A 105,740-nucleotide genomic window follows, 5' to 3' on the forward strand; every position below is an offset into this window, starting at 1 on the left:
GAGACGTGTGTAGTTTTTTCCATTCATAACAACAAATTTAAAATATTAATTTGTTGCGCTAGGTTCTTGAATCTGGGACCCTACTGAATATTATTCATAACGATTACACTCTATTTTATTATCTAAAGTGAATGGATAATCTTTTTTAATATATAATGGCTCTGCTAATCGAGATACTTTAATCGTCGTTACAAGTTCCTTTACCAGTTCGGAAAGTATTTTTTTATCGTAATCACACTTTAGGGTTTTAGTTAATATTTCTGTTATTCTTTTACCATTTATTTCTTCTATTTGATCACTCACTTGTAGCCCTGCTTTATATGCAGGAGAGTCATTTACCAAGTAAGCAATATAAACACTCTGCTCTTTTATTTCGACGCTAAATCCTAAAGTAAAATACTGCTCGTAACTACTTTTAATATTCTTAAAATAAATCTCCTCACCTTTTGTATCTAATATTACATCATAGTAGTCCAATATCACACATCCAACAATGGGCATTTCTCCTATATCTCTATCAACATCAACGATAGGATATTTTATTCCAATTGGGTCGTTTAATAAATTTACACCACCAATTAACAATTGATCAGTTGTGGTAATTATAGAATCTTGTTCTACCCGATAAGACCCGAAAATAGTTTCCCACCTTGTGTTAAAACAAGAAATTTCATTTTCTTTAATTACCCCAACATTATTAGTACTATCGTTATTTATGGTAATAAGTGTTTGTGCTCCTAAATCAAAGAAACAAGAAACCGTACTGTCACCATGTAAAAAATTTGTTTTAACTCCAGTGCCTAATAGCAATTCTTGTTTATAAAAGTCCTGTAGGTTATAATGACTTGATTTGTTCGACATGGATATTCCCTTCTTTAAAGAAATACTCCATATACACTTCTGTAACAAGTTTCTACCTATTATTCCATGCACATTACAACCTAGAGAAGCATCGGAGAGAACAGTTGTCTTAACTTTTGGAAATTCTACGCCTGAAATCACATAATTAAGTCGAGAATATGGTAACTTTTTTTTACCCCCATATATATCTAATACATTCTTATACCTATAGTTTCTTAACTGTAATTGACTAGCTAAACTTTCTGTAATGAACGATTCTCTGCATCCATTATCAAATAAGAATTTTCCCTTTATCAACATTCCATTTACCGTAATATCAAGCAGGTAAATCATCTTTTCGTCCACCGAAAATTTCACTTCCTCAACAAAATCATCATTGACATTAATTAAACCTCTCTGCTGAGCTTTAATAGTTTGCACAACACTAATGTTTATACAAATGAGTAATAACAATGTATTTGTTTTCTTTAACATAAAGTTCTTATTGTATTTATTAAAAAGAGGGCACATAGTTGTACCCTCTATAAACCTACTGATAACGTTTGCTCCCTCCTTTACCTAAACCATTTTTTCGGTTTTGCCTTCTTTGTCTGCGTCTTGCTCTATCACCGCCTTTAACTTCACTCATTTCTTTAGCTTCTAAAGTTTTCATAACATTAAGTTTTAATCATAGAAGTTGTTTAAAGTCGTGCTGAAAAACTGCGAGTAACATCTTGATTTTATTGACTTCAGCTAATTTTTATTCCGTAGCTAAGGCTATGCAAGAAAAAATAAGCCTTGTCACTGAAAAACAATATGTCACTCTCGAAATTTCCAGACAACTTTAAACAACTTCATTGCAGAAGCTTTAAATTATTCAATTTCTTATCAATCATTTAACAATACATTTGGTATAACTCAAAAACAACATATGCTTATTCAACTATAGATGTTTTTGATCGTGTACGCGGAAATCGCTTCTTTAACTCATTCACTTTTTCTTTGGCTCCAGGGTGGCCCATGCTAGCAGCGTTTTTCATTAGGCTATATACCATTAAAGATGCGTTATAGGCCTCATGTCCTGCCAATGCTTTACTATCGTTTATTGCACCAACTATTTTATCAAGCTGAAAAGCATAAGTACGTAATGTGCTAAGGGCATCCACATCTTTACTCATGGCCGCAACATTTACAAATGCACTTAATAAAGGTGCATCTAGCTTGGCTACTTCTAAACTTTTATCAACAAAGGCTACCGATTTGTCGCCCATGCGTAATAAGTCTGATTTCTCGCTTTTATCAAGCACTATGAGCTTTGGTAATAATGTAGATTCCAACACCCCTATAGCATCGTCAATAGCAGTTTGTTCTTCGTCTGTTAATACTAGTTCAAAATTATTTTCTTGCATATTTTAAAATTTAAGAGTTTATAATACTCACAAGAATAGTAAATCTTACTCCGATTTTTCCGGAGTGAAAAAAATATCTAAATCAGAGTATAACCAAATTGGAGTTCAACGGGTAGTTTATAGATGTAACTATCTCGCGTATTACAAAATTCAATATCTGCCCCCAGTTCTTTTGCTATTTTTAGCAGTTCGTAAAGAGAGCTCTCGCTTATGCCCATGGTATGCGCAAATTGTTTGGGTGATCCTGTGGCGTTTAGTCGTATTAGGTGATGCATACGTTCTAATAGGGCAGTTCTTTGTATAAAATTCATTTCGTTAAAGTTTAATAAAATCAATTATTGAGCTAGCACTGGCATAGCATTAACTTTACTTTTACTAAGTGAACTGAAATATAATTGGCATTAGGTACCAAAAGAATTGGGCTACAGTTGGTTTAGTTTGGTAAAGCAACACAATAATAATATTTTGTTAAGTATTATCAAAATAATTAATCCTGATTTTATGTTCATTTATCAGAGGTGTTGTTTTATCCTCTTAAATTTTTCATCAATAAATATAACAATGTCATTTTTAGTAGCATACTTACATTTTAAATAATAATCAGGCTTAACTCCATCCATAAAAGTATCACCCAAATATAAACCTTTGAAATACTTGCTCGAACAGCCACATTCAATTTTTGAGTTTGGGAGTTTAAAAATAATACAATCCCCGTACGAGTCTCTCATACCTCCTGTCTCTTCACCTATGATAGTGCCCATTTTATTGTATTTAAAAGCCCTAGAGAAATCATCAGCTGTAGAGTAACAATAATTTGAAGTGATTAGAAATACTTGACCGTTAAATCTTAGGTCGTCTTCAAGAGTAATCTTATTTTGTATCCCTTGTTTCTCAATAATTCCATCTGCCTTCCAGCCTATTTTTGACATCATTACAAAAGGATACAAATATGTTTTTTTTAGGGCATACTGGCGATAAAAATGCCTGCTCGATTTCGAGTACTTTACTAAAATGGACTGATAAGATATGTAATCCTTTTGTGAGATATATTGCAATAGTTGATTGGATACAAAAGTATTTCCACCAGGATTATCTCGTATATCTATTATTAATTTATCTATTTCGTTCGCCTTTATTGTGGTAAAGCACTCTTCAAAAAACTTTAAATAATCTTTTGAATATCCAAACATGCTCAGATTTAAATAAGCGTATTGACTATCTTCCTCATTAATAATGGTAAACTCTGCCTCAATACCATCATATTTTTTATAAAATGTTTTGGATTGCTTACCTTTTATCACCCTATTATAAATTATACCTTCATACGAATACTGTAGTTCAAAATCGCCTTGCATGCCATATACTTCCCATAAATATATAGGTAACTCAAATTCAAGCTTTGCTAATTTGTAATATTCTTTTTCTCCTGTCACATAAGGTAACATTGTTTTTACTATTTCATCTATATCCTTACCATTTATACTAATAATTTTAGATCCCGGTTCTACCCCTAGCTTGTTATCACAACAAACGGTATAAGATGACAAATCAACCTTAAGGGGAAAATAACTATCCGCTATAACATTCTTCTTTTTAGGGCTTGACCAAATTCCGGTGTGCCCATCATAAAAATTATTAATTATTGGGGATAATAGCTGACTTAACGAATCTGACGTTACTTGAGTTGGGAGCTTATCGATCAGTTCCGATAAGCAGGCTAAAAATTGCTCCTCACTTTGATTAAAATATAAATTAGGATGAACCTCCTCTAGAACCCCTTTCAGATACCAGATATCATCAATAGCCTTGCTCTTATCTAATAATTTTTGACTCTCTACCATCACATTATTTATAATAAGAAATAGGAAAATGTAAATAACCCTTACTCTCAAACTGCTAAAAAATATCATATACTTTTACTTTACAAAGTTATTATTATAAATCAATTACGATCTTTATCAAAGGCGCTCCTTTAATATGGCTTTTAAAGGGTATACCATACGCTCAGCAACACTAATATCTTCAGTAATTATTTCAGCTATTCCTTGCATATTTTGCTTGAACGGAAGAATGGTGCCATAATTAGATATTAACGAATCGTTTAAAAATACAGTACCCACATAAGCCGAATCGGGCACTTCTGATATGGCATCTAAGCTAGCATTAACCATTCCATATTCGCGATAAGGAAAATCAGTAAACTTTAAATTTACTTTTTGCTTTTGGTTTAACTTACCTGCTTTATTTACCGGAATTATAACCTGCCCAATAATATAGACCTTTGTGAAGGTAATATTCCGTATTCTACCCTCTTTTTAATATAGACTTATATATTGTTTAAAATTTATATGAGATAAATAATATTATTTCTCTTGGTCGAAGTACATAAGAGTTTTTAATAGTAGAAATATCTGAATAGGTAAATTGGTTATAAACCGAAGCATTAAATATATTGCGTAATTTTATCTTGTAATTAATTTTCTTTTCGGAATTTTTATAAGCATAAGTTAAATCGCCAAATAAAGCCTGTGCATTAGTTTTGTTATCACTATTTACATCATACTCACTACTGTAGCTTAGCCAGTGCTTGGGATTAATATAAAAAAACAATCCCATATTATGCTTGTGTTGCCAAAGTTCAATATTAGATTGAGGTGTTTTTTGCTGAGTATAGCTAATACTACAATTGTATTTTAATTTAAAAAACTTAAAATGAGCATAAATAATATTGGCATGGAAACTAGGTTGTTTAAGCTCGCTATCATTGAGCTCGTTATTTAATATGTACTGCCATTTGCTTGTATGGTAAGTAGCTTTCATACCAATGGTAGATCTTATTTTAGATAAATAATAAGTACCCTCAACAGCCGCATAATCCGTTCTTTTTGTATTATCTAAATAAGAAGCAGTTTGCTCATATACACCATTCCCTATGCTTTTACTATTCATAACCACATTACTTAAATTAACAGACTTATTGTATTGCATATTAAAAAGCCAACCTGCTAATGGATTTTTATATTGCATAAAAATGCGGTAAAACTGCTTGTTATATTCGGGCAAGGTATTTACTCCTCGTGATATAGTTCTGTAATTTTGTATGGCATATCCCTGAGTAGTTTGTTCTACATTTCCAAAGCTATTGTTTAAGTTAGCGTTCATGTTTATTTCCCAATAACTACCAATCTTATACCTAACAAAAAAACTTGGTGCAAAAAATAATTGGGAAAATGTTGTATCTGCTGAATGAACCTCGTCATTTACATTATAATGGTATAAATTTAAAGGTAAGTTTGCTCTAAATACCAAACCATTTTTTTCAAATGATACCCCTTCGTTAATACTTGCTTTTGACGCTTGCCATTTTAATTTATTTTGCAAGCTGTCAACATTTACAAACAACTTATCTTCTTCAATAAAACTTGCTAACTCACTATTTAACCAATCAGCGCCTAATTCTGTTTTGAAGGTCCAATAATTTTTAATAACATTTACTGAGGATTTAATTTTTAGCTTAAGCTGCTCTTGTTCCCATAACTGTTTTGTTGCAAAAGCAGTATCACTTATAACTCCAGGATGAATATTCAAACTTTGAGGAAGCTTATCATAATCAACAAAACCATTCAATTCTAAAAAGAATCCACTAAACTCCCTTAACACATCTAATTCATTGGCTACAGAATATGATGGATTTAACACCTGTTGTTGTATCTGCTGGTTACTTATGGTATTTTCTCCCTCATCCCAATTGCCTTCAACTCGCAATTGATTATTCAAATACTTTTCATCAGCATTAACCGTACAAATTAGGTCAGCTAGTAAATTACTCTTTTGAAAGGTATTTGAACTAAGCTCATTAACATAGTTAGTATCTGTAGGGTTATAAAAGGTAGTTTGTAGTTGAGAGTTCTCATTGGCGAGATCATTATAATAAGCAACATTTACCTTTAGTATTTTGCTATCACTTATCTTCACAAGATCATTAACGCTTACCAACTTACTATTATTAAAATACACACGCTGCTTGTTATCGGTGATATTAGGGGCTAATGATGGTATACCAACTAATGCGGATAAATTATTGTTACTTTTTTCAAGCTGCGCGTCGCCATAAGTGAATGGTTTAAATTGGGTATATAAATCATCCCCTATGTTATTCCACTGAAAACTTGAAATATTTTGATGATTTGGCGAAAACATCATAGGAGATAGATTAATGTTATACAAAAGGTCTTTTGCGCCAATGGCTCCTTTTGCTCTAAAACTAAAAGTATTTTTATTTTTAAGCTTAATATTTACAGAGGTTTCATCACTAAATACTTTTTTACGAAGCATTTTTATGGGCTGATGGTTATGCAAAACCTCTACAGATCTAACATCTGTATGCGACAAATTTTTATTAGCAATTGTATACCTTCCTTCTAGCAAGTCGAGCCCTTCAATATAATACTTATCGATATCCTTGCCCATATAACTCAGCTTACCATTAGAATCAATAGTAAAACCAGGCATATTAGCTATTACATCTCCTATTGACTGGTTATCTTTTGTGGCAAAATTAGCCACCGTATACACAGTGGTATCAACTTTAGCTATAATTGGAGCTCCGCTAACATCGACCTCTTTCAAGAGTTTAAAATCGTGCATTAATGCCAATAGTATGTATTGACTCGTATTTTCGATAGTAATAACAGTATCTTTATAGTTTAGCGATCTCGTGGCAATTACCAGCGAATCGTCTAGGCTTGAATACTCTAATTCAAATTCTCCTTTATTATTTGAAAAAGAATATGCGATAAGATTACTTTTATCGCTACTATTGCTCAAAATAACACTTACTCCCTCAGGAGTTTCTGAAGAATGCGTTAGTTTACCGACAATTCTTTGCTGAGCAAAAATATTTGGCAAAATAAATAGTAGGATTAAGGTGAGTTGTATTCGCATAAATTAAACTAAAAAAACAAGTATTTTAATACTTATAGATAAAAGTTCTTTTGTGAAACTATGGGTAATCCCAATTTATTTTTTGTTTACTTATTAGGCCACGCACTCTCTAATGAGACAAAGCTTATAAAGCTAATCAGTATTTATCTATTTGGTTATTTCGCCTCAGAATTTTTTGACTCACTTCATCTAATTTTTCAGGATCAAGCTTAATATCAGGGTTTCCAAATATTCCTAAGCGCTCCAACTGAATGTTTCTTTTTAATTTAAAATAATCATCTGCTTCAATTTCGGTTAAGGGCAAATTGCTTTTTTTATAATCTACAGTGTATATAAGACTTTCGTAATTTACCTTTTTAAATGAGCTAAGCTCAAATACGTGCTCTTCTTTAGTATCTTTTATTTTTACTATTAAACCTGGTAAGCCATTAAATTTAAAAGGTCCCTTACTAAATGGAATTTCTAATGTGTACCAAGCTTCGAAATTACGCCCTCGGTAGGATGTTAACGCTTTTTTACAAAGGTAACCAGCTATTGTGGTGTCAGAATCGGCTACAAAATTCCAATTGAAACAAGTTTCTTCATAAAAGTGATAAGGTTTATAAGTTCCTTCATAAAAGTCTATGGATTTAACATTCAATCCACTAAATATGGAATATCTTGCAAAATACGTTGATGCAAAATCATTTACAAAAGCTTTTTGAACGCTTGAGTTTCGAAGGTTACTATCTGTATTTTTTAATGCTACATGAATCGAATCTGTAGTTATTCGACTGCGCGCTGCGAAACGGCATAATCGATTCCCAATTTGCAAGCACATATAGGCGTTTCCTTTATAAAGAGCTGAAGTTGAATCTTCTTGATAATCATATTTATATGTAGCTAAATATTGAACAGTATCTACAGGTGACAAAGTAGGTTTATACGCCGCATTTAATAGTACTGGCAACATTAGTGATAATAAAATGGTTATTTTTTTCATAAATAATATTTTATTTCGGTGTTTAATTATTCTAATTCTATACAAAAAGGACAAAGAAAAGTAGTATATATTAATCCTAAAAAGTAGGTAAAGCCGTCATACAACTTTACCTAAAGCTGCTATTATTTATCCACAGAGAGCATCATATGCATCTTCAAAATCTACATACGAAGGTAGATTATGTATATTACCACCACCGCAATCTACAACAACCACATCATTTTTTGCATATGTATAAGAAACAACTGCAAATAAACAAACTAACATTAATAAGTATTTTTTCATATTATTAAAATTTAAGTTAAACACCTACTCATTCCCTTTTCTGCATCCGGGGCAAATTCACTTCTGGCCAGTCAAGTAAAATTGCAATGCAATACTATAAAACGCCACTCCGATTTTTTCGGAGTGAGCATAAGAATTATTTATTTAAAATGATTCTACACAAACGAAATCACTGATTAATCTCATATACTTCATGCTCAAAACACTGACGAATTTCAGCCAAAAAGCAGCCATCTTCTTGTAAATTTGGAAGATGTGATTTTAACTGATATCAACAGAACAAATAATAACTTAAAAACATAAAATTATGCCCAAAGGAATTTTTAATGTACCCATTGCCGAAAATGAACCAGTTTTAAGCTATGCTCCGGATACTACTGAAAGAGCTGAATTAAAAAAAGCTTTAGGTACACTAATGAATGTTGAGTTAGATATACCTATGTATATTGGCGGCAAGGAAGTACGCACTGACAATAAAATATCAATTCACCCACCACATAAACACAGCCACTGTTTAGGTTATTATCACCAAGGCGATGAAACGCATGTACACATGGCCATTGATGCTGCACTGAAAGCAAAAGACGCCTGGACTAAATTAAGTTGGGAACATAGAGCGGCTATATTTTTAAAAGCTGCAGACCTAGTTGCAGGCCCTTACCGTGCTAAGATTAATGCAGCTACCATGTTAGGTCAAAGTAAAAATGCTTATCAAGCCGAGATTGATGCCGCTTGTGAGTATGCTGATTTTTTAAGATTTAACGTGCAGTACATGACTGATATTTATGCCGAACAACCAGAATCGGCACCGGGCATGTGGAACCGTGTGGAGTATCGTCCATTAGAAGGTTTTGTATTTGCACTTACCCCATTCAACTTTACCTCAATTGCGGGTAACTTACCAATGGCCCCTGCCCTAATGGGAAATACTGTGGTTTGGAAACCATCGAAAACTGCTGTTTATTCAGCGCAGGTTTTAATGGAGATTTTTATAAAAGCAGGTGTTCCTGATGGTGTTATCAACTTGGTTTACGCATCAGGTCCGGTTGTAGCTCAAGAAGTATTATCGCACCCCGATTTTGCGGGCATACACTTTACGGGTTCAACCAAGGTATTTCAAAACATTTGGAAAACCATTGGTGAGAATATCCACAACTATAAATCGTATCCGCGTATTGTTGGCGAAACAGGTGGTAAAGACTTTATTATTGCACACAAATCGTGCGATGCCTTAGCGGTTGCTACCGGAATTGTAAGAGGTGGTTTTGAGTATCAAGGACAGAAATGTTCTGCTGCTTCAAGAGTATATATTCCTGAAAGCAGAAGTGAAGAGATTGTTGCTCCTATGCTTGCGCAGATGGCCGAAATGAAAATGGGTGATCCTACCGATTTTGGCAACTTTATAAATGCAGTTATTGATGAAGCATCGTTTGATAAATTAGCCGCTGCCATTGATGCTGCCAAAGCTAGCAGTGAAGCACGAATAATTGCAGGTGGTAATTACGATAAATCGAAAGGTTACTTCATTGAGCCAACGGTAATTCTTACTACTAACCCACGATATGCAACCATGGAGGAAGAATTGTTTGGCCCTGTAGTTACCATGTATGTTTATGAGGATAACAAATTTGAAGAAACCATGGACATATTGGATAGCACATCAATGTATGCTTTAACAGGAGCGATATTCTCGCAAGATAGATATGCTGCTGAATTGGCTACCAAAAGATTGAGCAATGCTGCGGGTAACTTTTATATAAACGATAAACCTACCGGTGCTGTTGTTGGTCAGCAACCATTTGGTGGTGGACGAGGATCGGGAACTAACGATAAGGCCGGTTCGGCAAGTAACTTGATGCGTTGGGTAAGTCCGCGTACCATAAAAGAAACTTTTGTGCCTGCTCACGATTTTAAATACCCATTTTTGGATAAAGAATAGTAGCATAATTATGAATGGTTAATTATCAATTGTTAATGATACCATTAAAGAAATAGAAGTAGCGCTTACCTAACAGATAGGTAGGCGCTTATTTTTTTTACGAGGCTAGAAAATAGTATTGCAAAAATATTAACTTTGAGCCATATTTTAGTTTATGCAATTACCCAAAGTAAATATTCCTCCTTACCTGCGAAATAAATACATAATTAGCTTTGTGGTATTTATTGTGTGGCTCGGTTTTTTTGATGCAAATAACCTTTTGCACAAATATAAATTATCGAGAAGAATTGCTGAATTGGAGCAGCAAAAGGAGCATTATATAGTGGAGATTGAGCAAAACCAACGAAAGCTACACGAGATTCAGGAGAATGCTGAAAGCCTTGAAAAATTTGCCCGTGAGCAATACTTAATGAAAAAGAAAAACGAAGATATTTTCGTGATTATTGAAAAGTAAACTAAAGTACTTTACCTCTGACTTACCTTGATTCAAAAAATAAATTAATCATATAATGAACTTAATAAAAACACTTACCATTAGCTATTATATTGGCATGGCATTGATTGTAATTGGCATTTTATTTCAGCTTAACGATGTTGAATATGCTGCCTATATACTTGCACTAGGTTTAATTCCGTTTTTAGGGGTTAGATTATACAATATGCTAAATGGTAAATTTGAAAACAGACGCTTACATAGCATTTTAGTGGTGAGTGCCTTGGCGCTATTGGCTGCTACCATTGGCATTTTTTTAAACAAAGGCTATTGGATTATTGGGGTTCTCATTACTGCAACTCTCGATTTATATGTAAGTTTCAGAAAATTTACCCGTTAATTTCTCACACAACACACATAGATAATATAACACATGATGTATAAAATAAGTACTTTTTTAATTGGCTTTTTGCTAATTCTGAGCTCTTGCTCCGATTCTATCGATTCTCCTCCGAGTAATGATGACAATGTTTTTGTTGGAACAACATTTGAAACCGAAGGACGATTTACTCCAGAAAATGGCTATTCATTTGTTTTTGATTTTGCCGAAAATGGGTTCAGACCTTTTGAATCGGATGCTGTACTTGCTTATAGGCTAGAAAACCATAGTAATGGTGAGGATATTTGGAGCCCTTTACCTAGAACCACTTTTTTAGATGGTGGTAGAATATTAATATACAACTATGTTTTTAACAGCAGTTACGATGGGGATCTTGATGATATTTTTGATGTTACTTTCTTTTTAGAGGGCAACTTTAATATTGCAGAGCTTGCACCTTCAAGAACTGAAGTTTTTAAAATAGTGGTAGTACCTTCTGATTTTTTAAATACTAATGCCATTGATATCAACAATATTAACACCGTATTACAATCGAAAGCCATACAGTTTGAAGACTATAACTTATAGTTTCACCTAGTAAGTCTACCATACTCATACAAAAATAGTTCTATCTATTTACATTCGGGTTTATACCAATTTAACTACAGTAAGTTGTATTAAATATTGTGGTTAAGTTGGTAATAAACTGCGTTTGATAAAACCTTGAAGAAACCTTTATTCTAGGACCCTAAACACCTAATAATGCTAACAAAAAAAGAAACTCTATTAAACTTAGTTGAGTTAAAACCGGCACAATCAGAGTGGCACTTACCTTTATTTCATGCTATCTGCATAGGTACTCCCTTACTTATTTGTTTACTTATAGATCGGTTTGAATACGGATTAATGGCAACTATGCCAAGCTTAGTAGCCTTATACTACCCTAATAAGTTATCAACAGCCAACAAAATGTTATGCATGTTTCTATGCTCATTTACAATGATTGTGTCTGTGGCAATTGGACTACTTTTTAGTTTTAACAGTATTGCTGCTGTGCTTTCTTTTGGGATATACTCCTCGGCGGTACATTGGTTATCGAACTATTACAAGCTACACAACCCACGTAGTTTCTTTTTTATAATGGCTGCATCGGTAATGGTGTGCATACCTATAAATGCAGATACAATGCCTTTAATGGTTGGTTTAGTAGCATTAGGTACCATAAGCACTTGCATTATTGCCTTTATATATAGCATTCTTACAAGAACAAAAGAAGATAGCCCCTCAAAAGTATACATTGCTTTTGATAGTAGTTTTGATGCTAAACAATCCTTAGTGGTTGGTTTATTTATGTCGATATCACTTTATGTGGCCTTTTACTTTGACTTAAATAAACCTTATTGGGTACCCATAGCTTGCTTAACCGTTTTACAAGGAGTGAGCTTTTCGCATGTGAAAATACGCAGTATACATAGAGTTTTAGGCACAAGTATTGGAGTTGGTATAGCATGGGTGTTATCCTTATATGTTAGTTCGCCCATGACCATTATAGTAGGTATTATGTCGCTTCAGTTTATTATTGGGCACCTAATACCGCGTAACTATGGCTTGGCTGTAATGTTTATAACGCCATTAACTATTTTACTAACCGACTTTAATGCCACCGATGTTGGCATTAGTTCGGCTAGCATGATAGACAGATTATTTGATAATATTATTGGTTGTATTATTGGTTTAGTAGGCGGGTGGGTAATTTACGAACTTGATAAAAAAGTGCTCAGCATCGTAAAAAGTAATACTAGTGCCCACTGATTTCGGTGATATCTCAATTGTGTTAGATAGTTAATCTATTTTAGGACAACTCAAACCAAACCCTTATGTAGCTTTTTATAAAAGTGAAGAATCTCTTCAGTATCAAAAATATCACCTGCATCGTACTCCAATAATTCTAATAAATCGAGAGCAGCATCACTTACTGGCACCTTTTCAATAAAATGTTCGTGGGTATAGTTGATATACTTAACGATGCTAAAAGCACTAAATATTTGAAAAAATCTTTTGGTAAACGTAGTTACATTTGAGCAGTTGCGGTTTAAGTTATCCAGCTCGCTAAAAAAGTCGCTATTTAAAAGGTAGCTACGGACTCTACCTGGCAAGTTTAATATTTCTGCCTGATATTGATCTGCATCAATTTTATAGTACTTCTCACTTGAATCAAACAAGACTTTAAGATCTATAAACGCCTGTAGGTTGTAACTTAAGTATTCTTCCTCATCCTCAACAATTCGTTTTACTGTTGGGCCTGTACCAAAAGGTACCCGATTAGAGATGCGAGGCGAAGGATAAACGGTAGTATCATTTATATTACCGTATTCGCCCACTTGTACTATTTTCTGAATAAAGTAAAACTCCTCACCTCCCTGGCGCCTATTCATTCCACCTACTTTTACATAAGCATCCGCTTTAACGGCAAAACATGAACCTACTGTATGAAAGGCATAAGGGAAGTTTATATATTTTAATGCCTCTACATAATAACGAAGGTGCAATTCATACTGAGTAATGGCTTCTACCAGCTCACTACCATACAATTCTTCATTTAAGGGGTGCTCAAAATTTATAGAACATCCTATTTTCTTATCATCCTTAAAAAACTTGGATACACTCGAAAAATAATTCTCCTCAACTAAAGAATCCGCATCTAAGGATAGAATTACCCCATTTTCGTTGTTAAACGCATTGAAATGGCGTATGGCTTCATCCATTCCTATTTTACGCGCTAAACCAGCGCCAAAATGCTTTACAGGCAATTCAAATGCTCGTATGGGAATAAAAGTGATACCTGTATGTTGCGCTGCAAATTTTATCAAGTATTGATAAATATCCTCTTGTTGATTTAAGATATCCTCACTTGCACCCTGTTTTGCATTTACAACTAAATAGACTGCTATTTGCATTGATGCACGCTCGGTATTTATCAAGGAGCTTAATGTGGCCTCTAAATTATCTTCTAAATAAACTGGAATAACCACAATAATATCAGCACAAGTTGCATGTTTAATCTCTAAACCTTGAGCTAGACTAGTATGCTTTTGGAGGTATTTATTATATCGAGTAATCATATAATCCTTTTATAAAATTGACATAAAAAAAGCAGACTCTAAAAGAATCTGCTTAAATCTAATATATTTTATTCAATATTACTTTTTGCTTGCAGCGTAACGGCCATTTAAAGCATTAATAACGGTTTGAGTAATATTTACCTCATCAACACTGTAAAGTACATTGTCTTGTAATGTATTACTTAATATAAGCTTATATCTTCCATCGCTGTTTAACTCAGCAAGGTATGATGTGATACTATCTCTTAATTCACTATTAAGACTATTTTGCTCCACCATTAATTCGTTAGACAACTTATTATTTAAGCCCTGTAACTCCTGCTCACGTTGCATTAACTTCATTTGCTCCTGCTCAGCACGTTCTCTAGATAAAAATCCATTATTCTGAACTTTACGCTGAAATTCATTCATTTGAGATTGTAATTTCTTAGCCTCCTCGTTAAAATCAGTTCTTGACTTTTCTTCTTTTTTCAACAATTCCTCTTGTAAGAATACTGCATATTCATAAGCCCTTAGTAGGCTATCGGTATCAATATATGCAATTGGGAATGTAGAACCTAACTGAGCCACAGAACTTCCATTCGTGTTAGCTGCTGTTCCTGATGATGATTGAGTATTATTACACGCTACAGATAATACCAATACTAAACCTAACACAGCAATTACATTTACAACTCGTAATAGTTTCTTCATAAAATTATTTTTTTCATTAATCTGCCTAAAAAATAGCGTCTAACACTCTCGTATTTAAGACCAATAGATTCTAAGCTTATATTTGTTCAACCAACACTTTTGATCCTCAAAAGGTATTTTTCTCAATAAGGACAACAAATATATATTATTAAGGATACTTTAAAAATATTTTACAATGAATTTACGATATCAATACATTAATTAATGTTTTGACAGGATTTTCTATGATTTTCTTCAGTTAAAATGGGCATAAGCTGCCTGAGTAATTCCTATTGAACCAATAACTAAACAAAAACTTAACTAATATTACTAGAAAATTCTTCGCGAACGCGATCTGTATTTTGACCTTGATGGTCCACCGCCTCCATAACCGGGTTGTGAACATGGTACTGCTCGTCTATTCATTCGTGGCTTATTACTAGCAGGGATAGTATACATGATAGAAAATTCGTGTGCACCTCCAGTATTTGATGCTAAATCGGATATGGTTAAATCGTAAGAATAACCGAAACGCATATTACTTACATTAACCCCAATTATTGCCACAATTGCATCTCTGTTGGATAAAGACTCTTCATTAGCCACAGGAATACCTCTGTACCATAAACCTAATTCAATAGGATCATACATCCAATAGGCCCCAATATCAAGCTGCTTAAAAGAATGTTGTTGACGGTAATTAAAGGCCATTGAAACACTTTGATCTGAAGCTCCTCTTCTACCTTCTTTATAGATCCATTTACCTCCACCAAATACAGTATACTTCATTCCTCTAAACGATTCCTCATCGGTAAAACTAATATCTTGTTTCACTAAGTGATCAACCGTTACACCTCCCCAAAATGAGCTACTATATATCATTAACGAAGCTGCCGCATCAAAATGGCTATGCATTTCAGATGTAACATCTAAACCTGCTCCTGGCACTGGGTTTCCATCAGGACCTATTTGCCCTCCAAGATTCGCATTTGAAGGGTCAATTCCGACCTGTGCATATTTAAATTGAATACCAGGACGAATCATAATCTGATCCGATACATAAACCTCATAAGCATATGTAAGTCCTACATTCTGATCAATAATTTGACCGCCACCTTGATCATCGCGATAATACAGTAAACCAACACCACTATTATAATCCGCAAAGTAATGGTCAAATGAAAATACCATTGTTTTGTATACACCTGAAACTCCCGGATACTGATCGCGGTAAGTCATTGCTAACCTACTACCATCGGTAAGTCCGGTAAAAGACGGACTTAAGTATAAAGGCGAAGCATAATGCTGAGAGAATGATGCATCTTGCGCCATAGCATTGCTTGTAAACAAGCAAATGCTAAGCGTAAGAAGTATCAAATATTTTATCTGATGTTTTATCATCATAGTTTAAGTTGAATTATTCAATCACAAAATATTTTTGTGATAATTGGTTAACTATCGTACTAACAAGACGCTTCCTGCATCATTAAATGATCTACCACTATTGTATACCCCAGATGCTTTCCAAACATATACGGCCTGTGGCGACAATTGGTTATTGAAAAATCCATTCCAGCCCTCTTCTATGTCTGTACTTTCGTAGATTAATTGCCCCCACCTATTGAATATCTGAAGCTTATATCGATCTACATCTTTATACACTGGTTTAAATACACTATTATCCTGTACTCCACCTGATGAACTTCCGTTACCTCCATCTGACCTCGGAGTAAAGGCCGTTGGGAAAGCAACAAAACCTTCTTTCTTAACCGTTACAGCATCAATTAAAGTAGTATCATGTTCACAACCAAATTCACTCTCTACATATAGAGATAAAGAATATACGCCTATTTCTGGGTACTTATATCGAGGATTTACTTCTTCTGATGTTGCTCCATCTCCAAAGTCCCAAAAATGTTTTACTGCTCCGATAGCAAGACTGCGACAATCTAATGCTCCATTTGGTGTATATACGATATCCGGCCCATAATGAAAATCAGCTTTTGGCAACTCATGAATAACTAGTTCTTCAGTAAATATACCATCTTCCCCATCAGGACCTTGAACTGTAAGTGTTACGGTATAAGTACCCGGTGTAGTAAAGGTATATTTAGCATTTCGGGTAGTAGCGTTATTTCCTGCCACATCATCTCCTTGTCCGAAGTCCCAAAGGAAAGAATAGCCGCCAACTGATAAGTTCGTAAACTCTACGTCCAATGGAACACAGCCATGAGTCTGACTCGATTTGAAACTTGCATTCGGCACTACTCTGTACTCAATACTCACATCATCAGAAGTAACACACCCATTTACATTCATCGTCCATTTAAAAGTATTGATACCCTCTGTAAGGTTATTTACTTTTGTATTATAGAACGTTTTATCTTCAAAATCACCAGTACCTGCAACAACCGACCACTCTGCACTTCTTGATCCCGGATTAGATGCTTTCATTTCATATGTTGATTCATAACTAATGGCATCTTCACCCGCATATGGCGTTGATTTATTACTTTCAATAATAACCACATCTTCAGTAGAGCAACCTCCGTAGGTGATTGTCCATTTCAGTTTATTTTCTCCTAAGCCCAATCCTGTAACAACAGATGCTGGGTCATTAATATCTTCAAACGTTCCTTTTCCGCTAATTACGGTCCACTCTCCGATACCAAATAGTGGTTCGTTTGCATTGAGTGGATAATAATTATCACACGTAGTTTTATCAACACCCGCATCAGCTTGCGTTGGTACTTGATTAAATATGATCACTTCATCCACTGAAGTACAGTTTCCATTCTCAATTTTCCACTGTAGCACATTTTCACCAAAAGTTAAACCATCTACTCGAGTTTTTGGATCGCTTGCATCAGCAAATACTGCATTACCCGATATCACTGACCACGAACCAGTACCCTGTGAAGGCGAATTGGCATCAAGCAATGCATAATCTTTACAATCTTCAACATCAGGGCCTGCATTTGCAGGAGTTGGCGTATTGTTGATGATAGTTACTTCATCACTTTCACTACAACCTATATCTCCATTATTATTTCGCACTGAGATTGTCCATAAGAACTTATTAACCCCCTCTTGAAGATTAGTAATAGTAGCTTGTGGTAAAGTTGGATCATCAAAATTACCGCCACCTTCGATAATAGACCATAGTCCATCTCCATAATCAGGAGTTGCTGCCTTAAGAGTTACAGTAGGTGAGCAGAACTCACCATCATCTCCTGCATAAGGTATTGATGGTACATTGTTATAAACGCTCACTTCATCACGATTAGAGCACATACCGTTTGCACTTGTGATCGTCCATAAGAATTTATTTTCTCCTTTGGAAAGATTTGTAACACTTGGTGTATTGCTATTCACATCGCTTATGGTAGCCATACCTGATAAGATAGACCATGTACCTGTACCAACGGCAGGCGCTGTAGCCCTTAGTGTTGTATTTTCAACACACAACTCTTGCGTTGCCCCTGCATATGAGGTACTAGGGTTGTGATTAATAATTTCAACTTCATCAAATGTATCGCAGCCTTTATGAGAAATCTTCCATTGCAATCTGTTGGTTCCTCTCGCTAAATCATAAACCCTAGTTGTAGGATTTGTATTATCATCAAATTTAGCCTGACTATTACCACTTAATACAGTCCACTCTCCATTACCTGGACTTGCATTATTACCTGTCAGTATGGTTTCGTCTGTACAGATCTCAACAAATTTCTGAGTAATATCTGCTTGTATTTTATTATAAGATACCTGCACATCAGAGTATGATGAACATGAATTATGCGTAACTGTCCAACGGAATATGTTATCTCCAAACCTAAGATTATTAACTTGTGTTGTAGGAGAATTTATATCAACAAAATCACCACCTCCATTTTGTGTAGTCCAAACTCCATCACCAATATTAGGAGTTGAAGCACCTAGTGTAACTGTATTATCGCAAAGGGCAACATTATCACCTGCAATTGCAGTACTTGGCATATCATTGGTAATGATGATCTCATCTGTTGATACACAGTTATTATAAGAGATAGTCCAAACCAATTTATTAGGACCTCTATCTAAATCTCTAACTGTAGCATAAGGGTTATTTACATCAGAATCTCCATTATCATTTGTAAAGTGAGCAGATCCGCTGCCTCCTATAATGGACCACGATCCAGTACCTGGGAATGGCTCATTAGCTGCCAACACAACTGTATCTGAACATAGTGGCGGCATATCAAAACCTGCAAAAGCTTCAATTAAGTCATACGATATTTCTACTTCAGACTCAGAGGTACAACCATTGTTATCGATGGTCCACTTAAAACGATTCCTTCCTTTCCCTAAACCAGTTACCTCTGTAAGGTTATTTGAAGGGTCCACTATAGTACCTGCACCTGTTAATAACTCCCAAGTTCCTACTCCATCAATAGCAGCACTTCCGGATAACATTACTCTATCTTCACAAACAGTTCTGTCTTGACCTGCATAAGAAACTGAAGGTTGATTATTAATTATAGTTACCCGATCAGTTGATTCACAGTTTGGCTGCGCACCCTCAACATGTACGTACCACTCGAAGATATTTTCTCCTGGTGCCAAATTATAAATCCAACGCCCAGTTATCTCTCCACCATCTTTCCCTGTTCCCTGTCCTTTTATTACACGCCATTTACCTACTCCATATTGTGGACTAATTGGACGCACCTCAACAGAATCAGCACAAACTGTTTGATCAGGGCCTGCATCTGCTACAGATGGTGTATCATTAAATACTCTTACGGTATCAGTTTCTATACAATCATTATTATTGATTTCTAACTTAATAATATTTTGTCCTGGTGCTAAACCTCTAACGGTTGTTTTAACATCATTTGCATCATCAAAAATACCTCCGCCCGATAAAACAGACCATGTGGCAACTTCATGAGAGAAACCAGGCTGTCTTCCGTCTAACAAAGCTTCGTTTGAACATACTCTATCATCTATGCCTGCATTTACATCCGAAGGCTTATTACTTGTTACGATTACTTCATCAGATGATGATCCGTTGGTATAATAAATTGTCCAAACAAATACATTATCGCCTTGAGCCAAGTTTAATACATTGGATTTTGGATCTCTAATATCATCGAAATAGCCACTACCCGTTTTAACAGTCCATTCTCCAAGCCCTACAGCAGGATCGTTAGCACTTAACTTTGTATAATCATCACAAGTAGTAATGTCTGCCCCAGCGTCTGCTGGAGGTATGGTACCATTGGTTACTACAACTTCATCATATTCTGAACATCCTAGATAACTAACTGTCCAACGATAAATATTATTCCCCTGACGCACACCTGTAACTGTAGGGTTAATAATATTAGGATTACTAAAATCACCTGCCCCCTCAACAACTGACCATGTTCCTTTTCCAACATCAGGAGCAACAGCATCTAACTGTGCAAAATCACCTGGAACACTTAGGTCTGATCCTGCATTAACCGGACCTGGTTTATTAACAGCAATAACAACAGTATCGCGAGAAACACAAGTCCCATTTGAAACAGTCCAGACTAACTTATTTACTCCAACGGCTAAATCAGCTACTGCTTTAGGGTCTAATTTATTAGGATGAAAGCTTGCTGCCCCTTCACCAGGAACTACATTCCACTCACCTATTCCAACAGTTGGTGCTGTTGCATCTAAATAGGCAATAGCACGACAAACCGATTGATCAGGTCCTGCATAGGCATCCACCATAAGGTTTATTACTTTGAAATCAATATAATTTTGGCAAGAATTTAGAGCGACTGTCCATCTAAATATACTTTCACCTTGTCCGATACCCTTAACTTTAGTATTCGGATCTAAAGGATCTACAATAAGCCCCGAACCGCTTATTACACTCCACACTCCAATACCCATATCTGGTAATACTGGAACTGCTGATAATATGATCGAATCACCACATATTTCAATTTCTGTTACATCACCAACTATAGCAGCTTCTTGCGGTTTATCATTTCTAATGGTTACTGTTGCTTCGGAAGAACAACCATTACGCGTTAAGGTCCATACAAAAGTATTATCTCCTCCAGCCATATTTGTTACCTGGGTATTATACAATGAAGCATCAACAAAAGAAGCTCCACTATCAGAGGTCCACATACCCGTTTCAGCATTATCTGCAACTGGTTCTGTACCCTCTAAATTATAAGTTCCATCACAAGTGAAATTATCAATACCCGCATCTACATCCAAGGCATTGTTTCTTATCATCACTAAGCTTGTTGATAAACAACCTCCTCTAAGTATATTCCAACTTAAAATATGATCTCCTTTTTGTATGTTAGTAATCGAAATATCGACACTATTTAAATCACCTATGTTTACTTGACCAGACTCTATTCTCCAATATCCTTTTTCCTCAGGTAAAGGAGTACTGCCAACTAGGTTTGTTGAATTACTTTTACAAGGCAAATCAATTATAGATACTTTTGCACCGGTAGCATCGTAAATAATGGATTCCGAAGGATTATTATTCATCACATCCACCTCTGCGTAACTATCACAAGCTCCTTTTCGAACTGTCCATCGCAAAGTGTTTAAACCTTGATTTAGATTTCTAACTAAAGTACGATCATTAGATGCATCTACAATTACTCCATCACCAGAAACAAAGCTCCAAAGTCCATTATCCGCTCCTACTAAAGAAGAAAGTGGTGTACCTATTAGCGTAGCCTCGCCACCACAAACCGGACTTTGATCTACTATAGCTGTAACAGTTAATTGATCATTATTTATAATTACATCGTCACTTCTCTCACATCCACTAACAGAACTTTTTAGCGTCCAAACAAATATATTTTCCCCTTGCGATAGATTATAAACTGCAGCGTTTGGCAACACCTTATCAGCATTATTAACAAACTGACCCGAGCCTTTTATAATTTTCCACTCACCTTCCTCATTCGTACCTGGTGTTGCAGCATCTAAAGTATAAGTTGTACCGCATATTCTTTCATCTACACCTGCATCAGGAATAGGTAAAGCCGTTACGGTTACTGTTAAAACAGGAGACCAAGGCTCTGTAGTACTACAACTGTTTAATGGACGTACCTTAATATCACCAACAGTAGAAGGTACATTAGGGTCTAAGTCAACCAAGATAGAAGTTCCTGTACCATCACCATTTAACAATAAACCAGCTGGTAAATCCCATTCATAAGCTGTAGCATTAGCTACGGGAGTAATACTATATACAAGTCCTTTTTCTCCTTCACAAAGATTAGTTGGTCCTGATGGTGCAACTAGTATAGCATCAGGAAGTAGATTTGCAGTAATCCACTTCTCGCTAACGATACTTGCACCGCATGCATTCTCAGCATATACTTGCATATATCCGCCTGTAAAATCGCGCTCTATATTAGTTAAAATATTTGTTGTTCCATTTCCAGAGAGGATAGTGACCCCAACTGGCGGTGTCCAAACATAATTAGTAGCATACTGAACAGGATCCACAGAATAGTCAACATTTTGGAGTCCTTGGCAGACTCCTGTTATATCAATCGTACTTTTAATCTCAGCAATCCGTTCTGGGAGTTGATTTACGACTACACGTGCTGTAATAGGTGTTACTACATCCATAACACATCCTTTGACATCAACTATAGCTGTAATTTCATAATCACTAGTAATTGTTGGTCTAACATTCCAGGTATATTGTGCTCCTTTTAACGCTGATGCAGGTATCACAAGCGTACCTTCTATGCCATTCACTTCATAAGTTGTCGTATATGGCGCAATTCCGCTTGAGAAATCTATAACTAAAGGAGTTGTTTCTCCAATACAAATAGAAGTACTTCCAGATAGATTAGCAACTGGCTTATCATTGACTGTTACATCAACAACGCCACTTCCTGAATTTGAACAAGTATTTGCATCTGTAATATTTAATATTTGATAGCTGGCATTACCTGCAGGCTTATCCGTAAAGGTATACTTATAAGCATCGATAGTCTCTGTATTAGATGTTCCATTATTACTATCAATCCATGTGATATCAAATGGCTTCATACCTGACAAAGTAGTAATCAAAGTAACTTCTCCATCTTCACAGACCTCGTTAGGCCCAGAAATACTACCTTGCGGCAATTGGTTTACTTGTAGTATTACTTTGCTATCTACTATATCGCCTTTTAAACATCCTGCATCACTAAGATCAAACAACTTTGTTATTTCGTAATTACGAGATGTTGTTGGTGTGACTGTAACTACATAAGGTGTTTCGTTAACTTCACGTTCTATGGTGCTAAAACCATCGTAAATAGATACTTTAAAACCTCCTTTTGTAAAATCCCAATTGATGGTATTTATGGCCATGTTAAACTCTTCGCCATCACAAATTTCTTCAACTCCGCCAATTGCTGTTAGTTCAACAGTAGCATATGGTTGTGTAATTAACTTGGTATCTGAAGCCTCGCAATAACCACGCTTAGGCACCTTAGTATCAAAACTATCGGCATGATCTCTAACTGAAATTGTATAGTTACCTGCCGGCAAATTAGAGAAGGTAAAAGGTGTATTTTCTTTTACTGTTGCATTAGAGCTAGAGTAACCCTCATCACTAATAATACTAACAAAGTAATTATCTGCCGCATCAGGAGTCCCTCCTAAAACAAGCCCTTCAATAACTCCTGTTGTACCAGTAAAACAATCAACATCGCTGATCTTTTTAGTGGTAATTTCTAGTTTATCAGGATTAATAATAGTTACAGTTTCCTCTACGAAAACATCGTTCTTATCAGTAATCTTAATCAAATAATCACCCGCCTTTAAATTGATTAAACTTTTTACAGTGGCTTCTTCATCTACATTTACGTCTGGACCATTTACCTGAATACGGTATTTTGTATCAGTAATGGGAGTACCTCCATAAATTCTATTAATATGAATTTCACCATTATTTGCATTTTGGCATGGGCTAATTTGATGCACCACATACTTGAAATCGAGTGCCTCACCAGGTTCAACAACCTTTTGATTAGTTAACTCGGTTGAACAACCATTTTGATCTGTAGCGACAAGTCGATAAGTATCTGCAACAAGTTTTTCAAGTGGATTAGTAGTTCCTACTTTTGTACCAGCAGAATTATACCATTCCAAATCTGGAGTTCCTGTACCTCCTGTAATATCAACCAATATTTCCCCATCATTACCACCAGTTACTGTAACATCAGTGATAATAGGATTAGATATTTGCAAATAAGCATCAGGTTGATGTATATAAATTTCATTCGACTCAATATCACAACCATTAGCATCTGTAACAGTAAGTTTATAATGATCAGGTGTTTTATCATCACTAGACACTAAGCCTGTTGGATTACTGCCAGTAGCAATTGAAGGGCCAGACCAAGAATAGGTATATCCATCGCCATTAGCCCCCTTTGTACCTCCCGATACTAGAACTTTAATTTCGCCAGTAGCTTCGCCATAACAAAGCACATCTATTACATCAATATTATCAATGCTTAAAGGAGCATCAGGTCCTTTTACCTCGTACGAACGAACCCAGCTACACCCTAATACGACATCTTCAACTTTGAGCTGATAAGTACCTTGCGCTACATTAGATAACACATTGGTTCCACTTACACCGTTCCAAGTATAATTATAGGTACCTGAACCACCTGTAACAGTGGCTTCAAGTTGTCCGTTAGGCTCATTGTAACACATTTTAGAATCTGAAACTGCCACCGTTACATCTAATATATTATTTGCAACAACAACATATTGCTTTGTAATAGCACAATCTGTCCCGCTTGCGTCTACTCTACCATCGGTAATAGTAATCTGATAAGTACCTTCACTTAAACCTGTTTGATTTCGCTCACCTTGAACAATACGAGTATCATCACCTAAAATAACTGTCCAGAAATAAGAATAGTTACCATCACCACCAATAACATCCAACGAAATAGCTCCGTCATTATTCCCCAAACATGTAACATCTGTAACATACTCATTAATAATGGATATTTTATGCGTTAAAGTCTCAGAGATACTAGCAGTACAGGAACGTCCATCACCTGTATCAGAAACTGTTACAGAATAGGTACCTCCGGTAAGATTCGTCTGATCTTGCGCACCTTGCACTAAACCACTGCCGTCTGCTGAACTCCAATCATAAGTAAAACCACTTCCAGATCCGCCAGCAACAGTTAGATCAATTGCGCCACCTGTTCCTGCACAAATAGTCTCGGTCACGTTTGTGGATAAAGTTATCTCATCATCTTGCTTAACTTCAATGTTAGCTGTAGTGCTACAAGCTGTAGCATCAACTACAGTTACCGTATAGATGTCTGCAGGTAAATTATATTGATTTTTATCGGTACTTACATTAGCTCCAACAACAGGATTCCAATTATAAGTATACGGGGCAGTACCTCCAGAAACTTCAATTTCAATTTGACCATCAGACATTCCAAAACAGGAAGTATTAACAATGGTCGGATCAACAACAATTGGTGATGGTTCTGGAATATTTATTTTATATGTTCTTGAACAAGATGCAGAAGCATCTGCTTCATTTAGATCCGTTATAATTACAGTATAATCACCAGCATATAAGTTATCAATATTTCTATTACTAGACGTATAACCATCTGGTCCCGTCCATGCAAAAGAAAAGGCATTAACGGTATTACCACCACTTAAGTTCAAAACAATACTTCCCGTATTTCCACCATTACAACTAACTCCATTTACAGTTGGGTTGATAGACATTTCCATTGGAACAGAAACCAACTTAGACTTTTCACAAAGGTTTTTGTCTTTAACAGTGATAGCATAATCTCCCCCTTCAGAGATAAGAACACTTGTAGGATCTACAGGAACTGCAGGGTTAAATGGAGGTCCAACCCACTTATAATCATAGGCTCCTGATCCACCACTCACATTATCAACCTTTAAGGTACGTTGGTAAGGATCACAATTAGTTACTTCGAAATAAGACGTAAAGGTAATTGCTCCAGGCTCATTTACAGTGAAACCTTCGCTAGCTTTACACTGCTCAGTACCTGAAGTAGTGCTTATTGTTGTTTCAACAGATAAGGTATATCCACCTGAAATTAGTTGTGCTTGGTTTAATTGAGAAGGATCTACAAATACAAATGATGGTGGTCCTGACCAAGAGTAAATACTGTTAGTACCTTCATCCTTTATATTATGAATAGTAATAGCTCCTGACTTTTCGCCGTTGCAAACCACGTCAGTAACGGTACCTTCAATCTCAATTGTATTGTCATAATCAATCACAAAGTCGAAATCAACAACACAATTCCCTCTATCTAAATCTTTTATACTTAAGGTATAAGTACCTATAGATAAACCAGATTGATTTAAATTATTAGAATCAAAACCAGTACCACCATCAGTAGAACTCCAGGTAAAAGTATAATTACCACTAGTTCCTATAACTTGAACGTTACTAATTGATCCATTATTTACACCAAAACAGGTCGCATTAGTTTCTGTTGCAGTAACATCTATTAATTCAAGCGTTACGGATTCTTCAACAACACATTTATTGGTAGCATTTGACTCAATATCAATTACCTTAATAGTATAGTCATTAGGTTCTAAGCTTTGTAGTAATGGGTCATTAACTGTAATTGCTCCCCCTGACGGATTAGAAACCGAACCAATTACTATATCTGCTTTGCCACTTGGACTAACCACAACACCATAGTTTTGATGTCCTGAAATATTATTTTCTCTACCACCTTCTATCGTAAAAATAAGCGATCCTGAATTGGCATTATCACAATCAATTGTAGCGCTTGTCACATTAAGTTGTAAGGGAACAGGTTCTGTAATTACACCTGAGTATAAGCTACTTTCACAACCATTAACATCCTTAATGACAACACCATACGCCTGTGCATCTAGGCCTGTAATAATCTCATTGGTAACGTTTGGACCTAACTGTTTCTCTACTCCGTTGAGGTAATATTTGTAAGGCATTGCCCCTCCAGTAATATTATCAATTTGAATGATACCTGAGTCATCACCATTACACGTGATAATATCACTTTTTGAAATAGTAGCAGCTATAGCAGCTGGCTCTTTTATTTCAATAGGATCCGATGTATAACTACAGGCAGAACTTGCTGATTGAATGGTTACTATGTAAAGCCCTGCAGGTTTACCAGTTATGGTTGAGGTAACATCACTAAGTGCACCCCAACTAGCTCCTCCATCATATGAAGCTTGCCAAGAATATATAAAACCATGACCAGAAGGGCGACCTGTTGGTGAAATAGCAATACTTCCATCACTACCACCATTACAGGTTACAGGTTTTACAAGTTCAGTATGTCCTAGCTCTTTCGGATCAGACAATTCTCCCCTTAATTCTTGAACACAAGTTGGTGTACTGTTATAATATACCTTAACTGCATAAGGCCCTGGTTTTAGTAAATTTGTCTGAACGCCTTCAGCGGCTAATGTACCAGCACCAAAGTCTAATCCATCAGGATCTTTCCAAGCCACCGAATAATTATTTGCATCATTGTCAAAATCCCAACCCTTACCACTTAATGTTACGGATAGTGAGCCTTGATCTCCAAAACAAACAATATCTGTAAGAATATTAATCTGCGCTAAAAATTCTTTCGGCTCATATACAGCAACAGTCTTGGTAAGTTCAGCTCCTGCATTATCTTTTACTGTAACCTCATAGTTACCTGCCACAACAGGAATATTATAAATAATGTTAGCAGTATTATCATTACCTATCTGAACACCTGCTTTATACCAAGTAATATCATAATTAGGATTACCCGAAGTAATACTTACTTCAATATTCCCATTATAAGAAAAACATTCGGCATCCGTTGCAGTTAAATTAAAATCAAGCGGGGCTGATTCATCGATTAAAGTAATTTCGTAAAACTTCGTGCAAGTTCCACTAGTCACTGTAAATGAATAAACTCCAGCAGACAAACCTGTTCTTGACATTCCTGTTGAACCATCTTCCCAAACCACAGAGTATGTAGTACTTGGACCACCAGTAATTGTATTAATTACAATAGAGCCAGTATTCTGACCGCCAATAGCAATATGTGTTGGTGTAAAATCTGCAACAATATCTGTAACATCAGCGACAGTAAAAATTGGTTTTGGGTTTATGAAACACCCATTGTCATCTGTAATAGAAACTGAATAGTCAGCTGCGCTTAAGTTAGTTACGTGATTGGTTTTTCCACCATTAGCATCAGAGACTCCACTCCATTGGTAAGCAATTGTACCAGTGCCACCTTTAGCAGTAACTTTAATTTCTCCATCAGCATCTCCAAAACAGGTTATATCATTTATAAAATCTTCGGTGTAAGTAAGTTCAGAAGGCTCTATGATTCTAACATCTGATGTTAAAGTTTTTTTACAGCCATTATTTACATCCTTTACTATTACGGTAAATAGACCTGGAGCAAGATTTGAGATTGGTGAGTCGTGCCATGTTAGCTCATTGTCTATGGAGTATTGAAAAACACCTCCACTTCCATTGCTATATTTAGTATCAAATTCTATTATTCCATCATTAGCACCAAAACATTGAACATCAGTTGCTATCGCTGTGGTATTATAGTCTAATGGACTAGTCATTTCCACAGGGTCTGATTTAGCAGAAGCGCAACCTGGCAAGCTTTGTTCTTGAATAATAAAAGTATAAGTTCCTCTTGGAAGGCTGAATACATTATTTGATTGCCACGTTGCTGTTTCTACACAATAGTAATCATAATTACCAGATCCTCCTTGCCCTGTAACTGTGATTGTACCATCATTAGCCGAGAAACACGAAACTGGATTAACCTTGATATTCTTAATCTTAAGTTCCTCTGGTTGAGATATTTGATGAGTTACTATTGCATTACTCTCACAAGAAAGCAGCTGATAATCACGAACCTTAATATAATATGTTCCTGAACTAAGATCCGTAAACTTATGTATACCAGATAGTTTGGCATTTAACCAAGTTGCTCCATTATCTAAACTATAGTCATATTCTCCTGAACCACCTTTAGCTTCTACCTCTATACTACCCGTACTTGAGCCAAAACAATCTACATCTTCAGAATTTAATAATGAAAGTGTAATTTCTGAAGGTTCTGTAATTGTATAAGTCCCTAAAGTATAACTACAATTATTGTTATTAACATCGCGCACTTCTAATACATATCCTCCTGCAGGAAGATTTTTAAAAGTAAACTCATCAGTTCCCGATGGTATTGTTGGCGTCCAATCACGAATTATCGGACCATCCAATCTGAATTCATAATTTCCAGAACCGCCTTCAACCTTAACATTTAATGTCCCATCACTGCTTCCGAAACAATTATTATGAGTAGGACTAACTGCACGTTCTAGAATAATATTATCTAAACTTTTAACTACAAATGGATTTGATGAATTTTCAAAAATACAACCATTCGCATCTTTAACTAATATGCTGTAAGTACCTGGATTTAGATTTTCAATTTTTTCTACATTCTTTACATTGTTGCTCCAAATAATTTCGTAAGGGCTTGTACCTCCAACAACTTTCAGACTAATTGATCCTGTTGCCTGAGCAGCACAATCTGTATCAATGATAGAGATATTTGTTACTGAGGGTAAATCAACAGGTTCAGTAATTGTGAAACTTTGCACAAATGGGCTACATGAATTTGGATTGGTATCTGTAATTGTTAAAGTATATATTCCTGCTGTTCGATTCTCGATAAATGGAACAGAGGAAATAATACCACCCCCATCACTCCATGAGTAAACATAATTACCACTCCCTCCTTTAGCTAAAACTTCAATACGTCCTGTATTGTCCGAATAACACAACACATCCGTATGTTCTATCAAGGTCAGGCCAAGTGGATCAACATCAGCAAGTTGCACATCTACAGTTGCAAAAGTACAGGTTGTTGCTTTAGCATCTTGTACCCAAACACTATATTTTCCTGTTCCTAAACCTGTAAGCTCATATCCATCTATTGCGTTATTAGCTGGTTTCCAATTTGGTACAGGTACAATAGCCGGATTATCTGTTGTAAAATTATAATCTCCAGAACCTCCTGAAGCTCTTACAATAAAACTACCATCGGTAGCAGCATTACAAGTAATTCCAATTTGAGATTCTTCAATTAATGCAAGTGCTGCAGGTTCTGTAATCTCAATAGGATTTGGAATTTGAATAATACACCTTTGGTACATTGGATTTTTATCACGAACCCAAATATTATGTAAGGCAGCATTTAAATTACGCACTTCATATTCTGAACCTATAGCGCCAAAATTACTCTCCACCCAAGTGTTTGGTGAAAGAGCTGGATCAGATAAATTAAACTGAAAAGTTCCTGAACCACCTTGAGCTCTCACAACAAAAACGCCTTCCGCAGCTCCATTACAAAAATTATCTTTATGATAAATAATCTCTTCAATTAATAATATAGGATCATTTGATAAAATCTCAACATTTATACTCTCACTACAACTATTTCCATCAGTAACAATAACACTATGTTGACCGACTGGCATACCAGTTTCCGTTAGGTCAGCACCACCTGTTGACCATTGAATTTTATAACCAACTCCTGGATATGTAGTAAAATCTGGATTACCTCCCGTTATAGTGATTGTTGCTGAACCTTCACAGTCGAGACCTGCAGTACATGGTGTACAACCCACTTTGATATTTTGGGTGGCATCTTCTATTACCACAATTGCACTTGGTTCTACAATTGAAACACTCAGGGTATTTATCTTTTCGCATGCAGGAGGGTTTGTAACTTCCTTTACTGAAAACTGGTGCGTACCATCGGTTAAACCGGAAAACACATTTGAACTTTGCCAAGTCGTACCTCCGTCAATAGAATACTCATAAGCACCACTTCCACCAGTAGTTTTTAAGGTAACCGTACCATCATCAGCTCCAATACAAGTAATGTCAGTTTTAGATTCTTCCTGCAGAACCAATTCATACTGTTCAATAAGAACACTTCCTGTCATTAATGCATTACAATTATTTTGCACTGCACTTACAGTGTAATAACCTTCAATATCAAATAGTTGATCACCTCCAGTACCATCTTGATTTTTAGTAAAATTGAAAGCAGTACCATTGCCATCAAACAATACTTTAGGTGTTAAGCTCAAACCACCTAAAAGCAATTCGTAGGTAACTCCTGTATTTGAACCACTTAAACCTACAACAACTCCTTTATCTGTAGCATCATCACAATATGCTCCGCCACCCGTTACACTATAAAGTGTAGATGGATCACCAACAACATCAATTGTTTTTTGTGCACTTGTGATACAACCATCGGCATTTGTATATTCATAAGTAATGGTGTAAGGTGTTAATGGCATTGCACTTGGTGTGAAAATTCCAACTCCATCATTTGCAATAACAGTATTACCTAAATCATCAATTCCTGTATTACTAATACCAGGAGCATCCTCAACAAAATTACCAATACCTCCATTGGGCATATCGCCTCTTAATGTAATCTCTGCTGAAGACTGACAAATTTCGTCCCCATCGGCAACACCTGAAAAAGTAACCGGATTGGCAGCAAACACCTCAACCAATTCAACAACTGTTGTTTTACAACCATCGGAAGTTTTAGTAAACTCCATGGTAACTTCATAAATTCCAGCACCTACTGAAGGTTTTATAGTAGCTGTATTATCAGAATTGTCTGTTAAGAAACTTGTGGTACTTCCATTTAATGTAGCAGTAAAAGTTGCAGAACCATCGGTAGCATCGGCACCACTCACAGAAATTTTTTGGTCTCCACTATTGGTACAATAACTAGTACTTAATCCACTAATTGCCACATTAACTGGCGTTACAAATACATCGCGTGTTGATTGTGTTTTACAAGTAAGACCATTAACTATATTTAAAATGGTATGTGTAATAGTATTTGCATTAGGTTTAAATACAACACTTGCATCATTTGGTACAAAATAATTTCCACCAACACCATTACCAGTAAAACTTGAACCAGCCGTACTTGGTAAAGTTGCCTTTGGTTTTAATATAACAGGATCACTATTTTCGCAAAAATTAGTTTGCCCTGTTGAAGGTACTGTTTCTGTACCAATAAGGAAAGTAGGGTCTACGGACTCAACAATTTTTACAATAGTAGTTGTTGAATTATTACACCCTGATGCATTATATCTATAGATGACTTCATAATCACCTAAACCTAAGCCTGTAGTATTAGCCAAGGTAGCAGGTTTAAAATGGTAAGTACCATTACCTGCATTTTTTGTAACTACCACAGGAGCTCCTGTGCCATCACCAATATAATTTACGTCAAAGGTTGTTCCATCATTATGATCTGGAGGGTTACCATTTACACTACCTTCTAATAAATATTGACCGTTATCAGCCGAACAATACTCTGTACCTAAACCAGGTATATCAATTGGAATACCAATAGTCACTGATTCTGAATAAGAACCAGAACACCCGTTGGCATCTGTATAATCATAAGTAATCGTATGTGTTCCACTACCTGCATCAGCAGGTGTAAATTCTGCAGTACCATTTCCAATATCTGAGATACCAGGCCCAGTATATGTACCTTCCCCTATGGCTAATCCTGTATCTCTAAAGTAAGCAACTAAGGTAACTGCTGGATCCTGCTCACATGTTGCTGTTAAACCAGTGAAATAAATATTGTTGTTAACAGGCTCAAGCAAAGTCGTTGTTTCTTCTACAAAAGCTGTGCATCCCCTAGGGTCAGTATAAGTATAACGGAAAGTTAAATCCAACGGAGCACCCAAAGCTGCAATTGCAGCACCAACATTTAATGTAGCAGTACCATCTGTTGAATCCCACCAGGTACCTTTATCTAACATCGATCCTATTACTTCAAAATTTCCTACTGAACCAGGGGTCGTACCATCCGGTCTACCATTAATAGTAACCGTACCTGCATCAGAACAATAAGTAGGGCGTAAATTATCAATACGCACAACGGGCACCTCATTCACTACTATCTCTTTTGTAATAGAATTGGTACACCCCTCAACACTTGTAAAGTTATAGGTAATATAATTACTTCCTATATTAGCTGCTGCAGGATCAAATTGATCACCAAACATCCCCGTTCCAACAAAACTACCTCCCGTTGGGGTACCTGTTAACTGAACTATGCCATTATTTTCGCAATACACATAAATATCTCCTGGTGTTGTGAAATCAACAACAGGTAATGTATTCACTTTAACATGAACTAACTCATTACTAGTACAACCATGTACACTTGATGCGATAACAGTATAATCTTTACCAGGAGGGTTTGGCCCAACTGTAATAGTTTGCGAACTTCCCAAACCATCACTCCAAGTATAAGAACCCCCGGCTCCTGCACCATTTGCAGTTATATCAATAGTTGACCCTTCACAGACCATTGGAATAGCAGGGTCAAAAGTTATTGTGGGTACTGGGTCAACATAAACTGTTGCTATTGAAGATCCGTTAACAGGACTACACAAACCTGCATCACTAAGGTTTTCAACACTGTATGTAGTTTCCGCATCTGAAGGATTAACAATAATTGTATAGTTATTAGAAGGGTGACCAGATACAGTAGAAATGGTTGCCCCTTTATCATCCTTTAATGTGAAATTATAAGGTGGGTTACCAGTAAGTACCACTTCAATATTAAAAGTGCCAGGTACATTCTCACATCGTCTAATAGGTGCTTGAGCAATTACATTTGCTGTAGGAGGGTTTGTAACTGTAATGATAACAGTACCACTCATCAATTGCGAACAGCCTCCAGCGTTACTTCCTACAACTCGATATGCACCTTCTGTAATATCAGTCCATGTAATAACATCACCGTCATTTCCTTTTCTAATCCCACCATAAGAAATCCAATTTGTACCATCAAATCGCTCTAACTGATAATCAACAATACTTTCTACTGGTCCTAATGATAAAATTACGCCTGTTGTAGCATCTGAACTACAATATTTATCCTTATTTGTTGTTAAGGCTACTGGAGTGGGATTTGCAAGAACCTGCAAAGCCCCAGTCATCATTTGGCTACAACCTCCTGAACTTGCACGAACAGTATAGATCCCTTCTGTTGTTTGTGATCCGAAATTGAGTTCACCTCCATTACCACTTAAAGTTAAAACTGGGTTACCATCACGAAGTAAAGTGTAGCTAACACTCGGGTCTGTAGGTGTTGCAGTTGACCCCAATTTAACCTCGCCACTAGGACAAACAACCCCTTGATTAATCAACGGCAAATCATCAGGTAAAGCGTTAATTGAAGCCACTCCATTCATTGTTGACTTACAACCAGGAAGAGATCCTGATACATCCTCAGCTTCTACCCAATATGTACCGGTATTTGTGACACCATTAAAAGATAGCGATGAGTTAGTTCCTGCCAATACCTGACCTGAAATTACAGAACTACCATCGTCGTACATTAATGTATAATTTACATTAGTAGTACTATTACTGAGACCTACAATCAGTGTTGAACCTTCACATAGCGTACCTCCAGATACATTGTATTTTATTGGGCTTGTTCCAACAACCACAGTATTAAGCATATTCACATCGGCACAACTGACGTTATTTGCTCTTACACTATATGTTCCTGCTGTTAATACAACAGAAGCAAACGAAACAGTAGTCCCATTTCCAGTTACAGTGGTAACTGCATTACCAAATGGATTATATAATGTATAAGTAACGTCGGATTCTGAGTTAGCCAATCTAACTGTGTATGTATTCCCATTACAGTGTGGCCCTGCCTCAACAATACTAATTGTTTGAGCTATTGGCGTGCTATAAATTCTATCACTACCATTAGTCATTAAAGGGTCATTACCTCCACAGGTATTTAATGCATAAACTTCATATAAACCAGGAGTATTAACTGTCCATGAATGTGAACCACCATCACCGGTCCAAGAACCTCCGGGACTATATATTGTGCCATCCTTACGAAGTTCGTAGGTTATACCTACTTCACTTGAGTTAAGAGTTATGGTAGAATTTGATGGTGCACAGTTTTTATTCCATGTGATTGTTTGTAAAGATGGCACTCCCGAAAGGTTAAAATTAGCACTTTGAGGAAGATTTGTTGCTTCACAACCGTTTGCGTCAATTACTGAAGTTAATAGCCATGATGTTGAAACCAAATAATCCGTATTACTATTATCGGGCAAGGTTGCAACAGCAGGCATATTTGCTCCTACATGGGATCCTTGGGGGTTTTGATAAGTAATATCAAAGCCTACAGCACCTGTAAACTCGTAGTTTACACTTGCTTTATAAGGAACAGTACAAGCATCAAAACTATTAGGCTCCCATGTTCTAACAGTAACTTCATCTGTAACAACAATGTCAACAGAATACTGCGTTGCTCCTCCACCGTTATGCTCCCATACAACACTATATGTATTTCCAGCTACAAAACCAGACAAATTATGATTTGCAGCATTCGAGCTAGTATTATCTGAAGTCAAACCTGAGAGACTAACCCACTGACCATTATTCACATGACCAGAAATAGGGGCTGGAGAAGCATTCGCTAGAATATCAGCTCCATTTATTGAACTAGCACCACAAGTAGACATTGTTTGAGCGCTCAAAGAACTAACAACAACAATAAATAATAAAATAAGGCAAACTTTCAAACTATGTATTGACAAAGAAATTAAGCTTGTGAAATGAGTATATAGTTTAATCATACTAATATTTTTATCAAGCCCTAACCAAGGGAACTATTTTTTGTACGTCAATACTTTTAAAAGGTTTGTCAAAACAAAACATATATTCATAAAAAATAACATCCTTTTATCTTGCCAATATTAACAATGAATATGTTAAATATTACTGCAAACAACGATAAAGGTTACCCGGTAAGCTTTTCACCAAACCATCAAACTCCATTTTTAGCAACAAGGAAGCTAACTTACTGACTGTAATGCTCGTTTGAGCAGACAGGGCATTAATTGACATTTCTTTATTATTCAATAGCAACTCATAAATCAAGCCCTCCTCTCCAACAGGAGCATTAAACATACTAAGCTGTTTATTATTCTCATAGTCTACTTCCCAATTTAAGGCGTATGCTAAATCTTTAGTCCCTTCAATCATTGCTGCCACATTGGATTTTATAAGGTGGTTACATCCCATTGAGAATTCATCGCCCACCCTACCAGGATAAGCCAAAACATCTCTATTATAAGATTGTGCGATACCTGCAGTTATTAAGGCGCCCCCTTTTGATGCCGATTCAATAACTATAGTAGCATCAGCAATACCGGCCACAATGCGATTACGCTTTACAAAATTTTGTTTATCAGGATTTGTACCACTCGGAAACTCTGTAAGTAAAGCACCAGTACTTAGTATATCCGCTGCTGTTTTTTTATGCACACTTGGGTAAATACGATCCAATCCGTGCGCCATAACAGCAATGGTAGGCAGGCCAAATTCTAAGGCAGCCCGATGCGCGCAAATGTCAACTCCGTACGCCAAACCACTCACTATGGTAACATTAGAAAATTGTTCACTAATTTCTCTTATGATCTTTACACAGTTTTCTTTACCATACTCGGTTACCTTGCGGGTACCAACAATGGATATTACCTTATTATCTGATAAATTATGATTTCCTTTTGAATAAAGAATTATAGGAGCATCCTCACATTGCTTTAATCGGGAAGGATAATTAGAGTCTAAATAAAAACTTGTAGTAATATCCTTATTAAGGATAAAATCAAGTTCCTTTTGGGCTAGGTGCATTACATTTGGGTTTGTAATAGCCTCTGCTGTTTTTATGCCAACTCCTGGAATCTTAGATAAAGCCTGAGAACTTTCATCAAATACAGCCTCAACACTTCCTAGGTATGCAATAATATTTCGGCATAATTTAGGACCCACACCCTTTATATGAGCTAATGCTATTTTATATAATAGTTGATTCTGCAAGATTTCAATCGTTTAGGTATAAACAAAAATAACAAAAGAATCTATTTTTCAACAGTGTTTTGTTAGGAAGTTACATACAGTAAGAAGACAATTAGCCTATATAATTAAGTTAAATTTAATAACTATTAAAGCATTAATGATATACTCTATTACCTAATAAAAAAATAATTAATTGGAAAATATTCCTTTCTGAATATTAGCTTATAACTATTCTATACGCACTTTGCAATGGGATGATTCATCATTTGCACCAACTCCATAAAATTGGAATACTCATTTTACGCCAAAGTCGTTATTTTACCAATTCATTTAAAAAAGCAAATAATTTGGCCTTATCCTTTGCCGACATGGCAGTTATATAAATTGGTGGGTATTTCGAAGCTTGATTAGAAGTCATCTGAAACAATACTAACTTTTGCTGAAAGAAGGCATTCCCTGTTATCTCATAACTAATCAATGCAGATACCGGTATACGATACATCTTAAACTCTCGCGAAAAAGGAAATGAATTATAAAACTTCACATTAATAACATCGTCCTCATGCTCTAGCTCAACATAGTAAAACCCTCCCAAAAGGAAGTACAACACCACAACGATTAACAATAGCATAGAAATTGACTGCAAATTTTCAATAGAGGCTAATGATTGCATTGTTATGGAGCAAATCCACAAAGCTAGTAAGCCAATAATTACCAATGTAAGTACTAATTGAATCTTCCCTGCAGTCTTTCTATTATTCATCAATGCTCTTTTTAAACTTCATTAGTGTTTACAAAGATAAATAATCAGACTAAAAAACTGCGAATAACAAAAAGATAATAAACTAGACAATTGTTATACAAACCAAATATTAAAACACCTGAACAAGCTAACAAAACAAGCAGCTAAACAGGCTTGAAATAGTATCACAAACCACCGTTTTTAGCATTTTTTGGTTTGAAGTGATTCAACAGAGCCAACACCCATTTTTCGCTTTACAACTATTGGTGGATTTTTAAATTAAAATAAAAATAGGATAATTGATACTATATGAGGGCAAAACTCAAAAAATAGCCTATAAGAGCTTTAATTCTGATTTCCATGAAAATCGAATTTTCGGGTAATTCTAGGGGTCTGGGTCGGGGCATCATTGGGTCCGCATTGGTATTTCATTGGGTGTTTATTGGTCCTATAGCACCAATGAATACCCAATAAACACCCAACGAAGCTCCAAAGAAGGTACCTTGCAGGTTCAATCCAAGACCAACGAAAAACCAACCCAGGTATTTTTACTGATTTTGTTTGGATAAACCCTTAGAATATCCTTCATAAACTAGACAGCATCGGCAATTGCAATTTACAATAGAGTAAATAGAAGACCTTATTTGTTTACGAATTATAATTTATTCAAAAACATGACTTACAAATCTGTTTTTTACCTATTTTTGATGCCAAAATAATAACTACCACAAATTACGGGAGAATGCAGGTAATTGAAGAGAGCGAATCGAAGGTATATGGTGCCGAAGATTTAAAACAAGACCTTACTGATCTAATCAAAAAATATAGTCGCGGAAAAGTATTTCTACTGTGCGATACTGGTTCCTATAAACATTGTTATCCTAAAGTTAAAGGGCTTGAAGCTATTGATGAAAATAACATCATTTGCATTGAGGAAGGGGATCAAAACAAAACCATTGATGCCATTAGTAAAGTATGGCACTTTTTAAGCACTAATGGTGCCGATAGAAAATCGCTCTTAATAAATTTAGCGGGTGGTATGCCATGTGATTTAGGTGGTTTTGCTGCTTCTACTTTTAAACGAGGTATTGATTTTATTAATATTCCTACAACTTTGCTTAGCCAAGTTGATGCTAGTGTTGGTGGTAAAACGGGTATTAATTTTCATAGCCTAAAAAATGAAATTGGCGTTTTCCAACACGCCACCGCGGTTCTTGTTGATACTGATTTTACAAAAACACAAGATCAAGAAAATATCTCATCAGGTTTTGCTGAAATGATTAAGCATGCCTTAATCTATTCTGAAGATACCTGGAACGACATCAAATCCTTTCCTATTATCGATGTGGATTTAAAAGCATTGAAACCTCTGGTAATACGTAGTATCAATATTAAAGAGAGTTTTGTAAAGGCCGACCCAACCGAACAGAACGTTCGTAAATCGTTAAACTTCGGGCACACCATTGGCCATGCTTTTGAGAGTTTCTGTATGAAAAACAACAAAGCCATTTTACATGGTTATGCTGTTGCTTACGGAATGTTAGCCGAACTATATTTAGGATATAAAAAGTGTGGTTTCCCAATGGAAACAATTAAAGAAATAAACAGTGTAATTGAAAAAATCTATGGTAAATTAGATATTACTATGGATGATTTTGATGACCTATTTTATTTGATGACGCACGATAAGAAAAATGAAAAGAATCAAATTAACTTTACACTCTTAAGTACAATTGGAGAAATCAAGATTAATCAAATTTGCACAAAAGAAGAAATTTACGAAGCCATTGAGTTTTATTTAGACTTATAGTAAGATTAAAACAAATTATATTACCATAAGTAATAACAAGCTCAAGAACATAACATCAGATACAATGACATATACTGTTTCAGCACCAAAACAAATAGATAAATACACTGTAGATTTACCTACTTCAAAAAGTATTAGCAACAGAGCACTTATCCTTAACGCAGTTTCATATAGTTCTATTCCTATTAAAAACTTAAGCGATAGTGACGATACTGCATTACTCATTAAGGCTCTTAATTCTGATAGCCGTAATTTTGATGTAGGTGCTGCCGGCACTACTATGCGTTTTTTAACTGCCTTTTTATCAAAAATTGTAGGCGAATGGACCATTACAGGTTCTGATAGAATGAAGCAGCGTCCGATTAAAATATTGGTTGAAGCGCTTAACGAATTGGGTGCTAAAATTGAATATACTGAGAAAGAGGGTTATCCTCCACTTCGCATTTTTGGTAGTGCTTTAGAAGGTGGCGATCTTGAATTGGCTGGCGATGTAAGCAGTCAGTATATCTCAGCCTTATTAATGATAGGCCCCACCATGAAAAATGGATTACGCCTTACATTAACAGGCGAAATTATTTCGCGCCCATACATTTTATTAACTCTTAAGATGATGGAAACCTTTGGTGTAAAATGTCATTGGAAAGACAATGTAATCACTGTTCCTTCTGCTAATTACAACCCTACGGAGTTTACTGTAGAAGCAGATTGGAGTGCAGCATCGTACTGGTTTGAAATAGTGGCGTTAAATAAAGGGAGCGAAGTTACTTTAAAAGGACTAAAGCGCTATAGTGAGCAAGGCGACTCGAAGGTAGCAGAATTGTTTAAGCAACTGGGTGTTTCTTATAAATTCAATAAAAATGGATTAACACTGAAAAATACAGGCGAGCTATATAAACAATTTAATTACAATTTTATTGAGCAACCCGATTTGGCTCAAACCTTTGCAGTTACTTGCTGCTGCCTAGGTGTACCTTTTAACTTTACGGGTCTTCAAACCTTAAAGATTAAAGAAACAGATCGCATCAATGCGCTCATTGATGAATTAAAGAAAATGGGCTTTGTACTAAGCTCAAACAACATTGATAATTTGGTTTGGGATGGCACTACTTGTGAAAAAGATGAAACGCCTAGCATTGCCACTTATCACGATCATAGAATGGCCATGGCTTTTGCTCCTGCAGTTAGCATTATAAAAGATATGAAAATTGAAGATCCAGCCGTGGTTTCCAAATCATATCCTAAATATTGGGATCACTTGAGCGAGTTTGGATATACAAGTAAATAATAAGTTTCCACCTCATAGTTATAATAAGCTGCATCCTAAAAAGGTGCAGCTTTTTTTATACTCATTATTCCAGGCTAAAATACATTTCTCAGAAGTAGCAATTGCCAGAAATAAAAGAATCCGATTACAACACTAAAAGCCACTAAGTAATAACCAACTTTAACTTACTCATTAGAATATACCTCCCACTAAGAAATATGAACTGTTTATATATTGTTTTTTTTTAGATAAAAGATTGAGTGTAGATTGTGATCAAATCATTTAAGATTTACGCTATGCAAACTGAATTAACCTACACTCAAGATCCTTATAGTAAGCTCAAAAATGGAAAAATCTGCTATTCTTCTCTCATGATATTAGCAAGAAATACCATCTTACATATAATAACAATTGCTAGTAATAAAATGGCTCTCAAAACAGCCTTCAAAGCAAATAATGATCTATCTAATAGATCAGATAACCACCTTAATCAGATTAACTTTATCTGTAGACATAATAAAAATCAACAATCATATTCAAGAAAATATTCCACAAATAAACTAAGCATAAAACTTTGCTTACCCACTATAAATATTACTACCAAAGGCCAAACCCAAGAAGACTCACAAAAACCAATGAATTAGGCATCCCAAATAATACATAAAGTTAAAACTAGACAATTGTTGACCCAGATATTAAATCCAAATAACACAAATCATATTTATTAACATTAAAGAAAAACGTTATGAAAACTCTAGAAAATGGATTACCAATTATTATTAATGAGAGTGAATCATTCTCAATTATGGGCATTATTAAAGGTTCTGTAGATATCAAGGTATACGATGATGGAACAAGTAAATTCCCTGTTCTTGCAACCATTGATAGCAATAAAGGAAGCGGGAGTCAATCATTAACAATTGATGGAAATAAGAAGGAATCCACTACCGTAAGTGGTGTTAAAATTACAATTACGATATCTGAATGGAATTGTACGGACTCATTACTATCATTTCATCTAAAGGTCGAAGCCCAAAAGTCTTTTATTCATAAAACTGTTTTTAACAAAACACTTTCAGGAACTCGCCACAATACAACTCTTCATAACAAAAAAATGGAACTTCTGAATGAAGAATTTGAGATGACAGCGGATCAGCAACCTGCATAATACGCGTATAATTTCATCATTATAGTAAACTTTCATCAAGAGACTCAATACAACATTCGAATTGAGTCCCTTGATTGTAAGATTTTAAATAACCTGAAACAAACGAGAAACATCATCACGATTTGTTTTACTTACCGGAATTTGTTTATCTCCAATTATCAACATATTCCCTTTAATACCAGTTACATTTTTAATATTTACAACAAAAGATCGGTGTATTCTTTTAAATAAATCTTCAGGTAATTGCTCTTCAATTTTATGCAATACAACTGAGTATATAAAACTATCATCTTTTGTATAAATAGTTGTATAGTTCCCTTCCGCTTCAAGCCAGAGTATATCATCTAACCTTACCTTTACATAAGCATTTTGTTTTTTTAAAAATATAAAATCTTGCTCCTGTAAGTCAATCTTTTTCGATTCAAGGTCTGATTTATCAATATTCTTTTCAGATATACTAGCACTCATATTTTGTTTTGCCAATTCAATTGCTACTTGTACTTGTTTATCATTAAATGGCTTTAATAAAAAAGCTGTAGGCTTAACTTGTATCACCTTATTAATAACACTATCACTAGCTAATGATGTTAAAAATATAAAGGGAATACCATAGTGGTCAGACACTATATTTGCCAAATCAATCCCGTTTTTTTTTCCCTTTAAATTAATATCAATTAAAACTAAATCAACCTTTAAATTATTTAATGTATCAATTGCGTCCTCAACATTATCATTGATTTTAACCACATTATAACCCAATTCCGTAAGACGAAATGCCATATCCTCAGCAATCAAAATTTCATCTTCTACAATATGTATATTCATAATTTTAGATTTTTTAATTCTGAATCCTTTAAGTAGATCGACCAAACACACCCATTATCATTGGTCTGATTAATTTCACCTTTTATTTGTTTCAATAAGGATTTTACTAGTTTAAGGCCAATTGAGCGAGACTTAGAAGCCTTAACCTTTTCAATTAAGCCTGGACCATTATCTCGTATAATAATCATAAATCCATCATGCTTCTTTAGTAACGAAATCACCAAACGAGCTTTTGCTGTTATTGGAACTGCATATTTTAATGAGTTTGTCAATAGTTCATTTAATACAATTCCTAAAGGAATAGCATCATCCACATGCAATCTGATTTTATCTAACTTTAGTTGCAAATCAACATCAATACCTAAACTAAAAATGAGGTTCTCTGCAAGATCAGTTATATAATCATTTAACAACAAATAAACATTAGATGACGAAGGAACAAGTTTTTGATGAATTAGAGTTAGTGACTCAACACGCAACTTAGCAATAGCTAAAGATTCAGAGGTTTCTCTAGTACAATACCTACCAGCTTGCAGACTAAATATACTAGCAATCATTTGTAAGTTATTCTTAATTCGATGATTGAGTTCTCTATAAAGCAATTCTATCTCTTCCTTTTTCTTTTCTATTATTTTTTTCTGATCTAGTAACTTAACATATGCTACTTTCCGAGAGTGTAATGCGTAATATAAAAAGGCTGATAAAAGAATTGTAAAAGTCACCCCAAACAAGCTAAGCAGAATTTGTATATTCTTATTTTTATTTTCCTGCTCAAGATGTAAAATATCATCCTCCTTTTTCTTTAAATAATATTGACTTCTCAACTGCTCAATATTCCTAACATTCTCGAGATTCTTTATACTATCATTATATAGCTCATAGTTCTTTCTATAGTTTAATGCTAAACTATAATCCCCCTGCACTTCATAAAACTGTGATAGATCAAGACTTATATCTCTTATCTGTTCTTTTAGATTCTCTCTATTGGATATTTTCAAACACTCCAAAAGCATTGATTCTCCTTTTTCATCCATGCATTTGGATAAATAAAACTGAGCTAGTTTCGACTTATAACATGCTAAAGAATAAACATCACTTAAATTACTTAGGATATTTATTGACTTTAATAAGTTATTTTCCGCTAATAACGTGCTATCCTCACTAAGGTAAGTTAAGCCAATATTCCCTAGTGCATACCCTTCAACAAGTCTATTTTTGGCACTTTTATTTAATTCAATGCAATATTTAAAGCAAATTTTCGCACTATCATAAGCGAATAAACGACGGTAAGTTTCACCCAAGTTTATTAAAGCATACATCATATTAAGCGTATCTTTCCGTATCTGAAAAGACGATAACGAAGACTCAATGTAGGTTTTCGATAATTTATAATTACCTTCATTTGAAAGATGTGATCCTATTTGGAGTTGCAACGAAGCTTTCTTATCAATCGCTCCAATTCTATCATAGATCTGTAAAGCATCCAATGATGCTTTAATCGCACTGGTATAATTACCCATTCGCCTATTGCAAAGGCTAATATATTCCAATGCTAAACCTTCTTTCTCGTAATATTTATTAACATGGGATAGCTCACGGGCTCTTTCTGCATATATTAATGCTTGAATCGGAGTTTCGTACTTGGATAAACATAAAAGTGAGTTTATCCTCTCTAATTCTACACAATCACCTTCTGCTACTTTCTTTAAGCTATCAATATTAATCTGTGAAGAAGTATATGTTAGGTGAAAGAGTAGAAAAAAAAGGAAATAACATCTAAAGTATTTAAGGTTATTTTTCATCAGGTTCTGACGAGGTATTCCCAATATATGGATCAATTACGCCAATTTTACCTGTTTCCTTAATCTCAAAATATATTGCGTATTGCAAATTAAACTTTGGAGAATAATCTGGTGCAGTTTTCACCATCAATGCTTTACCCAACTCTTGTTTTATAGTTAACTCATTTCTAAATTTATCATAAGTATAACAATCTTTATTATCCAAAATAAAGATATTTTTCCAATCCTCAATAGTTACAACGTCATCCGTTATAGCTGTAAATATAACTTCAGCACAATCCTCCTTTAAATGCTTTACATCAGTTTTAATTGATTTTGATAATAATTCAATTTCATAACTAGAACCAGGTTCTAATGTCAATATTCGTCCACCTCTCCACAATAAATTCGGAGCATCAACGGTGCAAAAAGAATCAGCCTTATATGGCTTATCTGATGTACCCCACGATGGCGCTTTTTTAAAAAAATCAATAAGACTCTGAGTGTCAATAATAATAGAGATTAGATTCTTCATTGTATTTAGATTAAGATTTTAGAGATTATAAATAACACTTCTAATTAACATAGTAAGATTTTTGCATTCTGCATAAACCTTTCAAAATAGATAGTTACAGACATACTAGTTTAACCATCTTTGTATGACTATTTTATATCAAAGTTATTGAAATTAAGTTAATATACAATAATGCTAAAATTAAAAATCAGTTCTATCTTTGAGAATATTTTAAGATATTATGAATAGTATATACATCAATTTAATAATTCAATACAAACAAAACTTTTTAAGAATTGCACTCGGTTTTGCCATGCTATGCTTTTCGGGATATACGCTATTTTATCCAAGCCAACTAGAGACCCTATTAAATTCTTATATACCGGTATTTATAATTGCAGGTATAGCCTACATCATAATTGGATTAGGCATCAATCCCATCTCACTATTCGGAAAGGCCTATATTAAAATTGATAAGGAGAAGATTGAAGTCAAACCAACAATCTTCAAAAAATCGTGGACCATAAACTGGATAGATATTAAAGAGGTTCAAATAAAAGTAGCTTCAATACGCTTTCTAATGCCTAAATTAATTGAGCTGGATTATGGACGAATGAATGAAGCATCTGTATTAGAATTAAAAACGGCTATTATTGGCATTGCCAAAGAAAAAAATATTACACTCAACTAACAATAGATCTTTTTAAATAAGAATTAATGGAGTGTCTAAAGCGCACCATTCTGATTCAAAACAAGACTTAAATATTCTTTAATGCTCACAATCTCTGAAGAACATATAACTCTAATTAAAAATAAGGCCAAAGAGTTAGGTTTTGATGATATAGGTTTTACAAATACGCTAGAATTAACCGATGATAAAACCTACTTAAAAGAGTGGCTTGATAATAATATGCACGCGGGTATGCAATACATGGCCAATCACTTTGAAAAAAGAACCAATCCATCACTTTTGGTGGAAGGAGCAAAGTCGGTTATGGTGATGCTAACCAATTATACACCTAGCGAAAAACCACTCAATGCAGATGCCCCTATAGTTGCTCGATATGCATATGGACAAGACTATCACGACATCATTAAAAAGCGGCTTCATAACTTATATAATTTTATCAAGGAAGAGATTGATCCGTCATTTGAGGGTAGATGTTTTGTTGACTCCGCTCCTGTTTTAGAACGTTCTCTGGCTGCAAAAGCAGGTTTGGGTTGGATTGGCAAAAACACCCACCTCATCCATAAAAGATTAGGAAGCTACGTGTTTATTTCAGAAATCATTAGCAACCTTATTTTACCTGAGGGGGATAATGTAAAAGATGCGTGTGGCGGATGTACAAGATGTATTGATGCTTGTCCTACCGGGGCATTAGAGGTGCACAAGCTAGATTCTAACAAATGTATATCTTATTTAACCATTGAAAACAAAGGAGAAATATCTGATCAATTTGCCGAACAAATGGAAAACCGTGTTTTCGGATGTGATATCTGTCAAGAAGCTTGCCCGTGGACCTGGAAGTCGCGCCCCAACAAAAATGAGGCATTTCAACCAAACGAACATCTCCTTAAGCTTAGCAAAAACGATTGGCAAAATCTATCTCCAGAACAATTCCCGGTTTACTTCAAAAAATCAGCCGTTAAAAGAGCTAAGTTTTCGGGTTTAAGAAGAAATATTGACTTTTTAGACTTAAAAAGAGATTTATAAGGCTTGTATTTTAATTTGATAGTACTAACTTTAACAGAGTACCAACAAATTAAACAAGCATATTGAAACCCTACTTCGAATATAGCCACTTTAACCTATTCTCTGCAGATAGGACTCAACTAAAAGGTCACTCTTGGTTACCATTTAGCACACCTACATGTGTACTAATATTAGTACATGACCTTGGAGGGCATGGCCTACGATATGACGATTGGGCTCAAGAATTATGCAAATCCAATTTTGGTATTTTTGCAGTCGACCTCAGAGGTCATGGCCAATCTGCCGGAAAACAAGGCGATGCTAAAAACCTTGATGTTTTATTACAAGATATTGATGCTTTAAGATTACACATCAATACCACCAAATATAAAGACTTACCATTGTTTATTTATGGCAGTAGTATGGGAGGACTTTTAGCTACCCTATATACACATGGGTTTAAAGCTTATTTAAGCGGGACCATTTTAGCAGCACCATGGTTCAAATTAAGTAATCCTCCTGCGCCTATTTTCAACTCATTAATAAACTTACTTGTTTATTTAATGCCCAAATACAGGGTGAAAACAGGTGTAAGTTCTGCAAAGCTAAGAAGTAAAACAAACGATCAACTTATTGCCAAGGAAGATCCCTATGTTCATAAACGCATTTCACTGCGACTTTTACACAATATTAATATAGTAACAAAAAGGCTCGCTAAAAATATTCCACAAATGGAAGTGCCCATTTTAGCCCTGCATGGAAAAGCAGATCAGGTAACCTCTGCCAGTCAAACCAAAACTTTTATAGACAAGCAAGCTGGCGATGCTCAATTACTTTTATTAAACAGTGCCTTCCATGAAATACACTTGGAAGATGACAATACAAAAATATTGCACGAAATCAATAATTGGATTAAAAATCATATTTAAAGCATGAACAACTTTAGAACCGAAATAATAACACAACCACACAATAAACAAATAGAATACGATTCAAGTGTTTTATTTATTGGCTCATGCTTTGCTAATAATATTGGTTCTAAATGCGAGGAAGCTAAAATTCCGTGCATGATTAACCCATATGGAACCATATACAATCCAATTAGTGTTAAGAATACATTAAAATTTATCATAGATAAATATCAATTCTCTGAAAAGGATTTAAGGTATGAGAACAACCTTTGGCACACATTTTCTCATCATAGTTCTTTTAATGATTCAGATAAAGAACAATACCTTAAACAGGTTAATAAAAATAATGAGGATGCGCATCAGTTTTTAAAAGAAGCAGACTTCCTTTTTATCACCTTTGGTACCGCGTGGGTTTATCAGTTTATTGAAAACAACCAAGTTGTTTCCAATTGCCATAAATATCCGAATAAATCCTTTAATAGGTATATTTTGAACATAAGTGAGATAATAGACATATATAAAACCATTATCACAGAATTACTTGTATTTAACCCTACCTTAAACATTGTTTTTACGGTAAGCCCTGTTCGCCACTGGAAAGACGGAGCGCATGGAAATCAAATAAGTAAGGCTACCTTACTTTTAGCTATTGAACAATTGGTTGACACGTTTGAAAGCTGCAGTTATTTTCCTGCCTATGAATTTATCATTGATGATTTAAGAGATTACCGATTCTATGATAAAGACATGATTCACCCTAACGATGTTGCGGTTGATTATATCTGGGAAAAGTTTGAATCTCACTTTTTATCACAAGCAGCCCTTGTGTATCAAAACGAGTTTCAAAAGCTGAGTAAATCGTTAAACCACCGACCGTTTAATATTAACTCACCGCAACATCAAGATTTCTTAAGAAAACTATTACAAAAACTTAATCAATTAAAAATAAAGTACCCTAATGTTAATATATCCAAAGAGTTATCAAAACTAAAAAGTGAAATTTTGTGAACACATGTTATCTATACGTAAATAACAATTTTGTAGCCAAATAAGCATTTACATTATAAATTAATATTAATACATTTGATTAACAATCAATCTACAAGTAAAAAATAACATTTAATTAATATATCCTTACATAAGCAATTTAAAAACTAAATGAATCTATGGCGTACTTATCACTCGAAAAACACAAACTAGTTAACCTTGAGTACTCCTTATTTAAGGAGATACTGCGAACCAATAGGGCGGGCTCCTATTGTAGCTCAAGTATAATTGGTTGTAACACGCGAAAATACCATGGCTTGTTGGTATGCCCTATACCTCATTTAAATATGGTACGGCATGTATTACTAAGCACTCTAGATGTTACCGTAATACAACATGAAAAGGAATTTAACCTAGGGTTACATAAATACAGTGGTAATCATTATGAACCTAAGGGGCACAAATATGTGAAACAATTTGGTTATGATGTAATACCTCAAACCATTTATCGTGTAGGTGGTGTATTGCTTTCTGTTGAAACTATTCTTTCAGAAAAAGAAGAACAAGTACTACTCAAGTACACATTATTGGAAGCTAACTCAGACACCAAGCTTAAATTAAAACCTTTTTTCGCCAATAGGAGTGTACACGAACTTACACATGCCAACCTTGAAGCAAATACAAAGTTCGACCTTATTGAGAATGGTATTCATCTTAAAATGTACGATGCAATTCCGGGTCTTAATATTCAAGTCTCTAAAAGCAATGAATTTGTAGCTAGCCCAAATTGGTACAAAGATATTGAATACATCAAAGAACAAAAAAGAGGGTACGAGTATAAAGAAGACTTATACGTGCCTGGGTATTTTGAATTTGATATCAAAAAGGGAGAAAGTGTAATTGTTTCAGCAAGTACAAAAGCATTTAAAACATCGAGTTTTAAAACTCGATTTACAAAAGAAGTAAATAAAAGAATCCCTAGGGATAGTTTTAAAAATGATTTATTAAATGCTGCCTCTCAGTTTTTTGTAACCGACAAGAAGACAACCTCAATGATTGCAGGTTATCATTGGTATAAAAAACGTTTAAGAGATACTTTAATATCACTTCCTCTTTTAACAGAAGCATTGCAAAATAGTGATCTATTGTTAGAAGTTAGCAACTCTGCAATAACAGAAGTTTCAAAGCAATATTTAGATGATGAAATCAACAGTGCTCCAGAAGCAGATACTCCCTTATGGCTATTCTGGATGCTACAACAATGTTGGGATAAGAAAATACTAGAAGACCTCTTATCCAAACATTCAGATACATTCACCAAAATAATACAAGCCTTTTTAGATGGCAAATTTGATAATATCATATTATTAGATACAGGCCTTTTAAAGAATAACGACAGTGATAAACCACTTACTTGGATGAATTCTATTTCAAACCAAGAAGCTGTAACTCACAGAAATGGAATTTGTGTTGATGTAAATGCTCTTTGGTATAACGCACTAAAATACGTGGTTTCATTAGATCAATACTTTACAGATAAAGCGTTTATTGAATCAGTTCAGTCTATAATTGATAAGCTTGACACCTCATTTGTTGAAACATTTTGGAACAAAGCAGACAAGTGTTTATACGATGTTGTGCACAATAACAACATGGATACTTCCATAAGACCAAACCAAATTTTCACAACTGCATTCGAATTTTCACCACTTGATAAAAACCAAAAGAAGAAAGTGGTAGACACGGTAAGAAGAGAGTTATTAACTCCTAAAGGATTAAGAACTCTCTCACCACAGGATGGATTTTATGAAGGAATAATTGCAGGGCCAGAATACCTAAGAGAGAAACAACTACATCAAGGAACCGTTTGGCCATGGTTAATGTCATTTTATGCTGAGGGTTATTTAAAATTGCATAAAACAAGCGGTATTTCACACATAAAGAATATTGCCCAAGACTTTAAAAAGGAATTAGGCGACCACTGTTTGGGAACACTACCTGAATACTTTGATGGAAACCCTCCTTATAAAGGCAAAGGTGCAGTGAGTATGGCTTGGAATGTAGCTGGGGTATTAAAAATTTTAAAACTAATCGAAAATTATAGTTAAATATGAGGGTATTAATGTTTGGATGGGAGTTTCCTCCTCATATTACAGGAGGACTTGGAACCGCTTGCTACGGTTTAACTAGAGGATTATCACATGTAGAGGATTTAGATGTATTATTTGTTGTTCCGAAGGCTTATGGCGATGAAGACCAAGAAACAATGGAACTAGTAGGCGCCAATAATATTTCTGTTCGTCAACGAAAAATTGACTTTAGGAAGTTTAAAAAGGAGATGGAATACATTGAAGTAGACACACACATCATTCCTTATGTAGATCCAGAAGACTATTGGAAACTCACCAGAAAGAAAGTAGAAGGCGAAAAGAAGATTGTACATACTAACGACGAAGGTAAAATAGACTTCTCTGGTAAATACGGCGCTAACCTTCTAGAAGAAATAGCGAATTACGGACTAGTAGCTAATGTTATTGCTCAAGACAACGAGTTTGATGTAATACACGCACACGATTGGTTGGCTTATCCAGCAGGTATTGCTGCTAAGGAGGCATCCGGTAAACCACTTGTTGTGCACGTACACGCAACTGATTTTGATCGAAGTGGAGGAAGCGTTAACCCTACCGTATATGAGATTGAAAAACGAGGACTAGAAGCAGCTGATAAAGTTATTACTGTAAGTAATTTAACACGCAACATTGTTATTGAGAAATATGGTATCCCAGCTGAAAAAGTAGTTACTGTATACAATGCACTCGACCCCAAAGTGGCCACTACATCACTACCTATAAAAAAAGGCACTGATGAAAAAATTGTAACATTCCTTGGAAGAATTACAATGCAAAAAGGGCCTGAATATTTCATTGAGGCTGCCTATAAGGTGTTACAAAAAATGGATAATGTAAGGTTTGTAATGGCCGGAAGCGGTGATATGATGGAAAAAATGATCCGTCGTGCTGCTGAGCTAAAAATTACAGATAAGTTTCACTTTACAGGATTCTTAAAAGGAGAAGAAGTATTTTCTATGCTACGCATTAGCGATTTGTATGTTATGCCATCGGTATCTGAACCTTTTGGAATTTCACCTTTAGAGGCTATGCAAAGTAACGTACCTGTACTTATTTCATACCAATCTGGTGTTGCCGAAATATTAGATCATGCCATAAAAACTAACTTTTGGGATATCGATGCAATGGCGGATGCTATGTATGGTGTACTAAAATACCCTTCGCTCTCAAATATGTTTATAAAGCATGGAAAAAGTGAAGTTGAATCCCTTAAATGGGAAGACTCAGCACTCAGAGTTAAAAACGTTTACGACTCTGTAATATAATACCCTTTAAAAAGCCACATTAAAAAAACTACAAAATGAAAAAAACTATATGCCTTTATTTTCAAGTACATCAACCATTTCGCTTTAGAAGATATCGATTTTTCGATATAGGAAACGATCATTATTATTACGATGACTACACCAATGAAAGCATCTTATTAAAAATTGCACAAAAATGCTACCTACCTACAAATGCTTTATTATTAAAACTAATTGAAGCCAATAAAGGTAAGTTTAAGGTGGCCTTTTCGTTATCAGGTGTAGCAATAAAGCAATTTCAGTTATATGCTCCTGAGGTTATTGAGAGCTTTCAAAAGTTAGCCGCTACAGGTCAAGTTGAATTCTTATCAGAAACTTACAGTCACTCATTGGTTGCTTTAAAGGATCAAGAAGAATTTAAACTTCAAGTTAAAAAACATAGCGCACTCATCGAAGATTTATTCAAGCAGAAGCCAACGGTATTCAGAAACACTGAGTTAATCTATTCTGATGAAATGGGTGAAATGGTGCATCAACTAGGTTACAAAGCGATGCTAACCGAAGGTGCAAAACATGTTCTAGGATGGAAAAGCCCGAACTATTTATACTGTAATTCAATTAATCCTAAACTTAAAATATTACTCAAAAATCATATTTTAAGCGATGATATCGCATTTAGATTTGGAAATCAAGGCTGGAGTGAATATCCTTTAACGCCAAAAAAATATACGCAATGGCTTAAGGACCTTGACCAAGGCAATGAGGTTGTAAATCTATTTATGGATTACGAAACTTTTGGTGAACATCAATGGGAGGAAACTGGTATCTTTAAGTTTCTAGAAAAACTGCCTAAAGAGATATTAAAACATGATGAATTTACATTTTCTACCCCTTCTGAAGTAGCTGAAAACCTACAACCAATTTCGGCTATCAATGTTCCACACCCAATATCATGGGCCGATGAAGAAAGAGATTTAACAGCATGGCTAGGTAACGAAATGCAGGAAGAAGCTTTTAATAAACTATATGCATTGCTACCTAAAATAAAAAAATGTACCGATGAAAAGCTCCTTGAAGATTGGGCATATCTTCAAACCAGTGACCACTTTTATTACATGTGTACAAAATATTTCTCTGATGGCGATGTGCATGCCTACTTTAATCCATATGAATCTCCATATCAGGCATTCATAAATTACATGAATGTGTTAAGCGATTTTTCATTACGATTAAATATTGCTGTTCCTAATATCAGCGACAATCCTGATATTAATAAAATTATTGAAGATAAAGATGCTAAAATTGCTGAATTAGAAAAGGCACTTAAGGCATTAGAAACTGTTAGATAACTTCTTTTTTGCGGGTATATAAAGTAATTTCTCATATTTTATATACCCGCTTGATACTTCAGACCGCTGGCACTACAGCAACGCATAAATAACCATTTATTGATTTTAAGTTTTTTCTTTATTAACCTATTTTACAAATATTAAAATCCAAAAAGCATGAGTATCAAAAAGCAATTTTTAAAAAGTAAACCTGAGTGTAAAGTGACCTTTAAATTTGAAAAATCGAAAGATTTAATACCTGAGAAAGTTCAGGTAATTGGTGACTTTAACAACTGGGATGTGAATGCTGAACCTATGAAACCTCTAAAAACAGGTGGTTTTACGCAAACAATTAATCTATCTAGTGGTGACAAAGTTCAATTTCGTTATTTAGTGAACAACTCTCTTTGGATCAACGACCAAGAAGCTGATGAATTCATTAATAATGGAGTAGATAACGTTGAACAAAACTGCGTTCTGCATTTATAGTTTCTTATAAAAGAGCATTACTAAGCTTATAGAATGCTCTTTTTTCCAAATCCCAAATAACAACACCTATGACAACAGATTATAAAACCCCCGATTATATCTTCGAATCGAGTTGGGAAGTATGTAATAAAATTGGAGGCATACATACTGTATTATCTAGTAAAGCATCAACGTTAGTAAACGCTTATCATGACCACCTTATATTTGTTGGTCCCGATATTTTAGATAGTGCCTCGTCTCAAAAAGAATTTTCTGAGGATGCTTCTATTTTTCCTGAATGGAGAAACCAATTGCTAAAAGAAGGACTACGAGTAAAAATCGGGAGGTGGAACATTGAAGGTACACCCATTGTTTTATTAGTTGACTTTAGTTCGTTTATCCCTCAAAAGAATGAAATTCTTTCTCGTTTTTGGGAAACCTACCAACTAGACTCAATATCCGGTAATTGGGACTATGTAGAAAGTGTTATTTTTGGTTATGCCATTGCTAAAACTATCGAAAGTTTTTATAAATGTTACTTAAATCAAACCAATAAAGTAGTAGCTCACTTTAACGAGTGGATGACCGGAAGTGGTATCCTCTACCTTAAAAACACACTCCCGCAAATTGCTACTGTTTTTACAACACACGCCACTGTAATGGGCCGTTCCATCGCGGGTAACGGTGGTGCACTTTACAATCATAACGATACTATTAACATAGAGGCTACTGCTCAAGAAATCGGCATAGTTTCGAAACATTCCCTCGAAAAAAAGAGTGCCACAAACGCAGATTGCTTTACTACAGTATCAGAAATAACAGCAGTTGAGTGCGAAAGGTTTCTCGACCGAAAAATCGATGTTATTGCTCCCAATGGTTTTAATAATCTTATCATACCCAACAAACCAGACTTCGCAAAAAAAAGAAAAGAAGCCCGCCATAAATTAAAAGAAATTAGTGAAGCTCTATTGGGCTATTCCCTATCTGATAACGCATTATTCATTGCCAATAGTGGAAGGTATGAATTTCGCAATAAAGGGATTGACATACTTTTAGATAGTTTAAAACATCTGAATGAAACGGAAAGTTACGACAGAGAAACAATTGTTTTTGTATTAATTCCTGCCAATAACTTTGGTGCTCGCGAAGACTTGGTTGAGAAACTCAAAGGAACCGACAACTCAAAATTAGACAACCCTTTCTTAACCCATGGATTAAATGATTTGGGATACGACCCTATCTTAAATAAGATTCAGGATATCCATTTAAATAACGACTTAACAGATACCATTAAGCTTATATTTGTACCATCCTATTTAGATGGTAATGATGGTATCTTTAATATGCACTACTATGATTTGTTGATAGGAATGGATCTTAGTATATTTCCTTCGTATTATGAACCATGGGGCTACACTCCACTTGAAAGTTTAGCATACTCTATACCAACGATAACAACCTTATTGGCTGGTTTTGGAACTTGGGCCAAAGAACAGTGCCAGAGTATTGACGATGGCGTTGCAGTTATTGAACGCAATGATGAAAACTATGATGAAGCTAGCAAATCCATAGTAGATGTAATTATCGAATTTGCTCATAAATCTCCCGTAGAGTTAGAGCTCATAAAAATTAAAGCATTCCAGCTTTCTTCAAAACTGCAGTGGAATCTTATGATTGGCAATTATTATAAAGCCTTTGATACTGCACTTACGAAAGTTGAAAATCGCAAAGACTCCTTCAATACTATAAAACGAGAAAAAAGAATACACCTTACACATGAGAGTTCTTCTTTTCCGATATGGAAAAGATTACGTGTAAAATCGAAACTCCCTGAGAAATTAAATGGCTTACAAGAATTAGCACACAACTTATGGTGGACATGGAACTATGAGGCATATGACTTATTTGAATCTATTGATCCTAAGTTATGGATTAAGCAAAATAAAAGTCCTATTAAACTTCTTGAACATGTAAACTATGATAACCTAGTAGAACTTTCAGAACAAGAAGATTTTTCTAATCGATTCAACTTTGTTTATCAGAAGTTCCGTAAGTATATGGATCGTCCAAAAATAGATGATCCTAGTATTGCCTACTTTAGCATGGAATACGGTCTAAACGACATCCTAAAGATTTATTCCGGCGGTTTAGGTGTTCTTGCTGGAGATTACCTAAAAGAAGCCAGTGACTCCAACGTAAATATTACTGCAGTCGGTTTGTTATACCGCCATGGATATTTCCGTCAATCCTTAGGCCCAAATGGAGATCAACAAGCCAATTTTGATAAACAAGAGTTCTCCAACTTGCCACTTACCTTAATCAAAAATGAAGATAACTCTCCGCTAATACTTGAGCTCAATGCTCCTGGTAGAAATGTTTTTGCCAAAGTATGGAAAGCTGATGTAGGTAGAGTACCATTATATTTATTAGATACCGACGTTGAGCAAAATAGCGATAGTGATAAATTAATTACACATTCCTTATATGGCGGAGATTGGGAAAACAGGCTGAAACAGGAAATTTTGTTAGGTATGGGAGGCATTAAGCTTCTAGATAAATTAAACATTAAAACAAACCTATACCACTGTAATGAAGGACATGCTGCTTTAATTAATGTATCAAGGCTCAAAAAACTAGTTGACGAAAATTTTTCTTTTAACGAAGCTCTTGAATTAGTGAGAGCAAGCTCTTTATTTACAACTCATACTCCAGTTCCTGCAGGGCATGATAAGTTTGATGAAGATTTAATACGGGTATACTTCAGAAATATACCCGAAAAGCTTAACATTTCTTGGAATGAATTTATGGCATTGGGAAGAGAAAATGCAGATGACCATTCTGAGAAATTCTCAATGAGTGTACTGGCTGCAAAAACCTCTCAAGAAATAAATGGAGTTAGCTGGCTACATGGCGAAGTCTCGCGTCAAATGTTCCAAGGTTTATGGAAAGGTTTCTTCCCTGAAGAATCCCCAATATATTACGTCACCAACGGTGTCCATTACGGTACATGGACTTCTTCAGATATTCAGCGACTATACGAAAAGGTATTTGAGCCGAGGTTTAAAACCGATTTATCGAACAATGAATTATGGAGAAAAATACACGAAGTTAACGATGAAGATGTTTGGGCTGTAAGAACAAAATTGCGCAAAAAACTACTCAAGTTTGTAAAAAAGCGTATCCAAGACAATATGGTAAATAGCCATGCTGCTCCTTCTGAGATAATAGAGGTCAAAGACCTAATTAAAGATAATGCGCTTACCATCGGATTTGCCCGAAGATTTGCGACGTATAAAAGAGCACACTTATTGTTTACCGATGAAGAACGCTTATCTGCAATTGTTAATAACCCAGATAAACCTGTTCAATTTATATTTGCAGGTAAAGCACACCCTGCCGATGGTGGCGGACAGGCCTTAATTAAACAAATAGTTCAAATATCTAAAAAACCAGAATTCTTAGGAAAGATTATATTCTTAGAGAACTATGATATGGAACTCGCCAAAAGGTTAGTTAGCGGTGTTGATGTATGGCTTAATACTCCAACACGCCCATTGGAGGCCTCTGGAACGAGTGGAGAAAAGGCTGAACTGAATGGCGTACTCAATTTTAGTGTACTTGATGGTTGGTGGTACGAAGGTTATAAAGAAGAGGCCGGTTGGTGCTTGAGTGATGCCAAAACATATGACGACCAAGAAGTACAAAATCAATTAGATGCTGCAAATATTTACAGCACATTTGAGAACGAGATAATTCCTTTATTCTATAATCAGAATGAAAAGGGGATTCCTTCTGGTTGGGTAAAATATGTGAAAAATTCTATTTCTGAAATTGCTCCTACCTACACAACCAAACGAATGATTGATGATTACCTTAATCGTTTTTATCGTAAAATGGATCAACGCTTGAAAACCCTTTCAAGTAATGATCACCAAAAGGCAAAAGAATTAACAAACTGGAAACGGAGAGTAAAAGCCAATTGGAATGATATTGAAGTGGTAAATGTAGAGCTACCGGATATCTATAGTAAGCAATTAGGTATTGGTGATACTTACGATATTAATTTAATAATTGATATGAAAACGCTTGCTGATACTAATTTATTGGTTGAAGCAATTTTTGCAGATGTTAAAGATAGTGGCGAAGCTAAAATCATTAAGATTGAAGAGTTTGTTCTTGAACGAACACAAGATTCAAAACGTTTTTATACATTAAGCCATACACTAAATATACCTGGTGTTTATGACTTTGGTATAAGGATACTCCCTCAGAATGAAGACATGGTTTATCAGCAAGATATTTCATGTATTAAATGGATCTAATTAACAAAAAAGCCGTCTCAAAAATACAATTGAGACGGCTTTTTAAATTTGTCTTAATAAATTTAGTAAACTCGCTTTGGTGCGCTATGCTTTAGTACCATGGCTGTTCGGCTAGGTATATATAACTTAATTTGATAATGATTATCTTGAAATGGCACTTTCTCAGCCAAGTGTAAATAATCCTCATCTATATTTCCGTAACCTCCAAAATTCTTATTATCTGAACTTAGCACAACATTGTATTTACCCGGCTCCACTGAAATACCATAATCTGTATAAGAATTGCTAGGTGAGAAATTAAATATCATATAGTAATTCCCCCTCTTATAACACATAACCTGATCTACCTCATTTGCCATCACACTATAACATGGCTCATCAGGTACAGAAAAAGCCTTATTGGCAAGATCAATCATTGCTTTATCAAAGTTTGATAACCATTGGAATTTTAAATCTTTATGATCCATTAAATTCCATTGTCGGCGAGCATGTTTAAACGACCAATTATTTCCTTCTCTTGGAAAATCAATCCATTCTGGATGCCCAAATTCATTTCCCATAAAATTTAGATAGCCCCCTGAAGAAGTAGTCATTGTTGCCAAACGAATCATTTTATGCAAAGCAATACCTCTGTCAATAATTAAACTTTGAGAAGCCAAATCCATTTTATCGTACATCTCCTTATCCACAAGCCTAAATAATATGGTTTTATCCCCTACCAAAGCTTGATCATGAGACTCGGCATAAGACACCACTTTTTCTCCTGCTCTATGCTGAGACAATTCGTGGAATATTTGAGCTACATTCCAGTTTTCATCACTGTGCTCTTTAATAAGTTTTATCCAAAAATCAGGTACGCCCATCGATAGGCGGTAATCAAAGCCTATTCCTCCATCTTTTATTGGCGCTGCTAATCCAGGTAAACCACTCATATCTTCAGCAACAGTAATTGCTTCGGGTTTCACCTGATGAATTATCTCGTTGGCAAGAGTCAAGTAAGTCATCGCATCTATATCTTCAGTGCCATTGTAATAATCACCATACGATGAGAAACTATACTCCAAACCATGGTGGGTATACAACATGCTTGTTACACCATCAAATCGGTATCCATCAAAATGGAATTCTTCGAGCCAAAATTTACAATTGGATAGTAAAAACTGCATTACCTCATTTTTACCATAATTAAAGCACTTACTATCCCATGCCGGATGATCGCCTTTTCCACCATCGTGAAAATATTGATAACTCGTTCCATCAAGCTTTGCAATACCTTCTAACTCATTTTTCACTGCATGCGAATGAACGATATCCATAATAACGGTTATCCCATGATTATGTGCCTCGTTAATAAGTTCTTTTAATTCTTCGGGAGTTCCAAAACGTGAGGAAACAGCGAAAAAGTTAGATACATGATAGCCAAAACTCCCGTAATACGGATGTTCTTGAATAGCCATAAATTGTATACAATTATAACCCGCTTTAACAATTCTGGGCAGTATATTATTCTTAAAGTCGATAAAAGAACTCACTTCCTCTTTCTCCGATGACATCCCTATATGGGCTTCGTATATCAAGAGAGGTGTTACACTTGGTTTAAATTTATCATCTGTCCAAGTAAAATTATCACGAGGCATCCATAACTGTGCATCAAATCCCTTAGTTACTTCATCTTGTATCACTCTTCGTGCATAAGCGGGCAATCGCATTCCATCACCACCTTCCCAAAAGATGTGTAACTTAAATAAATCGCCATGCTTGAGCTTACGCTCTTTCAACCTCAACTCCCACACACCATTGCTCAGAGGTGTAAACTTATAATCATTATTTTTTTCCCAGTTGCAGAAAGCACCTACTAAATAAACCTCTTCAGCATTGGGTGCCCATTCTCTATATACCTGCTCGTCATCATCATTCTGAACACCAAAATACTTATAGGCACTTGCTAAATTATCAAGCGTATCAAAGTATTGTTCTAATTGTGTTTTAGTATGATGATAATGACTAATTCTATTATTAATAGCGCCTTCAAACGGAGCAAGCCAGGGGTCAGTTTTTACAATCTCAGGAGTATTCATAGGTTCATAAATTTTAAGAACCTTAAATTATAAACTATTCCCATAAATGAACCATTTCTTGTTAAAAAAATAACATAAAATAACACACTCTTTAAATATCAGAAAACACAGTATTATTTAAGTTTTTATTAATCTAATTCTGATAAAAATTGTAATTTTGTCAGTCTTACCTGCAACTTTAGCAGTTAAGTTGAAGTTTTCCTTTAAGTTCAGTTTGAACGCCATTAAAAGATCTTATTAAATATTTTAACATGAAAGACTTACAACAGATAAAACAACGATTTGGTATTATTGGTAATTCATTTGGATTAAATAGAGCTATTGATGTTGCTGTGCAAGTTGCTCCCACCGACTTATCCGTACTTATTAGTGGAGAAAGCGGTACCGGTAAAGAGGTGTTTCCAAAAATAATTCATCAATATAGTGCTCGTAAACACGGACCATATATCGCGGTTAACTGTGGTGCCATTCCTGAAGGAACAATTGACTCCGAACTATTTGGTCATGAAAAAGGTGCTTTTACTGGAGCACTATCTGATAGAAAGGGATATTTTGAAGAGGCAAATAATGGTACCATATTTTTAGATGAAATTGGGGAATTACCTTTATCTACGCAAGTAAGATTATTACGTGTACTTGAAGCCGGAGAGTTTATTAAAGTAGGATCTTCTAAAGTTCACAAAACAAACGTACGGGTTGTTGCTGCCACAAATGTTAAAATGGATAAAGCTACCAACGAAGGAAAGTTTCGTGAAGATTTATACTACAGATTAAGCAGTGTGCCCATATCTGTTCCTCCCTTAAGAGATAGAACAGAAGACATTCACCTTCTTTTTAGAAAGTTTGCTAACGATTTTGCTGAGCGCTATAGAATGCCTTCGATAAAATTGGAGAAAGAAGCTACGGAATTACTCACAGGATACCGTTGGCCAGGTAATATTAGACAGTTGAAAAATATTACCGAGCAGATGTCTGTTATTGAAGGTACGCGAGAAATAAATGCGGAAAGAATACGCCAATACATTCCATATGATAGAGGGGTTAATTTACCTGCTGTAATGGAAGGCAACTCTAGTAGCGAAACTTCTTTTTCGAATGAACGAGAGATTCTTTACAAAGTTCTTTTTGATATGAAAAAGGATATGGGCGACCTAAAAAAGCTAGTACTTGATTTAATGAAGCAAGATGGATCTCCAAACCTAAGTGGAGAACATGCGCAGATTATTCAGAAACTATATAGCAATCAGGATGGTGATGTATTTCAACCCACAGCCGGTTCTAATCCTGCATCAGTAATTGTTGATAATGTTCATTCAGCTCCTCAACATCATATTGAAGATACCGAAGAGTTTATTGAAGAATCGTTATCTCTAGAAGAGAAAGAAATTGAATTGATCAAGAAAGCACTTGATAAATACAATGGCAAACGTAAATATGCAGCTAAAGATTTGGGTATTTCTGAGAGAACATTGTATCGAAAAATTAAAGAATATCAGATTACCAACTAATTATAAAATATCAAAAGTTAAAAATAAATGAAACAAATATTCGGATATATATTCCTGTTTTGCATTGTTGCTTCATGCTCAATTAAACTAACCATGAATGGAGCTTCGGTGCCAGAGGGACTCAAAACTTTTAGTGTTCAATACATTGAAAACAGAGCTCCACTAATTAACCCTACATTAAGTCAGGAAACTACCGAAGCCTTAAAAGATCGTGTTACCAACGAATCAAGATTAATATTGATTGAAAGGGATGCGGATATTGATTTCTCTGGAGAAATTACAGCATACTCAGTTCGTCCGATGGCAATTCAGGCAGATGCTGTATCAGCAGAAACTCGATTATCCATGACGGTTAAAATAAGGTATCGTAACTTTAAAAATCCGCAAGATAACTGGGAATCGTCGTTTACGGCTTACCAAGATTTCTCGAGCGAAAAGAATATCACAGAGATTGAATCTGAGTTAACCGGATTAATGCTTGAGCAAATTACTGAAGATATATTTAATAAAGCATTCTCTGATTGGTAGATCATATTTAGGCATAAAACACAGTGAATAAGCAAACATTCAGTCAGTTAATTAACAACCAAAGCAAACTTGATGAAAAGTCTTTAGCACAGCTAAAAGAAGTCATTGAGGAATACCCATTTTTTCAAATGGGTAGAATGCTTATGCTTAAAAACTTGCACCAGCTTGACCATATTAAATTTAATAGTGAGCTAAAACATTCGGCTGCTTATATAGCCGATAGAAGTAAACTATTTTTTCTTCTTCATAAAATTGAAACTTTAGAACATTTAGAAAAAGAGCCTACTGAAGAAATTGATGATGAAGTTAGTGTGGCTCCACAAACAGATATAGCTGCGCCAGAGCCAGATGAAAAGAAGCAAAAACAAATTACATTAACTGACAATTACTTAAACGCATCTGATGAGCTAAGTGATGATATTGGCTTATCGTTAAAAATAAATAATCCTCAGAGTGAGACTAAAGAAAATAAAGCCTTAGACGAAATTGTGCTTCCAGCAGCTGATTTACTGGATTATGAAAGAAGTATTACGCCGGCTTACTCTTTAAATGAACTAGAGGAACTAAACGAGAAACCAGATAGTAGCAATCATTCATTTTCAGATTGGTTGTTTATGATGAAAAACAAAAAGGCCAAAGCTAAGAAAGTAAAAGAGGTTAATAAAAAGATGGATTTGATAGAGAACTTCTTAAGCACCGACCCTAAAATTACGCCAAACCCTAGTAAACCTAAAAAAGAAATTGACCTATCAGAGAGTCATAACAAAGTTTCTGAAGATATAATGAGTGAAACATTGGCCAATATTTTTGTGAAGCAAGGACATAATAATAAGGCTATTTCAATATTAGAAAAATTACGCTTGAAATATCCTGAAAAAAATGCTTACTTTGCACGTCGAATTAGTGAGTTAAAGGAAAATTAATTAAATAAAGAAAAGATATGTATCAAGTTGTTTCGGTACTAGTAATAATTGTGAGTGTTTTATTAACGCTTATTGTTTTAGTTCAAGATTCTAAAGGTGGTGGATTAGCATCTAATTTTTCAGCCTCGAATCAAGTAATGGGTGTTAGAAAAACAACCGACTTTTTAGGAAAAGCCACATGGTATTTAGCAGGTGGATTATTAGTACTTTCATTTGTTGCCGTAATGGTTCTAGAAAGACCTGAAGCTTCAAGTAACGCTTTAGATGATAAATTAGAGCAAATTGCACAGCCTGAAACTGCTGTTCCTAATTTCCCATCAGCTCCTGCAGAAGAAACTGCAACTGAAGAATAGAAGTATACAAATACAGTATATAAAAAGGCCATCTCAATTATTTGAGATGGCCTTTTATCATTTATAGAAGTATTATTATTCTATTACAATAATCCGAGCTCAAGCATTGCTTCCTCTGAAAGCATATCCTTAGTCCATGGTGGATCAAATGTAAGATTCACATCAACATGTGTTACACCTTCAACGCCACTTACCTTATCAAAAACCTCTTCGGGCATTGATTCAGCAACCGGACAGTTTGGTGATGTTAGCGTCATTACAACTTGTGTTTTACCACCTTCGCCTACATTTACTTCGTAAATAAGCCCTAAATCGTAAATATTAACCGGTATCTCCGGGTCGAAAATTGTTTTCAATTCAGTAACAATTTCCTCTTCTATTGATAAAAACTCGTTCGACATCTTTTATATATTTATAAAGTCAACTACTTATAAAGTCAATAGTAAAAGACTTAAACAAATCAATTTGTTCAGCTTTTTCTATCACCTTATAATTATGCTTGCTTAGCTTTAAAGGCCAAAGCAAATAATCGCATCTGCTTAATCATTGCGACTAAACCGTTAGAGCGCGTTGGAGATAAATGATCTTTAAGGCCTACTTCTTCTACAAATTTAAGCTCTGAGCTAAGAATATCGTCTGGCGATTGACCCGATAGAACACGAATCATTAAAGCTACGATTCCTTTTACTATGATGGCATCGCTATCGCCCATAAAATATACTTTACCATCTTCCATCCATGCATGTAACCATACTTTAGACTGACAGCCATCTAATATATTCTGATCTACTCTGTAGGTATCATCATAAGGCTCTAAATCGTTACCTAATTCAATTAAATAGCCATACTTATCCATCCACTCATCAAAAGTGGCGAATTCTTCAATTATCTCTTCTTGTATCTCGTTAATTGTCATAACTCTCGTATAATTATTTTACAAATATGGGGAATTATACTAAAAACCATTTATAATGAATGTTATAATTTTATTCTCACAAAAGAGTACTATGCAAACATCATAGCAACCTTAGTTAATGCAGCTACCAACTGATCTATTTCTTCTTTGGTATTATAAACCGCAATAGAAGCTCGTAGCGTGCCTGGTATTTCATAAAAATCCATAATCGGCTGTGCACAATGATGACCAGTACGAACGGCAATACCCATTCTATCTAACAATGTTCCTATATCAAAGGGATGAATATCATTAATTAAAAATGAGATTACACTCGATTTCTTTTTAGCCGTTCCTATAATTCGCATGCCATCGATAGACATCAATTTATTAGTGGCATACTGAAGTAAGTCATCCTCGTAGGCAGCAATATTATCTACACCTAACTCCGATACAAAATCAATGGCTTCGCCTAAGCCAATGGCTCCTGCTATATTTGGTGTTCCGGCTTCGAACTTAAAGGGCAATTCATTATAGGTAGTCTCTGTAAACGATACTTTATGAATCATTTCGCCACCTCCTTGCCATGGCATCATCTGATTTAATAAATCTTCTTTACCATAACAAACACCTGTACCTGTTGGACCATAAATTTTATGACCTGAGAATACCAATAAATCGCAATCCATTTTTTGCACATCAATACCAATATGTTGTACTGATTGAGAAGCATCTACCATTACTGGAATATTCTTTTCGTGCGCCAAATCAATTACATCCTGAATAGGATTCACGGTTCCCAAAGCATTGGATACATGTGTTATGGCAACAATTTTTGTTTTATCAGATAATAAAGATTTGTATGCTTCCATTTCAAGATCACCATCCTGATTAATTGGAATCACCTTTAAAACCGCTTTTTTGCGCTGACAAAGCAATTGCCAAGGCACAATATTAGAATGATGCTCCATGGTAGAAACAACAATCTCATCTCCTTCGTTAATAAAAGTTTCGCCAAACGAATTTGCCACTAAGTTAATAGCTGCAGTAGCGCCAGAGGTAAATATAACCTGATGGCTATGCTCGGCATTAATGAAGCTTTGTACTTTATTTCGTGCTTCTTCGTAAGCCAATGTTGCTTGATTACTCAAGTAATGTACGCCGCGATGAATATTACTATTCAAAGTTTTATACACTTCATCAATCTTATCAATTACACGCTGTGGCTTATGAGTAGTAGCAGCACTATCGAAATAAACCAAGGGCTTATTGTAAACCTGTGTTTCTAGAATTGGAAATTGCTTTCTTACTTCTTCAATGTTAATACTCATAAGTTGTCTGTTTATTGGGAAATAAGACAAAAGTATAAAGACTTAAGTATAAAGAGAAAATCCAAACGTGGATTATTCTACAATTAACCTATTCAAATCTTTATACTTTCGTCTTTATACTTTATACTGAGTGGTTCTCATTTATGAGAACCATTAATTACATGCAAGTGTATTGAGAACTTGCTTCAGATCCGCAAAGCACACAAGAGTTACACTTGTCTAATTCACCTCTGAAAGTATTCTCAACCAATTCTTTTATTTCATCGCGTAAAGCGGGAACTCTAATTTTTTCAACAGCTTCGTAAGCGAAGGCATACATTAATAGAATACGAGCCTCATCTTTACCAATACCGCGTGAGCGAAGATAAAACATCGACTTTTCATCTAACTGTCCTACTGTTGCACCGTGCGAACATTTCACATCATCAGCATAAATCTCAAGCATTGGCTTGGTATTCATTTTAGCTGTATCTGTTAATAGTAAATTATCGTTGCGTTGGAATGCACTTGTTTTTTGCGCATCGGGGCGAACCATAATTTTACCAGCAAAAGCACCCGTTGATTTATCATCCAAAACACCCTTGAAAAGCTCTTCGCTATAGCAATTAGGCTTGGCATGATCGATGAATGAAAAGTTATCAACATGTTGGTTTTTATCTGTGATATATAAACCATATACATGCGATTCGCAATGCTCCTCAGCCATATCAACATATACATTATTACGCGTTGTACCCGTATGCAATGTAAGATTATGTGTTAAGGCACTTGAGTGTTCTTTTTGGTGTACAAAAATAGAGTTAACGCAAGTGGTTAAGTTATGCTGATTTTGAATATTATAAATATCGAAAATCGCATTTTTAGCCACATAAGCTTCTGTTACTGCATTTACCAAATATTTACTTTCGGTTAAAGTATGCTCACATAACAATATTTTAGCCTGTGCGTTTTCCTCAATCACAACCAAGTTACGTGGAAATGCCAACAAATCTTCAGAAGAGTGCATGATATTCACTATCTGAATAGGCTTCTCAATTACAACCCCTTTAGGCACATAAATTAAGAATCCATCCTGCGCAAAAGCAGTATTCAATGCTACTAAGCTATCCTCATCATTCTTAGCATACTTATTATAGTGTGCTTCAACAATCTCAGGATGTGATTTTGAGATTTCAGCAAAACTTCCGATAACCACACCTTTTGGTAAAGATGCTGGCAACTTATTTTTGCGGTAATACCATCCATTTATTAAATAAATAGTGGTGGCATCTAAATCGTGAACTTCGCATTTAAAAACGTCATCTAAATTCTGATTAAAAACTTCGTGTTGAAAATCAGTTTTATATTCTTCTTTAAAGTAAGGTTCTAATTTAGAGTACTTGTAATTTTCGTTTCCTCTTCGGGGAATACCATTGCTTTTAAATAATTCAATGGCTTTATCTCGCTGTTGCGAAACTGCATCAGAAACAACTCTATTTAATAGTGTTGTATTATTCTCATACAGGTCAACATATATTTGTTCTGTTTTATCTATACCCGTGCTACTCATGGCTCAAAGTTTTAAATAGTTGATACTCCGTTACGGGTTCTTAATCTTCGAATTGCTTCTTAATCCAATCGTAACCTTTTTCTTCTAACTCTAATGCCAATTCTTTTCCGGCCGACATTACAATACGTCCTTTATATAATACGTGAACAAAGTCGGGTACAATATGATCTAACAAACGTTGGTAGTGCGTAATTACAATGGTTGCATTGTCTTTCGACTTTAGCTTGTTTACACCATTAGCCACAATACGTAAGGCATCAATATCTAAACCTGAATCTGTTTCATCCAAGATAGATAGTTTAGGCTCAAGCATTGCCATTTGAAAAATCTCGTTTTTCTTTTTCTCACCACCCGAGAAACCTTCGTTTACAGAACGGTTTGTTAGGTTAGAGTCAATTTCAACTACCTTTTTCTTTTCGCGCATTAACTTTAAAAACTCACTTGCTGAAAGTGGCTTTTCGTCGTTGTATTTTTTGTGCTCGTTAAGGGCAGTACGCATAAAGTTAACCATACTAACTCCAGGAATTTCAACAGGATACTGGAAGCTATAGAATAAGCCTTCGCGGGCTCTATCTTCAGCAGGTAAGTCTAATAAGTCTTTACCATAAAAGTTAACCTCTCCGGCTGATACATCAAACACCTCGCTACCGGCAAGAACCGATGATAAGGTACTTTTACCTGAACCATTGGGTCCCATAATGGCGTGTACTTCTCCTGGTTTAACCGTAAGGTTGATTCCTCTTAGTATTTCTTTATCGTCTATTTTGGCGTGTAAGTCTTTTATCTCTAACATTTTTCTAAAATTAGTATCAAGTATCAAGACACAAGTAGTAAAACTATCTGTTTGATCTGTTCTTGAATTTGATGTTGTTTATATAATAGTTTTTTAGTGTTGTCAAGTATCCATCTTAAATATTGATACTTGCTACTTGTGTCTTATCCAACACTTCCTTCTAAACTAATTTGTAATAATTTTTGTGCTTCTACTGCAAACTCCATTGGTAATTGATTGATTACATCTTTAACGTAACCGTTCACAATTAATCCTACTGCATCTTCGGTTGATAAACCTCTGGTATTACAATAGAATATTTGATCTTCTCCAATTTTTGAAGTGGTAGCCTCATGCTCAACAACAGCTGAACTATTATTGATTTCGAGATATGGGAATGTGTGTGCGCCACACTTATCGCCCATTAACAATGAATCACACTGACTAAAGTTACGCGCATTCTCAGCGTTCTTATTCACACGAACCAAACCACGGTAGCTATTCTGACTTTTACCAGCAGAAACTCCTTTTGAAACAATTAAGCTTCGGGTGTTTTTACCAATGTGAATCATTTTTGTACCTGTATCGGCTTGCTGATGGTTGTTGGTTACTGCCACTGAGTAGAACTCTCCGTTGGAGTGGTCGCCCATTAAAATACAACTTGGGTATTTCCATGTAATGGCTGAACCTGTTTCTACTTGAGTCCACATTACTTTTGAGTAATCGCCCTTACAAAGGGCTCTTTTGGTTACAAAGTTGTAAATACCACCTTTACCATTTTTATCGCCAGGATACCAGTTTTGAACCGTTGAGTATTTTACTTCGGCACGTTCCATGGTAACAATTTCAACAATTGCGGCGTGTAATTGATTCTCGTCGCGCTGAGGAGCCGTACATCCTTCGAGGTAACTTACATAACTGTCATCATCGGCAACAATTAAGGTACGCTCAAACTGACCTGTGTTGATGGCGTTAATTCTAAAGTAAGTAGATAGCTCCATAGGACAACGAACGCCCTTGGGGATATATACGAATGATCCATCGCTGAAAACAGCGCAGTTTAATGCGGCAAAATAATTATCGGTATAAGGCACAACTGAGCCTACGTATTTTTTTACCAAGTCAGGATACTCTTGCAAAGCTTCGCTGAAGCTACAGAATATAATGCCCTTCTCTGCTAAAGTTTCTTTGTAAGTAGTTTTCACAGATACACTATCGATCACTGCATCAACCGCTACTCCTGAAAGTACTTTTTGCTCTTCTAAGGGAATCCCTAATTTATCGAAGGTAGCTTTTAGCTCCGGATCAACATCATCCATGCTCTCAAGCTGTGGTTTTTGCTTAGGCGCGGCGTAATATATGATATCTTGAAAATCTATTTCAGGAATATTTAATTGAGCCCAATCAGGCGTTTCCATTTGTTGCCAATGGGCAAACGCTTTTAAACGGAATTCAAGCATCCATTCTGGCTCTTCTTTTTTTGCCGAGATTAAGCGCACTACATCTTCGGTAAGGCCCTTGGGTATTGTTTCGGTTTCTATATCACTAGAAAACCCATATTTATATTCACTACCCGTTACTTCTTCTAATATCTTATCTTGGTCTTCTGCCATAATTTTCTACTATAAATTCTACCTTCTAACAAGCAAAACTTATTAGAGTTCAATTGTTAGAAATGCACGCGTTTAACATGCGCTTGCAAAATTAATAAACTATTTAGATTAAATAAAATTAAGGTGTTCTAAATAAGCCCAGACGGCTTGAATGCTATACGCAACAGTTAGAGTCTGCATTTATGATTTACACAAACTCGACCCTAATAAACATAACGTAGCTTAACTCCCCAATATATTCACAAAATAAAATGATAAGACATACCTCTTATCTGCAAATCAACCCTTGGGTGGTACAAGAATTTAATTTCTTAAAAATAACTTTTGTAATTTAAAAACAGCAATAAATGCAGAGTGAGGCTTTTTGTTTTATATTTTTTTAATAAAAACCAAGAAAATAAGGAGGGTATTGGTCTATTTTCTACAAAAAAGTAGTGAATTAGTAAGGTAATTGGAGGTTTTGGTAGGATTTATTTTTTTATGCAAGCCATATCTAAAACGAAATATGCCTTGCCGATTTTGGGCAAGCCATATCTAAAACGAAATATGCCTTGCCGATTTTAGGCAAGCCATATCTAAAACGAAATACGCCTTGCCGATTTTGGGCGAGCCATATCTAAACTGAAATATGCCTTGCCGATTTTGGGCGAGCCATATCTAAAACGAAATATGCCTTGCTGATTTTGGGCAAGCCATATCTAAACTGAAATATGCCTTGCTGATTTTGGGCAAGCCTCATCTGAATTGAAATAAGATTCTTTACTGTGAACTAACTTAAGGATTTTAACATCTCGGCCACAGCATCGGCACATTTTTCTCCATCAATGGCTGATGAAGCAATACCTCCGGCATAACCTGCTCCTTCGCCACATGGGAATAAACCTTCTATTTGCGGATGTTGGAATGTATACGGGCTACGAGGAATACGAACTGGCGATGATGTGCGCGATTCCGTTCCTAATACCACGGCATCTTCCGTAAGGAAACCCTTGGCCCATTTGCCAAACTGAGAGAAGCCCTCTTGCAAACGCGAGGTAATACCTTCCGGCAATACAAAATGTAAAGGCGAAGCAATTGTACCAGGTACATACGAGGTGTCGGGTAAATCGAAAGACAATCGAGAATCTACAAAATCGGTTAATCGTTGTGCCGGCGCAACAATACCGTTACCACCATTAATGTAGCACAAACGCTCTACTTCTTTCTGATACTCTAAACCAGCCAAAACGCCATGCTTTTTAAACTCATCAGGGATATCTTCGGGCTTTACCTCAACTACCATTCCTGAGTTAGCATAGGGTGAGTTACGTTTAGATGGCGACATACCGTTCACTACCATTTCGTTTTCGCCCGTCATTGCTGGCACTATAAATCCGCCGGGACACATACAGAATGAGTAAACCCCACGCTCTTGTGCTTGGCACGAAAAACTATAGGAAGCGGCAGGTAAATAATCCCCTCTTCCATCTGGCGAATGGTACTGAATTTGGTCAATCAACTCTTGTGCATGCTCAACCCTAACGCCCATAGCCCATGTTTTGGCTTCGAGCTGAATAGATAGGTTATTAAGCATGGTGTATATATCGCGGGCACTATGTCCGGTAGCCAATATTACAGCTTCGGCCATTAGTTTTGTTCCATCGGCGCAAACCACACCTTTTACTTTAGCATCGGCTAAAACCAAATCTTTAACTGCAGTATTAAATAACACTTCTCCACCAGCTGATCGAATAGACTCGCGCATGGCTTTGATTACCGATGGCAAACGATCGGTTCCGATGTGCGGATGCGAATCGATTAATATATCGGTTTGCGCTCCATGAAAATGAAGTACGTTTAATATCTTTTTAAAATCACCACGCTTGGTGCTTCGTGTGTAAAGCTTACCATCAGAATAGGTTCCTGCTCCACCCTCGCCAAACGAGTAATTCGACTCGGGATTTACGCCTTGATTTCTATTCAGTTGTGCAATATCTACTTTACGCTCGTTTACATCTTTACCACGCTCTAATACGATGGGCTTAAAACCCAACTCTATTAAACGCAATGCAGCAAACAAACCACCAGGGCCTGCTCCTACTACAATAACCTCGGGCTTTGATGAAACATCTTTATACTCAAACTCTGGAAATTCTTGTTCGGGTGGCGTAGTGTTGGCATAAACATCGAGGTACAATTGAACCATTACATTACGCTGACGTGCATCTATCGATCTTTTGCGAATTCGTATCGCAGTGATCTTGTCGGGGCTAACTTTCATTTTTTTAGCCACCAGTGATTTATAATTCTTCTCATCAGACGCCTGTTCGGGCGTTAAGCGTAATGCTATATCTTTCTTCATTCTACCTTATTATTATAGCGCAAAGATAAAATAATTATCAATTGGTAATTGTTAATTATTAATTGCTTTACAGCCTGAGGAAAGTTATGGTAGCTTGCAATAGCGAATGAATGCACAGAACTCCTAACTTATGGAGACTGCAAAAGGGATTGAAGTGGCAGCAAAGATTTGCTTTTGCCACTTTGCCCTGACTACGGAGGCGACCAGAGGAAGCCCACGTAAGGCAGATGGCAATGTGAGCAAAGGCGGAGCTTTGGTATAATGGAAAGCCCGTATTTTGCCCAAATAATTACGATGACTTTATGTGGTAAACCCGCTTGATGGCAAACCTACTTTAGAGTTTAACCAATTTTTAAGCAAGTGTGCGTAAATACTCCTAAAATCCATAGTGTGCAACAAATCATTATTTTCTGATTTAGTAAGATCGGTACTGCCATTCTGAAAACCGGGCGTATCCATTCCTCCACCCAACACATACACATTACTGGCTTTGCCATGATCGGTTCCTTTGCTTCCGTTTTCTTTAATGCGGCGGCCAAACTCCGAGAAAATAAGAATGCGTGTGCTATTCCAATTATTACTTTGCTTGAGGTCGTTCACAAAAGCACTAAGGGCAGTATCTAAATTTTGATGAAGCTGTTTTTGTCGGCCCAACTGTGCACCATGCGTATCAAAACCACCTATAGAATGGTAATAAATAGAGGTATCCACTCCTGCTCCAATAAGCTGAGCTATGGTTTTTAATGAGCGCCCATTTGCACTGTTCGGATAGGTGATGGTGGATTTATAGGTGCGGAATTTATCGAATATATAATCGGTACTTTGCTGCGTTTGCACAAAGGTTTTATAAAGGTATTCTGATTTTGAATCAGTAGCTGATAGATTTCGGAGCTGCTTAAAAAAATCAGTGTTACCCGTTCGCATTAGCGTGTAAGGATGATCGAAAGCCATACCGTAACCCTTATCTCCCTTAAGGGCCAAGGATAAGCTAGTGCCTATTTCAATGGCATGATGTGGTTTCTGACAGTCTGCATCGAGGTATTTACCCAACCACCCTGTGCTTAAATACTGATTGGCATCGCTGGCGGTTAACCAAATATCGGTTGCCCGGAAGTGTGATTTATTCTGATTGGGATATCCAACCTGATTGTACACACTCATTTCGCCATTTTCGAAAAACTGAGCCATGCTTTTTAAGGACGGATTAAACCCTAAATCATGGTTAAGTTTTAATACTTGATTTTTAGGAATGGCAATATTAGGTCGGCTTTTATAATATATATCGTTTTGATAAGGAACGAGGGTGTTTAATCCGTCGTTACCCCCTGCTAGTTGTATAACCACAAGTTTGTTTCCGTTTGCAGATTGCAAATTAGCTGAGGCTCCGCTTAGAAACTGAGGCATAAATGCAGCGCTACTCGCTACTAAACCTGATTTAAGAAATGTCCTGCGCTTCATATTTATCGACTTAATTTTACATTAAAAAGAATAAATTATGGGTGCTTGATTAACACATCATTGTTGTCCTAAATAATATTACGTATTGGGTTTTCAACCCAAACCTGCCTACCGGCAGGTAGGCCCGACTTACTTTTCTTTCCTTGATGAAAGAAAGTAAGCAAAGAAAATCAAGGCTGCTTTCCAAATAGGTTCTTATTTATCTAAAGCTTAAGTGCGTTTGGGCGATTTTCGAGCAAAGCTCTCAACTTCCCAAACTTACTATAGCTTCAGCTAAAACGAATCCTATTTGTAAAGAGGCCAACCTACGAGGCGCTTAAATACATACTCATAAAAATTCCAATTTTGACACCTTTTTAATAAACAATAATATATGTACAATTTCTTAAAACATTTAGGACGCTATTGTTAACACATTTGAAAATCGGGAACCGATAACATCTTAACTAACTTATCTTTTGGCTTAGTATCGTTAACCAGGGCATACACCTCATCGCTTAATTGTTTACCAAATAACAAAATGGCTTGTTGCCGATTGCTCAATTGAAACAGCTCATCTAAATAACTCCAATCAACAGAAACTGTTACTTTTTCTCTTCCTTTTGAGCGCTCCATTGAAGCCATATCACTATCTGAATCAATAACACCACCTTGATACAAGATAGATGCCATGCGCATACGGTACATCAGAGTGTTACTATCAATCCAACTTTGTCCGCCTGGCCAACCGGCAACATTTGGCGGATTAAGCAATACCTGTCCCATAACACGCTGCATGCTCATTAACTGCTTTGATTTTTCAATTTGATAGGGCATTAGTGCATACATGCTTACCATAGCTTCGAGCGGAGATTTTATTTTTGATGCGATATTCGCTTCGTTATAAAACCACTTAGCACTAAACAAATAGCGCATTAATTCTTCTACATCGTAGTTCGCATAAAGCACTTCTGATAATTCTTTAACGCGAGCAGCATCAACATTTTCGTTCACAAACTCTTTGTAAACTTTGGTACATATAAACTGTGCACATTCTTTATTTACGAGTATGATATTTACGATATCCTCTCCACTAAAATTACCTCTCTTACCCAAAAATACTTTTTCACCCTCATCGTGCTGACGCTTTGCAACTAAAAACCTTCCATCAGGCGTAGCCTTCCAACCCGTAAAGGCGCGAGCAGCTTCCTTTATATCCGACTCGGTATATAAAACATCGCGCCCTAGCGTAAATAATTCCATCAACTCGCGAGCGTAATTCTCGTTGGGTGCTTCCTTTTTATTTTTATTATTATCCAAATATTGAATCATAGCCGCATCCTTGGATACCGCCAAAACAAACTCGCGAAAATTACCCAGGGCATGCTCGCGTAACAAGTTGTTATACTGAACGGCATGCTTTATATTTTTGCTACTGGCCACAAAATGATTGGCCCAAAATAACACCATTCGCTCTTGAATATTTTGATGATCACTGGCCATACGGTTAAACCACACTAAATTAAACTCCTGAAGTTTTTCACGATTCATCTTTTGCCACTTCATGCGCTCTTGCGGACTGAGCTTTTGCATGTTTGTGAAAGATATATCGGAATAATCGATACTGAGCGACTTAATTTCAGCCTTACTAAATAAGTTATCAACAGCAGTCTTTCTTGATTTTGGGATATTTTGCAATTGATTTGGAGACACGCCCAACTGAGCACGCTTGAGTAAGTGTATGTAGTGAGACTCTTTCATAATGAATATCAATTTAAGGGGTTTCTCAATATAATGAATAATTCTCACTCTATAATTGATACAACATTGTTGATGCTAACAATAATTAATTTTGATAATTGCGTGCTAACAATGGTTAATAGCGTGCCACTGTATAAAATACTTTTTATTAAGGCTCCAGAATAATAGACTGATAGCTAAAAACATATCTTCAAACCGAACGTTAGTAAGCAAAAACAAAGTCTATGAAAACATTACAACTTACTTTTGCCTCATTTGTGGCAACTATTATCATTTCGAGCAGCGTACTTGCTCAAGATCCATCACAATCGAATACGCTACAACCAGCCAAACTATTTGCTGAGCTGCCCGATAAATGCCCAACTCCCGATGCTTTTGATATCGCTCCTGATGGCAGCTTAACGCTCTCATGCCCTAACTATGCCGATGCTAGCAAACCCGGCATTCTAATGCGCATTGATAAAAACGGAACCGTTAGCACCATAGGAGAGGTTCCTGTTTTGGAACAAACCGGGAGAGCTAAACCAATGGGAATTGCTTACGCCCCTAATGGTAAATTATTTGTTTGCGATAATCAGAATAAAGAACAAGGTAGACTCTTGTGCTTAAGCATTGAAAACAATAAAATAGTCAATTCTGAAACCGTAGCATACGGATTTAAAAGCATTAACGGAATTAGATATCACGATAATTCAGTGTATGTAACTCAAACTGCATTACCCAAATTTAAAACCAAGCACTTAACAAGTGGCGTATACTGTTTTAATATTGCTGATAGAAATATTAAAGTAAACAACGATGCCTCGGATGAGAACCTAATTTATACCTCAAAAACCGAAAACCCAAAAAGACAATTTGGATTAGACGGCTTAGTATTTAATAAAGCGGGGCACTTATTTGTAGGCAATTTAGGTGATGCTCGCATCTATAAATTAACATTGAAAGACAACAAGGTAACTCACGAAGAAGTATATGCACAATTGCCTATTACAGCCGGACCCGATGGCATAAACATTGATGACCAAGGAAATTTATATGTGGCTGGGTTTTTACAGAACCAAATTTTTAAGATAGATACCAAACAAAAAGTAAGCATACTTGCTGAATATCCGGATAACGATGGTTCCAACGGACAAATAGATCAACCCGCCGACTTAATAGTGTATGATAACAAACTTATTATATCAAACTTCGACCTAATGGTGCAAGAGGGAGTTGTAAATACGGCTCATGGTAAACCCTATACCATATCATACATTGATTTATAGATGATTAAAAATAAGATTGTTTAACAGAATTTTTAGCGCAGGTATTATTATGATTAACTACTTTTGATCAATAAATAAACTAATACCTTAAACAATGAGAAACTTAATGATTATCTCCTTACTATTAATTGCGCTTAATAGTGAGGGGCAAAACACAAATGTGGATACCTTAAAAAAACACATTGAATACCTCACATCTATAGAATTAAATGGAAGAATATCCGGAACTCCCGAAGGATATAAAGCTGCAGAATACATTGCTGATCAGTTTAGACAGAATGACATAAGCCCCTACACCGATTCTACGGAATACTTTCAGTTTTTTGAAAAGGAATACACAACACATAAGCCCAGTTATTTAATTAAGGATAACGACACTAGCGAAATTTACAACATCAATAAACACGAGTTTCTATTAAATGAATCCGAATTTTTAATTAGTAAAGATGCAGATCAAGACAGTACTTTATTTTACCCAATTGAAGTGGCTAAAATGGAACAGGCTTTTGAAGAGGCTGTGGCATTAAAAGAAAAAGAAGGCATTCACAACTTCATATTTCTACTAAAGGATAGCAAGAAAAAAGGCGTACGTGTTAAAATGAAAAACCTCAACGCTACAAATAAATACCACGAGGCTAAAATTTGTTACAAATATGGCTCCTCTGAATATATGCGAGATAAGGAAGAATTTAATGCACTTAAAGAGCGTATCAATGGCTTAAACATTTATTTGGCAAACAAAGATTTTATTGCGAATAAAACCAGTTTTAGCATAAGCGAAGAACCCGATTCTGTTTACACCAAACAATACCAGAACGTGATAGGCACAATGAAAGGAAGTAACCCTAATCTGAAACCTCTGATTATTTGTGCGCATTACGACCATATTGATTCTCTCTACTCTAGAAAAACAAAAGTTGCAGCCGAAACAGATTATTACCCGGGTGCCGATGATAATGCTTCTGGTACAACTGCGGTAATAGAAATTGCAAAAAATCTGAAAAGCAATAAAATATTACCAAAGCAGGATATTTACTTTTGCTTATTCGATGCCGAAGAAATAGGACTAGTGGGTTCTGAATATTTAGCTGAGCAGCTAGATGAGAATGTTGATTTTGTGATTAATGCAGATATGATTGGGCGAGATAAAAAGAATAAGAAAAAAAACAAAAATCTCATTCTAGCAATATCAAAAGGAGAAAAAGGAAGGGCTTTTGACAAGAGCTACAAGAAATATCTAAAAGATTCAAAGAGCTCACTTAAACTACAGAATAATGGAATTTCATTTACTCGTTTAATATTTAGGATTGCATCCGATCAGGCAAGCTTCGCTAAAAAAGCAAACTTTACCATTTTTACAACAGGCTTACACCCCGATTACCATACACACAACGATACTGCTGACAAAATCAATTACGAAAAACTCAATGAGTTTGTCAATACTTTATCAGCTTACCTATCCAATAATTTATAAAAACTAAAACGGAAGGTGATAAACAAGCACCTTCCTATACTTCCTACCCAAAAGCAATTAATCCTACACGAATAACAGTTCAGGGATTCCATTCGTGAATACGAATAACAGTTAAGGCATTCCATTCGTGAATACGAATAATACTCACAATTAAAGAAACATTAGCACGTTAATAAGAGTATACTTTCAAGTAAACAAAAAGATATGCAACACAATATTAAATTTTGGCTACCTCTATTTTTTGGGTTTGCTTTTTCGTCATTATTCGGGATAAGCATATCAAACCACCTAACAATAGAAGGTTTTTGGTTTTTAAATATTCCTATAAAGATGGAGGAGGTCGCAGGAACAGATTCTGAGAATGCCATTTTAAAATCCGGACTTTTAGGTTACGTATTTTACTTAATATTTGGAGTAAATATTCTTTTATATCAAATAAAACATTCTGGAAGAAAAGCTTCCGTAACAATGTTCTTAGCGATTCTGACCTATACTATGACAATCGAGAGTCGGTTCTTATACAATAGCTATTTAGGAAATTATACGGGCAGGCACTTATACATTGCCTTTCCAATTTTTGTGTATGGTTTAATTATTTACCTAAAAGCTATTAAACCTAAACAAGTATTATAAAAAGCGACATATTTAATTACAATGCACTACATAAATGATACGAATTTCGAGAATGAAAACTTCTTCGAATCTGCACTAACACAAGGCGACTACGAGTACTGCTCTTTTATTAACTGCAATTTTGCCAATTGCGATATTTCCAGTTTCAAGTTCATTGATTGTGATTTTACCGACTGTGATTTTAGCTCTTGCGCCATCATGTCAACATCCTTTCAGAATATTAAATTTAATAATTGCAAGATGCTCGGTTTGCAATTTGACACATGCAATCCTTTTGCCTTATCATTAAACTTTAGTAATTGCATTTTAAACCATTCGGTTTTTTACTCTCAAAAACTGAACAATACACATTTTTCATCTTGCCAATTAAAAGAAGTTGACTTCAGTAATTGTCAATTAAAGTCAGCAAATTTTAAGGCCTCCGATTTACTATTTGCCATTTTTGAAGGTTGCAATCTCGAAAAAGCTAATTTTTCTGAAGCCAAGAACTATACGATCAACCCTGAATTAAACATAATGAAAGGTGCACAATTCGATATTCCTGAGGTAATTGGACTTTTAAATAAGTATAAATTAAAAATAAATTTATGATTAATATTTAGTCATAAATACTGAGCTATTATACGAAAGACGTAAGGTTTCACATATAACCACACTTACTTATCTTTTTGATTAAATGCTATTTTTATGTGCTAAAAGCACTATTATGTTCGATTAATTTTTGAAAGTAAAAAAAGTATATTAGTTTTACAAAGCATTAAATATCAATTGCCCTAAAACTTAATGAAAGAAATTACTCTATATAATCTTGATCATGTGATGTCAATCGCCACTTTAAATCAGGTTGAAAAGGACGAATACTTCCCGTCTCTTTCAGAGTACTTTTCATGGGTTACTAATTCAATTTGGAAAAAGAAAGAAACAGAACACGAATTAAGTATTCAAAGGGCTATTGAGGAAAAATACACATTCATTCTCATATCTATATTAAACTCATCATCGGAGGCAGAAAGCACTCTATCTAGCCTTGCTGCAAATGAACTCAAGAATATATTAGATGTGTTAATAGATGGGATCTTCTTAGAAGAGAATGATCACAACACATACCTATTGGAAATTATCGACAGCATAGAACACCCTGCCTTAAATAAGATAATTCAATTATAATTCTCCTAAATTTTATAAAACAAAAAACCCTGACAGATTAAAAATCTATCAGGGTTTCTTTAAATGTGGTGCCACCTGGGATCGAACCAGGGACACATGGATTTTCAGTCCATTGCTCTACCTACTGAGCTATGGCACCTCACTTTTCAACTGAGGTTTTCTGCAAAACAGAACCACATTTTTGTTGGTGGTGCCACCTGGGATCGAACCAGGGACACATGGATTTTCAGTCCATTGCTCTACCTACTGAGCTATGGCACCAACTGTTATTTCATTCATCCTGCATCGTTCTGCAGGTAGGCCTTTTGTTTAAGGCGGTGCAAATATACACAAAGATTTTATACCTCAAAATTCTTTTTAAAGTTTCTCTATTATTTTTATTGCTATAGGTATTGAAATACGCTGTACTTTAGTACTTTTGCACTCCAATATTTTTTTATGGAATTTTATACACATACTTTAGAAAACGGAATACGCATCATACACAAACCCGAAAAATCGGAAGTTGGGTATTGTGGCATGATAATAAATGCAGGGTCGAGAGACGAAAAGGAGCATGAGCATGGGATGGCGCATTTTATTGAGCATGTAGTTTTTAAAGGAACTAAAAAGAGGCGAGCATATCATGTACTGAGCAGGCTTGATGATGTAGGCGGAGAATTAAATGCCTACACTACTAAAGAAGAGACATGTATTTATGCTACCTACTTGAAAGATGATTATGAGCGATCGATGGATTTGATTGCTGATATTACTTTTCATTCTATATTTCCTGAAAAAGAATTAATAAAAGAGAAAGAAGTAATTGTTGATGAAATCAACTCGTATAAAGATTCTCCGGCCGAATTAATCTTCGACGATTTTGAAGAACTACTTTACCCCAACCATGCCATAGGCAGAAACATCCTGGGCACACCTGAAATGCTAAAAAGCTTTACCCGAGAAGATATATTTACATTTATGAAGAACAACTACCATACTGATCAAATGGTATTTTGTTCTGTTGGTAGTGAAGATTTTAAACGAGTGGTACGCTTGGCTGAAAAATATTTTGGTCATATTCAATCAAATCCAAGAATTAACAAGCGCGATTCAATTATTAAAACATCTCCACAAAATATCACAATTGATAAAGACACCTATCAAAGCCATATTATAATTGGAGGTACTGCATTTGACTATAAACACCCTAACCGATTAGGCTTGCACCTACTAAATAACTTATTGGGTGGTCCGGGGATGAATAGTAGATTGAATATGTCACTCCGAGAAAAAAGAGGAATTGCTTATAACATTGAATCTACTTATACCCCATTTTATGGCACAGGAGTTTTCTCTATCTATTTAGGCACCGATAAAAAGAATATCGATAAGAGTATTCGAATAGTTCATAAAGAACTCGCCGATCTCAGAAATAATAAATTGGGCGCAATGCAATTGCACAAGGCCAAACGTCAATTAAAAGGTCAAATTGCCATTTCATCTGAAAATAAAGAAAGCTTAATGCTTAACATTGCTAAAAGCTATTTGCTTTATAACAAGGTAGATTCTTTAGAATATATTTATGAAAAAATTGATGCCATAAGTGCATCCGATTTAATGGAAATTGCAAACCAAACCTTTAATCCCGACCAATTTTCACAACTTGTTTACCTATAATTAATACCAGTATGTTCAAAACAGACATTGAACTCGAAAATTATATACTAGACCATATTAACGACGAAGATAAGCTGCTATATGAGCTGAATAGACAAACGCATCTAAAAATTCTTCGTCCTCGTATGTTATCGGGCCACCTACAAGGACAAATCCTTAAAATGATTTGTAATATGGTGCAGCCAACCAATATATTAGAGATTGGCACATTTACTGGCTATTCGTGCATCTGCATGGCGCAAACTTTACCACAAAATGGTTTTATAGATACCATTGATATTGATGATGAAATAAAACCTTTTACCGAAAGTTTTTTTCAGAAATCAGGCTATGCCGATAAGATAAAAATGCATATTGGCGATGCCATGGATATTATGCCGACACTAAACAAAAAATACGATCTAATTTTTATGGATGGTGATAAAAGGCAATATCCAGATTATTATGAGATTTGCTATCAACTCTTAAATCCTGGTGGTTACATATTAGCCGATAACATTCTTTGGGATGGAAAGGTCATTCAGAAATTAGACCCCAATGATAAATACACCAAGGGTATTTTAGATTTTAATAAAATGGTTAAAAATGATAACAGAGTAGAAAAAGTTATTTTCCCTTTTAGGGATGGCATTTTTGTTATCAAGAAGAAATAAATAAACATTTTGCAGCACATCACGTTCTGCTACCTAATCACTAACAACTAAAAGCAGTTATTCTATGAAAAAAATTGGAATATTTTACGGATCATCTGTCGGGAATACTCGATTTGTTGCAGAAAAACTCGCTGATTTAATACCAAATTCGATACTAACTCCGGTTGAAAAAGCATCTCAAGAAATAATAGAATCGTTTGACATCCTTATTTTAGGTACATCAACTTGGGGAGTTGGGAATTTACAAGATGATTTTGAAAGTTTTGTGGATACACTTGTAACTTGCAATCTAAATGGCAAAACCATTGCATTATTTGGCCTCGGAGATCAATTTACATATCCTGATACTTATTGTAACGGGATGGGTAAACTTTTTGAACTAATAAAAGATAAAGGATCTAACTTTATTGGCAGCTGGCCAATTGATGAGTACGATTTTTCGGAGTCAATAGCTGTTGTAGATGGTGAATTTGTTGGCCTTGCCTTAGATGAAGATAATGAGCCCGACTTAACGGATTATAGATTAACTGAGTGGGTTAAAACGCTACAATTTTAAACAATAATTCTATCCATATCCTTTTTATCAAAAAGGGTTGGATAGTCCTCCATAAAGTGATCCATAACGGTACGCATTAACACTTCTCGCATGAATTTCGATTTATTTTTGATTCTATTTTTCTTGCAATAAGCATCTATAGCAGCTTCCTCCTTCTCATTAAGCATAAATGTAGCCTTCCTAGTCCTGCGCAAAGCACTAGGTGTTAACGCAGTTGTTTCCTTCTTTGAATCCGATTTCTTTTTACTTTTCCCCATCTACCTATTCGCAATAATGCTTAACTAACACAAAAGTAGAAAATTACACCAACTCCAAGGTATATTCTTATAAAAATAATGATTAACAGCAATCTTGCGGTGGTGAGCAAATTTGTGATCCACTTCATTTTATAAAGCGAAGTCTTATTTTTAATCTAAAGAATCAATGCATCTATCGTTAGGATTTTAATTCACACCATAAAGGTATTCTATAATTTAGAGTACTATTATTTTTTTACATAACTTGAGATCTAGATGTATTGATAATACCCAATCAATTTGCTTATACTTTTTTGAATTTATTAGAATGAAAAGATATATAAAACCCGATTCTAATGATGATTTTGACACATTAAGTAATGACGAAAAATCAGCATTAATAAACGAATACATAGAAAAAGAATCCCGATACAAGGCTCTTTCAGAAGCCACTTTTGAAGGCATATTCATTACTCAAAATGGATATTGTGTAGATGCAAATCAGAGTGGCTGTGATATGTTAGGGTACAAATTAGAAGAACTAATCGGCATGTATGCCACTGATGTTATTTTACCCGAATACAAAGAATTGGCTTACAATATGATGATTAGTGGATCAGAAGAACCCTACAACGTTGCTGCCGTAAGAAAAGATGGATCAACCTTCATTGCTGAAGTTCGGGGTAAAAACTACTTACTCAATGAAACTGCAAAATCTAGAGTAGTAATTTTAAGGGATATAACTGAACATCTAAAAGTTGCAGAGAAACTAAAAGCAAGCGAAAAAAAGTATAGGACCGTTGTTGAACATGCTGGAGATGGCATTTTAATAGGTAATCTTGAAGGTAAAATAATAGATGTAAACCATGGCTTCCTAAATATGGTTGGCTATCAAAAAGATGAAATTATCAACCAACACATCTCAAAAATATTTGATAAGGAATCACTAACCAACTCACCTCTGCAATTTGATACTTTAGATAAGGGTGGCACCATCATCCTAGAACGTTATATTGTTTCAAAAGAAGGAGAACGAATTCCGATTGAAATGAATTCGACAAAACCCGATCAAAGCTATTATTTAACAATAGTTAGAGACTTAAGGGAACGAAACAAAGTAAAAAATGATTTATTAAGAACCAATGAAGAGTTAGTATTAGCTAAAGAAAAAGCAGAAGAAAGTGACCGATTAAAATCAGCGTTCTTAGCAAATATGAGCCATGAAATTCGCACTCCAATGAATGGCATTATAGGATTTACAGAACTACTTAAGAATCCGACTATTAATCCAAGCACACGCCAAGAATATTTAAATTTAATACTCAATAACGGTCAGCAACTTTTGGGAATAATTAATGACTTATTAGAAATTTCGAAAATTGAAACTGGACAAGTAATACTTGAGAATGGACCATTTAATATTCATGAGTTGTTTAATGAGTTACAAAATTTCTTTAATTCAATTGCGCTACTCAATCAGAATAAGATCATATTTACACTAGATGAACTCAGCTCTAGCACATATAATGGCGATAAATATAAAATACAACAAGTTTTAACTAACCTAATAAATAATGCGCTTAAATTCACCAAGGAAGGAACTGTTGAGATAATAGCAAAGAGCAGTAATGATAGTGTTTTATTTGCGGTAAAAGATAGTGGTATCGGAATACATCCTAACGATATAGAGCATATTTTTAATCGGTTTACACAAATCAGTAATAGTGATTTAAAGAAAGAAAAAGGTACTGGTTTAGGTTTATCCATATGTAAAAACCTAGTTCATATGATGAATGGCGAAATTTGGGTGGAATCAGAACTTAACATCGGGTCTAAGTTCTACTTTGAACTGCCGCTAAAACAAATAGATTAATCAATTGAAAAAGGCTATTCATTAAATGAATAGCCTTTATATTTTGTTAGAATTACTTCACTAACTTCTTATATCTAATACGCTTCGGTCCAACATCTCCAAGTCTTCTTTTCTTATTTTCCTCATATTCAGAAAACGATCCTTCGAAATAATATACAACAGAATCTCCCTCAAAAGCAAGAATGTGCGTAGCTACGCGATCGAGGAACCAACGATCATGCGATATAACAACAGCACATCCAGCAAAATCATCTAAACCTTCCTCTAGGGCACGCAAGGTATTTACATCAATATCATTGGTAGGCTCATCAAGAAGAAGAACATTTGCCTCTTCTTTTAATGTCATTGCCAAATGCAGACGATTTCGCTCACCTCCTGAAAGAACACCACATTTCTTTTCTTGATCTCCTCCTGTAAAGTTAAAACGACCTAAATAAGCACGAGAGTTAAGTTCTCGTCCTCCAATTTTTATGGTTTCCTGTCCGTCGGCTACAACTTGATAAACTGTTTTTTCTTCATCCATGGATTCATGAGTCTGATCCACATAGCCCACTTTAACAGTTTCTCCAACCTCAAAAGTACCAGAATCAACATCCTCTAATCCCATGATCATCCGGAATAAAGTTGTTTTACCAGCACCATTAGGACCAATAACCCCTACGATACCATTCTTAGGCAAAACAAACTCAAGATCTTCAAAAAGCAATTGCTGATCAAAAGCCTTGGCTACTTTATGCGACTCTATAACCTTATCTCCTAATCGAGGTCCGTTTGGAATAAAAATCTCTAACTTTTCTTCTTTCTGCTTCACATCTTCATCTAATAGTTTATCGTATGAAGATAAACGCGCCTTAGATTTAGCCTGACGTGCTTTCGGAGCCATTCGTACCCACTCTAACTCGCGCTCTAATGTTTTTCTGCGTTTAGAAACAGTTTTCTCTTCCTGCTCCATTCTTTTGGTCTTTTGATCTAACCATGAAGAATAATTTCCTTTCCAAGGAATACCTTCACCTCGATCAAGCTCAAGAATCCAACCAGCTACATTATCTAAGAAGTAACGATCATGCGTTACTGATATAACAGTTCCTTTATATTGCTGCAAATGCATTTCTAACCATTGTACAGATTCTGCGTCAAGGTGGTTAGTTGGCTCATCCAATAATAAAACATCAGGCTCTTGAAGCAATAATCTACACAATGCCACACGGCGCTTTTCTCCTCCTGAAAGGTGCTTTACCAACTTATCTTCATCAGGACAACGTAATGCATCCATCGCTCTATTCAACTTTGTATCTAAATTCCAAGCATCATGTTGATCAATTTTTTCTTGCAATTTAGCCTGCTCATCCATTAAAGCTTGCATCTTGTCAGGATCTTCCAATACCTCTGGATCTGCAAATTTTTCGTTAACAGCATTGTAAGCTGCCAATACATCAACTACTTCTTGCACCCCTTCTTCAACAACTTGCTTCACCGTTTTGGCCTCATCAAGAAGCGGCTCTTGTTCTAACATGCCAATTGAATAACCCGCAGAAAAAACCACCTCACCTTGAAAGTTTTTGTCAACACCGGCAATAATTTTCATTAGTGTAGACTTACCAGAACCATTCAAACCAATGATACCAATTTTTGCCCCATAGAAGAAAGACAAATATATATTATTAAGTATTTTTTTTTGTGGCGGCACAACTTTGCTCACCCCAACCATAGAGAATATAACCTTCTTATCGTCAGACATAAAAGTGTAAATTTTTATTATTAATTTGAACTGCGAATTTAACTAAAATTGATCACAAAAAAAGCTCAACCGACAATTCAGTTGAGCTTTGCTATTATATTACTTATTTGTTTATTTTTTTCCCATTGTTTTAAAATCCTTCAGTAACATTCCATCACGTTTTTTCGGAGTTACCATATGATAATCAAAATAATAAAACTTTGAATCTGCAGCACCAATAACAATTTTATAACAACGTGCTTTATACTTGGTTCCTTCAGGACCAACTTTATGTAAAAACACAACATCGTCATCTTTAGCAGCAATAGCCTCCTCAACTTCTTCTTGCGAAACAATTTTCACATCGTATGGATATACACTTTTAATTTTACTAATTGAATTGGTTTCTGATGTTAAATCATCTTTTACCAACAATAAAGTCTTATCCTTTAAACTTTGAATATTTTTATTGTAATATTTAAAAATATTTGAGTTTATCATGCTTGGATTGCTAGATACCAACTTAACATGATCTTGAATAAAACGAATAAAACCTTCCATTTTATAGGCGTAACTATCATCCTCAACGCGAACATACGACAATGGAATTGAACACAAGTCTGGCATTTGTGATATATTGGCAACATCAGCCCCCATCAGTAAACTCAAAAAAGTATATCTGGCTTTTGTTTTATCCTTATTAAAAGTTACCGTAGAAGTTACAATAAATGAATATGAAGGATCACGTCTTTTCTCCTCAAACTCTTTAATTGAAATAATTTCGTAATCTGTAACATCCCATACATTAGGCATCACCTTTTGAATCATAAAGTTAAAATCCGACATTGGATTTTCATCTTTCACAACATAAGTTTTGGTATCAAAAAAATCTTTATAATCCTTTTCTGTTGAAAGCTTCTGGCTTATTCCATTTAAACAAAATAAGCATACCACTATAGTTGATAAAATTTGTTTCATATCGCTTTTTCTTTTTTTTGAGGTACTTTTTTACTAAAAAAATAGATTAATAAAATAATGATGCTACTTTTAAATAATGCAGTCAATAGCTCTTTCGAAAAATATAGTTAAAGGTTACTTTTTAACAACATTATTTTTAAAAAGTGTTATAATGGCCACTAACTTAAATACAAAAATACGATGAGATTAATCAACCGATTCTTAATGCACTTTTCTACCGATCAAGATGAAAATATTGAAGTAGAATCGAAAACAAATATACTATTTGCTAACGTTGTTAACTTCTTTTTATTTGTAATCGTTTTTTCTGAAGGAATTGTTTCATTATTGGAAGAGGATTTATTCTTTGCCGGACCATTATTACTATTCAGCATTTTATATGCTACAAACTACTTAGTAATGGGGCGTAGTGGTAAGTCTACCACTTATTACAAAGAGATTTTATTCGCTTTTGTAAGTATTACTTTCATCTTTTTTATCGTCTTTTCTGGTACTTCCGGAATAAATATAATTTGGGTAGGAATATTCCCTTTTATAGTCATTAATTTATTTGGCAGAAAAAAAGGGGCCTATCATTCTTTATTTATTCTAGCATTTATGATTTTAGACTTTACTCTCTTTTCTAAAATAATACCGAATGCAACTCAATACTCCATAAATCTAATGGTGTTATTTTCAATCTATTTCTGTTTTGCATTTATCATAGCGTATACTTTAAAATTTATATATGCAGAGGTAATGCTTTCCAAAGAGCAGGATGTGATTAATACTCAGAACAGCAAAAACTCTAAGGATGAACAAATCTCTAACTTATCAAGACAGATAAGAACCCCATTAAGTAACATTACTGGAATTCTAGACATCCTTGACAAAACAGAATTAACAGAAGATCAGCGAGACTATATTAATACAATTCACGCATCTGCCAATAACCTAGTTAGTGTTGTTACCAACCTTGTGACAGATTCATCGGTTAATATAAACCCAATTCCGGAAGAAAAAATTAGTTTTAACCTCTACTCTACACTTACCAATACTATTAGGATATTTTCAAATAATAACGCCAAACAAAAGTTTAGCCTTTCATTTTCTGCTGATATTCCTAACTCATTAATTGGTAATTCAATTAAAACAAAACAGATATTTTTAAATATCTTAAATAGCATAGCAAAATATAATATTAGTGAAGACCAGACCCTTAAAATTGAGGTAGCAAAAACGAATGGCATGCCTGGTGATATTAATCTGATGTTTAAAATAATTACCCACGGACACATTCCCTTTCCTAAAGAATTTAGTTCAAATGGCTTAATACAAGAACAAGAAATATTTAGGCTAAATAGTACAAAATACATTCAATTCTTAGAGTTGGAATTAACTAAGAAATTAATAGAGCAAGATGGTCATACCTTAATTATAACACCCAAAGTTGATGAAACGTGCATTGAATTTGGTATAACTTTTAAAGAAAATAAATACAGCAGCTCAGTTTTACAAATAAAAAAGAGATTGGACACCGACACGAAGCTGTATAAGGAACCAATAGAAATGAAGAATGCGACACTCCTTCTTGTGGAAGATAATATAAGCAATCAGCAAATTATCCTCCTCTACCTAAAAAATATGGTAAAAAAGATAGAAGTTGCTAACAACGGTAAAGAAGCATTAAATAAATTCGGAAACGCAAAGTTTGATGTAATTCTTATGGATGTGCAAATGCCAATTATGGATGGCTTAAAAGCAACCAGAAAGATTCGTGAGATTGAACAAAGCACCAATAGCCACACCCCAATTATTGCGATAACTGCAAATGCATTTCCTGAGGATAAACAGCGCTGTTTAGATGCTGGAATGGATGACTATATGAGCAAACCATTCCAACCGGATACCTTAATTGAGAAAATTAAATCGAAACTCTCAAACAATTGAAAATTTCGAGCTATTTGGGATATGATATGGCAGCTATTCCTTTTTTTCCATCAATTCTCATTGATATTGGATTTAATACTTGAACATGCCTAATAAATTCATCTTCAAAAACCGCAGGTAGTTCATTCAAATACGACTCATCAAACTTATCTTCATCTTTCCCCAAAGTTAAATACCCAACTCGAAGAGATGTAAGGTTCTGAAAAAAATGTGTCCCTTGACTAGGGTCAACTGCAAAACCATCAAGAGATGTTTCAACAATAACTCTAGCCGCAGATATTTGTGGCCACTTTACAGGAATACCCAACCAAGGATCTTGCGAACCCCATCTTCCCGGTCCGATGAGCAAGTAATTCTTATTCTCTTCTCGTAAAACTTTATTGATTTTTTCGACAGTAGGAACCATATCTATGGTACGAGATGCATCAAACTTAGCAGACTTAACATATACAATATCGCAAACATCGCTAATAACACCATTACCTAGAGCTGAGCTTGAAAACAATAACTCATTGTTGACATCACATGATTCCAAATCCTCTTTTATCGATTCATCATCATCAACAATAGGGCGTATTTGCAAGGGATAAAATGTATGACGACCTCCTTTCGCCTGCAAGTCAACAGCGAACTCAATTTCTACCGGTTGATTCATCTTTTTCTGGCCAAGTTTCATCACTCGCTCAACTACTTCTGCAAGTGGAAAAGCATCATGCTTCAGAATATTAGAAAAGGTCACCAATGGAATTCCTTTTGCATGCAGTCCATCACGAATAATATTATTCTGATAATCATATACTGATCCTAACCATCGTAATGCTCCATCCTCCTTTGCCTTTTTGATATCCAAATGAAGTAAGTTAACAGCGTCATCTGTTGATGGCACAAAACTGGTATTATCCATATCTAAGGCAAAGAATTTCTTTTGCGTTTCACGAATCGTAAACTCAGGCGTAGACAACTGCAGTGACTTTTGTGGGAATTTTGGAGAAAAACGCAAAGAAACACCACCTTCAACTATCTGTTTTCCCAAACCAAGCGCCACATTTACAATACCATCACTCGATTGCTCTGGAGGTATAGGATAAAAATTAACAGACCTAGCAACACCAGATATGGTAGGATAAAATCTATTTCCATGGGTTTGACCTACGACTTCTTGTAGAACAATTCCCATTTTCTCTTCATCAATAATATTCATTGTTGCCTCCATATAAGCCTTACTTGCCTTAAAATAGACAGAAGCATATACACATTTTATGGCATCACCAATTTGTTTCATAACCACCTCCTCCGAATCGGTATTACTCACCATATAGGTAGAATAAATGCCTGCAAAAGGCTGATAATGACTATCCTCCAAAACACTTGAGGAACGTATAGCTATAGGATTTTTAATTACTGTGATAAACTTTTCTAGATATAGTTTAGACATGCTTGGTAACTTAGCCTCTACAAATCTTTTTAGTATTACATCATCTGGTAAATCAGATAATGCAATTTCATAAAGATTATTGTACTCCATGAATAACTCAAAAACATCAGTGCCGATTACAACTGTTCGTGGTATTGAAATATCAACATTATCAAAATACAACTCCTCGCTATGCTTCTTAATCATATTATTAAGAAAAGCCAAACCGCGCGCTTTACCACCTATTGAGCCGTTACCTATACGAGCAAACCTAACATAACTATCATATTTATCAGGATAAAACTTAGCTATTACACCCTTATTTTTGGAAATTCTATAATTGGAAATCGTTTCAATTAAGAACCTTTTTGTCAGCTCAAGAGAATCAAAATCTTCAACCTTTAGGCTTTTAACAACTTCTGCCACTGGAAATAGAGCCCTTGCATTAAGCCATTTAGAAACATGATCACGCTCAAAATGATAACGCAATGAATCATCAGGAATAGTACTTAACTTTTCTTGTAAACTCTTTAGATTACTAACACGTGCGACCTCCTTTAAACTAACCGGGTCAACAAAAACAAAATCTCCAAAAGCTAAATATACTTTCAAAAAATGCTTGAGCTCGTGCAATAAATTCTTCGCATACTTATGCAGAAACCCAACCTTTATCTCTCGTGCAATTAGTCCAATTTCTTTATCTGAAGATTGCAATAAAAACGGCATAAAAGGGTTCTCACGCTTCACCATTTTCGCTAATGCAACACCTGCTTTTTCAAATTTTACTCCCTCTTTATTAAATGAAACATCAGAAATAATGCCTAGAACATTTGACTTATACTTCTCATATAAATTAACTGCCTCTTCATAATCCCTAGCCATTAATATTTTCGGACGCCCACGCATTCTGAGCATCTTTTGGTGTTCATTTAAACCTTCAGTCATAAACTTTTTAGACTGATTAAACACAATCTTGTAAATTGTTGGCAAATAAGAAGAATAAAATCGTACAGAATCCTCAACAAGAATAATACATTGTACACCAATTTGATTTACATCATGATCTGCATTCATTTCATCCTCGATGAGCTTAATAATAGCCAAAAGGATGTCGGCATTACCAAGCCAACAAAAAATATAATCGATCGCACTGGTATCTTCTCGGCTAAGGGTTAGTGTAACTTCACGGGAAAAAGGAGTTAATACTACAATAGGAATATCCTCATACCGACTCTTAATAGTTTGCGTTAAAATAAAAGGATCCATCCCGCCAATACTTAACATCGATATAATTAAATCAATGGAATGAGTTTCTAAATGCTTTAAAGCCTCCTCAGAAGAGCTTACTCTAATAAACTTTGGTGGATATCTAAGATTTAACGATACATACTCATTAAATATTTGTTCTTCTATTCTACCATCCTCTTCCAATAAGAAAGCATCATAACTACTGCATATTAATAATACAGTTTGAATCCGATTCTGCATCAGGTTGCTAAAAGCCGTTTCTGCAAAAAAACCTAATGGTTGAACTTTATTATCGCTTTCCATATATTATTCAGTTGATATTTATCAAAAATACTAATTTTATGAGCTGAATAAAATGGTATTAATCACATCTCCAGTCAAAACATATTTATAATAGAACGAATAAGCTTAAATTAAGAATCATGATAAACTTCAAAATAGATCCTATTTGTACAGATCTCGATGATAAGATAAAGTACAAGATTGATCACAAAACTAAACCACTTGGTTCATTAGGTAAACTCGAAAAAATAGCTTTTCAAGTTGCTAAAATACAAAAGACACTTCAACCAAAACTAAGCAAACCTCATATTGTAGTTGTTGGTTCAGACCATAATATTTGTGAGGAAGGTGTTAGTCCTTGTCCCCAAGAAATCACATGGCAACAAATGATTAATTTTTCACAAGGCGGCGGTGGTATAGGACTTTTAGCTAAACAATACAATATAGAGTTAAGTATTGTAGATGCTGGGGTAGATTATGATTTTAACGAATCAACTTCAATAATAAATGCTAAAGTAAAAAAAGGGTCAGGCAACTTCCTGAAAGGGTCAGCTATGACAAGAAAAGAATGCATTCAGGCAATAGAAAATGGAGCTAAAATAGTTGCTGATATTCACAAAAAAGGATGCAATGTAATTGCTTTTGGTGAAATGGGTATTGGAAATACATCACCTGCATCAATACTTTTAAGTTTATATGCTGATATTCCACTTAAAGAATGTGTTGGTGCAGGAAGTGGGCTAAACACAGATGGCATAAAACACAAATTTAAAGTACTAAACACTGCCATAGAGAATAATCTAACTTCAAATGACCCTATTGATATTCTAAGCCAATTTGGTGGACTCGAGATTGCCACTATAACAGGCGGTATGTTAAAGGCTGCGGAGCTTAATATGCTAATTATCAATGATGGTTTTATTATAACCTCAGCCTTACTAGCTGCACATGCGATCAATAATAATGTAATTGATTATGTAATTCATTCACACGAATCAAAAGAAGGCGGTCATAGTTTAATGATAAACTTTCTAAAAGGAAATCCAATACTTGACCTTGATTTAAGGTTAGGTGAAGGCACAGGTGCGGCATTGGCGTATCCAATAATTGAAGGTGCAATTGCCATGATAAATGACATGACTAGTTTTGAAGAGGCTGATATTACAGATACAACGGAACACGGGGAAAGCGTATTATAAAATATAGAGCACAAAAAAAGGGATTCTTACGAATCCCTTTTTTATATGTCATAATTAACTATTAATTATACTCAACTTTTTGTCGAGCTGAATAGTTAATTTTTAAAGCTTGTGCCTTACGCAGTGCCTGTTTAATTTCAGTAATAATACCCATTGGACAATCATAATCCGCTTTGATTGAGGTAGTCATCTTTGGACGATCATTCTCTTTCATAGCATCACGCTCTTGTGCAATGTAACTTTGAATATCTGCCACAGTTGCAAACTGATCATTCAGTTGTACTCTAGGCTCAGTACCATACATCGATTGGTATTGCTTTGTAGGCACACCAACATAAATGTAAGTTACCAAACTCTTTTTTTCCAACTTAGCTAACTCAGTTGCTTCTGGAGCTTGTATACTAACTTTTAAAGTTACCTCTTTCATAGTTGTTGAAACCATGAAAAAGAAAAGTAGCATAAATACGATATCAGGCAAAGAAGCTGTGTTGATCGCTTGTTGCTCTCCACTTTTTTTCTTTCTAAACTTTGCCATACCAATTAATTTTTACCAATATTTTTAGGTTCTGCCTCAGAAATTCTTTGTGGATAGATTTTTCTAATTGCCTTTTGTTCCTCATCTTCGATGTCGGCATAATCTTTCCTGAATTTTCTTCGAGCTAACTCATTTCTCAACTCACTATATGCTCTCTGAAGTTCATTTTGAACCATTAGATATTTTGCATATTGAGTTCCGTTATCATTTTGCAACGAGATAATTCCTTTTGAAACTTCATATAAGCCGAAATAATCAATTTCTACCTGATTAAACTCTGGTAATTTTTCATCTCGACCCTCATTCAAAATAAATTCCTTCGTAGCATCCTTGAGTTCTTCAACTCGCATGGGTTTCCCTTCTACTAGAAGTTGATTTTTACTATTCAAAAGAACCGTAAAAACGTTTCTTTCTTTAATAGGAGGAGTATCTGTTTCCTCTTGCTCCACTGGAGGAGGAAGACGTCGTGATAAACCTGAATCGGTATCCATGGTAGTTGTAACAAGGAAGAATATGAGTAGAAGGAATGCAATATCGGCCATTGACCCGGCATTCACTTCTGGTACAGATCTTTTTCCCATAATTAACTACTATTTAACCATTTTTGAAACCTCAGCTACAATGATAGATACAATTACACCCCCTAAAAGGATATATGTACTATACATAAAACCACCAGTCATTTTTAACATTGAAGGTACATTATCTGTTCCTTCATATCCACCAAGCTGTAATGCAGTATCATCAGCTAAGCTGTATGATACTAATGCAATAACTGCTAATATCGCAATAGAAATTAAACTACGTGCAGCATTTTTTGGACTTACTATAACATGATACACTTCAAATAATAAAGTTAGGACTGCAGCACCTGCTGCTAAAAACTTAGCCCAATTCAAAAAATTATCAGTATAAACAGGAGTATAGTATGTTTCTCCTACAACTTCGCCACCCGTAAAGAGCATAACAACGAAAACAGCAGAAACAGCAATTAGCGCAAATAGTATATAAGTTATTATTTTTGCAAGTTTACTCATGTTTAACTTATTTTTTCATGTTGTACTTTAATAAAATATCTAATAAAGAGATAGAAGCATCTTCCATATTATTTACAATACCATCAATTTTAGAAACGATGTAGTTGTAAAAAATTTGAAGAATCATTGCAACGATCAAACCTGTTACAGTTGTAATAAGTGCAACTTTAATACCTCCTGCTACTGCTGTTGCAGAAACATCACCCATAGATTGGATTTTATCGAACGCGTCAATCATACCAATTACCGTACCCATAAATCCTAACATAGGAGCAAGAGCGATAAATAATGAAATCCAAGTAAGATTTTTCTCTAAAAGACCCATTTGAACAGATCCGTAAGAAACAACTGACTTTTCAACAACATCGATACCTTCGTCGAAACGATCTAAACCTTGGTAAAAGATAGATGCAACAGGGCCACGTGTGTTACGACATACCTCTTTTGCAGCTTCTACACCGCCTTCATTTAAAGCGTCTTCAATGTTTTGAAGAAGTTTCTTAGTGTTTGTAGATGCAAGATTTAGGTAAATAATACGCTCAATACAAAGCGCTAAACCAAAAATCAATGCTAATACTACAAAACTCATAAAACCAGCACCACCCTCGATGAATTTCGCTTTAATTTGTTTGTGAATACCCTTAGGCGCTTCAGCTTCTACCTCAGTAGCAGCTTCTTCAGCAACCTCTTCAACTGCTACCTCTTCAGTAGCTCCTTCTTCAGCAACAGTTTCTACTTCTGCCCCAGTTTCATCTTGAGCATAAATTGTTGATGCACCTAATGTTAGCATCCCGAAAACTGCAAAAAACGCAAATAGCTTTTTCATAGTCTGTAAAAAATTTTTGTTTGTATTAGTTTGTTAATACTGTAGTTTAATGCTATAAATCCCTTCTTATTCGCAATAAACAAGTTAATAATTGAAATCCTGAATTTTTCAGATGCGCAAAATACAAAAAAATCGGCAAATACAAAGCCTAAATATATATTTCGCCTTTTAATGATTTATTTAACTTTACTTTAATTTCTTCTTTACTTTCACAATTACCTAGCAAATACATCAATTTTGTAATAGCACTCTCTGTGGTGATGTCATAGCCGCTAAATACTCCTGCCTCTAATAAATGAACACCTGTTTCATATCTCGACATTTCTACGTGACCAGCTAAACATTGTGTTACATTTAGAACTATTAATCCGTTTTGGACAGCTTTTTCAATAGCTTCTAAAAACCACTTCTTAGTAGGTGCATTGCCAGATCCAAATGTCTCAAGAACAACTGCTTCTAGACCAGGAGCATTTAAAACTGCTTCTAAAAAACTCCTGTCCATACCAGGAAATACCTTTAACAACCCAACATTAGTATTCATTTTTTTAGCCACAAAAAATTCACCTTTTTCTTCAGAATTAAGAATATAAGGATGATTATATTTTATGTGTATTCCAACTTCAGCAAGAGGTGGGTAATTATCAGACCTAAAAGCTCTAAAGTGCTCTGCATTATATTTGGTAGTTCTATTTGCTCTAAATAGCTTATCTTGAAAAAAGATACATACCTCAGGTACCATCGGTAATCCATCCTGATAAGTTGAGGCGATATCTAAAGCCGTAATTAGATTCTCTTTCCCATCAGTACGAAGGGTTCCCATTGGTAACTGACTCCCCGTAAAAACAATAGGTTTTCGAAGGTTAAATGCCATAAAACTAAGCGCACTTGCCGTATATGCCATCGTATCTGTTCCGTGCAATACAACAAAACCATCATATAGATCATAGTTTTCTTCTAATAAAACACCAATTTTCCCCCATACCTCAGGGTTCATATCAGAAGAGTCTATTATGGGATTAAACGTTGTAGAATCGACAACAAAATCAAATCGTTTTAATTCAGGAACCTTCTCTTCTATTAACTCAAAGTCAAACGGCACCAAAGAGTTTGTTTCAGGATCGTTAACCATCCCAATTGTTCCACCTGTATATATAATTAGTACTCTCCTCTTCACTTATCTAGGGTATTTAAAATTGATAATAGAATTCTACTTTGTAAAATTGTTATGCTGGCAAAGCAAATAAAGCTCTTGCATTTTGTGTTGTAATCGTTGCAACTTCTTGGGTGGATACATCAAATATCTCTCCAACTTTTTTTGCAACTAAACTGATATGCTTAGGTTCATTTCTTTTTCCTCTGTATGGAGTCGGTGTGAGATATGGCGCATCAGTCTCCAATACTAAGTCGTTTAATGATAATTGCTCTACTACTTTATCTAATCCAGAATTTTTAAAGGTAACCACTCCATTGATCGCCAACTTAAATCCATCGTAACTGAGCGCTTTAATTGCCTGATCATAATTACCTGTAAAGCTATGGAAGACTCCTTTGATATCACTCACTCCCATATCATCCATAACTTGAAAAACTTCGTCAAAAGCATCACGAGCATGTATCACTATCGGTAAATCAAATTCTTTAGCCCAAGTAATCTGTTGCTTAAATGCATCTATTTGTTGATTAACAAAAGTTTTATCCCAATATAAATCAATACCAATTTCTCCAACTGCAATATATTTATGTTGAGAAAGAGCTTTATACATTTCATCTAGCTGCAACTGATAATCTTTATTTACAGATGTAGGGTGAAGACCCATCATTGAAAAACAATTATTAGGATACTTAGCCTCTATTTGAAGCATGGGTTCAATTGAAGCTACATCAACATTCGGCATTAAAATAACTTGAGTTTCGCTTTCAAAAGCTCTTTGGATCATTGCATCTCTATCTTCATCAAATTGTTCTGAATAGATATGTGAATGCGTATCAATAATCATAATAGTAGTAATTTACTTTAAATTCTTTGTATAATAATTAGTATTAGAATCTTTACAATAGAATAACCAACAACAGCACTGAACTGTTTAAAGACAGACATACTAACCTAATTTGCAAAATTATTAATTATTCTAACATTATTGTATATCCTAACTATTATAACAAAGCCTCGAAGAGAGTTTCTTCGAGGCTATTTATATTTCAAAAGATTTATGCCTTTATACTATTCCTTGTGCCATCATCGCATCGGCTACTTTTACAAAACCACCAATATTAGCACCTTTTATATAATTTACCGAACCATCAAATCCAGTTCCATACTCAACGCAAACCTTATGAATATTAGTCATAATTTGATTGAGTTTTTGATCAACTTCTTCTTCACTCCAATTAATTCGCATACTATTCTGGCTCATTTCCAATCCTGAAACAGCAACTCCTCCGGCATTAACTGCTTTTCCTGGAGCAAAGCTAATTTTCTCTGATGCTAAAAAAGCAGCTTCAGCTGTACAACCCATATTTGAAGCCTCAGCAATTAAAGTACAACCATTGGCAATTAACAATTCACAATCCTCTTTATTGAGTTCGTTCTGAATAGCGCATGGAATTGCAATATCTACTTTTTGATCCCAAGGTTTCTTGCCTTCAAAAAACTCAACGCCAAATTGATCTGCATATGGTTTAATAATATCTTGGTTTGAAGCTCTAAGCTCCAATAGGAAATCAATTTTATCTCCACTTACACCTTCAGCATCATAAATATATCCATCTGGTCCTGATAATGTAACCACTTTTGCTCCTAGCTCTACAGCTTTTGTAGCCGCGCCCCAAGCAACATTACCAAACCCAGATAAAGCTACAGTTTTACCTTTTAAAGAATCATCCTTTTCTGCCAACATCTCGCGCACAAAATAAATGGCTCCATAACCAGTAGCCTCAGGTCTAATCAGACTTCCGCCATATTCTATTCCTTTACCAGTTAATACGCCAGTAAATTCGTTACGTAATTTTTTGTATTGCCCAAACAGATAACCAATTTCTCTACCTCCAACACCAATATCTCCGGCAGGCACATCAGTATTTGGTCCTATATGACGATACAACTCGCTCATAAAGGCTTGACAGAAGCGCATAATTTCAAAATCAGTTTTACCTTTTGGGTTAAAATCAGATCCTCCTTTTCCACCACCCATTGGGAGACTCGTAAGACTATTTTTAAAGGTTTGCTCGAAGCCTAAAAACTTTAATCCACTTAAAGTAACACTTGGGTGAAAACGTAAACCTCCTTTATAGGGGCCAATTGCGCTATTGAACTCAACTCTAAAGCCTCTGTTTACATGAACTTCGCCATTATCATCAACCCATGGAACACGAAACATGATTACACGTTCAGGCTCTGTCATTCGTTCAAGAATTTTGGCCTTTTTATAATGAGGGTTTTCTTGATAAAAATCCCAGACTGTTTCAACTACTTCTTCTACTGCTTGTAAAAATTCATCTTCGCCAGGGTTCTTCATCCTAACACCATCCATGAACTCCTTTATTTGTGCCTCCATGATAGTTATATTTTAAGTTTTATTTAATCAAAAATAGATATTAAAGATTATCGAAATCATGACATATAACAAGGTATACGAAATAATAGAAGCTTTAAAAACCTTATTTATATTTTTATCCTAAAGTTAAAAAATGAAGCTATAAGTAATTATGTATTACTTTTTAATTTTAGTAATTAAATACTATGCTATTAATAACAATAGCTATTGTTTTGTATCGATATTTCTGATTTATGAAAGTAAGGAGGATTAGTTAGTTTATACACATATAGAAAAATAATATTAAAAAATATTATATGATACGTTATCATGGGCAAAATCAATTAAATCAATCTGAGACTGTCTATAATCATCTATAATATTATAAACATTCATACTCCCAACTCCTTTCATTTCAACGTTTCCTTTTAAACTGCAATTAAAATGTTTGTATACTCCATAATACGTACTCTCACTAATTGCAATTCGCATAGGTAAGCATTGACCTTGCAGCCTAGCAGCAACATTTACACTATCTCCGAAAATATCAAATAAAAAGTTTTCATGGCCAATTAAACTTCCAATTATGCTTCCACTATTAACTCCCACAGTTAAATCCCACTCTATATTTTTAGTCTTATTTCTTTGGGCAATAAATCTTCTGAATTCTATTGCAGCATTTACAAGGTTCTTCGCATGATCATCGTCTTCAATGGGTAAACCTGCAACTGCTAAGTATGCATCACCAATTGTTTTTATTCTGGTACAATTATTATTGGCAACTATTCTATCAAAAGCTGAAAAAATATCATTTAGCTCATCAATTAACCTTTTTGGCGACATCTTATTGGTTTTTTGAGTAAAACCAACTAAGTCGGCAAACATAACTGAGGCATGTTTATATCGCTTGGGTTTTATTTGTCCTGAGTCCTTAATCTCATTTATGACCTGAGAAGGAATAACTCCTCGGAGTATTTTTTCAACTTTTTCTCTTTCAATTACGAGCTCCTGAGATTTTTGTTTGAGGGCTTCAAAGGCAGAATTTAATGCCAGAACAGATCTGACACGAGCTATCAATTCAACAGAATCAATTGGTTTCCTAATATAATCGACAGCACCAGTTTCAAGAGCTACCTTAACATTATCGGATTCAGTAAAACCTGAAAGTATAACAACCGGGATATCTTTTGTTCTTGCATTCTTTTTAAGAATCCCGAGAGCCTCTATTCCATTCATAACAGGCATTTCCCAATCCATTAATATAAGGTCTGGTTGTTCTACCAATGCAAGCTTGCATGCTTCCCTACCATTACTAGCACGTACATAATCAAAATTTTGCTCAAATTCATCGAGGTGAATCATAATTACGTCTAAAATGACATCCATGTCATCTACTAAAAGTAATTTTTTACGCTTTGTTTGATGCATAAGCTTATATTAAGGGATTAAATTGGTCGTATTAATATGAGCTCTTATAAATTTAACTTTTATTAATACAATTATTTATACTTATTACAGCTTACGAATGTTAAAACTTAGTGATTAACTATAGCTATTATTACATGAACAAATGGATTCATTCAACGAGACGATGATATGTACAAATTAAATCATAACATTGACTACTAATATAGTTAACAGACAGTACTTAAAATGTATTTCCAATATATATTAAATTACAATTATGTAGTAAATGCCCTTGAATGAAAATCCGCTATTATTTTTCTTATAAAAACGAAATTAATATAAGTGCTATTAATGATTATAAATGAGTTTTTTAGTAGATCTGCTTTTTGGTTATTACATTCTTTAAATATTTATGGCATCACTTTAGTGATAAATTGAAAAACAACCTAAATATGACATCAAACGATTATTTATCTATTTGGTTATCATTAAAAGTAGCCCTTTATACCTCTATAATAGCATTGCCAATTGCGATTATAATAGGGTATTTTTTGGCACGCAGAAACTTTAAAGGCAAATCAATTATTGAAGCAATTCTTCACTTGCCAATGGTAATGCCACCTGTAACAACTGGTTATTTGCTATTGATCCTATTAGGGTCAAATAGTTTGTTAGGAACATTCCTTAAAAATACATTTGACATAAAAATAGCATTTACATTTGAAGCGGCTGTAATTGCTAGTGCTATTGTTTCTTTTCCATTAATCATGAGATCTGTAAAGGTAGCCATGGAAATGGTAGACCCAAACCTAGAACAGGCATCTAAAACACTAGGTGCATCACCTTTACAAACTTTCGTTTATATAACCTTACCATTAGCTACACCCGGAATACTTGGAGGATTTGTTCTAGCATTTGCCAGAAGCTTAGGTGAATTTGGAGCTACAATAACTTTTGCAGGAAATATTGCTGGTGAAACAAGAACATTACCTCTTGCAATATATGCAAAGATGCAGGTTCCTGGACAAGAACATGAGACATTCTATTTAGTCGGGATTTCAGTAATAATATCTTTTGCTGCTATAATTGGCTCGGAATATTTCTATCAGAAAAAGAAAAACCTAACAAAATAAACGATGCAGAGTTTAGAAATTGACATATCCTTAAAAGTTGGCACATTTGATTTTAAGATGAAAAATAGTTTCCCACCCGGAATCACAGGCATATTTGGTAAAAGTGGTGCGGGGAAAACAACTTTATTGCAATGCATCAGTGGGGTTGGACTGAAATATGAAGGTGAAATAAAAGTTGGGAATCGCTTTCTTTCTTCCTCTAACAAAAAGATTTTTGTTCCAACTCATAAACGCAGGGTAGCATATGTTTTTCAAGAGGGAAGACTATTTCCTCACCTTAACGTTAAAAAGAACCTTTTATACGGACAAAGATTTACTAGCAACGCCAACTCTAAATTAAACTACGAGGAAATAATTAGTCTATTAGAATTAAGAGATTTACAAGATCACTTACCTAAAAATATTTCAGGAGGACAAAGACAACGCGTAGCTCTAGGAAGAGCATTGCTCACAAATCCTGAAGTGTTATTACTTGACGAACCCTTTAGTGCGTTAGATCAACAGCTTAGAATACAAATAATTCCATACATAGCTACTGCTGCAAAAAAACTACAAATTCCAATTCTACTGGTAAGTCACGATCTTCCTGACATCCTCAAACTAACCAATAGATTATGCATTATTGAAAATGGGAAGATAACTTCTTCGGATAGTTTACAAAATATCATACAAAACAAACACTTAAAAAACTTATTCCCTGGAGTTATAAATATTATAGATTTGCAAGTAAAATCAATAGAGAATGAACAAGGAATTATCCAGTTAAATGGCATGAACAATGGCAATAAAATTAACATACTATTTGAGCCAAATAAGCATAACTATAACCTAAACGATCAGGTTAGAGTATTTCTTAAACCAGATGATATTGTTATAGCGACAGAAACTGTTAAAAACACATCGTTCAGGAATCAAATTAAAGGAATTGTAACAAATATTTATGAAGATGCCCCTCGAACATTATGCTTAGTAGATTGCGGCTTCCCTCTAATTTGTGAAGTAAGTAAAGCATCTCTCGGAATTTTATCAATCCAAACTGGTACAAACGTTTATTGTCTGTTTAAAACACTTTCTTTAGATTCTATAAAGCTCTAGTTAATTAGCTAAAGCTTTGTATTTTTGCATCTCTAGTTTCAAACATCATATGCAAGAATCATTGTTTACAACATTCAAAACACCAATATCAAATATAGAGTTACCTTGTAACTTTACATTTCCCTTTAATTACGAACCGCATCTTTTAGCAGAGATAGCAGCTCAAGAGTTACAAGAGCATTTACTATCCCAGAATGACTGGCAACATGATTTTGGAATTCAAGAAAGAGTTAATAAAAGCAATGTAGGAAAGATGTTTGGTGTTTTGGTGGTAAAAAACCAAAATGGACAACTTGGTTATTTATCTGCATTTTCGGGCAAGCTAGCTGGCAAAAATCAACTCCCTCATTTCGTTCCCCCGATATTTGACCTTCAAAAAGAAGGTAGTTTCTTTAGAGTTGGTGAAGATGAACTTAGCCTAATTAATGAAACCATTAAAAACTTAGAAGAAGCGCCTGGATATATTCAGATAAAAGAAAAGTTATTTAACCAAAAAAGTAATGCAGAGTCTCAACTTCAGTCATTTAGGCAAGAGATGAAACTTGCTAAGAAAGTACGTAAACAAAAAAGACAGGATGCCCAGGCTCATTTATCTGAAGAGCAATTTGAAATATTAAAAGAAAAACTAAAAAACGAAAGTTTAAAACATCAATACGATTATAAAGTACTAAATAAGAAACTTAGTGATGAGTTACAACTTATTGAAGTTGAACTTAAGAAACTTGAAAATGAGATTGATACTTTAAAAAGTAAACGAAAAGAAAAATCAGCAGATTTACAACAACAATTATTCAATCAATACCTATTTTTAAATATCAAAGGTCAGAAGCTATCCGTAGCAGAGATATTCAAAAATACACCACAAAAGGTTCCTCCTGCAGGAGCAGGAGAGTGTGCTGCTCCAAAACTATTGCAATACGCATTCAAAAATCAGCTTCAACCAATATGTATGTGTGAATTTTGGTGGGGACAATCTCCTAGTTCAAAAATTCGAAAGCACAAATATTACTACCCTTCGTGTAAAAGTAAGTGTAAACCCATATTAGGACATATGCTTGAAGGGATTGAGTTAGATATTAATCCTCTATTACTTATTCCAAAGCATACTGAAGATCTAGAAGTTATTTATGATGATGATGATATTGTAGTGGTTAATAAACCCGAAAACTTATTATCTGTTCCAGGGAAAACAGAAAACGACTGTGTTGCAAACAGAATAATTAAAATGTATCCTACAATCACAGGCCCTGTGATAATACACAGGTTAGATATGTCAACATCTGGTTTGTTAATAATTGCAAAAAACAAAGATGCTCATGAGCATATACAGAAACAGTTTTTAGATAGAAGCATAAAAAAAAGATACGTAGCACTACTAGATGGTGTAATAGAACAATCTTGCGGTTATATTAAACTGCCGTTAAGAGTTGATTTAGACAATAGGCCGCATCAATTAGTTTGCTATGAGTATGGAAAGCCTGCTGTTACAAAATGGGAAGTTATCGGTATAGAAGAAGATAAAACGCGTATTTATTTTTATCCATTAACAGGTAGAACCCATCAATTAAGAGTTCATGCTGCACATTCTAATGGATTAAATACTCCAATTATAGGTGATGATTTATACGGAACTCGCAGTAAACGATTATGCCTACACGCCGAATATATAAAGTTCAAGCATCCCCGAACACAAAAAACAATCACCCTTCAGGTAGATCCAAATTTTTAATTAACAGGATCTATCAATAATAGAAGATATTTTTCACCTCTAAAAACAAATGTTCTAGTCGAGTAAACTAATTCGATCTGCTTAGTAGTTCTATCATCAGAATATACCTCTTTAGCGATCCTTTTTCTATGTGTGGGCTTATTTTCTAAATACGAATTTATTGCACTTAATCTCAACTCACAATTACCACAACTAGCATTATTACCACATCCCTTATGTCTATCTATATTTGACAAACACCCTAAAGCTTTCCCACAATCAACATATTTTAAATCCTTATGTTTGCTATATGGAAAAACAGTTTTGATAGTTTCATTAAAAGCAACCAATTCCATTTTACTATTTAACAACATAACCACTGTAGTAATATTATCTAAAACTAAGTTTAGAAATTCAGAAGAGTCTTTTAGAAAATTAAAGGTAACATTAGTAGAGGTGAGAGAATTCATAATTTTAATATTTTGAGTTAAGTTAATCAGAGTTATATTAAAGATAATCCAAAAAACTAAAACTATCAAAATTAGAATCTACTTATATCCACACTAGCAATATAAACTTAGCTCTATAGATCATTGTAACCATTTTAACAAAACAAAAAAAGCCGAAAGAACTTAATCTTTCGGCTTTCTGAGTAGCGGGAACCAGACTCGAACTGATGACCTTTGGGTTATGAGCCCAACGAGCTACCAACTGCTCCATCCCGCAATATATCTTTGTATTATTACAATCTCTTTTTACGAGTCCTTTGACTCACCTTTGTTTTATAAAAAGAGCAACTACAAATAAATGCAATTGCTCTTTTTTAAAGGTCGGCGGCGACCTACTCTCCCACATTTCTGCAGTACCATCGGCGCTATAGGGCTTAACTTCTCTGTTCGG

General features: G+C 35.0%; 77 protein-coding genes, 3 tRNA genes and 1 rRNA gene. 36 read left to right on the plus strand and 45 right to left on the minus strand.

Annotation, left to right across the window (positions count from 1 at the left end; translation table 11 throughout):
• Positions 1-90 precede the first annotated feature (90 nt).
• The 9 genes from QMO11_RS17765 to QMO11_RS17805 form a co-directional block, all read right to left on the minus strand.
• Positions 91-1,281 carry a retropepsin-like aspartic protease gene (locus tag QMO11_RS17765; RefSeq protein ID WP_282038884.1) on the minus strand — a complete coding sequence of 397 codons (1,191 nt, stop codon included), beginning with the start codon at positions 1,279-1,281 and terminating at the stop codon, positions 91-93.
• 109 nt (positions 1,282-1,390) lie between these two features.
• A complete protein-coding gene (locus QMO11_RS17770) occupies positions 1,391-1,513 on the minus strand; it encodes a hypothetical protein (RefSeq protein ID WP_282038885.1) in 123 nt (40 codons plus the stop codon).
• A gap of 262 nt (positions 1,514-1,775) precedes the next feature.
• On the minus strand, positions 1,776-2,249 hold the full coding sequence (locus QMO11_RS17775; RefSeq protein ID WP_282038886.1) for a hypothetical protein: 474 nt from the start codon (positions 2,247-2,249) through the stop codon (positions 1,776-1,778).
• A gap of 77 nt (positions 2,250-2,326) precedes the next feature.
• Positions 2,327-2,560: a hypothetical protein gene (locus QMO11_RS17780; protein ID WP_282038887.1), complete on the minus strand. Its 234-nt coding sequence runs from the start codon at positions 2,558-2,560 to the stop codon at positions 2,327-2,329.
• 201 nt (positions 2,561-2,761) lie between these two features.
• Positions 2,762-4,090, minus strand: coding sequence for a S41 family peptidase (locus tag QMO11_RS17785; protein ID WP_282038888.1), 1,329 nt, complete (start codon positions 4,088-4,090; stop codon positions 2,762-2,764).
• 117 nt (positions 4,091-4,207) lie between these two features.
• Positions 4,208-4,420, minus strand: a complete 213-nt coding sequence (locus QMO11_RS17790) for a hypothetical protein (RefSeq protein ID WP_282038889.1) — start codon at positions 4,418-4,420, stop codon at positions 4,208-4,210.
• Between the two features lie 166 nt (positions 4,421-4,586).
• Positions 4,587-7,193, minus strand: coding sequence for a hypothetical protein (locus QMO11_RS17795; RefSeq protein ID WP_282038890.1), 2,607 nt, complete (start codon positions 7,191-7,193; stop codon positions 4,587-4,589).
• Positions 7,194-7,329: 136 nt separating this feature from the next.
• Entirely contained in the window at positions 7,330-8,175 is an 846-nt protein-coding gene (locus QMO11_RS17800) for a GLPGLI family protein (RefSeq protein WP_282038892.1), read from the minus strand.
• A gap of 126 nt (positions 8,176-8,301) precedes the next feature.
• On the minus strand, positions 8,302-8,460 hold the full coding sequence (locus QMO11_RS17805; RefSeq protein ID WP_282038894.1) for a hypothetical protein: 159 nt from the start codon (positions 8,458-8,460) through the stop codon (positions 8,302-8,304).
• Positions 8,461-8,767: 307 nt separating this feature from the next.
• Here QMO11_RS17805 and pruA point away from each other — a divergent pair, with 307 nt between their 5' ends.
• From pruA to QMO11_RS17830, 5 genes are all read left to right on the plus strand, one after another.
• Positions 8,768-10,399, plus strand: a complete 1,632-nt coding sequence (gene pruA, locus QMO11_RS17810) for an L-glutamate gamma-semialdehyde dehydrogenase (RefSeq protein WP_282038896.1) — start codon at positions 8,768-8,770, stop codon at positions 10,397-10,399.
• A gap of 154 nt (positions 10,400-10,553) precedes the next feature.
• The gene (locus QMO11_RS17815) at positions 10,554-10,853 is read left to right on the plus strand and encodes an FtsB family cell division protein (protein ID WP_282038898.1); all 300 of its coding nucleotides are present in this window, start codon (positions 10,554-10,556) and stop codon (positions 10,851-10,853) included.
• Positions 10,854-10,908: 55 nt separating this feature from the next.
• Positions 10,909-11,232 carry a hypothetical protein gene (locus tag QMO11_RS17820; RefSeq protein ID WP_075601900.1) on the plus strand — a complete coding sequence of 108 codons (324 nt, stop codon included), beginning with the start codon at positions 10,909-10,911 and terminating at the stop codon, positions 11,230-11,232.
• Positions 11,233-11,265: 33 nt separating this feature from the next.
• Entirely contained in the window at positions 11,266-11,799 is a 534-nt protein-coding gene (locus tag QMO11_RS17825) for a hypothetical protein (RefSeq protein WP_282038900.1), read from the plus strand.
• Between the two features lie 174 nt (positions 11,800-11,973).
• A complete protein-coding gene (locus tag QMO11_RS17830; RefSeq protein ID WP_282038901.1) occupies positions 11,974-13,023 on the plus strand; it encodes an FUSC family protein in 1,050 nt (349 codons plus the stop codon).
• A gap of 50 nt (positions 13,024-13,073) precedes the next feature.
• Here the strand turns inward: QMO11_RS17830 and QMO11_RS17835 are convergent, their stop codons facing one another.
• The 6 genes from QMO11_RS17835 to QMO11_RS17860 form a co-directional block, all read right to left on the minus strand.
• Complete coding sequence (locus QMO11_RS17835) at positions 13,074-14,333, minus strand: glycosyltransferase family 2 protein (protein WP_282038903.1); 1,260 nt, start codon at positions 14,331-14,333, stop codon at positions 13,074-13,076.
• Positions 14,334-14,411: 78 nt separating this feature from the next.
• On the minus strand, positions 14,412-15,026 hold the full coding sequence (locus QMO11_RS17840) for an OmpH/Skp family outer membrane protein (RefSeq protein WP_282038904.1): 615 nt from the start codon (positions 15,024-15,026) through the stop codon (positions 14,412-14,414).
• A 309-nt stretch (positions 15,027-15,335) separates the two neighbouring features.
• Positions 15,336-16,409 (minus strand): PorP/SprF family type IX secretion system membrane protein, encoded by a 1,074-nt coding sequence (locus QMO11_RS17845; protein WP_282038905.1) that lies wholly within the window; start codon positions 16,407-16,409, stop codon positions 15,336-15,338.
• A gap of 51 nt (positions 16,410-16,460) precedes the next feature.
• Positions 16,461-35,780, minus strand: coding sequence for a PKD domain-containing protein (locus tag QMO11_RS17850; RefSeq protein WP_282038907.1), 19,320 nt, complete (start codon positions 35,778-35,780; stop codon positions 16,461-16,463).
• 142 nt (positions 35,781-35,922) lie between these two features.
• Positions 35,923-37,026 carry a DNA-processing protein DprA gene (gene dprA, locus QMO11_RS17855; RefSeq protein WP_282038909.1) on the minus strand — a complete coding sequence of 368 codons (1,104 nt, stop codon included), beginning with the start codon at positions 37,024-37,026 and terminating at the stop codon, positions 35,923-35,925.
• Positions 37,027-37,318: 292 nt separating this feature from the next.
• Entirely contained in the window at positions 37,319-37,768 is a 450-nt protein-coding gene (locus QMO11_RS17860) for a hypothetical protein (RefSeq protein WP_282038912.1), read from the minus strand.
• Positions 37,769-38,489: 721 nt separating this feature from the next.
• Here QMO11_RS17860 and aroB point away from each other — a divergent pair.
• The 4 genes from aroB (at position 38,490) to QMO11_RS17880 (ending at position 41,989) form a co-directional block, all read left to right on the plus strand.
• Positions 38,490-39,557, plus strand: coding sequence for a 3-dehydroquinate synthase (aroB, locus tag QMO11_RS17865; RefSeq protein WP_282038914.1), 1,068 nt, complete (start codon positions 38,490-38,492; stop codon positions 39,555-39,557).
• 64 nt (positions 39,558-39,621) lie between these two features.
• On the plus strand, positions 39,622-40,842 hold the full coding sequence (locus QMO11_RS17870; protein WP_075601890.1) for a 3-phosphoshikimate 1-carboxyvinyltransferase: 1,221 nt from the start codon (positions 39,622-39,624) through the stop codon (positions 40,840-40,842).
• Positions 40,843-41,117: 275 nt separating this feature from the next.
• Positions 41,118-41,465 (plus strand): hypothetical protein, encoded by a 348-nt coding sequence (locus QMO11_RS17875; RefSeq protein WP_282038917.1) that lies wholly within the window; start codon positions 41,118-41,120, stop codon positions 41,463-41,465.
• A gap of 101 nt (positions 41,466-41,566) precedes the next feature.
• A complete protein-coding gene (locus tag QMO11_RS17880; protein WP_282038918.1) occupies positions 41,567-41,989 on the plus strand; it encodes a hypothetical protein in 423 nt (140 codons plus the stop codon).
• Positions 41,990-42,073: 84 nt separating this feature from the next.
• On the opposite strand, the gene QMO11_RS17885 is transcribed toward QMO11_RS17880, so the two are convergent.
• The 3 genes from QMO11_RS17885 to QMO11_RS17895 are packed head-to-tail and all read right to left on the minus strand — an operon-like array spanning position 42,074 to position 45,130.
• Positions 42,074-42,814 (minus strand): LytR/AlgR family response regulator transcription factor, encoded by a 741-nt coding sequence (locus tag QMO11_RS17885; protein ID WP_282038920.1) that lies wholly within the window; start codon positions 42,812-42,814, stop codon positions 42,074-42,076.
• Positions 42,811-44,616 carry a sensor histidine kinase gene (locus QMO11_RS17890; protein ID WP_282038922.1) on the minus strand — a complete coding sequence of 602 codons (1,806 nt, stop codon included), beginning with the start codon at positions 44,614-44,616 and terminating at the stop codon, positions 42,811-42,813. The genes QMO11_RS17885 and QMO11_RS17890 overlap by 4 nt, the downstream gene beginning before the upstream one ends.
• Positions 44,606-45,130 (minus strand): hypothetical protein, encoded by a 525-nt coding sequence (locus QMO11_RS17895; protein ID WP_282038924.1) that lies wholly within the window; start codon positions 45,128-45,130, stop codon positions 44,606-44,608. Before QMO11_RS17895 ends, QMO11_RS17890 begins: the two co-directional genes overlap by 11 nt.
• Before the next feature lie 220 nt (positions 45,131-45,350).
• On the opposite strand from QMO11_RS17895, the gene QMO11_RS17900 reads away from it, so the two are divergent.
• From QMO11_RS17900 to glgP, 9 genes are all read left to right on the plus strand, one after another.
• Positions 45,351-45,800, plus strand: a complete 450-nt coding sequence (locus QMO11_RS17900) for a hypothetical protein (protein ID WP_282038926.1) — start codon at positions 45,351-45,353, stop codon at positions 45,798-45,800.
• Positions 45,801-45,881: 81 nt separating this feature from the next.
• Positions 45,882-46,823, plus strand: a complete 942-nt coding sequence (gene queG, locus QMO11_RS17905; RefSeq protein ID WP_282038928.1) for a tRNA epoxyqueuosine(34) reductase QueG — start codon at positions 45,882-45,884, stop codon at positions 46,821-46,823.
• A gap of 62 nt (positions 46,824-46,885) precedes the next feature.
• Positions 46,886-47,731 (plus strand): alpha/beta fold hydrolase, encoded by an 846-nt coding sequence (locus QMO11_RS17910; protein WP_282038930.1) that lies wholly within the window; start codon positions 46,886-46,888, stop codon positions 47,729-47,731.
• A gap of 3 nt (positions 47,732-47,734) precedes the next feature.
• Positions 47,735-48,721, plus strand: a complete 987-nt coding sequence (locus tag QMO11_RS17915; RefSeq protein WP_282038932.1) for a GSCFA domain-containing protein — start codon at positions 47,735-47,737, stop codon at positions 48,719-48,721.
• Between the two features lie 158 nt (positions 48,722-48,879).
• Complete coding sequence (locus tag QMO11_RS17920; protein ID WP_282038934.1) at positions 48,880-50,808, plus strand: glycogen debranching enzyme N-terminal domain-containing protein; 1,929 nt, start codon at positions 48,880-48,882, stop codon at positions 50,806-50,808.
• Positions 50,809-50,810: 2 nt separating this feature from the next.
• Positions 50,811-52,094 (plus strand): glycosyltransferase family 4 protein, encoded by a 1,284-nt coding sequence (locus QMO11_RS17925; RefSeq protein WP_282038936.1) that lies wholly within the window; start codon positions 50,811-50,813, stop codon positions 52,092-52,094.
• Positions 52,095-52,129: 35 nt separating this feature from the next.
• Positions 52,130-53,422: a glycoside hydrolase family 57 protein gene (locus tag QMO11_RS17930; protein ID WP_282038938.1), complete on the plus strand. Its 1,293-nt coding sequence runs from the start codon at positions 52,130-52,132 to the stop codon at positions 53,420-53,422.
• Positions 53,423-53,578: 156 nt separating this feature from the next.
• Entirely contained in the window at positions 53,579-53,890 is a 312-nt protein-coding gene (locus QMO11_RS17935) for an isoamylase early set domain-containing protein (protein WP_282038940.1), read from the plus strand.
• Positions 53,891-53,958: 68 nt separating this feature from the next.
• A complete protein-coding gene (gene glgP / locus QMO11_RS17940; protein WP_282038942.1) occupies positions 53,959-58,191 on the plus strand; it encodes an alpha-glucan family phosphorylase in 4,233 nt (1,410 codons plus the stop codon).
• A 62-nt stretch (positions 58,192-58,253) separates the two neighbouring features.
• On the opposite strand, the gene QMO11_RS17945 is transcribed toward glgP, so the two are convergent.
• Complete coding sequence (locus tag QMO11_RS17945) at positions 58,254-60,269, minus strand: alpha amylase C-terminal domain-containing protein (RefSeq protein WP_282038944.1); 2,016 nt, start codon at positions 60,267-60,269, stop codon at positions 58,254-58,256.
• A gap of 251 nt (positions 60,270-60,520) precedes the next feature.
• Here QMO11_RS17945 and QMO11_RS17950 point away from each other — a divergent pair, with 251 nt between their 5' ends.
• The 4 genes from QMO11_RS17950 to secG are packed head-to-tail and all read left to right on the plus strand — an operon-like array spanning position 60,521 to position 63,581.
• On the plus strand, positions 60,521-61,777 hold the full coding sequence (locus QMO11_RS17950) for a sigma-54 interaction domain-containing protein (protein ID WP_282038947.1): 1,257 nt from the start codon (positions 60,521-60,523) through the stop codon (positions 61,775-61,777).
• Between the two features lie 27 nt (positions 61,778-61,804).
• On the plus strand, positions 61,805-62,305 hold the full coding sequence (locus QMO11_RS17955; RefSeq protein ID WP_282038949.1) for an LptE family protein: 501 nt from the start codon (positions 61,805-61,807) through the stop codon (positions 62,303-62,305).
• 23 nt (positions 62,306-62,328) lie between these two features.
• On the plus strand, positions 62,329-63,228 hold the full coding sequence (locus QMO11_RS17960; RefSeq protein ID WP_282038952.1) for a hypothetical protein: 900 nt from the start codon (positions 62,329-62,331) through the stop codon (positions 63,226-63,228).
• Positions 63,229-63,245: 17 nt separating this feature from the next.
• Positions 63,246-63,581, plus strand: a complete 336-nt coding sequence (gene secG / locus QMO11_RS17965) for a preprotein translocase subunit SecG (RefSeq protein WP_075601873.1) — start codon at positions 63,246-63,248, stop codon at positions 63,579-63,581.
• An 83-nt stretch (positions 63,582-63,664) separates the two neighbouring features.
• Here secG and QMO11_RS17970 read toward each other — a convergent pair whose 3' ends face one another.
• From QMO11_RS17970 to QMO11_RS18010, 9 genes are all read right to left on the minus strand, one after another.
• The gene (locus tag QMO11_RS17970) at positions 63,665-63,982 is read right to left on the minus strand and encodes a DUF59 domain-containing protein (protein WP_075601872.1); all 318 of its coding nucleotides are present in this window, start codon (positions 63,980-63,982) and stop codon (positions 63,665-63,667) included.
• A gap of 92 nt (positions 63,983-64,074) precedes the next feature.
• Positions 64,075-64,497, minus strand: coding sequence for a SufE family protein (locus tag QMO11_RS17975; protein WP_075601871.1), 423 nt, complete (start codon positions 64,495-64,497; stop codon positions 64,075-64,077).
• Between the two features lie 89 nt (positions 64,498-64,586).
• Complete coding sequence (locus QMO11_RS17980) at positions 64,587-65,807, minus strand: aminotransferase class V-fold PLP-dependent enzyme (protein ID WP_282038955.1); 1,221 nt, start codon at positions 65,805-65,807, stop codon at positions 64,587-64,589.
• Positions 65,808-65,964: 157 nt separating this feature from the next.
• Positions 65,965-67,356 carry a Fe-S cluster assembly protein SufD gene (gene sufD / locus QMO11_RS17985; protein ID WP_075601869.1) on the minus strand — a complete coding sequence of 464 codons (1,392 nt, stop codon included), beginning with the start codon at positions 67,354-67,356 and terminating at the stop codon, positions 65,965-65,967.
• Positions 67,357-67,396: 40 nt separating this feature from the next.
• Positions 67,397-68,149 (minus strand): Fe-S cluster assembly ATPase SufC, encoded by a 753-nt coding sequence (gene sufC / locus QMO11_RS17990; RefSeq protein ID WP_075601868.1) that lies wholly within the window; start codon positions 68,147-68,149, stop codon positions 67,397-67,399.
• Positions 68,150-68,292: 143 nt separating this feature from the next.
• Positions 68,293-69,741 (minus strand): Fe-S cluster assembly protein SufB, encoded by a 1,449-nt coding sequence (gene sufB / locus QMO11_RS17995; protein WP_075601867.1) that lies wholly within the window; start codon positions 69,739-69,741, stop codon positions 68,293-68,295.
• A gap of 769 nt (positions 69,742-70,510) precedes the next feature.
• On the minus strand, positions 70,511-72,082 hold the full coding sequence (locus tag QMO11_RS18000) for an NAD(P)/FAD-dependent oxidoreductase (RefSeq protein WP_282038958.1): 1,572 nt from the start codon (positions 72,080-72,082) through the stop codon (positions 70,511-70,513).
• A 300-nt stretch (positions 72,083-72,382) separates the two neighbouring features.
• Positions 72,383-73,540, minus strand: a complete 1,158-nt coding sequence (locus tag QMO11_RS18005) for a DUF1501 domain-containing protein (RefSeq protein ID WP_282038960.1) — start codon at positions 73,538-73,540, stop codon at positions 72,383-72,385.
• Positions 73,541-73,948: 408 nt separating this feature from the next.
• Positions 73,949-75,280: a DUF1800 domain-containing protein gene (locus tag QMO11_RS18010; protein ID WP_282038962.1), complete on the minus strand. Its 1,332-nt coding sequence runs from the start codon at positions 75,278-75,280 to the stop codon at positions 73,949-73,951.
• 224 nt (positions 75,281-75,504) lie between these two features.
• Here QMO11_RS18010 and QMO11_RS18015 point away from each other — a divergent pair, with 224 nt between their 5' ends.
• From QMO11_RS18015 to QMO11_RS18035, 5 genes are all read left to right on the plus strand, one after another.
• Positions 75,505-76,548: an NHL repeat-containing protein gene (locus tag QMO11_RS18015; protein ID WP_282038964.1), complete on the plus strand. Its 1,044-nt coding sequence runs from the start codon at positions 75,505-75,507 to the stop codon at positions 76,546-76,548.
• 94 nt (positions 76,549-76,642) lie between these two features.
• Positions 76,643-78,022: a M28 family metallopeptidase gene (locus QMO11_RS18020; RefSeq protein ID WP_282038966.1), complete on the plus strand. Its 1,380-nt coding sequence runs from the start codon at positions 76,643-76,645 to the stop codon at positions 78,020-78,022.
• Positions 78,023-78,226: 204 nt separating this feature from the next.
• Complete coding sequence (locus tag QMO11_RS18025; protein WP_282038968.1) at positions 78,227-78,655, plus strand: hypothetical protein; 429 nt, start codon at positions 78,227-78,229, stop codon at positions 78,653-78,655.
• 21 nt (positions 78,656-78,676) lie between these two features.
• Positions 78,677-79,246 carry a pentapeptide repeat-containing protein gene (locus QMO11_RS18030; protein ID WP_282038970.1) on the plus strand — a complete coding sequence of 190 codons (570 nt, stop codon included), beginning with the start codon at positions 78,677-78,679 and terminating at the stop codon, positions 79,244-79,246.
• Positions 79,247-79,438: 192 nt separating this feature from the next.
• The gene (locus tag QMO11_RS18035) at positions 79,439-79,822 is read left to right on the plus strand and encodes a hypothetical protein (protein ID WP_282038972.1); all 384 of its coding nucleotides are present in this window, start codon (positions 79,439-79,441) and stop codon (positions 79,820-79,822) included.
• Between the two features lie 66 nt (positions 79,823-79,888).
• Here QMO11_RS18035 and QMO11_RS18040 read toward each other — a convergent pair.
• Positions 79,889-79,961, minus strand: a tRNA-Phe gene (locus QMO11_RS18040).
• A gap of 46 nt (positions 79,962-80,007) precedes the next feature.
• Positions 80,008-80,083: transfer RNA gene (locus QMO11_RS18045), tRNA-Phe, on the minus strand.
• Between the two features lie 177 nt (positions 80,084-80,260).
• On the opposite strand from QMO11_RS18045, the gene QMO11_RS18050 reads away from it, so the two are divergent.
• From QMO11_RS18050 to QMO11_RS18060, 3 genes are all read left to right on the plus strand, one after another.
• Positions 80,261-81,481: a M16 family metallopeptidase gene (locus QMO11_RS18050; RefSeq protein WP_282038974.1), complete on the plus strand. Its 1,221-nt coding sequence runs from the start codon at positions 80,261-80,263 to the stop codon at positions 81,479-81,481.
• A gap of 11 nt (positions 81,482-81,492) precedes the next feature.
• Entirely contained in the window at positions 81,493-82,134 is a 642-nt protein-coding gene (locus QMO11_RS18055) for an O-methyltransferase (RefSeq protein ID WP_282038976.1), read from the plus strand.
• A gap of 64 nt (positions 82,135-82,198) precedes the next feature.
• Positions 82,199-82,690: a flavodoxin gene (locus tag QMO11_RS18060; protein WP_282038978.1), complete on the plus strand. Its 492-nt coding sequence runs from the start codon at positions 82,199-82,201 to the stop codon at positions 82,688-82,690.
• Here the strand turns inward: QMO11_RS18060 and QMO11_RS18065 are convergent.
• On the minus strand, positions 82,687-82,947 hold the full coding sequence (locus QMO11_RS18065; protein ID WP_282038980.1) for a hypothetical protein: 261 nt from the start codon (positions 82,945-82,947) through the stop codon (positions 82,687-82,689). The genes QMO11_RS18060 and QMO11_RS18065 overlap by 4 nt on opposite strands.
• Positions 82,948-83,254: 307 nt before the next feature.
• On the opposite strand from QMO11_RS18065, the gene QMO11_RS18070 reads away from it, so the two are divergent.
• Positions 83,255-84,799, plus strand: a complete 1,545-nt coding sequence (locus QMO11_RS18070; RefSeq protein ID WP_282038981.1) for a sensor histidine kinase — start codon at positions 83,255-83,257, stop codon at positions 84,797-84,799.
• Between the two features lie 52 nt (positions 84,800-84,851).
• On the opposite strand, the gene ettA is transcribed toward QMO11_RS18070, so the two are convergent.
• Together ettA and QMO11_RS18080 are read right to left on the minus strand one after the other, a co-directional pair.
• Positions 84,852-86,537, minus strand: coding sequence for an energy-dependent translational throttle protein EttA (gene ettA / locus QMO11_RS18075; RefSeq protein WP_282038983.1), 1,686 nt, complete (start codon positions 86,535-86,537; stop codon positions 84,852-84,854).
• Positions 86,538-86,648: 111 nt separating this feature from the next.
• The gene (locus tag QMO11_RS18080; protein ID WP_282038985.1) at positions 86,649-87,494 is read right to left on the minus strand and encodes a beta/alpha barrel domain-containing protein; all 846 of its coding nucleotides are present in this window, start codon (positions 87,492-87,494) and stop codon (positions 86,649-86,651) included.
• A gap of 180 nt (positions 87,495-87,674) precedes the next feature.
• Between QMO11_RS18080 and QMO11_RS18085 the strand changes: the two genes are divergently transcribed.
• The gene (locus tag QMO11_RS18085; protein WP_282038987.1) at positions 87,675-89,423 is read left to right on the plus strand and encodes a response regulator; all 1,749 of its coding nucleotides are present in this window, start codon (positions 87,675-87,677) and stop codon (positions 89,421-89,423) included.
• Positions 89,424-89,433: 10 nt separating this feature from the next.
• Here the strand turns inward: QMO11_RS18085 and QMO11_RS18090 are convergent, their stop codons facing one another.
• Entirely contained in the window at positions 89,434-92,388 is a 2,955-nt protein-coding gene (locus QMO11_RS18090; RefSeq protein ID WP_282038988.1) for a PEP/pyruvate-binding domain-containing protein, read from the minus strand.
• Between the two features lie 119 nt (positions 92,389-92,507).
• Between QMO11_RS18090 and cobT the strand changes: the two genes are divergently transcribed.
• Positions 92,508-93,566 carry a nicotinate-nucleotide--dimethylbenzimidazole phosphoribosyltransferase gene (gene cobT / locus QMO11_RS18095; RefSeq protein ID WP_282038989.1) on the plus strand — a complete coding sequence of 353 codons (1,059 nt, stop codon included), beginning with the start codon at positions 92,508-92,510 and terminating at the stop codon, positions 93,564-93,566.
• A 61-nt stretch (positions 93,567-93,627) separates the two neighbouring features.
• On the opposite strand, the gene QMO11_RS18100 is transcribed toward cobT, so the two are convergent.
• From QMO11_RS18100 to QMO11_RS18135, 8 genes are all read right to left on the minus strand, one after another.
• The gene (locus QMO11_RS18100) at positions 93,628-94,101 is read right to left on the minus strand and encodes an ExbD/TolR family protein (RefSeq protein WP_068471704.1); all 474 of its coding nucleotides are present in this window, start codon (positions 94,099-94,101) and stop codon (positions 93,628-93,630) included.
• A 5-nt stretch (positions 94,102-94,106) separates the two neighbouring features.
• Complete coding sequence (locus QMO11_RS18105; RefSeq protein WP_068471703.1) at positions 94,107-94,682, minus strand: ExbD/TolR family protein; 576 nt, start codon at positions 94,680-94,682, stop codon at positions 94,107-94,109.
• A 9-nt stretch (positions 94,683-94,691) separates the two neighbouring features.
• Positions 94,692-95,138, minus strand: a complete 447-nt coding sequence (locus tag QMO11_RS18110) for a hypothetical protein (protein WP_068471702.1) — start codon at positions 95,136-95,138, stop codon at positions 94,692-94,694.
• Positions 95,139-95,145: 7 nt separating this feature from the next.
• A complete protein-coding gene (locus QMO11_RS18115; protein WP_068471701.1) occupies positions 95,146-95,964 on the minus strand; it encodes a MotA/TolQ/ExbB proton channel family protein in 819 nt (272 codons plus the stop codon).
• A gap of 148 nt (positions 95,965-96,112) precedes the next feature.
• Positions 96,113-97,138 (minus strand): asparaginase, encoded by a 1,026-nt coding sequence (locus QMO11_RS18120; protein ID WP_282038990.1) that lies wholly within the window; start codon positions 97,136-97,138, stop codon positions 96,113-96,115.
• A 49-nt stretch (positions 97,139-97,187) separates the two neighbouring features.
• The gene (locus QMO11_RS18125) at positions 97,188-97,961 is read right to left on the minus strand and encodes a TatD family hydrolase (protein ID WP_282038991.1); all 774 of its coding nucleotides are present in this window, start codon (positions 97,959-97,961) and stop codon (positions 97,188-97,190) included.
• A gap of 219 nt (positions 97,962-98,180) precedes the next feature.
• The gene (gene gdhA / locus QMO11_RS18130; protein WP_068471699.1) at positions 98,181-99,518 is read right to left on the minus strand and encodes an NADP-specific glutamate dehydrogenase; all 1,338 of its coding nucleotides are present in this window, start codon (positions 99,516-99,518) and stop codon (positions 98,181-98,183) included.
• A gap of 282 nt (positions 99,519-99,800) precedes the next feature.
• Entirely contained in the window at positions 99,801-100,925 is a 1,125-nt protein-coding gene (locus QMO11_RS18135; protein WP_282038993.1) for an adenylate/guanylate cyclase domain-containing protein, read from the minus strand.
• A gap of 431 nt (positions 100,926-101,356) precedes the next feature.
• Between QMO11_RS18135 and modB the strand changes: the two genes are divergently transcribed.
• From modB to QMO11_RS18150, 3 genes are read left to right on the plus strand one after another with little or no spacing between them, the layout of a single operon-like run.
• Positions 101,357-102,037: a molybdate ABC transporter permease subunit gene (gene modB / locus QMO11_RS18140; protein WP_282038995.1), complete on the plus strand. Its 681-nt coding sequence runs from the start codon at positions 101,357-101,359 to the stop codon at positions 102,035-102,037.
• Between the two features lie 3 nt (positions 102,038-102,040).
• Complete coding sequence (gene modC, locus QMO11_RS18145; RefSeq protein ID WP_282038997.1) at positions 102,041-103,132, plus strand: molybdenum ABC transporter ATP-binding protein; 1,092 nt, start codon at positions 102,041-102,043, stop codon at positions 103,130-103,132.
• A gap of 49 nt (positions 103,133-103,181) precedes the next feature.
• The gene (locus QMO11_RS18150; RefSeq protein WP_282038999.1) at positions 103,182-104,861 is read left to right on the plus strand and encodes an RluA family pseudouridine synthase; all 1,680 of its coding nucleotides are present in this window, start codon (positions 103,182-103,184) and stop codon (positions 104,859-104,861) included.
• Here the strand turns inward: QMO11_RS18150 and QMO11_RS18155 are convergent.
• The 3 genes from QMO11_RS18155 to rrf all read right to left on the minus strand — a co-directional run.
• Positions 104,858-105,310 carry a hypothetical protein gene (locus tag QMO11_RS18155; protein WP_282039000.1) on the minus strand — a complete coding sequence of 151 codons (453 nt, stop codon included), beginning with the start codon at positions 105,308-105,310 and terminating at the stop codon, positions 104,858-104,860. The genes QMO11_RS18150 and QMO11_RS18155 overlap by 4 nt on opposite strands.
• 183 nt (positions 105,311-105,493) lie before the next feature.
• Positions 105,494-105,566 (minus strand) — tRNA-Met (locus tag QMO11_RS18160).
• A 102-nt stretch (positions 105,567-105,668) separates the two neighbouring features.
• Positions 105,669-105,740 (minus strand): 5S ribosomal RNA (gene rrf, locus QMO11_RS22000); the annotation flags it as partial.

The organism is Saccharicrinis aurantiacus, from assembly GCF_947489045.1.
Classification (GTDB): Bacteria; Bacteroidota; Bacteroidia; order Bacteroidales; family Marinilabiliaceae; genus Saccharicrinis; species Saccharicrinis aurantiacus.

Coding starts and splice junctions, on each gene's coding strand:
- QMO11_RS17770 (WP_282038885.1), bottom strand. CDS start 1,513: ATGAAAACTTTAGAAGCTAAAGAAATGAGTGAAGTTAAAGGCGGTGAT.
- QMO11_RS17775 (WP_282038886.1), bottom strand. CDS start 2,249: ATGCAAGAAAATAATTTTGAACTAGTATTAACAGACGAAGAACAAACT.
- QMO11_RS17780 (WP_282038887.1), bottom strand. CDS start 2,560: ATGAATTTTATACAAAGAACTGCCCTATTAGAACGTATGCATCACCTA.
- QMO11_RS17785 (WP_282038888.1), bottom strand. CDS start 4,090: ATGGTAGAGAGTCAAAAATTATTAGATAAGAGCAAGGCTATTGATGAT.
- QMO11_RS17790 (WP_282038889.1), bottom strand. CDS start 4,420: ATGGTTAATGCTAGCTTAGATGCCATATCAGAAGTGCCCGATTCGGCT.
- QMO11_RS17795 (WP_282038890.1), bottom strand. CDS start 7,193: ATGCGAATACAACTCACCTTAATCCTACTATTTATTTTGCCAAATATT.
- QMO11_RS17800 (WP_282038892.1), bottom strand. CDS start 8,175: ATGAAAAAAATAACCATTTTATTATCACTAATGTTGCCAGTACTATTA.
- QMO11_RS17805 (WP_282038894.1), bottom strand. CDS start 8,460: ATGAAAAAATACTTATTAATGTTAGTTTGTTTATTTGCAGTTGTTTCT.
- pruA (WP_282038896.1), top strand. CDS start 8,768: ATGCCCAAAGGAATTTTTAATGTACCCATTGCCGAAAATGAACCAGTT.
- QMO11_RS17815 (WP_282038898.1), top strand. CDS start 10,554: ATGCAATTACCCAAAGTAAATATTCCTCCTTACCTGCGAAATAAATAC.
- QMO11_RS17820 (WP_075601900.1), top strand. CDS start 10,909: ATGAACTTAATAAAAACACTTACCATTAGCTATTATATTGGCATGGCA.
- QMO11_RS17825 (WP_282038900.1), top strand. CDS start 11,266: ATGATGTATAAAATAAGTACTTTTTTAATTGGCTTTTTGCTAATTCTG.
- QMO11_RS17830 (WP_282038901.1), top strand. CDS start 11,974: ATGCTAACAAAAAAAGAAACTCTATTAAACTTAGTTGAGTTAAAACCG.
- QMO11_RS17835 (WP_282038903.1), bottom strand. CDS start 14,333: ATGATTACTCGATATAATAAATACCTCCAAAAGCATACTAGTCTAGCT.
- QMO11_RS17840 (WP_282038904.1), bottom strand. CDS start 15,026: ATGAAGAAACTATTACGAGTTGTAAATGTAATTGCTGTGTTAGGTTTA.
- QMO11_RS17845 (WP_282038905.1), bottom strand. CDS start 16,409: ATGATGATAAAACATCAGATAAAATATTTGATACTTCTTACGCTTAGC.
- QMO11_RS17850 (WP_282038907.1), bottom strand. CDS start 35,780: ATGATTAAACTATATACTCATTTCACAAGCTTAATTTCTTTGTCAATA.
- QMO11_RS17860 (WP_282038912.1), bottom strand. CDS start 37,768: ATGAATAATAGAAAGACTGCAGGGAAGATTCAATTAGTACTTACATTG.
- aroB (WP_282038914.1), top strand. CDS start 38,490: ATGCAGGTAATTGAAGAGAGCGAATCGAAGGTATATGGTGCCGAAGAT.
- QMO11_RS17870 (WP_075601890.1), top strand. CDS start 39,622: ATGACATATACTGTTTCAGCACCAAAACAAATAGATAAATACACTGTA.
- QMO11_RS17875 (WP_282038917.1), top strand. CDS start 41,118: ATGCAAACTGAATTAACCTACACTCAAGATCCTTATAGTAAGCTCAAA.
- QMO11_RS17880 (WP_282038918.1), top strand. CDS start 41,567: ATGAAAACTCTAGAAAATGGATTACCAATTATTATTAATGAGAGTGAA.
- QMO11_RS17885 (WP_282038920.1), bottom strand. CDS start 42,814: ATGAATATACATATTGTAGAAGATGAAATTTTGATTGCTGAGGATATG.
- QMO11_RS17890 (WP_282038922.1), bottom strand. CDS start 44,616: ATGAAAAATAACCTTAAATACTTTAGATGTTATTTCCTTTTTTTTCTA.
- QMO11_RS17895 (WP_282038924.1), bottom strand. CDS start 45,130: ATGAAGAATCTAATCTCTATTATTATTGACACTCAGAGTCTTATTGAT.
- QMO11_RS17900 (WP_282038926.1), top strand. CDS start 45,351: ATGAATAGTATATACATCAATTTAATAATTCAATACAAACAAAACTTT.
- queG (WP_282038928.1), top strand. CDS start 45,882: ATGCTCACAATCTCTGAAGAACATATAACTCTAATTAAAAATAAGGCC.
- QMO11_RS17915 (WP_282038932.1), top strand. CDS start 47,735: ATGAACAACTTTAGAACCGAAATAATAACACAACCACACAATAAACAA.
- QMO11_RS17920 (WP_282038934.1), top strand. CDS start 48,880: ATGGCGTACTTATCACTCGAAAAACACAAACTAGTTAACCTTGAGTAC.
- QMO11_RS17925 (WP_282038936.1), top strand. CDS start 50,811: ATGAGGGTATTAATGTTTGGATGGGAGTTTCCTCCTCATATTACAGGA.
- QMO11_RS17930 (WP_282038938.1), top strand. CDS start 52,130: ATGAAAAAAACTATATGCCTTTATTTTCAAGTACATCAACCATTTCGC.
- QMO11_RS17935 (WP_282038940.1), top strand. CDS start 53,579: ATGAGTATCAAAAAGCAATTTTTAAAAAGTAAACCTGAGTGTAAAGTG.
- glgP (WP_282038942.1), top strand. CDS start 53,959: ATGACAACAGATTATAAAACCCCCGATTATATCTTCGAATCGAGTTGG.
- QMO11_RS17945 (WP_282038944.1), bottom strand. CDS start 60,269: ATGAATACTCCTGAGATTGTAAAAACTGACCCCTGGCTTGCTCCGTTT.
- QMO11_RS17950 (WP_282038947.1), top strand. CDS start 60,521: ATGAAAGACTTACAACAGATAAAACAACGATTTGGTATTATTGGTAAT.
- QMO11_RS17955 (WP_282038949.1), top strand. CDS start 61,805: ATGAAACAAATATTCGGATATATATTCCTGTTTTGCATTGTTGCTTCA.
- secG (WP_075601873.1), top strand. CDS start 63,246: ATGTATCAAGTTGTTTCGGTACTAGTAATAATTGTGAGTGTTTTATTA.
- QMO11_RS17970 (WP_075601872.1), bottom strand. CDS start 63,982: ATGTCGAACGAGTTTTTATCAATAGAAGAGGAAATTGTTACTGAATTG.
- QMO11_RS17975 (WP_075601871.1), bottom strand. CDS start 64,497: ATGACAATTAACGAGATACAAGAAGAGATAATTGAAGAATTCGCCACT.
- QMO11_RS17980 (WP_282038955.1), bottom strand. CDS start 65,807: ATGAGTATTAACATTGAAGAAGTAAGAAAGCAATTTCCAATTCTAGAA.
- sufD (WP_075601869.1), bottom strand. CDS start 67,356: ATGAGTAGCACGGGTATAGATAAAACAGAACAAATATATGTTGACCTG.
- sufC (WP_075601868.1), bottom strand. CDS start 68,149: ATGTTAGAGATAAAAGACTTACACGCCAAAATAGACGATAAAGAAATA.
- sufB (WP_075601867.1), bottom strand. CDS start 69,741: ATGGCAGAAGACCAAGATAAGATATTAGAAGAAGTAACGGGTAGTGAA.
- QMO11_RS18000 (WP_282038958.1), bottom strand. CDS start 72,082: ATGAAGAAAGATATAGCATTACGCTTAACGCCCGAACAGGCGTCTGAT.
- QMO11_RS18005 (WP_282038960.1), bottom strand. CDS start 73,540: ATGAAGCGCAGGACATTTCTTAAATCAGGTTTAGTAGCGAGTAGCGCT.
- QMO11_RS18010 (WP_282038962.1), bottom strand. CDS start 75,280: ATGAAAGAGTCTCACTACATACACTTACTCAAGCGTGCTCAGTTGGGC.
- QMO11_RS18015 (WP_282038964.1), top strand. CDS start 75,505: ATGAAAACATTACAACTTACTTTTGCCTCATTTGTGGCAACTATTATC.
- QMO11_RS18020 (WP_282038966.1), top strand. CDS start 76,643: ATGAGAAACTTAATGATTATCTCCTTACTATTAATTGCGCTTAATAGT.
- QMO11_RS18025 (WP_282038968.1), top strand. CDS start 78,227: ATGCAACACAATATTAAATTTTGGCTACCTCTATTTTTTGGGTTTGCT.
- QMO11_RS18030 (WP_282038970.1), top strand. CDS start 78,677: ATGCACTACATAAATGATACGAATTTCGAGAATGAAAACTTCTTCGAA.
- QMO11_RS18035 (WP_282038972.1), top strand. CDS start 79,439: ATGAAAGAAATTACTCTATATAATCTTGATCATGTGATGTCAATCGCC.
- QMO11_RS18050 (WP_282038974.1), top strand. CDS start 80,261: ATGGAATTTTATACACATACTTTAGAAAACGGAATACGCATCATACAC.
- QMO11_RS18055 (WP_282038976.1), top strand. CDS start 81,493: ATGTTCAAAACAGACATTGAACTCGAAAATTATATACTAGACCATATT.
- QMO11_RS18060 (WP_282038978.1), top strand. CDS start 82,199: ATGAAAAAAATTGGAATATTTTACGGATCATCTGTCGGGAATACTCGA.
- QMO11_RS18065 (WP_282038980.1), bottom strand. CDS start 82,947: ATGGGGAAAAGTAAAAAGAAATCGGATTCAAAGAAGGAAACAACTGCG.
- QMO11_RS18070 (WP_282038981.1), top strand. CDS start 83,255: ATGAAAAGATATATAAAACCCGATTCTAATGATGATTTTGACACATTA.
- ettA (WP_282038983.1), bottom strand. CDS start 86,537: ATGTCTGACGATAAGAAGGTTATATTCTCTATGGTTGGGGTGAGCAAA.
- QMO11_RS18080 (WP_282038985.1), bottom strand. CDS start 87,494: ATGAAACAAATTTTATCAACTATAGTGGTATGCTTATTTTGTTTAAAT.
- QMO11_RS18085 (WP_282038987.1), top strand. CDS start 87,675: ATGAGATTAATCAACCGATTCTTAATGCACTTTTCTACCGATCAAGAT.
- QMO11_RS18090 (WP_282038988.1), bottom strand. CDS start 92,388: ATGGAAAGCGATAATAAAGTTCAACCATTAGGTTTTTTTGCAGAAACG.
- cobT (WP_282038989.1), top strand. CDS start 92,508: ATGATAAACTTCAAAATAGATCCTATTTGTACAGATCTCGATGATAAG.
- QMO11_RS18100 (WP_068471704.1), bottom strand. CDS start 94,101: ATGGCAAAGTTTAGAAAGAAAAAAAGTGGAGAGCAACAAGCGATCAAC.
- QMO11_RS18105 (WP_068471703.1), bottom strand. CDS start 94,682: ATGGGAAAAAGATCTGTACCAGAAGTGAATGCCGGGTCAATGGCCGAT.
- QMO11_RS18110 (WP_068471702.1), bottom strand. CDS start 95,138: ATGAGTAAACTTGCAAAAATAATAACTTATATACTATTTGCGCTAATT.
- QMO11_RS18115 (WP_068471701.1), bottom strand. CDS start 95,964: ATGAAAAAGCTATTTGCGTTTTTTGCAGTTTTCGGGATGCTAACATTA.
- QMO11_RS18125 (WP_282038991.1), bottom strand. CDS start 97,961: ATGATTATTGATACGCATTCACATATCTATTCAGAACAATTTGATGAA.
- gdhA (WP_068471699.1), bottom strand. CDS start 99,518: ATGGAGGCACAAATAAAGGAGTTCATGGATGGTGTTAGGATGAAGAAC.
- QMO11_RS18135 (WP_282038993.1), bottom strand. CDS start 100,925: ATGCATCAAACAAAGCGTAAAAAATTACTTTTAGTAGATGACATGGAT.
- modB (WP_282038995.1), top strand. CDS start 101,357: ATGACATCAAACGATTATTTATCTATTTGGTTATCATTAAAAGTAGCC.
- modC (WP_282038997.1), top strand. CDS start 102,041: ATGCAGAGTTTAGAAATTGACATATCCTTAAAAGTTGGCACATTTGAT.
- QMO11_RS18150 (WP_282038999.1), top strand. CDS start 103,182: ATGCAAGAATCATTGTTTACAACATTCAAAACACCAATATCAAATATA.
- QMO11_RS18155 (WP_282039000.1), bottom strand. CDS start 105,310: ATGAATTCTCTCACCTCTACTAATGTTACCTTTAATTTTCTAAAAGAC.